This window comes from Ruegeria sp. CDSC025 (assembly GCF_059610805.1).
Map to the genome: position 1 here is coordinate 112922 of NZ_JBXWOJ010000007.1, position 81136 is coordinate 194057.

At 58.1% G+C, this 81136-nt stretch carries 86 protein-coding genes (1 of these 86 only partly in view); 40 read left to right on the forward strand and 46 right to left on the reverse strand.

All coding sequences use genetic code 11. From position 1 onward, the window contains the following. Window positions 1–333 carry the 5' portion of a ribonuclease D gene (locus AC2FH8_RS12025; RefSeq protein ID WP_281995587.1) on the reverse strand. Its footprint begins 282 nt before the window's first position, so the window shows 333 of its 615 coding nt (coding positions 1–333); its start codon is at window positions 331–333; its stop codon lies off the left edge, out of view. Between the two features lie 161 nt (window positions 334–494). On the opposite strand from AC2FH8_RS12025, the gene AC2FH8_RS12030 reads away from it, so the two are divergent. From AC2FH8_RS12030 to AC2FH8_RS12060, 7 genes are all read left to right on the forward strand, one after another. Next, a complete protein-coding gene (locus tag AC2FH8_RS12030) occupies window positions 495–1814 on the forward strand; it encodes an MFS transporter (RefSeq protein WP_496689857.1) in 1320 nt (439 codons plus the stop codon). 55 nt (window positions 1815–1869) lie between these two features. Next, complete coding sequence (locus AC2FH8_RS12035; RefSeq protein WP_142638301.1) at window positions 1870–2298, forward strand: Lrp/AsnC family transcriptional regulator; 429 nt, start codon at window positions 1870–1872, stop codon at window positions 2296–2298. A gap of 73 nt (window positions 2299–2371) precedes the next feature. Then, window positions 2372–3070, forward strand: coding sequence for a lytic transglycosylase domain-containing protein (locus AC2FH8_RS12040; RefSeq protein WP_496689858.1), 699 nt, complete (start codon window positions 2372–2374; stop codon window positions 3068–3070). 69 nt (window positions 3071–3139) lie between these two features. Beyond that, complete coding sequence (gene flhA, locus AC2FH8_RS12045) at window positions 3140–5167, forward strand: flagellar biosynthesis protein FlhA (RefSeq protein ID WP_496689896.1); 2028 nt, start codon at window positions 3140–3142, stop codon at window positions 5165–5167. Beyond that, on the forward strand, window positions 5164–5937 hold the full coding sequence (locus tag AC2FH8_RS12050) for a flagellar biosynthetic protein FliR (protein ID WP_496689859.1): 774 nt from the start codon (window positions 5164–5166) through the stop codon (window positions 5935–5937). The genes flhA and AC2FH8_RS12050 overlap by 4 nt, the downstream gene beginning before the upstream one ends. Beyond that, on the forward strand, window positions 5934–7019 hold the full coding sequence (flhB, locus tag AC2FH8_RS12055) for a flagellar type III secretion system protein FlhB (protein ID WP_496689860.1): 1086 nt from the start codon (window positions 5934–5936) through the stop codon (window positions 7017–7019). Before AC2FH8_RS12050 ends, flhB begins: the two co-directional genes overlap by 4 nt. Continuing rightward, entirely contained in the window at window positions 7019–7405 is a 387-nt protein-coding gene (locus AC2FH8_RS12060; RefSeq protein ID WP_142638311.1) for a hypothetical protein, read from the forward strand. The genes flhB and AC2FH8_RS12060 overlap by 1 nt, the downstream gene beginning before the upstream one ends. Before the next feature lie 17 nt (window positions 7406–7422). Here the strand turns inward: AC2FH8_RS12060 and AC2FH8_RS12065 are convergent, their stop codons facing one another. The 9 genes from AC2FH8_RS12065 to AC2FH8_RS12105 are packed head-to-tail and all read right to left on the reverse strand — an operon-like array spanning window position 7423 to window position 11973. After that, complete coding sequence (locus tag AC2FH8_RS12065) at window positions 7423–7932, reverse strand: flagellar basal body-associated protein FliL (RefSeq protein ID WP_271950818.1); 510 nt, start codon at window positions 7930–7932, stop codon at window positions 7423–7425. Between the two features lie 12 nt (window positions 7933–7944). Further along, window positions 7945–8676, reverse strand: a complete 732-nt coding sequence (gene flgH, locus AC2FH8_RS12070; protein WP_425596250.1) for a flagellar basal body L-ring protein FlgH — start codon at window positions 8674–8676, stop codon at window positions 7945–7947. Further along, window positions 8676–9092, reverse strand: a complete 417-nt coding sequence (gene flgA / locus AC2FH8_RS12075; protein WP_281995580.1) for a flagellar basal body P-ring formation chaperone FlgA — start codon at window positions 9090–9092, stop codon at window positions 8676–8678. The genes flgH and flgA overlap by 1 nt, the downstream gene beginning before the upstream one ends. Then, window positions 9092–9877 (reverse strand): flagellar basal-body rod protein FlgG, encoded by a 786-nt coding sequence (flgG, locus tag AC2FH8_RS12080; protein ID WP_142638319.1) that lies wholly within the window; start codon window positions 9875–9877, stop codon window positions 9092–9094. The genes flgA and flgG overlap by 1 nt, the downstream gene beginning before the upstream one ends. Before the next feature lie 21 nt (window positions 9878–9898). Then, window positions 9899–10609 (reverse strand): flagellar hook-basal body complex protein, encoded by a 711-nt coding sequence (locus AC2FH8_RS12085; RefSeq protein WP_281995579.1) that lies wholly within the window; start codon window positions 10607–10609, stop codon window positions 9899–9901. Then, window positions 10609–10881 carry a flagellar biosynthetic protein FliQ gene (locus tag AC2FH8_RS12090; protein ID WP_496689861.1) on the reverse strand — a complete coding sequence of 91 codons (273 nt, stop codon included), beginning with the start codon at window positions 10879–10881 and terminating at the stop codon, window positions 10609–10611. The genes AC2FH8_RS12085 and AC2FH8_RS12090 overlap by 1 nt, the downstream gene beginning before the upstream one ends. A 3-nt stretch (window positions 10882–10884) precedes the next feature. Next, on the reverse strand, window positions 10885–11175 hold the full coding sequence (fliE, locus tag AC2FH8_RS12095) for a flagellar hook-basal body complex protein FliE (protein WP_142638325.1): 291 nt from the start codon (window positions 11173–11175) through the stop codon (window positions 10885–10887). Between the two features lie 11 nt (window positions 11176–11186). Further along, the gene (gene flgC, locus AC2FH8_RS12100; protein WP_496689862.1) at window positions 11187–11573 is read right to left on the reverse strand and encodes a flagellar basal body rod protein FlgC; all 387 of its coding nucleotides are present in this window, start codon (window positions 11571–11573) and stop codon (window positions 11187–11189) included. Window positions 11574–11586: 13 nt separating this feature from the next. Then, complete coding sequence (locus AC2FH8_RS12105; RefSeq protein ID WP_496689863.1) at window positions 11587–11973, reverse strand: FlgB family protein; 387 nt, start codon at window positions 11971–11973, stop codon at window positions 11587–11589. A gap of 87 nt (window positions 11974–12060) precedes the next feature. Here AC2FH8_RS12105 and AC2FH8_RS12110 point away from each other — a divergent pair, with 87 nt between their 5' ends. From AC2FH8_RS12110 to AC2FH8_RS12135, 6 genes are all read left to right on the forward strand, one after another. Beyond that, on the forward strand, window positions 12061–13398 hold the full coding sequence (locus AC2FH8_RS12110) for a FliI/YscN family ATPase (protein WP_496689864.1): 1338 nt from the start codon (window positions 12061–12063) through the stop codon (window positions 13396–13398). 85 nt (window positions 13399–13483) lie between these two features. Further along, a complete protein-coding gene (locus tag AC2FH8_RS12115; protein WP_496689865.1) occupies window positions 13484–14323 on the forward strand; it encodes a flagellar motor protein MotB in 840 nt (279 codons plus the stop codon). 98 nt (window positions 14324–14421) lie between these two features. Continuing rightward, window positions 14422–15717: a flagellar hook protein FlgE gene (locus AC2FH8_RS12120; protein WP_496689866.1), complete on the forward strand. Its 1296-nt coding sequence runs from the start codon at window positions 14422–14424 to the stop codon at window positions 15715–15717. Between the two features lie 33 nt (window positions 15718–15750). Further along, window positions 15751–17202 (forward strand): flagellar hook-associated protein FlgK, encoded by a 1452-nt coding sequence (flgK, locus tag AC2FH8_RS12125; protein WP_496689867.1) that lies wholly within the window; start codon window positions 15751–15753, stop codon window positions 17200–17202. Between the two features lie 2 nt (window positions 17203–17204). Continuing rightward, on the forward strand, window positions 17205–18212 hold the full coding sequence (locus tag AC2FH8_RS12130; RefSeq protein WP_496689868.1) for a flagellin: 1008 nt from the start codon (window positions 17205–17207) through the stop codon (window positions 18210–18212). Further along, the gene (locus tag AC2FH8_RS12135) at window positions 18209–19303 is read left to right on the forward strand and encodes a flagellar basal body P-ring protein FlgI (RefSeq protein ID WP_496689869.1); all 1095 of its coding nucleotides are present in this window, start codon (window positions 18209–18211) and stop codon (window positions 19301–19303) included. Before AC2FH8_RS12130 ends, AC2FH8_RS12135 begins: the two co-directional genes overlap by 4 nt. A gap of 52 nt (window positions 19304–19355) precedes the next feature. On the opposite strand, the gene AC2FH8_RS12140 is transcribed toward AC2FH8_RS12135, so the two are convergent. The 8 genes from AC2FH8_RS12140 to AC2FH8_RS12175 all read right to left on the reverse strand — a co-directional run bounded on the left by AC2FH8_RS12140 (window position 19356) and on the right by AC2FH8_RS12175 (window position 26646). Then, window positions 19356–20000, reverse strand: coding sequence for a DUF1523 family protein (locus tag AC2FH8_RS12140; protein WP_496689870.1), 645 nt, complete (start codon window positions 19998–20000; stop codon window positions 19356–19358). Between the two features lie 10 nt (window positions 20001–20010). Further along, window positions 20011–20277 carry a hypothetical protein gene (locus AC2FH8_RS12145; protein WP_271950857.1) on the reverse strand — a complete coding sequence of 89 codons (267 nt, stop codon included), beginning with the start codon at window positions 20275–20277 and terminating at the stop codon, window positions 20011–20013. A 1-nt stretch (window position 20278) separates the two neighbouring features. Next, the gene (locus AC2FH8_RS12150) at window positions 20279–21616 is read right to left on the reverse strand and encodes a DUF6638 family protein (protein WP_281995571.1); all 1338 of its coding nucleotides are present in this window, start codon (window positions 21614–21616) and stop codon (window positions 20279–20281) included. A 148-nt stretch (window positions 21617–21764) separates the two neighbouring features. Then, window positions 21765–22097: a hypothetical protein gene (locus AC2FH8_RS12155; RefSeq protein WP_281995570.1), complete on the reverse strand. Its 333-nt coding sequence runs from the start codon at window positions 22095–22097 to the stop codon at window positions 21765–21767. Beyond that, on the reverse strand, window positions 22094–24022 hold the full coding sequence (locus tag AC2FH8_RS12160; RefSeq protein ID WP_496689871.1) for an AAA family ATPase: 1929 nt from the start codon (window positions 24020–24022) through the stop codon (window positions 22094–22096). The genes AC2FH8_RS12155 and AC2FH8_RS12160 overlap by 4 nt, the downstream gene beginning before the upstream one ends. Window positions 24023–24044: 22 nt before the next feature. Continuing rightward, the gene (locus AC2FH8_RS12165) at window positions 24045–25163 is read right to left on the reverse strand and encodes a hypothetical protein (RefSeq protein ID WP_281995568.1); all 1119 of its coding nucleotides are present in this window, start codon (window positions 25161–25163) and stop codon (window positions 24045–24047) included. Next, window positions 25160–25570 (reverse strand): hypothetical protein, encoded by a 411-nt coding sequence (locus AC2FH8_RS12170; protein ID WP_496689872.1) that lies wholly within the window; start codon window positions 25568–25570, stop codon window positions 25160–25162. The genes AC2FH8_RS12165 and AC2FH8_RS12170 overlap by 4 nt, the downstream gene beginning before the upstream one ends. Beyond that, the gene (locus AC2FH8_RS12175; protein WP_271950875.1) at window positions 25567–26646 is read right to left on the reverse strand and encodes a coiled-coil domain-containing protein; all 1080 of its coding nucleotides are present in this window, start codon (window positions 26644–26646) and stop codon (window positions 25567–25569) included. Before AC2FH8_RS12175 ends, AC2FH8_RS12170 begins: the two co-directional genes overlap by 4 nt. Before the next feature lie 258 nt (window positions 26647–26904). Between AC2FH8_RS12175 and AC2FH8_RS12180 the strand changes: the two genes are divergently transcribed. After that, on the forward strand, window positions 26905–28380 hold the full coding sequence (locus AC2FH8_RS12180) for an NAD-dependent succinate-semialdehyde dehydrogenase (protein WP_496689873.1): 1476 nt from the start codon (window positions 26905–26907) through the stop codon (window positions 28378–28380). A gap of 122 nt (window positions 28381–28502) precedes the next feature. On the opposite strand, the gene AC2FH8_RS12185 is transcribed toward AC2FH8_RS12180, so the two are convergent. The 6 genes from AC2FH8_RS12185 to AC2FH8_RS12210 form a co-directional block, all read right to left on the reverse strand. Beyond that, window positions 28503–28970: an Hsp20 family protein gene (locus AC2FH8_RS12185; RefSeq protein ID WP_496689874.1), complete on the reverse strand. Its 468-nt coding sequence runs from the start codon at window positions 28968–28970 to the stop codon at window positions 28503–28505. A gap of 122 nt (window positions 28971–29092) precedes the next feature. Then, window positions 29093–29866: a trypsin-like serine peptidase gene (locus AC2FH8_RS12190; RefSeq protein WP_496689875.1), complete on the reverse strand. Its 774-nt coding sequence runs from the start codon at window positions 29864–29866 to the stop codon at window positions 29093–29095. 38 nt (window positions 29867–29904) lie between these two features. After that, window positions 29905–30696 carry a trypsin-like serine peptidase gene (locus AC2FH8_RS12195; RefSeq protein WP_271950881.1) on the reverse strand — a complete coding sequence of 264 codons (792 nt, stop codon included), beginning with the start codon at window positions 30694–30696 and terminating at the stop codon, window positions 29905–29907. A 106-nt stretch (window positions 30697–30802) separates the two neighbouring features. Beyond that, a complete protein-coding gene (glcF, locus tag AC2FH8_RS12200; RefSeq protein ID WP_281995566.1) occupies window positions 30803–32125 on the reverse strand; it encodes a glycolate oxidase subunit GlcF in 1323 nt (440 codons plus the stop codon). A 4-nt stretch (window positions 32126–32129) separates the two neighbouring features. Continuing rightward, a complete protein-coding gene (locus AC2FH8_RS12205) occupies window positions 32130–33230 on the reverse strand; it encodes an FAD-binding protein (protein WP_281995565.1) in 1101 nt (366 codons plus the stop codon). A gap of 21 nt (window positions 33231–33251) precedes the next feature. Next, on the reverse strand, window positions 33252–34700 hold the full coding sequence (locus AC2FH8_RS12210) for an FAD-linked oxidase C-terminal domain-containing protein (RefSeq protein WP_281995564.1): 1449 nt from the start codon (window positions 34698–34700) through the stop codon (window positions 33252–33254). Window positions 34701–34782: 82 nt separating this feature from the next. Here AC2FH8_RS12210 and AC2FH8_RS12215 point away from each other — a divergent pair, with 82 nt between their 5' ends. The 3 genes from AC2FH8_RS12215 to AC2FH8_RS12225 all read left to right on the forward strand — a co-directional run bounded on the left by AC2FH8_RS12215 (window position 34783) and on the right by AC2FH8_RS12225 (window position 36590). Beyond that, window positions 34783–35493 carry a DUF599 domain-containing protein gene (locus AC2FH8_RS12215; protein WP_142638369.1) on the forward strand — a complete coding sequence of 237 codons (711 nt, stop codon included), beginning with the start codon at window positions 34783–34785 and terminating at the stop codon, window positions 35491–35493. 424 nt (window positions 35494–35917) lie between these two features. Then, window positions 35918–36052 (forward strand): hypothetical protein, encoded by a 135-nt coding sequence (locus AC2FH8_RS12220; RefSeq protein ID WP_271950893.1) that lies wholly within the window; start codon window positions 35918–35920, stop codon window positions 36050–36052. A 190-nt stretch (window positions 36053–36242) separates the two neighbouring features. Then, entirely contained in the window at window positions 36243–36590 is a 348-nt protein-coding gene (locus AC2FH8_RS12225; protein ID WP_142638371.1) for a hypothetical protein, read from the forward strand. A 2-nt stretch (window positions 36591–36592) separates the two neighbouring features. Here AC2FH8_RS12225 and AC2FH8_RS12230 read toward each other — a convergent pair whose 3' ends face one another. From AC2FH8_RS12230 to AC2FH8_RS12245, 4 genes are all read right to left on the reverse strand, one after another. Further along, on the reverse strand, window positions 36593–37078 hold the full coding sequence (locus tag AC2FH8_RS12230; RefSeq protein ID WP_271950897.1) for a flavodoxin family protein: 486 nt from the start codon (window positions 37076–37078) through the stop codon (window positions 36593–36595). Window position 37079: 1 nt separating this feature from the next. Further along, window positions 37080–37550 (reverse strand): 23S rRNA (pseudouridine(1915)-N(3))-methyltransferase RlmH, encoded by a 471-nt coding sequence (gene rlmH / locus AC2FH8_RS12235; protein ID WP_496689876.1) that lies wholly within the window; start codon window positions 37548–37550, stop codon window positions 37080–37082. Between the two features lie 44 nt (window positions 37551–37594). Then, a complete protein-coding gene (gene rsfS / locus AC2FH8_RS12240) occupies window positions 37595–37957 on the reverse strand; it encodes a ribosome silencing factor (protein ID WP_142638376.1) in 363 nt (120 codons plus the stop codon). Window positions 37958–38119: 162 nt separating this feature from the next. Continuing rightward, window positions 38120–39472 carry a mechanosensitive ion channel family protein gene (locus AC2FH8_RS12245; protein WP_142638378.1) on the reverse strand — a complete coding sequence of 451 codons (1353 nt, stop codon included), beginning with the start codon at window positions 39470–39472 and terminating at the stop codon, window positions 38120–38122. A gap of 102 nt (window positions 39473–39574) precedes the next feature. Here AC2FH8_RS12245 and AC2FH8_RS12250 point away from each other — a divergent pair, with 102 nt between their 5' ends. The 6 genes from AC2FH8_RS12250 to AC2FH8_RS12275 all read left to right on the forward strand — a co-directional run bounded on the left by AC2FH8_RS12250 (window position 39575) and on the right by AC2FH8_RS12275 (window position 44587). After that, a complete protein-coding gene (locus AC2FH8_RS12250) occupies window positions 39575–39673 on the forward strand; it encodes an isopropylmalate isomerase (RefSeq protein ID WP_271950909.1) in 99 nt (32 codons plus the stop codon). A gap of 52 nt (window positions 39674–39725) precedes the next feature. After that, window positions 39726–41129, forward strand: a complete 1404-nt coding sequence (gene leuC / locus AC2FH8_RS12255; protein WP_496689877.1) for a 3-isopropylmalate dehydratase large subunit — start codon at window positions 39726–39728, stop codon at window positions 41127–41129. Window positions 41130–41166: 37 nt separating this feature from the next. Next, entirely contained in the window at window positions 41167–41721 is a 555-nt protein-coding gene (locus AC2FH8_RS12260; RefSeq protein WP_271950915.1) for an HdeD family acid-resistance protein, read from the forward strand. A gap of 42 nt (window positions 41722–41763) precedes the next feature. Continuing rightward, complete coding sequence (gene leuD / locus AC2FH8_RS12265) at window positions 41764–42369, forward strand: 3-isopropylmalate dehydratase small subunit (protein WP_142638386.1); 606 nt, start codon at window positions 41764–41766, stop codon at window positions 42367–42369. Window positions 42370–42731: 362 nt separating this feature from the next. Next, window positions 42732–43562 (forward strand): hypothetical protein, encoded by an 831-nt coding sequence (locus tag AC2FH8_RS12270; RefSeq protein WP_142638388.1) that lies wholly within the window; start codon window positions 42732–42734, stop codon window positions 43560–43562. Beyond that, window positions 43559–44587 carry an endonuclease/exonuclease/phosphatase family protein gene (locus tag AC2FH8_RS12275; protein WP_496689878.1) on the forward strand — a complete coding sequence of 343 codons (1029 nt, stop codon included), beginning with the start codon at window positions 43559–43561 and terminating at the stop codon, window positions 44585–44587. The genes AC2FH8_RS12270 and AC2FH8_RS12275 overlap by 4 nt, the downstream gene beginning before the upstream one ends. 6 nt (window positions 44588–44593) lie before the next feature. On the opposite strand, the gene AC2FH8_RS12280 is transcribed toward AC2FH8_RS12275, so the two are convergent. Continuing rightward, on the reverse strand, window positions 44594–45493 hold the full coding sequence (locus AC2FH8_RS12280) for a sugar nucleotide-binding protein (protein WP_496689879.1): 900 nt from the start codon (window positions 45491–45493) through the stop codon (window positions 44594–44596). Between the two features lie 86 nt (window positions 45494–45579). Here AC2FH8_RS12280 and AC2FH8_RS12285 point away from each other — a divergent pair, with 86 nt between their 5' ends. The 3 genes from AC2FH8_RS12285 (at window position 45580) to AC2FH8_RS12295 (ending at window position 48449) form a co-directional block, all read left to right on the forward strand. Further along, on the forward strand, window positions 45580–46473 hold the full coding sequence (locus AC2FH8_RS12285) for a LysR family transcriptional regulator (RefSeq protein WP_496689880.1): 894 nt from the start codon (window positions 45580–45582) through the stop codon (window positions 46471–46473). Between the two features lie 141 nt (window positions 46474–46614). Continuing rightward, window positions 46615–47718 carry a 3-isopropylmalate dehydrogenase gene (gene leuB, locus AC2FH8_RS12290; RefSeq protein WP_496689881.1) on the forward strand — a complete coding sequence of 368 codons (1104 nt, stop codon included), beginning with the start codon at window positions 46615–46617 and terminating at the stop codon, window positions 47716–47718. Window positions 47719–48095: 377 nt separating this feature from the next. Next, window positions 48096–48449, forward strand: a complete 354-nt coding sequence (locus tag AC2FH8_RS12295) for a DUF2846 domain-containing protein (protein WP_496689882.1) — start codon at window positions 48096–48098, stop codon at window positions 48447–48449. 260 nt (window positions 48450–48709) lie between these two features. On the opposite strand, the gene AC2FH8_RS12300 is transcribed toward AC2FH8_RS12295, so the two are convergent. Then, window positions 48710–50893 (reverse strand): transglycosylase domain-containing protein, encoded by a 2184-nt coding sequence (locus tag AC2FH8_RS12300; RefSeq protein WP_281973848.1) that lies wholly within the window; start codon window positions 50891–50893, stop codon window positions 48710–48712. 258 nt (window positions 50894–51151) lie between these two features. On the opposite strand from AC2FH8_RS12300, the gene AC2FH8_RS12305 reads away from it, so the two are divergent. Beyond that, window positions 51152–51490 carry a P-II family nitrogen regulator gene (locus AC2FH8_RS12305; protein ID WP_142638403.1) on the forward strand — a complete coding sequence of 113 codons (339 nt, stop codon included), beginning with the start codon at window positions 51152–51154 and terminating at the stop codon, window positions 51488–51490. A 33-nt stretch (window positions 51491–51523) separates the two neighbouring features. After that, on the forward strand, window positions 51524–52846 hold the full coding sequence (locus tag AC2FH8_RS12310) for an ammonium transporter (RefSeq protein ID WP_281973849.1): 1323 nt from the start codon (window positions 51524–51526) through the stop codon (window positions 52844–52846). 64 nt (window positions 52847–52910) lie between these two features. On the opposite strand, the gene AC2FH8_RS12315 is transcribed toward AC2FH8_RS12310, so the two are convergent. The 4 genes from AC2FH8_RS12315 to AC2FH8_RS12330 form a co-directional block, all read right to left on the reverse strand. After that, window positions 52911–54095, reverse strand: coding sequence for an amino acid aminotransferase (locus AC2FH8_RS12315; RefSeq protein WP_282027279.1), 1185 nt, complete (start codon window positions 54093–54095; stop codon window positions 52911–52913). Next, on the reverse strand, window positions 54095–54949 hold the full coding sequence (gene sseA / locus AC2FH8_RS12320; RefSeq protein ID WP_282027280.1) for a 3-mercaptopyruvate sulfurtransferase: 855 nt from the start codon (window positions 54947–54949) through the stop codon (window positions 54095–54097). The genes AC2FH8_RS12315 and sseA overlap by 1 nt, the downstream gene beginning before the upstream one ends. 80 nt (window positions 54950–55029) lie before the next feature. Beyond that, window positions 55030–55299 carry a CBU_0592 family membrane protein gene (locus AC2FH8_RS12325; RefSeq protein ID WP_281995556.1) on the reverse strand — a complete coding sequence of 90 codons (270 nt, stop codon included), beginning with the start codon at window positions 55297–55299 and terminating at the stop codon, window positions 55030–55032. Window positions 55300–55301: 2 nt separating this feature from the next. After that, window positions 55302–55859 (reverse strand): helix-turn-helix domain-containing protein, encoded by a 558-nt coding sequence (locus AC2FH8_RS12330; RefSeq protein WP_496689897.1) that lies wholly within the window; start codon window positions 55857–55859, stop codon window positions 55302–55304. 107 nt (window positions 55860–55966) lie between these two features. Here AC2FH8_RS12330 and ilvD point away from each other — a divergent pair, with 107 nt between their 5' ends. Then, window positions 55967–57799: a dihydroxy-acid dehydratase gene (gene ilvD / locus AC2FH8_RS12335; RefSeq protein WP_142638412.1), complete on the forward strand. Its 1833-nt coding sequence runs from the start codon at window positions 55967–55969 to the stop codon at window positions 57797–57799. A gap of 185 nt (window positions 57800–57984) precedes the next feature. On the opposite strand, the gene AC2FH8_RS12340 is transcribed toward ilvD, so the two are convergent. Then, window positions 57985–58803: a sulfotransferase family protein gene (locus tag AC2FH8_RS12340; protein ID WP_142638414.1), complete on the reverse strand. Its 819-nt coding sequence runs from the start codon at window positions 58801–58803 to the stop codon at window positions 57985–57987. Between the two features lie 142 nt (window positions 58804–58945). Between AC2FH8_RS12340 and AC2FH8_RS12345 the strand changes: the two genes are divergently transcribed. Then, window positions 58946–60523: a DUF5928 domain-containing protein gene (locus AC2FH8_RS12345; protein WP_496679507.1), complete on the forward strand. Its 1578-nt coding sequence runs from the start codon at window positions 58946–58948 to the stop codon at window positions 60521–60523. A 38-nt stretch (window positions 60524–60561) separates the two neighbouring features. Here the strand turns inward: AC2FH8_RS12345 and amaB are convergent, their stop codons facing one another. The 8 genes from amaB to AC2FH8_RS12385 form a co-directional block, all read right to left on the reverse strand. Then, entirely contained in the window at window positions 60562–62058 is a 1497-nt protein-coding gene (gene amaB / locus AC2FH8_RS12350) for an L-piperidine-6-carboxylate dehydrogenase (RefSeq protein ID WP_142638466.1), read from the reverse strand. A gap of 18 nt (window positions 62059–62076) precedes the next feature. Then, window positions 62077–63183, reverse strand: a complete 1107-nt coding sequence (locus AC2FH8_RS12355) for a saccharopine dehydrogenase family protein (protein ID WP_271950947.1) — start codon at window positions 63181–63183, stop codon at window positions 62077–62079. A 139-nt stretch (window positions 63184–63322) separates the two neighbouring features. Next, a complete protein-coding gene (locus AC2FH8_RS12360; protein WP_271950949.1) occupies window positions 63323–65032 on the reverse strand; it encodes an ABC transporter ATP-binding protein in 1710 nt (569 codons plus the stop codon). Window positions 65033–65036: 4 nt separating this feature from the next. Continuing rightward, window positions 65037–65987 (reverse strand): ABC transporter permease, encoded by a 951-nt coding sequence (locus tag AC2FH8_RS12365; RefSeq protein WP_271950952.1) that lies wholly within the window; start codon window positions 65985–65987, stop codon window positions 65037–65039. Then, the gene (locus AC2FH8_RS12370; protein ID WP_142638424.1) at window positions 65984–66961 is read right to left on the reverse strand and encodes an ABC transporter permease; all 978 of its coding nucleotides are present in this window, start codon (window positions 66959–66961) and stop codon (window positions 65984–65986) included. The genes AC2FH8_RS12365 and AC2FH8_RS12370 overlap by 4 nt, the downstream gene beginning before the upstream one ends. A 96-nt stretch (window positions 66962–67057) precedes the next feature. Next, complete coding sequence (locus AC2FH8_RS12375; RefSeq protein WP_496689883.1) at window positions 67058–68623, reverse strand: ABC transporter substrate-binding protein; 1566 nt, start codon at window positions 68621–68623, stop codon at window positions 67058–67060. A gap of 104 nt (window positions 68624–68727) precedes the next feature. Then, window positions 68728–70308 carry an ABC transporter substrate-binding protein gene (locus AC2FH8_RS12380; RefSeq protein ID WP_496689884.1) on the reverse strand — a complete coding sequence of 527 codons (1581 nt, stop codon included), beginning with the start codon at window positions 70306–70308 and terminating at the stop codon, window positions 68728–68730. 296 nt (window positions 70309–70604) lie between these two features. Continuing rightward, entirely contained in the window at window positions 70605–70784 is a 180-nt protein-coding gene (locus AC2FH8_RS12385) for a hypothetical protein (protein WP_281973855.1), read from the reverse strand. A gap of 91 nt (window positions 70785–70875) precedes the next feature. Here AC2FH8_RS12385 and AC2FH8_RS12390 point away from each other — a divergent pair, with 91 nt between their 5' ends. The 4 genes from AC2FH8_RS12390 to AC2FH8_RS12405 are packed head-to-tail and all read left to right on the forward strand — an operon-like array spanning window position 70876 to window position 74099. Continuing rightward, window positions 70876–72363, forward strand: a complete 1488-nt coding sequence (locus AC2FH8_RS12390; RefSeq protein ID WP_496689885.1) for an FAD-binding oxidoreductase — start codon at window positions 70876–70878, stop codon at window positions 72361–72363. Next, window positions 72360–72770, forward strand: a complete 411-nt coding sequence (locus AC2FH8_RS12395; protein ID WP_282022209.1) for a DUF4383 domain-containing protein — start codon at window positions 72360–72362, stop codon at window positions 72768–72770. Before AC2FH8_RS12390 ends, AC2FH8_RS12395 begins: the two co-directional genes overlap by 4 nt. Then, entirely contained in the window at window positions 72767–73819 is a 1053-nt protein-coding gene (locus AC2FH8_RS12400) for a hypothetical protein (protein ID WP_496689886.1), read from the forward strand. The genes AC2FH8_RS12395 and AC2FH8_RS12400 overlap by 4 nt, the downstream gene beginning before the upstream one ends. After that, entirely contained in the window at window positions 73809–74099 is a 291-nt protein-coding gene (locus AC2FH8_RS12405; RefSeq protein ID WP_271950967.1) for a hypothetical protein, read from the forward strand. The genes AC2FH8_RS12400 and AC2FH8_RS12405 overlap by 11 nt, the downstream gene beginning before the upstream one ends. A gap of 16 nt (window positions 74100–74115) precedes the next feature. Here AC2FH8_RS12405 and AC2FH8_RS12410 read toward each other — a convergent pair whose 3' ends face one another. Genes AC2FH8_RS12410 through AC2FH8_RS12420 form a run of 3 tightly spaced genes read right to left on the reverse strand, consistent with a single transcriptional unit; the run spans window position 74116 to window position 77227 of the window. Further along, window positions 74116–75075 carry a sensor histidine kinase gene (locus AC2FH8_RS12410; protein ID WP_496689887.1) on the reverse strand — a complete coding sequence of 320 codons (960 nt, stop codon included), beginning with the start codon at window positions 75073–75075 and terminating at the stop codon, window positions 74116–74118. Further along, window positions 75072–75749 (reverse strand): response regulator transcription factor, encoded by a 678-nt coding sequence (locus AC2FH8_RS12415; RefSeq protein ID WP_271950973.1) that lies wholly within the window; start codon window positions 75747–75749, stop codon window positions 75072–75074. The genes AC2FH8_RS12410 and AC2FH8_RS12415 overlap by 4 nt, the downstream gene beginning before the upstream one ends. Further along, on the reverse strand, window positions 75746–77227 hold the full coding sequence (locus tag AC2FH8_RS12420) for a DUF4153 domain-containing protein (protein ID WP_496689888.1): 1482 nt from the start codon (window positions 77225–77227) through the stop codon (window positions 75746–75748). The genes AC2FH8_RS12415 and AC2FH8_RS12420 overlap by 4 nt, the downstream gene beginning before the upstream one ends. A gap of 158 nt (window positions 77228–77385) precedes the next feature. On the opposite strand from AC2FH8_RS12420, the gene AC2FH8_RS12425 reads away from it, so the two are divergent. From AC2FH8_RS12425 to AC2FH8_RS12450, 6 genes are all read left to right on the forward strand, one after another. Further along, window positions 77386–77757, forward strand: a complete 372-nt coding sequence (locus AC2FH8_RS12425) for a YciI family protein (RefSeq protein ID WP_142638441.1) — start codon at window positions 77386–77388, stop codon at window positions 77755–77757. A gap of 4 nt (window positions 77758–77761) precedes the next feature. Further along, complete coding sequence (locus AC2FH8_RS12430; protein ID WP_496689889.1) at window positions 77762–78997, forward strand: RNA polymerase sigma factor; 1236 nt, start codon at window positions 77762–77764, stop codon at window positions 78995–78997. A 67-nt stretch (window positions 78998–79064) separates the two neighbouring features. Further along, window positions 79065–79451: a VOC family protein gene (locus AC2FH8_RS12435; protein WP_142638446.1), complete on the forward strand. Its 387-nt coding sequence runs from the start codon at window positions 79065–79067 to the stop codon at window positions 79449–79451. 24 nt (window positions 79452–79475) lie between these two features. Then, window positions 79476–79874 (forward strand): MAPEG family protein, encoded by a 399-nt coding sequence (locus AC2FH8_RS12440; protein WP_496689890.1) that lies wholly within the window; start codon window positions 79476–79478, stop codon window positions 79872–79874. Further along, entirely contained in the window at window positions 79874–80218 is a 345-nt protein-coding gene (locus AC2FH8_RS12445) for a TfoX/Sxy family protein (protein WP_496689891.1), read from the forward strand. Before AC2FH8_RS12440 ends, AC2FH8_RS12445 begins: the two co-directional genes overlap by 1 nt. Window positions 80219–80234: 16 nt before the next feature. Next, window positions 80235–80897, forward strand: a complete 663-nt coding sequence (locus AC2FH8_RS12450) for a DUF2461 domain-containing protein (protein WP_496689892.1) — start codon at window positions 80235–80237, stop codon at window positions 80895–80897. Window positions 80898–81136: the final 239 nt, after the last annotated feature.

Below are 81136 nucleotides of genomic sequence, written 5' to 3' on the forward strand. Positions count from 1 at the left end.
GGTATAGGTGCGCACCAGACGGCTGGCGATCTTGGTGCAATAGACTGGCGCGGCTAACGCACCAAAGGCATGATACATCGCAGCAATGTCGAAACGGCCAAAATGGAACAGTTTCAGCACATCCGGGTTTTCCAGCATGGCACGCAAGTTCGGTGCCTCGGTCTGGCCCTTTTCGACCTGAACGATATGCGAATTTCCATCGCCGCCCGACATCTGGATCACGCAGAGGCGATCGCGATGCGGGTTAAGACCCATGGTTTCACAGTCAATGGCCACCACCGGCCCCATATCCAACCCGTCCGGCAGGTCGTTTTTGTACAAATAGTTAGCCACCCGAGTAATCCTTTGCGCGGTATCGCCACCGAGATAGGCGCTTTATTCCCTAAACTCAACGCCATCCCTGTACGCCAGCCGGTTGCCGCTGTCGCAGTTGGTCAAGACCTAAACGAAGGTTTGGGGTGACAGAGCCTTTAGACTGCGGCAGATATCAATCAATGTTAAGCGTTCTAAGAAACCGGACCTATCGCCACCTGTTGGCCGCGCAGATCGTTGCCCTGACGGGCACTGGGCTGGCCACGGTCGCGCTGGGTCTGTTGGCCTTTGAACTGGCAGGGGATGCGGCCGGGCTGGTGTTGGGCACCGCGATGACCATCAAAATGGTGGCCTATGTCACGGTTGCGCCATTGGCGGCCGCGTTTGCCGAGCGGCTGGACCGGCGCAAGATGCTGGTGGTGCTTGACCTGATCCGTGCGGCTGTCGCGCTGTGTCTGCCTTTTGTGACCGAGGTCTGGCAGGTCTATGTCCTGATTTTCGTGCTGCAATCCGCCTCGGCCGGATTTACCCCTGCATTTCAGGCTACAATCCCCGATGTACTGACAGATGAGCGCGAATACACCCGCGCCCTGTCCCTATCGCGGATGGCATATGATCTGGAGAGCCTGCTAAGCCCCGTATTCGCCGCAGCCCTGTTATTGTTGGTCAGCTTCAACAGCCTTTTCTGGGGCACCGCCCTGGGATTTGTCGCTTCGGCGCTGCTGGTGGTGTCGGTGGCTTTGCCATCACCCAAACCAAGCAAACCGCGTGGGATATACGAACGGACAACACGTGGCATACGCATCTATTCGAACACACCCCGGCTGCGGGGCCTTCTTGCCCTGAGTTGGAGCGCGGCGGCACTCAGCTCAATGGTGATCGTCAACACTGTGGTCATCGTGCGATCAGATCTGGGGCTGTCCGAAAGCGCCGTTGCCGCTGCGCTGGCCGGTTTTGGTGGCGGCTCTATGCTTGCCGCTTTTATCCTGCCCCGGATGCTGGACCGGATCGAGGATCGAAAGGTCATGTTGGCCGGCGCCCTTCTGTGCTGCACCACCATGGCCGGGGCCGCCGCGATATTTGCGACAACCCCGCTGTCTTTGGGTCTGTTGATCGTTTTGTGGGCCCTAGCTGGCTTTGGCTATTCCACCACGCTGACTCCGTCTGGCCGCCTGCTGACCCGCTCGGCCCATCCCGAAGACCGCCCCGCCGTCTTTGCGGCCCAATTCACGCTGTCTCATTGCTGTTGGCTGGTGCTGTATCCTCTGGCAGGCGGGCTGATGACCCTGTTTGGAGCCCCAACCGCCCTGAGCTTTATGGCGGCGATGTCCTTTCTGGGTATTATCGGTGCGGTCACCCTTTGGCCGCGTTCTGATCTGCATTCGGTGATCCACGACCATCCTGACCTGCCGCGTGATCACCCGCACATGGCCGGCCCGCCACCGCATGCTCACCCCGTCATAATAGACGACCTGCACCCCCGTATCCCGCGTGAGCCTTGAGCCCTGCTGTCGTTTTGCCCTAAACCGGAAAAACCAGACCCGCACCGGAGCGCCAATGGATCAGCTTGACCGCCGCATCATCTCAGTCCTGCAACATAATGCCCGCGAGTCGACCACAAAAATCGCGGCAAAACTGGGCGTTGCCCGGACAACCGTGCATGAACGCATCAGCCGGATGGAAGAACGCGGCATCATTGCCGGCTATTCCGTGATCCTGAACAGCCCCGAAGATGCCCCCCGGGTCCAGGTTGTCGTTCTGCTCGAGGTCCAACAGAAGGAAACCACCCGTATCATCAAGCGGCTCGAGGCCTATCCCGAGGTTAAACTCTGTCTTTCGATCAACGGTGACTTTGACCTGCTGTTGACCGCTGACGCGCCAAGGATCGAGGATCTGGATATTCTCGTTGATGATCTGGCACGAATCCCCGGTGTTCTGCGCACCAATACGAGCGTTGTTTTTGGCCGGCGGATTGATCGAATCTGATTGACTGATAACCCTCTGTAAACCAAGGCAAGGCTAGCGTGGCCCGGATAGATCAGAATCCCGGACCGGCAGAATGCCAAATCGCCTATTCATTGTCATAGCATGTGTTGCGTTGCTTCTGGCAGCGCGTCAGAGCTTTGCGGGCGCGGAGGCCCGGATGTCTCAGACATGTGATCAGGCCGCCCGCCGCGCGGCCCTCGCCCAAGACATACCGCTTGATGTTTTGCGCGCCATAACGCGGGTTGAAACTGGCCGCGCGATCAAAGGCCGACTTGAGCCTTGGCCATGGGCAATCAATGTCGAAGGGCGCGGCCATTGGTTCCGATCTGAGCAGGAGGCTAAAGCTTATGTCGCGGATATTTTCCAAGCCGGAAAGCGCAGCTTTGATATCGGGTGCTTTCAAATCAACTATCGCTGGCACGGGCAGGCCTTTCAGTCGATCGATGCCATGTTCGACCCCGAGACTAACGCCAGCTACGCGGCCCGGTTTCTGAAACAGCTATATTCCGAACTTGGGTCGTGGCCGGCAGCGGCGGGGGCCTATCACTCGCGAACCCCGGCTTTGGCCAAGACCTATTCCAGCCGCTACCAGATTGTTCATGCTCAGCTTGACCCGGGCACGGCGGTGCAAACTGCCCGCATGTCGCGTGATCCCTTCACACAACCCGCCGCACCGCTGTTCCCGGTGCAAATCACCCAGTTTCCGACGGGTGCGATGGGCTCTTTGATGCCAGCCGCGGACACCCAAACAGCCTTCATCGCCTTCAACTAGGAGAATTACGTGCCCAGACTTGACGTCCGCTCCCTGTTTTCTCCGACTGTTTTGCTGGCGCTTGCGTTGATGACCGTCATCGTGATGATGATCCTGCCCATGCCGTCCTGGGTTCTGGATGTCGGACTGGCCACGTCCTTCGCCCTGGCGATCCTGATTTTCACGCTGACCCTGTTCATCGAACGGCCGCTGGATTTCTCTTCCTTCCCGACCATCCTTCTGGGGTCTTTGATGCTCCGGCTGTCGTTGAACGTCTCATCGACCAAGCTGATTATCGGTCAGGGGCATACCGGCCCCAATGCCGCCGGCGATGTGATCGAGGGATTCGCAAGCTTCGTCATGGGCGGCAGCATATTCCTGGGCCTTGTCGTGTTCGGCGTCCTGTTGATCGTGAACTTTATGGTCATCAACAAAGGCGCGGCCCGCATGGCCGAAGTTGGTGCGCGATTTGCCCTGGATGGGATGCCCGGGAAACAGCTGGCCATCGACAGTGATATGTCCGCTGGCGCCATCGACCATCAAGAGGCCAAGGAGCGGCGCGAACGGGAACAACAGGAAACCACCTTTTTCGGCTCGCTCGACGGGGCGTCGAAATTCGTCAAAGGCGACGCAGTTGCCGGGCTTTTGATCACCCTGCTGAATCTGGTCATGGGGCTTGTCATGGGCGTGATCGTGCACGGGATGCCGGTGTCATCGGCGTTCGAAACCTACGCTATCCTGACGGTGGGCGATGGTCTGGTCTCGCAAATACCGGCCGTGATCATCTCGATCGCCTCCGCTTTGCTTTTGGCACGTGGCGGCACGCAGGGCGCAACTGACACCGCCATCCTCTCGCAACTGGGGCGCCACCCGGCCGCCCTTGGCACTGTTGCCGGTCTGATGGTGCTGTTCGCCCTGGTTCCGGGCTTGCCGTTTCTGCCCTTTATTCTGGGGGCCTGCGTTTTGGGCTACGCCGCCTATGCGGTGCACCGAAAACAGCACCAGCGAGAAACTCAGGCACAAACCGCGTCGACCGAGGCAGACGAAGCGGTATCACAAGCGATTGGCGATATTCTCGACCTCGATGATGTTCACCTGGAATTCGCACCGGATCTGGTCAGCATGGTCCTGAACCAGGGCACCGGACTGGATGCACGCATTGCGAATATGCGGACCTATGTCGCCTCGACCTTTGGATTGATCCTGCCCGATATCCGTCTGACCGACCGGGCCGAGCTGCCGATGGGAACATATGTCATCAAGGTACATGGGGTGGAACAGGCCCGTGGTGCCCTGAACCCCGATCTGATTCTGGCGCTGGTTCAGGACGGGCACGATCTTTTACCCGAGGGCAGGGATGTCACCGAACCCGTCTATGGTGCGCCTGCACGTTGGATCCTGCCCAAGGATCAAGAGGCCGCAGCCATGAGCGGCGCTACGATTGTCTCGCCCCCGGAAATACTGGCCACGCATCTGCTGGAAATCATCAAACAGAACTTCTCGCGTCTGTTGACGCTGAAGGCGCTACGCAAGCTGCTGTCCGAGATGACCCGGCTCAGCGACCCGGTTCGCGCCGAGGCAAACCGGAAAATGCTGGACGAGCTGATCCCCGACAAAGTTCCAATCGACACACTTCACGCCGTCCTGCGCCTGTTGCTGGACGAACGGGTTTCGATCCGCAATCTGGCGCTTATCCTCGAAAGCATCGCCGAGGCGCGCCTGACCACCACGCAACCCGAGGGGATTTGCGAACTGGTGCGGCAGCGACTTGGGTTCCAGCTTGTGGCTGACATGAAACGCGAAGACGGGTCGATCCCGCTGATCCAGCTTGCACCGGAATGGGAAGACACATTTGCCACCTATCAGGTCGATGCACCCAATGCAGGGCTGGATGTCGCCCTGCCACCGAACCTGTTCAACAAGCTTGCAGATGGCGTGGTGAACAGTGTCTCACATTCTGCTGACCATGGCATCTTTCCCGCCGTCGTGACCTCGACCCGGCGCCGCAGGCTGCTGCGTACGATCATGCATGCGCGCGGCGTGTCCAATCCGGTCCTGTCATTTGAGGAAATCGGGCTCGAGGCGCGGCCCGCACTTGTAGGCACGGTACCCGCATGATCGCCCTCCCACCCGAACTCTTGCCGCACCTGGGCTCTGGGGCCTGGCATTTCTTTGGTGTTTTCCTGCGCGTTTCGGCAATGGTATCCTTGATGCCTGCATTCGGAGAACGCAGCATCCCCACCCGTGTCAAACTTGGCACTGCCGTTGCCTTTACGTTGATCGTGGCGCCAGCAGTGCCGACAAAGGAATTCGATCCCGAATTCCTGTCCATGGTCCAGCTGATCGGAACCGAAGTTTTTGTCGGAATGGCGTTGGGGATGGCGCTGCGCATCTTTGTTCTGACCCTGCAAACGGCAGGATCCATTGCGGCACAGGCGACGTCACTCTCGCAAATTCTGGGTGGGGCCGCCGCCGATCCAGTTCCGGCCATGGGTTATCTGCTGACGCTGGCCGGGTTGGCCCTTGCTGTACTACTTGGCCTTCACATCCGTTTGGCAGAGTTCTTGATCCACAGCTACGATCTGTTTCCCACCGGAACCACACCTGCGGCGCCGGATTTGTCGCAATGGGGCGTGGAACGGGTCTCGTACAGTTTCAGCCTGGCATTCGCACTGGCGATGCCGTTTGTGATTGCCTCGCTGATCTACAACCTTGCGCTTGGTGTCATCAACCGCGCCATGCCACAGCTGATGGTGGCATTTGTCGGCGCCCCGGCCATCACATTTGCGGGGCTGTTCCTACTTTTCGCCGGCGCGCCTCTGATCCTGTCGGTCTGGTCCGATGCCCTGTTTGACTTCATGCAGAACCCGCTGAGAGATCCGAGATGAGTGCATCGGACAACGACAGCGACAAGTCATACGACCCGACGCCGCAAAAGCTTCTGAAAGCACGGGAAAAGGGTGAGGTCGCCAAATCAAACGACCTGTCTGTTGTCGCGGCTTATGTCGGGCTGCTCATAGGTTTGCTTTTGGCAGGCAAGATTGGTGTTCAACATCTGGGAATATTGTTTGTCGTTCTGATCGACCAATCCGACAAGATCGGAACCATGTTGACGGATGGCCCGGCTGACGGTCTGGTGGGAGGGATGCTTGGCAAGGCTGCAATCTCGATGGCAACCATATTTGTTGTTCCCGCCACTGCGGTTCTGCTGAGCCTGATCGCCCAAAAGGCCCTGGTTTTTGCCCCCAGCAAGCTGCAGCCCAAATTGTCGCGGATCTCGATTCCGTCCAATGCCAAGAACAAATTCGGGCGCGGCGGTCTGTTCGAATTTGCCAAAAGCTTTGCGAAGCTGCTGATTTATTGCGTCTGCCTGTTGATGTTTCTGCGCGTCAACCTGCCCGAGATTTTGACTGCCAGCGCCGCGCCGCCGCAATCGTCGATCGTCTTGATGATGAACCTTTTATTCCGGTTCCTATTCATCGTTGTCACCATCGCACTGGCCATCGGAGTCGTGGACTACCTGTGGCAATATTCCGAACATATGCGCAAGAACCGGATGTCCCGCAAAGAAATTCAGGACGAGACCAAAGACGCCGAAGGCGACCCGCATGTCAAACAACAGCGCCGCCAGCGCGCGCAGGAAATTGCGGCAAATCAGATGATGGCGGATGTCCCAACTGCGGATGTAGTCATCGTGAACCCGACCCATTATGCGGTGGCTCTCAAATGGCAGCGGACGGCCGGCTCCGCACCGACATGCGTGGCGAAAGGTGTCGACCAGATTGCGGCCGCCATCCGCGCCTCTGCGGCCGAGGCCGGGGTTCCGATACACTCGGATCCCCCCACCGCACGGGCTCTCCATGCGACCGTCGAAATCGGGCATGAGATCGCCCCGGAACACTATCGCCCTGTCGCAGCCGCCATCCGCTTTGCCGAAGCCATGCGCAAACGCGCGAAGGACAGAATTTGATGCGGTTTACCGGACTTGCCGATCTGAAGCGTTTATCCGACGCGGCCTTCCAAAAAGAGCAACAGACCTTGCGCCCATATATCGAAGCCGAGGCCGAGATTTTGCAAAAACTGAGCCGATTGGACGCACAGCTTCAGCAGACCCGTCAAAACAGCGGCCAAGCTGATGGATATCAGGTCACCGGCACTGATGTTCTGTGGCGTGGATGGGAAGAGGCAACCCGACGAAAACTCAATACAGACCTTGCGCGCGTCCGAGCGCAAAAGCTAACCAAGATGCAAGCCTTGCGGAAAGCGTTCGGACGCAAACAGGCCCTAGGACAGCTGCTTGAAGAACAACAAAAGGCCCGCCGAGACATGCTTATGAAAAAGCGATCGCGGCAATAAGCGGGCCGAAACAGGCTTCAAGTATCCTGACGGTTAACACTCATGATCAGGACTTGCAGCACGTCATCACCCAAATCCTTCTTGGCGACCTGCAGCAAAGCCTTTCGGACCAAATCCAGATTGTCGGATTCCGTAAAGTTGCCGTTGAAACCACCGGTATTTGCGTGATCGAAAAGAACCTGCAGAAACCCATCTCTCAACTTTGGCTCAAACTCATAAATCGTTTCAGCAACGCCGGGTTTGGTTTCCAGGCTCAGCGACATTGTGACTAACGCGGCAATCCGGTCGGACTTCACGACCGGGATCACAAACTGTTTCGTCATCTTCAGATATTCATACTTGCTGGACGTATCCTTTTTGTCCGACTTGGTCTTAGTGGCCTTCTCCTTGGCTTTCTTGGGTTCGGCGGCAGCGGATTTATCCATGTCACCATCTTTGGTTTTTCCAGAAGGAGACATGGCAATTCCCGCACCAATTCCACCGCCTAGGCCAACAAGCAGAAACAATATAGGAAGTAGCTTTTTCATTGTTATACGACCTCAGAACGGCAAAAGTGTATCGAGGACCTGCTGGCCGTAACGAGGCTGCTGCACATCCGTGATCTGGCCTCGGCCACCATAAGACACGCGCGCCGAGGCGATCTTGTCATAGGTGATTTCATTCTTCCGCGAGATGTCCTGTGGCCTCACATATCCCGTGACCAAAAGCTCTCGCAGCTCGAAATTAACGCGCAGCTCTTGCGAGCCGGATATGGCCAGCACGCCATTCGGTAAGGCGTCGATGACGGTCGCCGCAACCCGCAGGGTCAGCTTTTCCTTACGCTTGACCGAGCCCTTGCCTTTACTGACCGAGGATGAGTCGATCCCGACAGCTTCGTCCAGCGTCGCCCCATCGGGCAGCCGTTCCAATGCGCGCTGCGGCAGGCCGAACAGCTCTGGAACCTCAAGGCTTTCGGACCCGCTGCGCGAGCGGTTCGTATCGTTGGAAATCTCGGCTTTCTCGTCCAGCTCGATCACAACTGTCAGGATATCGCCCTTTTTGATCGCGCGCTGATCACCCAAAAGCGATTGCTGCCCCCCGCTCCACAGCGATGACCGATCCACATTGCGTTGCGGCTGCGTGTGCAACGGTAAACCCGGCCACAGCATGGCGACATGTTCAGCAGATTCGTCCGCGGGTGTGAAACTTGGCGGTTTTCCCAAATGATCCAGTCGACCACAGGCGGTCAGAGCCAGACATGCCATCATCAACAGTTTTAGTTTTCCGAACATCATTTTACCTCGATTTGACCGTTAGGCCGGATAAAGCCAACAACAGTTGTACGTGACGACAGATTCATGACCCGAATTCGGTCGCCGACAGCCCCGCGCCCCAGGGCACGGCCTTCGGCCTTGATCGAAAGGGGACGACGGTCAAAGACCAGAACCACCAGATCATTGCGGTCCACCAGCGCGGGCGGCCCGACATCTGCTGCGCGAACCGGGCGTCCGGGGTAAAGCGCGACGCGTGCTTCCTGACCGATCAAATCATCAGGGTTTGTAACCGCTCCGAGGACAACCTGATCTTTGATCTCAAGATCGGCGGCCGAGATCACCTCTTTGGCGCGTATGGTCCGGATCGGCACCACGATCTCAGCCAAGGCACAAAGCGGGCTGATCGTCACCAGTGCTATGAATAGGGCGCGCATCACCGCACCTGCGTTGTTGCGCCCATCATCTGATCGACGGCCGAGATGACCTTGGCGTTCATCTCATACCCTCGCTGGGCTTCGATCAGTTCGGTGACTTCGCGCACGGCATCTACCGAGCTGTCCTCGAGATATCCCTGACGCAATGTGCCCATCCCACCCTCGCCCGGAGTGCCGATAACAGGCGCGCCCGAGGCTTCGGTTTCTTTGAACAGGTTGCTGCCGATCGCCTCCAGCCCCTTGGCATTGGAAAAACTGGCCAGGGTGAATTCACCGAGCAACTGTCCTTCGGCGGTATCATCGAAATAGGCGTAGACCTCACCCGATGCATTGATCGAGATCGACCTTGCATCGTCTGGGATTGTGATCTCTGGCGCGACAGCGAAGCCATCTGAAGTGACGATCAACCCTTCTGCCGAGCGTTTCAGGCTGCCGTCACGGGTAAAGCCAGACTGACCGCTGGGCAACGTCACCTCAAGATAGCCGCGCCCTTCGATTGCGACATCCAAATCGCTGCCAGTGGCCGCCAACGCACCCTGTGCCAGCTGCACGGTGACCGCAGCCGGGCGCACCCCCAGACCCAGTTGTATACCTGTGGGCAAGACGGTGCCGTCATTGGCATTCACCGTCCCCGCGCGCGCCATTTGTTGATAGTGCAGGTCTGCAAACTCAGCGCGGCGCGCGTTGTAGCCTGTGGTATTCATATTCGCCAAATTGTTCGAGATCGTCTCGACCCGCATCTGCTGAGCGGTCATGCCCGTCGCTGCGATTTTCAGTGCCCGCATATCAATTCCTCCGTTATCAAATCAGCGCATCAGGGCCTTAAGCGCCCCACGCACACGTTCGTCTTCGGTTTCAAGAAAACTCTGCCCCAACTCATAGGCGCGCTGGATTTCGATCATCCGGGTGACCTGTTCGATCGCGTTCACGTTCGATCCCTCGAGGAATCGGTGCACAATGACCGGCTCATCCACGGGTTCAATCGCTGCATCTGACCGAAATTGCGTGCTGCCTTCGCGCACCAGGCTCGTGGGATCAGCAACGCGGTAGACGCCGATCTGTCCCAGAACCTGCCCTTCGATACTGAGCGTGCCGTCGCTGCCGACATCAATCGACGCGGCATCCGGCGGAATGAAAACAGGGGCGCCGTTGCTGTCCAGAACCCGGTACCCATCCATGGTAACCAGATCACCCTCGGCACTGGGTGAAAACGCACCCGCCCGTGTCAGCCGGTTGCCGCTGGGGGTTTCGATCATGAAAAACCCGTCGCCTTCGATGGCGAAATCAAATTGCCCGCCGGTTTCGGTCAGAACGCCTTGTTGCAACGAGGTATTGCGTGCCTCTGCCCGCGCCATGGACAAGGACGGATTGCCCGGCGAGGCTTTCACGAACTCGGAAAACACCAAGCCCTGCTGGCGGTACCCCGTGGTATTGGCGTTGGCGATATTGTTCGCCACCAGCCGCATTTCATTCATCAGCCCCGATTGGCGGGACAAGGTGGTATATGAGGTATCCATCAGCGGCCTCCGGCGATCAGTGGGATGAGGGTTGAGGTGAAGAACGACACCAGCGTCTGGGTCATGAACCCCATCGAAATCCAGAAAATGATCACGATGGCGATAAGCTTTGGCACGAAGGTCAGCGTCATTTCCTGCACCGAGGTCAGCGCCTGGAACAGACCCACAACCAGACCCGAGACCAGTGCCACCGCCAGGATCGGGACGGATGTGATCACCGCAACCCACAATGCCTGGCGGACGATGTCATAATAGAGACCTTCGCTGAGCATCGATCAGACCGGCATCCGCAGGATTTCCTGATAGGCCTCGACCACTTTGTTGCGCACGATGACGGCGGTTTCGACGGCCAGTTCGGTCTGCGCCAACGCCTGAACCAGCGCGTGCGGATCGGCCTGGCCGGTCATCGCCGCGCCGGACATCTGCTCGGACTGTTTCAATGTTGCGGCAAAGTCCTGAAAGGTTGAGCGCAACCCCTGTGCCATTCCGGCAAGGTCGGGGTCGGGCTGTGTAGCGGGCCGCGCTACGGCATAGCTCTGCGCGGCGGTCAGGGATCGGATATCCATTCTGGTGTCCTTTATTTTCTGAGAAGTTCCATAAGGCTCGACGACATTTGTCGTGTCTGGTCGAACATCTTGAGATTGGCTTCGTAGCTGCGCTGCGCTTCACGCGCGTCAGCGATTTCGATCATCAAATCTACATTGGACCCGCGATAATGGCCGGTCTCATCGGCCAACGCATGGCCGGGGTCATAGATGCGCGACAGGTCGCGACGATCAAGCTTAACGCGCCCGGTCTCGACCATTTGCGCACCATCTTTGCTGACCGCTTCAAACGGCACGGTTTTGCGCCGATATCCCGGCGTATCCGCATTCGAGATGTTTTCGGAGACGTGCCGCAAACGGGCCGCCTGCGCGCGCAGGGCGCTGGTCGAGGCGGAAAGGGAATGGGAAAAATCGCTCATCTCTCAGCCCTCCTCACCCGCGACCAAGGCTGGTACGCAGGATGCCAATCGAGGATTTATAGATCGCCAACGCGCGGTCATGTTGACGCTTGACCTCGACCGCTTTGAGCATTTCTTCCTCAAGAGAAACACCATTTCCGTTGGGATCGCCCGAGGGCGCGGCATCGAACTCGGCCCAGGGTTGGGCTGCGGCGGCGCCGTTCAGATGCCCGGCCCGCGTGGCGGCCATCGCAACCTCATGCCCGGAATTTTCGAAAGCTTTCTGAAAGGTCTCGATATCGCGGGGCTGATAACCCGGCGTATCCGCATTTGCCATGTTTCGCGCAATGACAGACTGCCGTTGCCCGGCATGGGTTGCCATTGCGTACGCTGTCTTAAAGACGTTCAGGTCAGAGAACATCGGGGCTTCTCCCTCGATCAATTTCAATCAAGGCTTAACCCCGATTCCTTTAGAAACCGTTTTCAGAAACCCGTTGGAGAACCCACGATGACCAATCTCGACCCGATGCTTCTGAAATGCGAATTCGACCGTCTGTCCGCCATGCGCCATATGGGCCGCGTGGCCAGTGTTGGGCGCGGCGTCATAGAAATAGAGGGGTTGGAGTACGTTGCCCGCATCGGCGACAACCTGACCCTGCGGCGGCGCAGCGGCCCTGATCTGGCGGGTGAAGTTCTGCATGTCGAATCGGATCTGATCCACATGTTACCCGCCGCTGCACCCGATGGGGTTTGCTTGGGTGATCGGGTGATTCTAAATCAGACACCGGCATTTTCCCCCGGACTGCACTGGCTGGGCCGGGTCGTTGATCCCTTCGGCAAACCGCTGGACGGCAAGCCGTTGCTGTCGGGCACTCAGGAAAGAGACATCCTGCAAAGCCCTCCACCTGCCGTTGCCCGCAAACCGCTGGGCGCGCGGATGGAAACCGGGCTGAGCATCATGAACACCATGTTGCCTGTGGTGCAGGGGCAGCGTATCGGCCTGTTCGCCGGGTCCGGGGTCGGCAAGTCGACCCTGTTGGCGACGCTGGCGCGGTCGATACAGGCAGACGCGGTTGTGGTCGCTCTGGTCGGCGAACGGGGTCGTGAGGTCAATGAGTTCGTGGAACATGCGCTTGGGGCCGAGGGGTTGGCACGATCTGTGGTTGTGGCGGCAACCTCGGATCAGTCTGCGCTGGCCCGCAGGCGCTGTGCATGGTCGGCACTTTCAGTCGCGGAATTCCTGCGGGATCAGGGGCTGAACGTCCTGTTTCTGGCCGATTCGGTCACCCGCTTTGCCGAGGCGCACCGCGAAATCGCCGTTGCGATGGGTGAGGCTCCCACTTTGCGCGGGTTCCCACCTTCGGTCACGCCCTTGATCGCTAGTCTTTGCGAACGAACCGGGCCGGGCACGGCTGATCAGGGTGATATCACAGCAGTTTTCAGCGTTCTGGTTGCGGGCTCGGACATGGATGAACCGATAGCGGACATTCTGCGTGGCGTTCTGGACGGGCATATCGTCCTGAGCCGCGAAATCGCCGAGCGCGGCCGTTTCCCCGCCATTGACCTTAGCCGGTCGGTTTCACGCAGCCTGCCGGGGGCTGCCTCCGAGGCGGAAAACCGGATGATCTCGGAAACCCGCAAGCTGGTTGGCAGTTACGAGCAATCCGAGGTTATGATCAAAGCCGGGCTTTATGCCGAAGGGGCAGACCCGTTATTGGATCAGGCAGTCCGGGTTCATGACGAGCTTGATGGTTTTTTCGGCAAGGCCGAGTCGGAAGGAATCAGCAACAGTTTCAACCACCTGCAACTGATTCTGCGCCGTGCCGGGGCAGCATTACCGCAGTGAGGAATTCAAGACAGTTTTAAGTGTTAAGCCCACCTTAAGACCTGCCCGGCTACCCCTGTAACTGGGTGATAAAAAGGTGGTGGAGATGGGTGCGCAATCCAATGTGGCGCCAATCATCATCAAGAAGAAACGTGTGTCAGGTGGCGATGGTCACCATGGTGGCGCGTGGAAAGTCGCATATGCCGACTTTGTCACGGCCATGATGGCGTTCTTCATGTTGATGTGGCTGCTGAATGCAACAACGGAACAGCAACGCAAAGGGCTTGCGGATTATTTTTCGCCGACCATTCCCATAAACCCGGTTTCGGGTGGCGGCGATGGGGCCTTTGGCGGCAATAACATGTTCTCCGAGGAAACTCTGGTCATGGACGGCACCGGCGCCAGCAAACGCAGCCCGACGCCCGCGCGACAAGCACGTGGATCGGTTGGCGTCAGCTCGGACGGCGGCGGAAAAGAAACGGTCGAAGACTTTTCCTCACTGGAATCAGAGCTTATGGGGCGAACCGGCGAAAGCATGGTGTCCGACAAGGTCCTCAAACATATCGTCACCCGCGTGACGGATGAGGGTCTGGTGATCGAACTCTTTGCCACCAAGGATCAACCTCTGTTCGAATCAGGGACGAACCAACCAACCAATATGCTGCGTGCTCTGACATTGTTGGTGGCCCGATCCTCTGATCTGGTGACAAATGACATGGCGGTCGGAGGGCATGTCGGTTCCTCGCCGGTGGTTCTGGCCAAAAACCCGGCCTGGGATTTGTCTACCTCGCGCGCTCAGCAAGTTCGCCAAATGCTGCAAGACAAGGGTGTTGCGCCGCTCAGGTTGGACCGCGTAACCGGCCATGCCGACCGAAAATTGTCGGATGAAAACCCGATGGCCGCACGCAACAACAGGATCGAGATCATCTTTCTGCGCGGCACCTGAGAATAAAAGGATAGACGGCATTTTACCTGTTAGCGCGCTGTTAAGGCCCAGCGCGTTAGCTATTGCATCAAGATTTGACGCAACAGAAGGGCGTGCCAATGACAATTTCCTCTTCGCTGAACGCTGGCGTGGCCGCATTGAAGGCCAACGCAAACCGGCTGGCGACGATCTCGGACAATATCGCGAATTCATCAACCTTCGGGTATAAACGGGTGGAAACTGATTTCCATTCTATGGTCACCTCCGGCCAGGGCGGCAGCTATTCCGCTGGGGGCGTTCGCACCACCAGCCAACGCCTGATCGACCAGCGCGGTTCGCTGGTGACAACCAACAACTCCACCGACCTTGCGGTGCGTGGGCGCGGCATGATGCCGGTACGACCAAGTTCTCAGATCGCGGCCGGTTCGAATGAGATGTTGCTGACCACGACAGGGTCGTTCCGCTCCAATGAAGAAGGATATCTGGTCACCGAATCAGGGCTTGTTCTGCTGGGTTGGCGTGCGAATGCGGATGGAACCATCCCTGCGGTTCCACGTGACACGCCTGCTGCGCTTGAACCCATTCAGCTCAGTGTTAATCAACTGTCGGGCGCGCCCACGACGCAGATGAATCTGCGCATGAACCTGCCCGCGACCGCTACGGATGCGGGTTCCCCTGGCGACATGCAGCCCTTGTCCGTTGAATATTTCGACAATCTGGGAAAATCCGAAAGCGTTGATATCGAACTCGTCCCTACAGTGCCGGCCACCGGCAGCAGTAACGAATGGACGATGATCATGCGCGATTCAGCCTCGGGCGGCACCATTATCGGTGAATACACCCTGACCTTCACCGATAGCCGAACTGCGGGTGGCACGCTGGCCAGCGTAACTGCGGTCACCGGCGGTGCATATGACCCAGCAACCGGCAGCGTTGTGGTGAACGTGGCCGGCGGCCCAATGGAGATCAATATAGGGGAAATCGGGGATGCCGACGGAATCACGCAACTGTCCGATACATTTGCACCAGTTTCGATCACGCGCGACGGTTCGGCGGTCGGCACCATGACCAGCGTTCAGGTTGACGAAAACGGGTATGTTTATGCGTTCTACGATACCGGTGTCAGCCGACGCATGTACCAAATCCCATTGGCGGATGTTCCGAACCCAAATGGACTGACCGCGCTGGACAGCCAGACCTATGCACCATCCCGGGAAAGCGGGACGTTCTTTCTGTGGAATGCGGGGGACGGGCCAACCGGCGACCTGGTTTCTTTTGCGCGCGAAGAATCCACTACCGATGTGGCGACCGAGCTGACCTCAATGATCCAGACACAGCGGGCTTACTCTTCCAGCGCAAAGGTTATCCAAACGGTGGATGAGATGCTTCAGGAAACAACCAATATCAAACGCTGATCAGGGTTTTGATTCAGGAAAGGGACCTGCAGAATGAATATGTCCACAGCATTGAACAACGCGTTGGGCGGCCTGACCGCCGCCAGTCGCGGTGCGGCGGTTGTGTCCGAAAATATCGCAAACGCATTGACGCCCGGCTACGCGCGCAGGTCACTGGAACTGGCAACCAACACGATTTCCGGTCACGGCGTGCGTACCGTAGGTGTCATTCGTCATCAGGATCCCGTCCTCACGTCCAACCGCCGGGCCACGGATGCCGATCTGGCCTTCCACACCACCATTTCAGACTTTCACACAAGGTTGGAATCTTTGGTAGGGTCCGCCGATGATCCCGCATCGCTTTCGGTTCGGCTGGCTGATTTTGACAGCAGCCTGCTAACAGCGGCAAGCCTGCCGGATTCCAGTGAACGACTGGACCAGGTAGCGCGCACGGCTCAGGATCTGGCACGCGGTCTGAACGCAGCCTCTGAAGGGTTGCGTCAGATGCGATCCGACGCGGACCGGTCCATCGGCAAACAGGTCGACACCCTGAATCAGACCCTCAAGGATATTGAAGAGCTGAATGCCAAGATCCCGGCCATTAAGTATTCCGGCGCCGATATTGGTGGGATACTGGATCAACGACAGGTCCTGATTGATCAGGTCAACGAACTGGTTCCTGTAAATGTGATTCAAAGGGACAATGATCAGGTCTCGCTTTATTCTGATGGCGGCTTGATATTGCTGGAAAACACTGCGGCCGAGTTCTCCTTTTCGACAACCGGCGACACCAAGCCCCATATGACCCTGGCAAACGGGTTGTTGTCCGGGCTTGAGATGAACGGAAACACTGTCCGCACCAGTGGCGATTTTGCCCAAATTCGCGGCGGTGCCTTGATGGCCCAATTCCAGATTCGGGATGAAATCGCGGTTGAGGCTCAGGTCGATCTGGATGCTGTTGCGCGCGATCTTATCGAAAGGTTCGAAACGCCGGGGCTGGATCCGACCGCGCTGGCCACGGATCCGGGCGTGTTCACCGATGACGGCAACCGGTTTGATCCGGCATCGGTGACGGGATTGGCCTCGCGCATCAGCTTGAACGCAATCGTCGACCCGGACGCCGGAGGAGAGAGCTGGAAACTTCGCGCCGGGCTGGGTGCGGCCACACCCGGCAGCGCCGGAGATGCCAGCCAACTGCGCGCCTTCAGCTCAATTCTGAACGACGAGCGCCCTGTTGCAGGCTCGGTTTTCGCGGCCGGAAACATGCGCGCCGCAGACATCTCCGAGGTGCTGTTGTCACGGATTGGGTCGGACGCACATGTGGCCGATGGGCGGCGGGTGTTTGCAAACAGCGCCAATCTGGAAATGACGGCCATTGAGGCCGAACAGGGCGTCGATACCGATCAGGAATTGCAGCGGCTAATGCAAATCGAACAAGCCTATGCGGCAAATGCCAGACTGGTTTCGGTCGTCGATGAACTTATGGATACGTTGTTGAGGCTGTGATGATGAATGTAACCTCTATGGGCGACCTCGCGCGCGGATTGACCCTGAAATCGCGGGCGACTGATATCAAAAATCAGATCGAAACCCTGTCTTATGAGATGTCTTCAGGCAAAGTGCAGGATGTCTCCGGCCATCTGGATGGGGATTATTCCTATCTTCTGGATATGGATCGAAACCTATCACGCCTGGATGCCTTTCAGGTGGCCACAGCCGAAGCTGGCCTGTTCACCGACGCTATGCAGCTTAGCCTGACAACAATCGATGACGCGGTGGGGCGCCTGACGTCGTCCTTGCTGGCATATGGGACATCCAATCAGGCGGTCACCCATAAACATGCCTCTGTTCAGGCCAGAAATGAGCTGGATACGGTCATGTCTGCTTTGAATACCCGTGCGGGTGGCCGAAGCCTGTTTTCCGGAGTGGATACGGATGTGTCGCCTCTGGCATCTGCGGATACCTTGTTGACCGCGTTAGAGGCTGATTTGACGGGGCTGACAACACTCACGGATATCACTCAAGCCGCAGAAGACTGGTTCAATGATCCTGCGGGGTTCGATGCGGTTATCTATCAGGGCTCAGATACAGCGCTGGCACCGATGAGCATTTCGGAGAATGAAAGTGTCTCTATTCCGATCACTGCGACCGATCCGACGCTCAAAGCCGCGTTGCGGGACATCGCCGTCGCCGCTCTGGTTTCGGACGATAATCTGGGACTGCCCAATGATCTGCGGACGTCCTTGTTTACCCAGTTGGGTGTCGAGCTTGCCAATACGCAGGACGGCACAGTGAACCTGCGGGCGGATGTTGGTTCGGCGGAGGCCCGGATTGAACAAGCCGCCACGCGCAACGCGGCGGCGCGTACCAGCCTCGAATACAGCCGAAACTCTCTGATCGCCGCGGACCCGTATCAAACCGCAGTGCAACTGCAGACTGTCCAATTTCAATTGGAAAGCCTGTATTCTGTCACCGTTCGCAACGCGAACCTATCGTTGGTTAATTTCCTGAGATGAGATTACTTGCCATTCTCTTGATCCTGCTTCCAAGCCTGTCTTTTGCCGGGGCTATCCGGCTGAAGGACCTTGTCGATTTCGACGGGGTGCGCAGCAATGACCTTGTTGGCTATGGCCTTGTGGTCGGATTGAATGGTACCGGCGACGGGCTCAGGAACTCTCCATTCACCGAAGAGATCATGTCCAATATTCTGGAACGGCTTGGTGTGAACGTGAATGGTGAGGATTTTCGCCCCAAAAACGTGGCCGCCGTGCTTGTGACAGCCAGCCTGCCCCCCTTTTCGCGGGTTGGTGGACAGATCGACGTCACCGTTTCGGCCATCGGCGATTCCAAAAGCTTGCTGGGCGGGACGCTTATTATGACACCGCTGAATGCGGCAGATGGTCAGATCTATGCGGTGGCACAGGGGTCAGTTCTTGCAGGTGGCGCCGTTGCCGAAGGCGATGCGGCTTCGGTCACCCAAGGGGTTCCGACATCCGGTGTGATCCCATCCGGAGCTCGGGTCGAACGTGAAATCGACTTTGAGCTTTCCGATCTGACCCAAATGCGCCTGGCCCTGCGTGAACCGGATTTCACAACCGCCGGTCGGATCGAGCTGGCAATCAATTCGGAATTCAATCGGGCCGTTGCCATCATGCGCGATTCCGGGACGGTCGAACTGAATATTGCAGCGACACAGGCGATCTCGACCGCGCATGCGCTTGGGCGCATTGAAAATATCCTAGTAGAGCCAGAAACAAAGGCGCGAGTAGTAGTCGATCAGCGTTCGGGCACGATTGTCATGGGTCAGGAAGTGCGGATCTCACGCGTGGCAGTCTCGCAGGGCAACCTGACACTGACGGTCGAAGAGGCCCCTATCGCGGTTCAGCCAAACCCGTTCGCACGAGGCGAAACCGTCGTGGTTCCGCGTACCGTAGCCGGTATCGAAGAAGAGGAAGGCACCGGTTTGGCGGAAATTCCCGAGGCCACGACCTTGTCCGAAGTCGTCGCAGGGCTAAACGCTTTGGGTGTCTCACCCCGCGACATGATCGACATCCTGAAAACGATCAAAGCGGCCGGAGCATTACACGCCGAGTTCATCGTTCGATGAAGGGCTATCCCGGCGGTAGGCGCACAGCTCCAAGACCCGCCGGGAATTCACGTCACTTTGATTTCCAACTGTCCAACCATTTGCGGAATCGGTTGCGATGCTCACCGATGGCGTCGCCGGTTGCATACAACCCATCCTCGACACTCTCGATCATCGGATCGATCCGCGCCTGGCGGAACCTGCGCCAGCGCACCCAGATTGCCCAGACAATCGCAAAGAAGACCGTCAGGAAGACGATGTTGAACCAAGGGATCAGACGCGCATCCGGACCATCGACATGTTTGATAAAGACAGCGTTTGGAAAGATCGACATGAACTCATTCCGCCAGCCATAATGCGTCACGGCAACCCAGTCCGGGTCGTTTTTGTCCGAGATCGCGTCATTGGCTTCGGTATACAAATTGGCAGTGTCGAATTTGAAATAGGGCGGCCAACCCCAGCTGGTATCTTCGTTGCGATACACAATCGGTTTGCCATTGGCACGTACGGCCTGAATGAACTGTACATCCCGGTTCGACAGACTGGCCGACTGATCATCGGGCTCGGACCAGAAGATCCGGGTCCAGTCGTTCAGGTCCTGCCGTTCTTCATAGGTGTTGACGATCCGAACCACATCCCGTTGCGGCAGAGAATACTGAAGGATTACGGCGACCGTTCCCCAGAAAATCAGAATGAATGCCCATTTCAAATAGGCCATGCTTTACCTCTCACATGTAGTTCACAATGTAGATCAGCGACCCGATCGCTACCCAAGGCACAACATAGACACCCAGGATCAATTTGCGCCGGAACGAATTGTCATAGACGTGCAGCCCCCGTGCGACAAAGGCTGCCTTGTCTCCGGTTTTGCCCTTTTCGTCCCACCAATGCTCTAGCCTGCGGCGACGCACACTGCGTGAATACAGCGACAGGGCAAAATAGGCCACGGTCTGGATGACTAGCAGGACCAGAAACAGGCGCATCGCTCCGAACATTTCAATCCTTTCCTAACGCGCCCCAGGGACCAACGCGGGCGATAACGGTCTCGTTGATCCTGTCTCGACCGCTCATATCCGGCTCATGTCCGAACAGGGCAGCGCGGGCACCCGCCTTGTCCACCTGATACTCACGCGCGAGGAAATCAGCAACATAGGCCTTCTTGGCCTCGGACCAGGATTTGTAGGTGCTATAGAACAGCTCTTTGTGGCAGATGAACATCTGGCGCGGGTCCAGTGGGGCCAATTCGGCCAGCAGCATGTTCACCAGATCACGGTTCGGCGTATCGGCGGCCCGCAGCGTATAGAAATACGCCGAATGATCCGAGGTGATCCGGGGCCACCGCCCGCCATCCGTCGCCCAACGCAATAGCTGCGCCAGTCCATGATAGGCCTCTGGCAACCGATCCGCGTGGGTGCGCGCCAGCCGACGCATATCACTGCGGTTCAGGCCAGTCAGATCGACCCCGGCATCAGCGGCCGCGTCGACGGTCAGGAAGTCCATCTTTTGCTGCAGGATCGCAGCAGCATCCACGCCGCGCGCCTTGACGATGGGTTCGACCAGGTCGTTATAGTCCAGGAACTTGGCGATCTGGTTCCGCTGCGACGGGTCAAACGTGTATTTGATGTTCAGATCGTCGGGCTTTTCGCCCATGCAGATAGCCGCCGGATGATCCAGATCCGGGAACAGATAGAGCCCGCCGAAATGCGCCGTCCAGAAATTTTGCTGCTCAAACGCCGTATGGCGCAGACGGACCGGGTTGCGGGTGACGTCACCGGTTTCCTTCGAGGTTTCGATCATTTTGGCGATCAGGACATCGTCGAACCATGCATCCTCTTCGGTCTTGAAGCGTTCGACCATACCTGCCAGTTGCTCGGCCTTGCGCAGGGTGCCGCCTGCGGTGTCGGCCTCAATCTCGATCTTGCGCAGGTTGAACAGATCGCGGGGATTGCTGAGTTTGAAGACCGAGTTCACCAGTTCTCCGGCCACCGCATCGGTGGCGGTCAGGGCAAACAGTTGCGCCTCGTTCATCTCGATAAATTCGCGCAGGATATCGCGCGAGGTCGAGAATTTGACGTTCAGCAGAGGCGCACGTTTCTGTTCGGTCGTCAGCAGGATGAACTGCCGGTTGACCCCGTTGGGGTTGAGGTAGAGCTCATCCTCCAGCTCAATCCCCACCTCAGGCGAGTAGCCCGAGATATCGACATGGAAATCCGTCAACGCCGTGGTCCTGCCCGCCAGATGCTGCAACGCGCGGTTATACCGCTCGACCAGAGCCGGGCTGGAGATGTGGACGAGGTTGCCGAACATCAGGCCTTTTTCGATGAGGCGGATCATGACGTTTGCCTTCCCGCGCAACGGTAGCGATGCTCCCGGCCCGAGGGTGGGTGCGGAACGCGCCCGCCCTGGGGAGCGGGTCGGGCGCGTCGCGGCTTCGCCGCGATATCACGCTCAACCAGAACCACGATTTTCTCTAACTCAAAACTCATGCGCGCAATCCTCTTGCGAAGGCAAAAATGATCGCGAATCCAACGGGTATTGCTATCAACCAGAACTGTAGCTGAAAATAGACCATAACATCTGCGGGATTTGCGTTGCCAGCGTCCACAGCAAAGCGGTCGACAAAAACATCCGTTAAAGCATAGCTGGCAAGAATTGTTAGAGGTGCGCAAGCCGCACCGTAGGCCAACAATGGAAGAAGCCATTCCTTTCCATTCTCTTTGGTCGCACGAGCCGTGTGATAGGCTCGTAAACCTATTAGTATAGCAACCGCAGTACTCACCAGTAGCGGTAGACCTATGGCGATCAGATAGGTCACTTCCCCTCCAGATACCGCCGCTTGGCCTCTTCCATCCGGCCCATCTCACGCACCGCGTTGTCGATGGCGACCTCGTCGCTCTTGTCGGCATAGCGGAACTCGCTGTCGGCGTAGCGATTGATCTCTTGCATCACCATTTCCACCGTGATCGGCTGGCGCAGGTCCTCGATCATGGCCTTCTTGGTGACGTAGTCGCGGAACAGGAACAGGTCGGGGTTCTCCATCCATTCGTCGGGCAGTTCGAAATCCATCGCGCGGACCTTGACCGCATCGGTGATGTTCTTGATCGCGCGGCCGGTGAACCGTTCATCCGCCTGTTGGATCGCCTTCAGGTAGGTGCCCATCTTGGCAATCGTGTCCAACTGCCCGATCTGCCCTGAAACCCGGTCATAGACCTGCAAGAGAGCCTCTTCATGCGGCCGGGAGTGGCTTTCGAAACTGGCAGCGACGGCCTTCTTGATCTCTTGCGCGGCATAGGCTTCGTGCTCGCCCAGCGGGATGTCATGGTTGCGGCCCATCAGCAGGTGCAGGATGTCGATGTAATCCTCGCGTGTTTGCGGCCCGTCCACCAGAAACCGTGCGCCCGCCCTCTGGCGCAGGGCGTCGTCCACATTCTCGGGGTAGTTCGAGAACATGCCAAAGGTACAGTTGCCGCGCACGACGGTGTTGGCGCCCGCAAAGCTTTCCATCAGCACTGCGGTGATTTCCAGTTGCCCCGCGCTGGACTGCCGGTCGCCGCGCTTGCCTGCCAGCTGGTCGATATCGTCGATGGTGCCAAAGCCGATGACCGAGGGGTCGATGATCGTGTTGATAAACGCCTTGGCGTTCTGGCCGGATTTGCCCTGATAGCTGTCGATATTGTCGGTGCTCAGGTTCTGATAGCGGAACGGATAACCCGCGTTCTGGCAATAATCGTTGATCAGCCCGGCCATCATCTGAATCAGGGTGGTCTTGCCGGTGCCCGGTTTGCCGTCGCCCATGAAAGTAAAGATGAACCCGCCGAGTTCGGCGAACGGGTTCAGACGACGATCGAAATCATAGGCCATCACCATCTTGGCCAACTTCATCGCCTGATACTTGGCGATATGGTTGCCGACCACCTCGTTCGGTTTCTTGAACGTCATGGTGAGGGTGGTGGACTTCGCCTTGGAAGCTGGTTCGAACCCCCGGATCGTCAGATCATCAGCCTCGATGTGCCATGCGGCGTTCTGGAACGGGGCCAGTTGGCCTGCAGATTGGGCACGCAGGGCGGCCTTGTCCATCAGCTGCTCGGCATAGGCGCTTGTGGCCGCGATCAAATGCGCATCATCGGGCGCGTGTTTGGCCAGGGTCTGGTCCAACTCCCACAGCGCGCCATGCAGGGCAAGCTGGCCATTGTCGGTCAGAACCTCTTCGATTTCTCCAATATCAACGGTGGTTTCACCCAGATGCGACGACATCAGATAGGCCAGTGCATTGCCGAAACTGTGCGAGGTGATCAGCGCCTCGGCCGTCAGCAGTTCCGAGAATTCTGTCTTGCGCGCGGCGGGCAGATCCCCCGCCAGGTTCGCGCGTTTGAGATCAGCCAGCGGGGTCTGTTCGGCATAGGCTTCAGACACCGCCAGAGCGATGGCGATGGCGCGACGAATGGCCTGCTGCGTGGTGGCCTGCGGGGGTGAAACCAGCGCATCGCCGTCATCTGACGCCTCGATCCGTTCCACCAGATGCACCCCGTCAGCCCGCACGGTCCGCCGTGTCACCAAACCTGGCGTGGTGGACCGAAACCGCCGACCTGTGGAGACGCCCGGCGACCTCTCAACCGCGGCCTCAACCGCTTTGGCAATCCGCGGCGCGTGCTCGAACCCGTTCAGCAAGGCGGTGGCCGCGGTGTAGTGGTTGCGAATATCGTCTTCGCGCAATTCCATCTGGTCTGACGTCAAACTCATCTCAAAATAGCCTTTACTGTCTTCAATATCTCAACACCTGCCCGGTCTTGCTGACGACGAACTTGCGCACGTCGGCAAAACCCGGCGGGTTGCGCTCGGCCAGTACCTGGAACGGGCGTTGTGGCAGAATGATCGAGCGCTCGGTTTGCGTCGCCCCCGTCTCGGCCCCCTGCCCGCCGAATGGGTCCAGCGCAAAGACCTCGCGGTCTACGGTCCCGAACCAGCCTGAGCGTTCCTGAATCACATCCTCGCTTCGCAGCGCTTCAGTGGTCCAGGCCAAGGCCCAATCCTGACCCGCAGGGGATTTCGCATCCTCCAGCACCTGCCGCAGCGGGCCGGATTGCTCGGTAAAGGCCGAGGAATACATTGGCCCCACATGAATGCGGCGCAGGTGTTTGGGATGCAGGTCGTCGAAATCCTGATCAAAGCCTTTGGCAATGGTCACCAGTTTCAACCCACCCAAGGATTGCGCCATCAGATGCGCCTGCACTTCGGGCCAGCGGCGTTGATCTTTGGGCAGGGCCGTGCGCCCCGAATCCTCCAACTCCATCAGGTAGATGACCGGCAGGTTGATCTGGCTGTCGTACACGGCCCAGTGGATCAGGAACCTGCGCCGCTCGCCCTCATTGCCAATCCAGTGACATTCGGGATCATTACGGGCCCAGAACAGCTCACCCTTCAGCAATTCCTCGTAATAGAGCCTTTGGGACAGCGCGAATTGCAGCTTGGTCGGGATCTCCCGGTCGCTGATGATGGTTCGAACCATATCGGTTTTCAGCTCATCCTCGGACGGCATATTCGCAAGATGCACCTGCGCCTGCTGCGCGTCATTGGCCATGGTCAGCAGCTCGGCCGCCACCGGAAACCCGCTGTCGCGCTTGTCCATGGCGAGGCTGCCAAAGAACCGCCCCGTATCGCGCCCGACCAGCAGGTATTTCATGGACAGCGCGCGGAATGTGTAGAGCAGCCCAGAGAGGTAGCGCGACACGGTCCGCACCTCTTGCTTGCTGATCGCGCCCTCAGCCTCCATCGTTGCGGCCACGCGCAGAAGGTGGACGGTGATCACCTCGAATTTGCGGAAATAGCGGCGCGAGGCGAGGGTGTCGGTCAGGCCGACATGGTCTTGGGTGAGGTTAGTCATTGGGCGCGCGTCTGATAGAGTTCTCTTCTGCAACTATCTACTTGAGCCACAAAATTTATTGCACCGAGCCCTACAACCACGATCAGAGGCACCCCCACTTCCAAGAACTTTGGGAACAAGTAAAGCATGCATGCGAAAGGCAGCGCCCATACCTTCGCATATTTTAGCCATAAATTTTTGGATCGAATGGATTCGCCAAAGCTGATTTCTTGGCTCATTTCTTTTTTCGAAGCGGATGTCAGCCGCGCAAATTGGTGGATCAAAAAGAACCCTGGCATCAAAGACCAAAATGCAACTAGCCCGAACATGTAAGCTTCGAAAACTAGACTGAATCCCATGGCGACAAACCAGGCCGCCAGCCAAGCTGATATACAAATGTCTCGTGTCATCTTGAGCAATGGGCTCACCCACCATACAAATTCTTGTCATGCTTCTCGACAATCGAGGCAAACCGGCGGGCAAAGCGTTCATCTGCCTTGGCCTTTTTCTCCAGCACATCGCGGGCAAAGACCATGTGGTCCTCATGCGCCTCGAGCATGTCGGCCATTTTCTGGTTGGTCGCGGTGCCGATCGAGGCCATGGCGGTTTGCGCCTCTTGGTCGGTCTGCACGCCGATCTCGTTGATGCGGTGGGCCACGTCCTGCTGCTGCGCGGTTTTCAGCGATTTGGTCAGCGCGTCATACAGCACCACGCGCTGTTGCGTGTCTGTCTGCAGCTTGTTGATCAGCACCATCTGCGTCGCCGCCTGGTTTTGCAGGGAATCGACCCAGGTCTTGCCCTTTTCGATATAACGCTCCAGCGTTTGCGACTTGGCCAGCTTGACCTGCTCTTCCTGAACCTTGGCGTTGTATTGCTTGTTCAGCTCAGCCAGTTCGGTCTCCAGCTGGGTGCGCGCGGCGGCGTCTTGTTCGACGCTGATCTTGTTCTCCAACGTGATGATTGTCGGGTCCATGCCCTGAATTTCGGCGCGCAATGCCTCCAGCTCGGCCACGGTGGCCTCACGGTCGTCCAGCGTGCCGGTCAGGTTGTTTTCAACCTTCACGCGCTGTTCTTCCAGCACCGACAGCTGCCCTTCCAGCAGCTTCACGATCACGTCGGATTTGGCGATCAGGTCCTGCAGCTTGTCGTCAATACTGGCTGTGCGCATCCGCTCCTGCCGCATCGATTCAGATTTACCCTTCGAGAAGATGCCAACAAACGTTTCCCACCCGGATTTTGAGCGCATCTCGTCAAAATCCTTAGAGAATGCGCTGGTGACGTCATCCAGACCCATGATCAGCTCGGCGATATTGGCGTTCATGACTTCGGTATGGGCGTGCACATCTTCCAAAGTGGCGTTCTCGATATCGATATCCGCCTCGGCCGTGCCAATCTTGGCCCGTGCAGCCTCAATCCGCGAGGTCAGCCCTTGGATCTGCGACTGGCTTTCGCGCACTTTCGTCTGTGTTTCTTCAATCAACGCTTCGAATTGCTGGTTCGACATCTCTGCTGTCCCCTGTTTTCTTTATTTACCCAATAAGATAGGGAATGTTATGTTCATTTACATCCCCTTGATCCCTCAAATCACCGAGACTTTTACAATTTCGTATCGAAAAAGATAGGCCACGCAGGCGAGATATCTGCACTCTGCAACGATGAATTTGATCAAATCTGGATTGATCCTGCCCGCCGAGTGGACATAGACAAATGCGACGCCACCTGTTTGGGTGCGCGCAAACCCTTTTCTGCCGGAGTCCGACCCATGCTGGATACTACGACCGACCTGAAATCCATTCTGAAAAACCCCGATCTGCTGGTGACCAAGGCCTATATTGGCGGCCAGTGGGTCGATGGTGACAATGGGACGTTTTCCGTCACCAACCCTGCACGGGGCGATGTGATCGCCGAGGTCGCCGACCTGAGCCGCGCGCAGGTTGCAGGTGCCATCGCACAGGCCGAGGCCGCGCAAAAGGAATGGGCCAAGCTGACCGGCAAGGAACGCGCCGTGATCCTGCGCCGCTGGTACGATCTGATGATGGAAAACGCCGAGGATCTGGGCAAGATTCTGACCGCCGAACAGGGCAAGCCGCTGGCCGAAGCCGTGGGTGAGATCGGCTATGGTGCCTCGTTCATCGAGTTTTTCGGCGAAGAGGCCAAGCGCGTTTATGGCGAGACTATTCCAGGTCATCAGCGCGACAAACGCATCATGGTGCTGAAGCAGCCCATCGGCGTTGCGGCCTCGATCACGCCCTGGAACTTCCCCAATGCGATGATCACCCGTAAGGCCGGGCCGGCGCTTGCCGCCGGATGCGCCTTTGTCGCCCGGCCTGCCGCCGAGACACCCTTGTCGGCGCTGGTTCTGGGCGCATTGGCCCAGCAGGCAGGCATCCCCGCCGGTGTGTTCAACGTGGTGCCCTCGTCGCGCGCCAGCGAAATCGGCAAGGAGTTCTGCGAAAACCCCGGCGTGCGCAAGCTGACCTTTACCGGCTCGACCGAGGTGGGGCGCATCCTGCTGCGGCAGGCGGCGGAACAGGTGATGAAATGCTCGATGGAACTGGGCGGCAATGCGCCGTTCATCGTGTTTGACGATGCCGATCTGGATGCCGCCGTCGAAGGCGCGATGATGTGCAAGTTCCGCAATAACGGCCAGACCTGTGTCTGCGCCAACCGCATCTATGTGCAGGCCGGTGTCTATGACGCGTTTGCTGCCAAGTTGAAGGCCGCGGTCGAGGCTCTGAACGTCGGCGACGGCCTGAACGAAGGCATCACCACCGGACCGCTGATCAATGATGACGCCGTTGCCAAGGTGCAAGAACACATCAAAGACGTAACCGACAAAGGCGGCGCGATCCTGACCGGTGGCCTGCCGCACGATCTGGGCGGCACCTTCTTTGAGCCGACCATTGTCACCGGTGTGACGCAGGACATGCTGGTGGCGCAGGATGAAACCTTTGGCCCGCTGGCACCGCTGTTCAAGTTCGAGGATGAAGACGACGTGATCGCCATGGCCAATGACACGATCTTTGGTCTGGCCTCGTATTTCTATGCCAAAGATCTCAGCCGCGTTTACAAAGTGGCCGAGGCGTTGGAATACGGGATCGTTGGTGTGAACACCGGCATCATCTCAACCGAGTTGGGCCCGTTCGGCGGCGTCAAACAATCCGGCTTGGGCCGCGAAGGCAGCCATCACGGCATGGAAGACTATCTGGAGATGAAATACATCTGCCTGTCGGTCTAATCCGCCCAAACCTTCGCTGAACAGCTGGCCGTAAAGGCAACGCCCCGCGTCTGGAGGAACGCGGGGCGCATGGTGCGGTAATCCAGAGAGGAACGATTACCGCGGCGTGGTGACTGACTGCCTCAGTTTACGGCTTTGGCGTCAACCACATCCTTTTCGATGGCCTTGCTGGACGAAATCTCGATCCGGCGGGCTTTCAGGGCTTCGGGCACCTCGCGCTTGAGATCGATATTCAGCATGCCGTTCTCATGGCTGGCACCGGTGACACGAACGTGGTCGGCAAGGGCAAAACGGCGCTCGAACGCGCGGGTGGCGATACCGCGGTGCAGATAGCTGCGATCTTTGTCTTCCGCAGTTTTCTTACCGGCGACGACCAACGAATTCTCTTTCACTTCGACCGAAAGATCGGCCTCGGCAAAACCGGCAACAGCAACCGAGATACGATAGGTGTCGACATCGGTTTTTTCGATGTTGTAGGGCGGATAGCTGGGTTGAGCCACATCATTGGTCAGAACGCGATCCATCATGTCAGCGATCTGGTCAAAACCTACAGTGGCGCGGTGCAGCGGTGCAAAGTCAAATGTACGCATATGTCGTATCCTCATGTTTGAGCGATGAACGTAATGCCCTCCGATCGGACGGGCGTTCGATTGTCTCAGGCCCCGTTTGCGGCGACCCGATACATTTGACATGGGAAACGTTCTGGCCGAGTTCAACCCCCTCCGGAGCTGATGAATTTCGCACCGGTATCCGACTTGCCTGATCCCACCTGCAATCGCTTTATTGTCGCCTTTGGTTTAGGGGCATCCCGGCGCAGAGTCGCCTTCAGATCGGCCACAATTTCCTGCAATTCCATACCGAATCCCACTTTCTGCCGACCATCCGTACCAACTGCAGAGACTACTGAAAGTATTTGCCAGCGCGGACCGTTTCGCGCCAACAGAGCCGAACCCGAGGACCCAAAGGTAATGTCGCAGTTGAATGTGATCAGGCCCTGATAGCGCTGCAGGATTTTGCAGGACCGTTCCCGCGTAATCGCATTCGATCGGCCCCGACCATACGATGCAAGACTGACCTCATCCCCCGCCACGCGTCCGTTATGCAACGCAAAGGGATCGGCCACGGAATAGGGGATCGGTTGATCCAGCCGCATCAACGCGACATCAACGCGCACGGCATCGGGCGACAGTTGAGCGAAACGTGTGTAATCCGGATGTGCCGCGATCTGCACCACCTTGCGATCTGCCAACGCAGTTCCGTCGCTTAGCCCTGCCCGAAAGGTTACCTGCCCCGGCCCATAGGGTTGACCGGTTCTTTTGTCCAAGGCGCAATGGGCCGCGGTCAGTACCAGATCCTGTGCGATCAACGTACCCGTACAAAACCCCTCGGCGCCGATATCCAGGCGGCCGATGGCCTCCCAGCCATATAGGTCATCGCGGTCGGTGAGTTTGCGTTTTGCACTTTGCGCCTGTGACATCGTTGTCATCATAGCCAGGCATAAAAACAGGCTTGCCCAAAATCGCATCATGGCCGGACGAACCTGGCGCCAATATGACGGCTTGCCGAATCGCCGGTTTCCGAGCCGCTGAACCCTCGCCCGGCGGACAGTTCACTCCGCAGCAAAGGCAACGAAACCTCGACCGCGGTACCTATGGCCACAGGCTCGCCATTGAATTCCGCCTTGGCCGCCACGACCGAGACGATCCGTGGTCTTTCGCCCTCGAACGCAAATACCGGGGCGCCGGAGGATCCAAACTCGACATCACAGGACAGGACAAGAACCTCGGAAACGCCGGTCACGACCGAGCAGACCTCCTGCAATGATGGCGCCTCGGCGCGGTCCTTCGCATAGGACACAACCCCAACTTCCTGTCCGCGAACGGGCCGATCGCCGGTATCAAATGGAATGACCGAGGTACTGCGGATTGGCTGCCATAGCTCGATCAGCGCAATATCGCTACCGATCCGGTTGGTCGGGGTTTCGTCGTCGTAAAAGTAATCGGGGTGAATCACCGCCCTGCGCGCCGCACGATAGGCTGATGCCCGACCCAGACGCCAGGCGGCAAGAAATTCGACCTTAGACAGGTCAATACGTTGGCCTGTGGCCTTATCATAAAGACAATGCGCTGCCGTCAGCACCTGGTTCTGCGCAATCAGCGTCGCGGTGCAGAATGCTTCGCCGTCAATATTCAAGCGCCCGACAGCCATCCAGGCCCGCCCGGCATCTGTGGTGTCCAGACTTTTCAGCCCGCTATCCTGCGCCAGTACGGCCATCGGCATGAGTGCCAGCGCAAAAGCCTTGATCCAGTTTTTCAAGCGGTTCTCCGGCGTTGCTTCCAGCGCATACTCATAGCTGTCGGGTACGGCGAAAATAGGGCCGGTACGTTTCCCGTTCTATCTGATGCAGCCCTGCATCAGGCAGCTAACGCAGGATCGGCACGGCCGTTCCCATCTCATGACCCTGCTGCATCGCACGCGGCAACGGCCCGCCTGTGGACCAATCCAACAGCTCGACCGTATGCAAAATAGGTATCTGCGTGGCCGAACCGATCTGCATCATGCAACCAATATTGCCTGCAGCGATAACATCAGGGTTCTTAGCCTCAAGCGTCCGAACCTTGCGTTGCTTTAACTGACCCGAGATTTCAGGCTGCATCAGGTTATAGGTCCCGGCGCTGCCACAGCACAGATGGCTGTCAGAAGGCTCTAACACGGTGAAACCCGCATTCTTCAACAGGTCTTTGGGATGGTTTTTGATCTTTTGCCCATGCTGCAAAGAACAAGCGGCATGATAGGCGACGGTCATGCCCTTGTGCTGGCCTCCGGGCAGGTCCAGTTGCACCAGCAATTCGCTGATATCCATGGCAATCGCCGAAACCCGCGCGGCATCTGCCGCCAAAGCCTCGTTTCGGAACATGTGCCCGTAATCCTTGACGGTCGTACCACAACCTGAGGTGTTGATGACGATGGCATCCAGCCCCTGGCCATCGATCTCTCTGGTCCAGGCCTGTATATTGGCCGCCGCCGCTTTATGGCTGTCAGCTACCTTGCCCATGTGATGGGTCAGCGCACCACAGCATCCCGCGCCTTTGGCCACAACGACTTCGCAGCCCAGTCGGGTCAGCAGGCGAATCGTGGCGTCGTTGATATCCGTGTTCAGCGCCTTTTGGGCGCAGCCTGTCATCAGTGCCACGCGCTTTTTCGGCGCTCCTTTAGGGGCAAAGCGTTGCGGGTCATCGTTGCGGCTGACCGGAGGGATATGTTTTGGTGCCATCTCCAGCATCGCCCGCAGCCGCGCATCCGGCATCAGAAACCGGAAGGGACGGCCCAGCTTGGCCCCGATCAGGGCCCAGCGAAACCGCATCGGATAGGGCAGAATCTGCGCCAGAACCCAACGCAGAAGGCGATCGGTCAGCGGGCGTTTGTAATTCTGCTCGATATACTCGCGCGCGTGATCGACCAGATGCATATAGTGAACGCCCGACGGACAGGTGGTCATGCAGGCCAGACAGGACAGGCAGCGGTCGATATGTTTGACGGTTTTCTCATCCGGGACACGCTCATTCTCAAGCATGTCCTTGATCAGGTAGATCCGTCCGCGCGGGCTGTCGAGCTCATCCCCCAGCACCTGATAAGTCGGGCAAGTGGCGGTACAAAAGCCGCAATGAACACAGCTGCGCAGGATCTGGTTCGAGCGTTGGATCGCCGGATCCTGCAGCTGTTTTTCGGTGAAATCTGTCTGCATTGCCCTACCCCATCAGCCCCGGGTTAAACAGCCCTCGGGGATCAAATTTCGCCCGAATGCCTTTTATTAGAGCCTGTATAGCTACACTCTCAGGCTGGAGCCGGCCCAGCCGCTCGACCGTTTCCGCATCGCCGCGCACAAGGGTTGCATGACCAGAAAAAGTGCCAAGTCGCGCCCGCAAATCGGTTCCCGCAGGAAGGCGCAGCCAGATCAGACCGCCGCCCCAGTCGTAGAACACCTGTTCAGCCTCGGCCCGCGCCGCGATCATCGGGGCGTCACCGGGCGTGACAGACAGACGCCACACGTCGCCAGCCTTGCCCCGGAACGCGTGAACATCGCGGGTCGCCGTCCACAGCGTTGCCGGTTCATCGACATTTGCGATCTGGCCGAACCCAGACAGTTCGGATGTCAGCCTCTCGGTTCTGTAAGCGACGGAGCCTGCAAATCCTTCGACCCTAACAAAGGCTTTTTCGCACTCCGGGTCATAAGCTGCGCCAGTGACCTCGAACGGAGATCTAAGCGCTGCGGACAGCGTTTTTATCGCTGCTTCTGCATTAGATACGGTCACTGACAGCGTTGCTGTGTGTTCCGGCTTGGGCAGGACTTTCAGCGACACTTCGGTCAGCACGCCCAACGTTCCCCAGGACCCACAGATCAGCTTGACCAGATCATAGCCAGTGACATTCTTCATCACCCGCCCGCCATTTTTGATCACCTGCCCGGTGCCATCGACATATCGCACCCCCAGTAAGAAATCGCGACATGCGCCTGCCTGAATGCGGCGCGGCCCCGAGATGTTGGCGGCAACCACACCGCCGATGGTCGGCTCGCCTTGGGTGCCCAACAGGCTGCGATGGTCCATCGGCTCAAAGGCCAGTTGCTGGCCCTCGGCGTCCAATGCGGCCTCAACCTCGGCTAGCGGTGTTCCGGCCTGCGCAACCAGCGTTAAGGCGCCGGGTTCATACAGTGTGATGCCTGTCATCCCGCAGGTTTCAATCACTTGGCCGGAACCCGCAATGCCACGAGTGCCGCCGCCTGTGATACGCACGGCACCTGTAAGTCCGGCAACCATCTGGGCCAGTTCAGTTTCGGACGTGGGTTTCATCATATATCTCTTTGTTAGAGCCTATTTTTCGGCTATTTGCGGGTTGCGACGCGGTTCGGAGGCGTCCAGCGGGAACACTTTAGCCGGGTTCAGCAACCATCCTGGATCGAACACATCTTTAACCGCCATCTGCGCTTCAAGATCGGCAGGGGCATATTGATGATGCATCAGATCGCGCTTTTCGATTCCCACACCGTGCTCGCCGGTCAGGCAACCGCCCTCATCCACACAAAGTTTCAGGATTTCCGCCCCGAACGCCTCACATTTTTCGAGGTCGCCGGGTTTGTTGGCATCAAACAGGATCAAAGGGTGCATGTTCCCGTCACCGGCATGGAATACATTTCCAACCGGCAGGCCGAACTCATCGCTCAGCTCACCAATCCGGCGCAATACGGCGGGCAGCGCCGATACCGGGATGGTCCCATCCAGGCACATATAGTCGTTCATCTGCCCCATGGCGCCAAAGGCCGATTTGCGGCCCAACCAGATCCGGGCGCTTTCATCCGCCGACTGGCTCTCGCGCAGCTCGACCGGATCGTGGCGTTTTGCAATCTCGACAATCTTGGCCAGCTGGCTGTCGATCTCGGCCTCCGAGCCTTCGACCTCGACAATCAACAATGCTTCGCATTCCGGATACCCGGCATGCGCAAAGTTTTCGCAGGCCTGAATGCACAGGCGATCCATGAACTCAATCGCGACAGGCAAGATACCGGACTTGATGATGTCCGAAACGCATTGGCCTGCGATTTCATTGTCATCAAACCCCATCAGGACGGGCCGTGCGCCTTCTGGCTTGCGCAGGATGCGCAAGGTCGCTTCGGTGACAACGCCCAGTTGCCCTTCGGACCCGCAGATCACCCCCAGCAGGTCAAGACCCGGCGCGTCCAGATGAGCGCCACCGATTTCGACTACGCTGCCATCCATCATTACCAGGGTCACACCCAGCAGGTTGTTCGTGGTCACCCCGTATTTCAGGCAATGCGCCCCGCCGGAATTCATCGCGATATTGCCCGCAATCGCGCAAGCCAGTTGCGACGATGGATCGGGGGCATAAAAGAAATCCTCTTCCTCGACCGCGCCGGTGACGCTCAGGTTGGTGCGCCCAGTCTGGACCTTGATGAATCGGTTGTCATAATCAACCTCCAGCACGTCGTTCATCCGGGCCACGCCCAGTATGACGCAATCAGCTGTTGGCAGCGCGCCCCCGGCCAGCGACGTACCTGCACCGCGCGGTACCACCGGTACGCCTTCGTCATGGCAAATGCGCAAGATATCCGAGACCTGCTGCGTTGTCGAAGGCAAAACCGCCAGCATCGGCGGGCATCTATAGGCGGTCAAAGCATCGCATTCATAGGCGCGTGTCTCGGCCGGGTCATAAATGATCGCGTCGTCCGGCAGAACCCCCGACAGGCGCGCCACCACCGCATCTTTGCGACGCAGGACATCAGGGCTTGGCTTTGGCATTTCCATGGCAGGCTCCTTGGTTTGGTAAAATAATATTACCAATTTGTCAGTATGGCAAGTTCCGACTTCCGGAAGTACTGTCACGGCCATGACCTGGATTGACCGCGCCGCTCTGTTTGCCCCTTTGGATTTTGCCGCCATAACGCTGATGATGGGGGCCTGGCTGTGCCTTGGGTGGATGATCGAAAACCCGTCGCCAAAGAAGCGGTCAGTGGCCTTGATGATGGATGAGTATCGCCGCGACTGGATGCGCGAGATGGTCACACGCCAGCCAAGGATGTTTGACGCGCAGGTCGTGGCCACGATGCGGCAAGGCAGTACCTTCTTTGCCTCGACCACGATGATTGCCATCGGTGGTGGCCTGGCCCTGCTGGGCAATACCGAGCGTCTGGCCGGTGTCGCCAGTGATCTGGCCATCGGCAGCTTTCCAGCCCTGGTGTGGGAGATCAAGATACTCGCCGTCGTCCTGCTGCTGGCCAATGCCTTTCTGAAATATGTCTGGGCGCATCGTCTGTTCGGCTATTGCGCGGTACTGATGGCCGCGGTCCCGAATGAGCCCGAAAATCCCATCGCCTATCCCCGCGCCACGCAATCGGCCGAGATCTGTGTCACCGCCGCCCGCAGCTTTAACCGCGGGCTGCGCTCTACCTATTTCGCACTGGCCTTGCTTGCATGGTTTCTGGGGCCACTCGCGTTGATCGTCGGCACAGTTATCACTGCAGGCCTGCTTTACCGACGCGAATTCGCCTCGCAATCCCGCGCGATCTTGATGGCGCAGGTTGGCAACACGCAGTCGTGACCCCATGCCATCGCCGTGGCGTTGACGCCCGGCTTTTGGTTCTTACTTTTTGCCAGCAGGTTTTCATGTGGGTCGAAGCGAGCTTTTGGTCAACACGCAACGATTGTCCGATCTGAGTCCTGAGCAGCCGAGTAGCATTATCCTTGCCGACAAGATTTGACAGTTAACTCAAATCTGCCAAGATGCTTCAAATTTTTTAAAGAAAGATAGTTCCATGAAAAAAGTGTTCGTAGGCATAGCAATAACTTTGTTGACTTCGATGTCACCGGCCTTGGCTCAGGATATCGCGGCAGGGTCCAGACTTACGGTAACTTCCGACTGGCACTCAAAGAACGGAGGGCCTTACAGTCCGCAGATCGTATCTTGTAAATCCAACAGTGGTTTGTGCTTGCGAGACACTAATACTTCGCCGGCAAACAATCCGATGACAAAGACCAAGAACGGTCTGCAGGTCGTCTTCAAGGAATTCGGGGTCGTTTATTTGTTCAAGCCCAGTGGAAAGGGTACTTTTCACGACATGAACGGTAAACAAACTGGCAAGTTCAAGTGGTCTCAGTAGCTTGAGAATCGAACGCTCAATTCGTGCTCTAGACACGCTCCGATAACTGTCTGTTTCACCTTGCATAGCTTGCATTAAAAATATGCTTCCAAATATAAGCCTTGCTGCAGTGGGCAATTCCATAGACTTCGGCCGGGAGCTGATTCTATTAGAGCGAAGCTCTATACCGCCAAGAGTTTAGGATCGAAACATGCGATATGTGATTCTCTGCACCTTTCTGGCCAGCCCCACCCTAGCCGATCCGCCAACGATCGAGCAGGTCAACGCCTCGTCCAGCGGTGGCAGTTGGCGTTTCGACGTGACGATCCGGCATCCGGACACCGGATGGGATCACTATGCCGATGGCTGGCGTGTGCTGGATATGGACGGGAATGAGCTGGGGATGCGTGTGTTGCATCACCCGCATGAGACGGAACAGCCCTTTACCCGCTCGCTGGGCGGGGTGGCAATTCCTGATGGTACATCTCAGGTCCAGATACAGGCCCGTTGCAGCGTGGATGGCTGGGCAGACGAAACCATTGTTGTGCCGCTGAACTGACCTCAGAATACGCCCAACGCCAGCCCTGCGGCCATCGCCTGCCCCAAGTCGCGGCATGTCTGCAGCGCGTCTTGGGGGATGCGCTTTTCGGCTAGGATTGCTTCGGGCGTTTGTGCGTGGGTGCATATGATCAGAGGGGGCTGGACCTCTTTCAGCCGCCAACCGGTTGCGATCCGGGCCGTCTGGCGCGCGGCGTTTTCGCCGTCTGACCCGGCACAGATCATCTGGGCATAGGGGCGACCTTCGATGCGACCAAGAACCGGATAATAACAGCGGTCGTAAAACTCTTTCATCACGCCCGAAATCGCCGCCAGGTTTTCGGGTGCGCAGAAGATATAGCCATCTGCGGCCAGCAGATCTTGGGGTCCGGCCCGCTCTGCGGGCTTCAAAACGGTGTCGGCCTCATCGTGCGCACCTTCGGCAGCAGCTTCGGCCATCTGCCGGGCGCCGCTGGTGCGTGAATGGTAAACGATCAATAGCTGCGCCATGTCAGACCCGGTGATAGGGACCGCCCGACAGGATGGTTGCGGCCCGATAAAGTTGCTCGGCCAGCATCACACGGACCAGCATGTGGGGCCAGACCATGGACCCGAAAGAGATGGAGAAATCCGCCTCGGCGCGCAGATCAGGGTCTATTCCGTCGGCACCGCCAATGATCAGCGCCAGATCCTGCCGCCCCGCATCGCGCCAACCGCCCAGCTTTTGGGCAAAATCGGGCGAGGACATCACCCGCCCCCGTTCATCCAGCGTGCAGATTACGGTGCCTTTGGGCAGCGCCTTGCGCAGCAATGTGGCCTCGGCCCCCATCCCTGCGTTTTTCTTGTCTTCGACCTCGATCACCCGCGCAGGCCCAAGGCCCAGCGCGCGGCCGGTCCGATCAAATCGGGTCAGGTAATCATCAAGCAGGGATTTCTCGGGTCCGGCGCGCAATCGCCCGACCGCAACTATGCTGATCCGCATATCTCTCTCGCCGCCGGCCCGTTAATGCAGGCCGGGATAGCGCCTCAGTTGGCCGAGGCGCTGCCGCCCGCAGGCTGCCACATCTTTTCCAGCTGATAGAATTCACGCACTTCGGGGCGGAAGATATGAACGACCACGTCGCCCGTATCGATCAGCACCCAGTCGCCGGCATCCTTGCCTTCGACCTTCGAGGTGAAACCGAATTCCTGCTTGATGCGATCCGTCAGCTTTTCCGCCATGGCCGAGACCTGACGGGTCGACCGACCCGAGGCAATGACCATGTGATCCGCGACGGACGATTTGCCCTGCAGGTTGATCTGCACGACGTCTTCGGCCTTGTCATCGGAAAGTGAGGAAAGGATGCGTTCAAGCAGCTTATCGCTGATTGACTGAGAGTGGGCCATCATGTTGGCCCCATCTTCGGCGGGCAAACCCGCCTGAGTGTGTAGAGACAGGACATAGTCCTCCTTTGCTGCGCGCCATGATATCCCGGCGCCGGGGTACTAATAAGGTAGCAAGGAGATTGCAACATTTCAATGAACACGGGGCCAAAGGGCCGCAACGTTTGCTTAGTCGGTGGCAAGCTGTTGCGCATCGGTGTCGTCGTTCAGCACGCGCACCTCTCGCTGCGGGAAGGGGATCGAGATGCCTTCGGCCTGGAATGCGTCCCACAGCGCCAGATAGACATTGCCCCGTATATTGGTCAGCCCTTTGGTCGGATCGCTGATCCAGAACCGCAGCACATAGTCCACGCTGCTGTCGCCGAAGCCGGTGATATGGCAAACCGCGTCATGTCCGCTGCCACTGAGCACACGCTCGACAGATTTAACCGCATGGATTGCCGTTGCCCGCACATTATGGGGGTCATCCGTGTAACTAGTGCCAAATGTCAGATCCAGCCGCACGAACCGGTCCGAATGCGACCAGTTTACCACCTGATTGGTGATCAAATCCTCGTTCGGGATCAGGTATTCGCGCCCATCCCGTGTGACCACCGAGACATAGCGCGCGCCCAGCGCGTTGATCCAGCCGAACGTGTCGCCCAGCGAAATCACATCGCCCGGTTTGATCGACCGATCCATCAGGATGATGATGCCCGAGATCAGATTCGACACCACTTTCTGCAAACCAAAGCCGATGCCGACGCCAATGGCCCCCGACAACAGCGCAATACCCGTCAAGTCAAAGCCCAGCGTCCGAATGGCGGCCATGAAGACGGCGCCATAGATGACGACCTGTAATCCCTTGGCCAACAAGACCTGCATTGACGGCGAGATATCGTCATTGCGTTTGAGGCCACGTTCAGCAGCACCGGTGCCAAGACGGGCCAGCGTCAACAACACGCCAATCAGCAAAAGCGCCTTGAGGATACCCAACGCCGAGAGGTGCAGATCCCCGATCGAGATCGCCACCCCATCCAGAAACCCGGCGACGTCATCGGTCAAATTCAGCGCAATCAGCGTCGCATAGGCCCACATTGCCCATTTGAAAATTCGCCGCAGCGTCCGGTTTCGGACCAGACGGGCCACTAGCGCAATCGCCAGCCAGGCGGTCGCCAATGTTGCCACCACCCCGATGATATAGCTGCGCGATGGCCAGGTGATCTGCTGCATCACCAGATACAGCATCCAGGACAGCGTGACGAAATAGACAAGCGTTAGACGTTGCATCAGCTGGATCAGCGTACGCAACCGCCATTTGGGCCAACCAGAGCGGGCACGGGCCCAGGCCTCCCATCGGCCCTGCGTAACCAGCTTCAACACATAGGCCAGCGCCCAGAGACCCAGGATGATGACCAGCTGATGTTGGCGCCAGCCCGGTGTAATGACCAGATCGACCAGTCTATCGAATTGCAGGGAAAAGGCCTCGATCATGGTCTGATACAGATCAGACAGCGAACTGGGTATCAGGTCTGGGTTCATGCACGTCTCCTGCTTGTCAGCTTGGACAGCGTTGACGCATGATGCAAGCCCGCCGCAGGATTGCGCCTTGATTGACGGACTGACGCGATATATCTGATGCGCATGAGACTCAATCTGACCCCAGCACCTACGTTGCAAGACCGCACGCGACTGCGTGAACGGTTCTTTGGGGCCGCCCGCACGGTTCTGGCCCGCCTATAAACGGCGTCCAGCCACTCGCCAGCTAAATCTCAATACATACGGGAGAGGACCGATGTCCCCCAAAACACTCTATGACAAGATCTGGGATGCCCATGTCGCGCACGAAGCCGATGATGGCACCTGCCTGCTGTATATCGACCGCCATCTGGTCCACGAAGTGACCAGCCCGCAGGCATTCGAAGGCCTGCGCATGGCGGGTCGCAAGGTGCGCGCGCCGGAAAAGACCATCGCGGTACCGGATCACAACGTGCCCACCACGCCGGATCGCGTGAACGGCATTGAAAACCCCGAATCGCGCATTCAGGTCGAAGCACTCGACAAGAACGCCAAGGATTTCGGCATTCACTATTACCCGGTGAATGACGTTCGCCAGGGCATCGTGCACATCGTTGGCCCCGAACAGGGCTGGACCCTGCCCGGCATGACCGTTGTCTGCGGCGACAGCCACACAGCGACTCATGGAGCGTTTGGTGCGCTGGCCCATGGCATCGGCACGTCCGAGGTTGAACACGTTCTGGCCACGCAGACCCTGATCCAGAAGAAATCCAAGAACATGAAGGTGGAAATCACCGGCACACTGCAGCCGGGCGTGACCGCCAAGGATATCACTCTGGCCGTGATCGGCGAGACCGGCACTGCTGGTGGCACCGGCTATGTCATCGAATATTGCGGCGAAGCGATCCGCAATCTGTCGATGGAAGGCCGCATGACCGTCTGCAACATGGCAATCGAAGGCGGCGCCCGCGCTGGCCTGATCGCCCCGGATGAGACCACGTTCGAATATGTCAAAGGCCGCCCACACGCGCCGAAAGGGGCCCAGTGGGAAGCGGCGATGGACTGGTGGAAAACGCTGTTCACCGATGAAGACGCGCATTTCGACAAGGTCATCACCCTGCGCGGCGAAGACATCGCGCCGGTCGTCACCTGGGGCACCAGCCCCGAGGACGTGCTGCCGATCACTGCATCCGTGCCTCACCCCGAGGATTTCGAAGGTGGCAAAGTCGATGCGGCCCGCCGGTCCATCGAATATATGGGTCTGGAAGCCGGTCAGAAGCTCAGCGACGTCGAAATCGACACCGTCTTTATCGGGTCCTGCACCAACGGCCGCATCGAGGACCTGCGCGCCGCTGCCGAGATTCTGAAGGGCAAAAAGATCAAGGACGGGATGCGGGCGATGGTTGTGCCTGGTTCAGGCCTTGTCCGCGCGCAGGCCGAGGAAGAAGGTCTGGCCGAGATCTTCAAAGAGGCCGGGTTCGAATGGCGTTTGGCGGGATGTTCCATGTGCCTGGCGATGAACCCCGACCAGTTGCAACCGGGCGAGCGCTGCGCCGCGACCTCGAACCGCAACTTCGAAGGCCGTCAGGGCCGCGGCGGGCGCACCCACCTGCTAAGCCCCGCAATGGCTGCCGCAGCGGCAATCACAGGACGGCTGACAGACGTCCGCGAGTTGATGTAAGCTGCCCTCATAACTGGATATTTGAGGGATTTAAGACATGAGTGACTGGATCAAATGGCTCCTGATGGGGCTTCTGTCCATAGTGTTCGGCCTTTTTGTGCTGGGCGCGCCTGCAGTGGCGTCGATTGCCGTAACGGTGGTGACCGGCGTACTGCTGCTGATTTCAGGGGCATTGCAGGTGGTCGGTGGGTTCACCGTCGAGGGCACCGGCAACAAAATCCTGTCGCTTATTATGGGTGCGGTGATGCTGTTTCTGGGCTGGTCCTTTCTGGATCACCCGCTGCAGGGCACCGTGACGCTGGCGACGGTCTGCCTGATCCTGTTCATGGCAGGCGGTATCGCGCGGGTCATTTTGTCGTTCCAGATGAAAGGTACGCAGTATTTCTGGGCGACACTGATCTCGGGCGTGATGTCGATTGTTCTGGCGATGCTCATCTGGCGGTTCGCAGCAACCGATCCTGTCGTGCTGTTGCAACTGCTCGGCATCCTGCTGGGGATCGAGATGGTGTTCAACGGTCTGGGCCTGGTGTTCATGGCGCTCTTCATCAAAGACGCACCCAAAGGCGAAACAACTGAAGCGAAACAAGCTTAAACGCGGGGCATGGGCGCGGCCCTCCCCCGCAGGAGTGTAGACATGGAAAAGTTTGACAAAGTCCACGGAGTGGCCGCCCCGATGCCATTGATCAATATCGACACCGATATGATCATTCCGAAAGTGCACCTGAAAACGATCAAACGATCCGGCCTTGGCGTCGTACTGTTTGACGAGATGCGCTATCATGATCACGGCGGTGAGAATGAAGAGTTCATTCTGAACAAACCCGCCTATCGGCAAACCGAGATTCTGGTGGCTGGCGACAATTTCGGCTGCGGCTCATCGCGCGAACACGCGCCCTGGGCGATCAAGGATTTCGGCATCAAGGTTGTGATCTCGACCAGCTTTGCCGACATCTTCTTCAACAACTGCTTCAAGAACGGCATCCTGCCCATCGTGGTCGAAGAAGAACATCATGCGGTTCTGATGGAAGACGCGCATAGAGGCGAAAACGCCCGCATGACCGTGCATCTGGAAGATCAGCAGATCACCACATCCGATGGTGTCGTGATCGAATTCGAGGTGGATTCTCATCGTAAGCACTGCCTGCTGAACGGTCTGGACGATATTGGCCTGACGATGGAAAAAGACCATCACATCGAGAAGTTCGAGGATCATGCGGGCCAGGCACGCCCCTGGGTGTGATTCTGGGAACGAATCTGTTGATACTCAACTTTATGGGGACGCCACGGCGTCCCCATTCGCCTTCTTGGGGTTCTGAACGGCGAAACCACTACATATAGGTCTCGACTTGAAACACACGTCGGATTTGCGTCAAAAATGATGCAATCCCGCACCAGTTGCGCCATCATTTTGCCCAAAATTGAGTGTTTTCTGCCACCTGGCTTGAGCGAAATGTCGCTTATCGCCAATGTCGGCGGGTACAGGCACCCACCATGGCAAAACATTGGTGAGAGATGACATCTGCTGCAACGGTAACGTGGCAGGCACAAGTTGGAATGAAGTCGGCAAAGAATCGGCTAATCCAGTTTGAAAGGGTTCGGATAGTGATTGCGCGCACAACAGGGGCGGCAATTCGGGGAATATTGGTTGCACTTTTGGTGCTGACACCCGCGTTGTACTTGCCCGTTTCATCAACGAATGGGACCGAGATTGTCGTCTTTCTCGCCATTCTCGCGTTTTTCCTGACCTTCGCCGAATATAATTCGGCCTTCCCAAGCTTTATTGAATTTCGCGACGCACCACCAGTGAACCGCCTGCGCTTTGTTGGGCTGGTTTCGATGGTCGCTTTCCTGACGCTGATCTGCAAAAACGCCTATTCGCCGACAGAATTAACCTCAGGTTTTTATGTGATCGGGTTGGGCGTCGCCAATGTGGTCGATTTCCCCTATTCACCCGTGCGTCTGATCGTGTTGATGCTGCCTGTCAACGCAAGCGCGCCGCTGATCGAACTTGTTCGTATCGCTGCCAGTGTGGCCTATGTCGCAGCTATGGTCACAATCGCCAGTTTCTACTACGCGGTGAAAATGCGTGGTTGGCCCACCGGAAACGGAGCCTTCAACGTCTGGACCAATCTGCCGCTGTTCGATCCGACCAAGGGTGGCGATGTCGTTACCCGTCTGCAGCGTGATGGACGGTTGAACATCTCGATCGGCGTCCTGCTGCCGTTTGTAATCCCGGCTCTGATCAAGATCCTGACCGATTATGTGAGCCCGATCTCGCTGAACAGCCCCCAGACGCTGATCTGGACGTTGAGCGCTTGGGCCTTTCTGCCTGCTAGCATGATCATGCGAGGAATGGCGACACTGCGCATTGCAAACCTGATTGTCGAAAAACGCCGCGCCTATTCTACGACTGAATCAACACAGACCGCATGATTCGCATTTTTCTGCTGCTTTTGCTGCCATTCGCGGCACAGGCAGAGACGATACGCATAGCCACCTTCAACACCGAACTCAGCCGTAAAGGACCGGGCATTCTGCTGCGCGATATCCGGCGCGGGGATGCACAGGTTCGCGCTGTGATGCGGGTGTTGTTGGAAACCCAACCCGATATCGTTGCCTTGCAGGGCATCGACTGGGATCTCAATGGCGAAACGCTGACCGCATTCGGTGAGGCGCTGCGCAACGAGGGACTGGACTATCCCTATCACTTTACCGCCAAGCCTAATTCAGGAATGGAAACCAGTCTGGATCTGGACGGGGACGGGCAGGCCAATGGACCAAGAGATTCCCAAGGCTATGGCGAGTTCACCGGTCAGGGCGGGCTGGCCATTCTGTCCCGGTTTCCCATAGGCCATGACGACATGCAGGATTTCTCAGGAGTACTGTGGCGCGACCTGCCGGGGGCTGATCTGCCGACGGTCGATGGCACGCTATTTCCCTCTGAAGCCGCCCAGCGCATTCAGCGACTGTCCTCGGTGGCACATTGGATCGTACCAATCGAGTCCCCGATCGGCCACCTGAACCTGATGACATTTCACGCGACCCCGCCCGTTTTCGATGGACCCGAGGATCGGAACGGGTTGCGCAATCGTGACGAAATTCGCTTGTGGAACGCTGTGCTGGACGGTGCTCTAGGCCCTGCCCCACTCGGGCCTTTCGTAATTGCTGGGGATGCAAATCTGGATCCCACGCGCGGGGAAGGCCGGAAAGAGGCTATCCAGGGCTTGCTGGCAGACCCGCGGTTGCAGGATGCAAAGCCTGCCACTCCCTCGGGGGCATTGGCCACGGTTGAGTGGAAAGCCGTCGGAGAAATGCGGGTAGATTACGTTCTGCCCTCGGCAGATCTACGCGTTGTGGATGCGGGCATCTTTTGGCCCGACACGGGCGCAGACCTGCGCGCAATCGCCGAACAGGCCAGCCGGCACCGGCTTGTCTGGGTGGACCTGGGACATCGCTAACGCTGGTCAGGCCCGGGCAGTTCTGACCAAAGTCGCTTTCTGCTTGGCTGTTTTCGGGATCGCAGAAGCCATCGCCGCGTCCAAGTCGGTCGTCTGAAATCCAGGGATAAGGTCGTCAAAGAATGCGCCGTCCAAACTATGCGGCAGATCCCATAGATAGCGCATCTCAACCAGATGTGGCGCCAACTTCCAGAAAGGCCGCAGTGCCTGAATCGGCCACCATTTCATGGGGCTGACGGCTATTTCGGCACCGGTCACCCGCGACAAGGATTGCGCAATATCCCGGCCGGTCAGGGTAAACCCGGCATAAGGAACCTCGCAGAACCGGGGAAGGTCCTGGCGGATATCAGCCAACGCAACGGCCGCTCGGGTGAGGTCGGGCAGATAGGCCCAGGCGTGTGGGATATCCGGGCGACCGGGATAAACCATCTTGCCGCGTGCCAAAGGCTTGATCATGACCTGATCGAACCAGTTCCCCGAGGCGCAAGTGTCAATGAAATCACCTGCCCTGAGAAGAATCGTTCTTACCGAGGATTTTCGATAGGCTTCTTCCATCTCAACCCGGATCCTGCCCAGGGGATTATGCGCCGCATGCGGTGTTGCACCCGACCATGGCCCCGGCGTTTGCGCGCCAAAAACATAGACATTGCCGGGAAGGATTACAGTTGCACCGTGATCCGCTGCCGCATTGATCACATCACGATGCAGTTCGGGGACTTGTCGCGCCCAGTCCGGATAGGCCGGATTCCAGGCATTGACGACAACATCCACCCCTTCGACAGATCGCTTCAGATCCTGCGTCTTGCGATCAAAGCAGTGTACGATCCAGCCCGCCTCGCGAAAAGCTACTGCGGCATTGCGTCCAAACCGACCCGTCGCACCCAGAATAAGGACTGTTCCCGTCATATAAGCCTCCTCTTGTCCATCTAATATGAGCCATTCAGTTCAATTCAGGAATTGCCGCCAAACGTAGAACGTGTATTCATTTTTGAATGGACAAATCTATCACCCACTCTGACTGGTCTCTGATCCAGAGCTTTCTGGCTGTAGCGGAAACCGGATCTTTGTCTGCCGCTGCCCGGCAGTTGAACCGCAGCCAGCCCACGCTGGGTCGCCAGATCCACGCACTTGAGGATGAGCTTGGCGTCTCGCTGTTTGACAGGCATGCGCGGGGCTTGAAGCTAAGTGAAGTCGGAGCGCAGCTTTTCCCGATGGCGCAACAGATGCACGTAGCCATGAACGCGTTCAGCCTAACGGCCGCAGGCCAGTCTCAGGAATTGGAAGGGTCGGTGCGCATCACCGCGTCGGTCTTTGCCTCTCATCACCTGCTGCCGCCGATTCTGGCCCAAATACGGGCAGCAGAACCCGCGATACAACTGGAACTGGTCGCCACCGATGCCACCGAGAACCTGCTCTACCGCGAGGCCGATATCGCAGTGCGGATGTTTCGGCCGGAACAGATGGACATCATCACGAAACATCTGGGGGAAATCAGACTGTGCTTTTGCGCAAGCCGGTCCTATCTGGATCGTGCCGGCCGCCCCAATTCTCCCGACGATCTGTTGAGTCATGACCTTGTCGGGTTTGATGCGAACGAGCAGATCATTATCGGCATGCGCGAAATGGGCTGGCCCGTGAACCGGGACAACTTTGCCACACGCTGCGACTTTCAGACTGCCTATTGGGAACTGGTCCGCGCGGGCTGCGGTATTGGTTTTAGCGCCGTGAGAGTTGCCGAGGCCGACCCAGAGGTAGAGGTTTTGGACATAAACGTCGAAATCCCTGCGCTGCCGGTTTGGCTTGCCGCACCGCAGGCGATGCGGCAAACGACACGAATCCGACGAGTCTGGGATATGTTGGCCGAAGGGATAAAGGCCGATCTCTGACCGATTCACACTATCCGTGACGTAGCAAGGGCACGGAAACCCGATTTCCCGTCCAGAACCTGCGTTTAGGCCGGTTCGTCTCATTGACCCGATGCGGCGCAGGCGCTAGGGCCTTTGCTGTCAAACGCAAGGAGATCCTTCATGTCCAAACCCTCGCTCCTCATCCTGCCCGGAGACGGAATTGGCCCCGAAGTCATGGCCGAAGTGCGCCGCATCATCGACTGGTTCGGTGCCAAGCGCGGCCTGGAATTCGACGTGAGCGAGGATCTGGTCGGCGGTGCCGCCTATGACGCCCATGGCAAGCCGCTGTCGGACGAAACCATGGCCAAGGCGCAGGAGGCGGACGCAGTTCTGCTGGGTGCTGTTGGTGGACCCAAATACGACGATCTGGATTTCAGCCTCAAGCCCGAGCGCGGCTTGCTGCGGCTGCGCAAAGAGATGGACCTGTATTCGAACCTACGCCCGGCACAATGCTTTGACGCGCTGGCGGATTTCTCGTCTCTGAAGAAAGACATCGTTGCCGGTCTGGATATCATGATCGTGCGCGAGCTGACCTCGGGCGTCTATTTCGGTGAGCCGCGCGGCATCTTCGAGGAAGGCAATGAACGCGTCGGCATCAACACCCAGCGCTATACCGAATCCGAGATCGAACGCGCCGCACGCTCGGCTTTTGAGCTGGCGATGCGCCGGAACAAGAAACTGTGCTCGATGGAAAAGGCCAATGTCATGGAATCCGGCATTCTATGGCGCGAAGTCGTAAACCGGGTCGCTCAGGACTATCCCGAGGTCGAGCTGAGCCACATGTATGCCGACAATGGCGCGATGCAGCTGGTGCGTGCGCCCAAGCAGTTTGATGTGATCGTCACCGACAACCTGTTTGGCGACATTTTGTCCGACTGTGCCGCGATGCTGACCGGTTCACTGGGCATGCTGCCGTCCGCCTCCCTGGGCTCACCAATGGCCAATGGCCGCCCCAAGGCGATGTACGAGCCGGTCCACGGTTCCGCCCCCGATATCGCCGGTCAGGGCAAGGCCAACCCCATCGCCTGTATCCTGAGCTTTGCCATGGCCCTGCGCTACAGCTTCGATCAGGGGGCCGAGGCTGACCGACTGGAAGCTGCGATCGAAAAAGTCCTGGCCGATGGTGTCCGCACCGGCGACCTGCTGGCCGACGAAGGGGTCACGCCGGTTTCCACAACGGAAATGGGTGACGCGATTCTGGCGGCGCTGGACGACAGCCTCTGATCAGAGGTCACAACCGAAAATAGAGGCGGCGCCAGATGCGCCGCCCATCTATAGCCGAAGGTGTGGATCACTGGCACGTAGTTTGCTCGGGCCCTTGCCACGGACGACGTTAGTCTGCTTTGAGCCCAAAGTGTTCAATGCTGCGGAGTGCACATTTTGACAGTGTGGGCGGATTGCAGTCATTTGCTGCATTGTTTGCCAATGTCTTCACTGCGGGGAATTCTTCCACTGACCTTCATCACAGTAGTGCTTTCTGGTAACTTCACCTGAAATGTGATTTGAAAATTCAAACCGCTGCACTTTAAAAATGGAAAATCACCATGCTTCGAAGAACTTTTCTAATTGCAGGGGCATCCTTTGCAACTCTAGCTGGCTGCATGGAAAATGGAACTGTAATGCAGACCAGTTCTCAAATGGCTCCGCAAAATGGTCAGGCTTTGGTCGTCTTTTACCGACCCGCTAGCTTTGCTGGCGGTGCTATTCGCTTCAATGTTCAACATAGTGATGGTCCTGTAGGGCAACTTACCAGTGGCGCAGTTCTTCAAAAGCAAGTTAATCCCGGAACAAATACTTTTTGGGCACAAGCAATTTCTCAAGATGCGATCACAATTCAAGCCGAGGTGGGTAGAACCTACTATGTGCGTGGAGATGTCCGAATGGGAATTTATGCAGGGCGACCTCAATTTACTCAAGTCTCAGAAAGCCAAGCACGTCAAGAAATGGGAAAATAGGGCGCTGACTAAAGCTTTGGCTATTTATGGATCAGAAGCAGACATCCTTCTTCGATTAGCCAAACGGCGGCAAAGGGCAGAAAGCGCCAATCGACATATTCGATTGAAGGTCGGGAAAGTCCCGCATATCGGAAGTTGCAATGTTGGCAGCGGCAGAGCAGTTCAGACGTGGAATTCACGTTGATACGGATGCAAATCGGGCATTCCGCACAATATGCTGTCATTGGCTGACCCTGCGCGCCGACTTTCCCTTGCCTACATCAGTTGCCAAAGATGTTGTTCAGCAGGTTGTTGATCGCATTTTCGAACCCATTGCCCTGATTGCGGCGCTGACGTCTGGGTTGCTCTTGCCGGACGGGCGGATCGGGGGCCAGCATCGGCAGCGGTGTGGGTGTCATCCCCTCGGTCACGCGCACCATCGTCTCTTTCCAAATCTCCGCAGGTAACCCGCCGCCGGTCACGCCGGACAGGGGGGTGTTGTCGTCATACCCCATCCAGACTCCGGTCACATAATCAGCCGTGAACCCGATGAACCAGGCATCCCGCGCCGCCTGCGTGGTGCCGGTCTTACCTGCCACCTGCCAGCCGGGTAGTTTCGCGCGCCCGCCCGTGCCTTCGGACACGACACGTTCCATCATCCAGGTCAGTTGCTTGGCTGCCTTATCGTTGATCACCCGCTCACCGATGCCGGTACTCGTCGCCATCAGAGGGGCGTCGTCCCCCAGCAGCTTCAGCTCGGTCAACCCATAGGGCTCAACCGCTGAGCCACCATTCAGGATACCGGCATAGGCCCCCGTCATCTCGATCAACGTGCTTTCTGACGCGCCCAGCGCCAGCGCGGGTCCCTCGGCCAGATTGCTTTCAATGCCAAACTCACTGGCGACGGTACGGACATTTTCCAAACCGGCAACCTCGGCCACTTTCACGGCCGGGATGTTCAACGAGTTCTTGAGGGCATCAGCAAGCGTGACGCGCCCATAATGCTTGTTGGTGTAGTTCTTGGGGCACCATTGCCCCGAACCGGCGATATTGATGCAATAGGGCTCGTCCACCACCGTATCCAGAGGCGAATAGCCCAGTTCCAGCGCGGTAGCATAGACGAAGGGTTTGAAGGACGACCCTGTTTGCCTCAGCGCCTGTGTGGCCCGGTTGAAGGCGCCCGATACGCGGGTCTTGCGCCCGCCGACCATGGCGCGCACGGCCCCATCTGCGGACATCACCACAATCGCGGCCTGCGCCTTGGACCCTTCGCGGACCTTTTCCTTGAAGATATATTGCAATGCCTCTTCTGCGGATTTCTGCAGGCGCTGGTCCAGCGTCGTCCGGATCACCACGTCATCGGTGGTGTCCGAGCCGAAAAAGCTGGGCAGTTCCGTGATGACCCAATCGGCAAAATACCCACCGGCGCGTGCAGCCGCAGCCGCAGACAATTGCGCCGGGTTGCTGCGCGCCCCGCTGGCCTGGGCAGTGGTCAGATAGCCCTGCGCCTCCATCAGCCCAATCACCAACTGCGCCCTATCCTGCGAGCGTTGCAGGTTATTTGTCGGCGCATACCGCGTCGGGGCAACCAGCAGACCTGCCAGCATCGCCGCCTGCGAGGGGCTGACCTCGGCGGCAGAAATCCCGAAATAGCGCTGGCTTGCCGCCTCAAAGCCCCGCGCACCGGACCCGAGGAAGGCACGGTTCAGATAGATGGTCAGGATTTCATCCTTGGAGTATTTGACCTCCATCGCGATCGCATAGACAGCCTCTTTGCCCTTGCGCCAAAGGGATCCCTGACGGCAATCAGCCTCATAGGCGGCCTCAGACTCCCATTCGCTGGGCACATAAGGCACGCCCAGACACAACAGCTTGGCCGTCTGCTGGGTGATCGTCGACCCGCCATGGCCAGACAAAGGCCCGCGCCCTTCGCGCAGGTTGATACGCACAGCGCTAGCGACACCCCGCGGACTGACGCCGAAATGGCGGTAGAATCGCTTGTCCTCGGTGGCGACCACTGCATTCTTCAGATACGGAGAAACCGTGTCCGCGGTGATTACCCCGCCGAACTGATCCCCACGCCAGGCAAAGACTTTGCCATCCCGATCCAACAACGTGACCGACCCGCGCGCGCGCCCGTCTAGCAAAGCATCGACATCAGGCAAAGAGGTATAGACAACCCCGACAGCCAGCGCCAGCAACAGGGCAGCCACAGCGCCCACGCGCCAGCTTACCCCCCAGATCAGGCGCCAGACCCAGCGAAACAACCGGCGAAAAAAGCCACCACCACCGCCGGATTTCCGGCGTGTCTTTCTCCGTGTGCTTTTGCGGGTTGTCGTTTTGCGCGCCGCAGCCTTTTTGCCTGCGGGTTTCGCAGTGCCTTTGGTCGCCGTGGGTTTTCGCCCCTTCGACGCGTATCTTTTGTCCGCCACAAGCGGTGCCTTGCGGCGCCTGGACTCAGTCATGCTCAAACTCTGCCCGGTTATCGTTTTGAGGCACCATACCCTGCTATACCGATGAAGTAGAGGTCTGAATTTCCGGAATGCACCCTCTCTAACGCGCCTATATTTTAGTCGATATGCAGAATCTGTGCAAAAATTGTGCACTCACTCACCAATTCCTCCCGAATTTGACCACTGAACCGTTCCTTACACAGCTTCGGCACGCTCTTTTTCTGCAGGTGCAAACACGCCGGACAGACCGGGGAAGCAGAGGGGAACAGCGTGAAACTGATTATTGCAACAATCAAACCGTTCAAGCTCGAGGAGGTGCGCGAGGCACTGACCGACGCGGGCATACGCGGCATGATGGTAACCGAGATCAAGGGCTTCGGCTCGCAATCGGGGCACACGGAAATCTATCGCGGTGCCGAATACGCGGTGAACTTTGTACCCAAGATCAAGCTTGAGATCGTGGTGCCCGCCACGATGGCCGACCAGATCGTAGAAACCATCACCAAATCCGCCAAGACCGGCAAGATCGGCGACGGCAAGATTTTCGTCCTCGACGTTGAGCAGGCCCTGCGCGTGCGGACCGGGGAAACGAACGAAGAGGCGCTTTAAGCGCCCCCACTCAACACTATTCGAGGACTGACAATGAACCTGATGAAATCTCTCATCCCTGCCGCCGCGATAGTCGCGCTGCCGCAGATTGGCCTAGCGCAGGAGGCCGCCACCGGCGAAGCCGCGCTGCACACACAATACATCTTCACCACGCTGCTGTTTCTGATGGCAGGGTTCCTGGTGTTCTTCATGGCCGCCGGCTTTGCCATGCTCGAAGGCGGGCTGGTGCGGTCGAAAAACGTGGCCATGCAGATGATCAAGAACGTGGCGCTGTTTTCCTTTGCCGCGATCATGTACTGGCTGATCGGCTTCAACCTGATGTATCCCGGCGACGGCTGGACCATCGCGGGGTGGGTTGGACCGTTCTTCAAAACCACAGTCCTGGATCCGGTGGGCGTGGGTGCTGACGCCGCGGCATTGGATTATGCTTCGGTTGGTTCGGACTTCTTCTTCCAGCTGGTGTTTGTGGCCGCAACCGCGTCGATCGTATCGGGTGCTGTAGCTGAACGTATCAAGCTGTGGCCCTTCCTGGTTTTCGTGATTGTTCTGACCGGCGTCATGTACCCGATCTCTGGCTCATGGCAGTGGGGCGGTGGCTGGTTGTCCGAGGCTGGTTTCTCGGATTTTGCTGGCTCGACCATCGTGCATTCGGTTGGCGGCTGGGCAGCTCTGGCAGGTGCCCTGATCCTGGGTCCGCGGATTGGCAAGTACAAAGACGGCAAGGTTCATCCGATGCCCGGTTCGAACCTGGCGCTGGCCACTTTGGGGACATTCATCCTGTGGCTGGGATGGTTCGGCTTCAACGGCGGCTCGCAGCTGGCGATGGGAACCGTGGGTGACGTATCCGACGTGTCGCGCATCTTTGCTAACACCAACATGGCCGCAGCAGCAGGCGCAGTGGCAGCCCTGATCCTGACACAGCTGCTGTACAAAAAGCCTGATCTGACCATGGTGCTGAACGGCGCGCTGGCCGGCCTGGTGTCGATCACTGCGGAACCGCTGGCCCCGACGCTGTTCGGCGCGCTGTGGATCGGTGCCGTAGGCGGTATCATCGTGGTCTTCGCGGTTCCGATGCTGGACAAGTTCAAGATCGACGACGTTGTCGGTGCCATCCCGGTTCACCTGTTCGCCGGGATCTGGGGCACCATCGCCGTGATCTTTTACGGCGAAGCCAGCCTGGGTACGCAGCTGCTGGGTATCCTCGCCTACGGTCTGTTCACCTTTGTCGGCGCTTTGATCCTGTGGTCGATCCTGAAGGCCACCGTCGGCATTCGAGTCAGCGAAGAGGATGAGATCAACGGCCTGGACATGGCGGAACTGGGCATGGAAGCGTACCCAGAGTTCTCCAAGGGCTGATATCCAACCCAATCCAACAAAAAACCCGGGCGGTGTCGCCCGGGTTTCTTTTTTTTCCGCAGATTTAAACTCCGACGTCGATAATCGCTTTGGCCAGAATCGGAACCGTGTTGGCATTCAGCCCGGCAATGTTCAGACGGCTGTCGCCGACCATGTAGATGCCGTGATCAGCGCGCAGTTGTTCCACCAGTTCCGGTGCCGCGCCCAAGCGCGAGAACATGCCGCGATGCTGGGCGACAAAGCCGAACCGGTCGGAGCCGCTGTGGCGTTGCAGCTCATCGGCCAGTTGCTGGCGCAGCCCCAGCATGGACAAGCGGATCTCTTCCAGCTCGGCCTCCCAGTCGGCCCGCAGGACGGGGTCGGTCAGGATCGTGGTGACCACGCGCGCGCCGTGGTCGGGCGGGAATGAATAGTTCTGGCGGTTCAGAAAGGCCAGCGTGCTCTGGTTCAGCGCGGTCTGTCCCGCATCTGCGCTGATTGCCATCAATAGGCCGGTGCGTTCACGGTAGACGCCGAAATTCTTGGAACACGACGCGGCAATCAGGCATTCCTTGACTGAAGACGCAACAAGGCGGGTCGCCTGCGCATCCTCTTCCAGACCGTCGCCAAAACCCTGATAGGCAATGTCGATCATCGCCACGAGGCCAAGCTCGTTGATGATGGTCACCACTTCCTGCCACTGCACCAGGTTCAGGTTGGCCCCGGTCGGGTTGTGGCAGCAGCCGTGCAACAACACCACATCGCCCGACTTGGCGGTTTTCAGATCGGCAATCATGCCGTCGAAATCGACGCCACGAGTCTCGCCATCGAAATAGCGGTATGGAACCGCTTCCATCCCCAGGTAATTCAGGATCGACAGATGGTTTGGCCAGGTCGGGTTCGAGACGAACACGCGGGCCGAGGGGTTGGCCATGCGGATCATCTCAAATGCCTGACGGCAGGCACCGGTTCCGCCGGGCGTCGCCACGGCAGCGATGTTGCCGCGTGGAACCGAGGTGCCCAGGATCAGGCCAATCATCGCATCTGCATAGGCCGGATCACCAGCCAGACCGGTATAGGCCTTGCTTTCCTGCTCTTCCAGAATGCGCTTTTCGGCCGCTTTCACCGCACGCATCACCGGGGTCACCCCTTCGGCATTCTTGTAGACGCCAACACCCAAATCGATCTTCTGATCGCGCGGGTCTTCGCGGTACATCTGCATCAGCGCTAGAATCTTGTCGGCAGGTTGCGGCTTGAGATGTTCAAACATCAGGTCTCTCCGGTTGCGACGGGCAGGGTCGGGAAGGCACCCCATTCAGCCCAGGAGCCGTCATAAAGCGAGTGGTCTTTCTTGCCCATGCGCTCGAGCGCAAGGCTGAGGATCGCGGCGGTCACACCCGACCCGCATGAGGTAATCGCCGGTTTCGACAGGTCGACGCCAGCGGCCTCGAAAATGGCGCGGCATTCCTCGGGCGATTTCATCGTGTGATTCTTGTTCAGCAAGGTGCCGAAGGGGACGTTTCGTGATCCGGGAATACGACCAGACCGCAGCCCTTCGCGCGGCTCGGGATCGGTACCCGCGAAGCGACCGGCTGCGCGTGCGTCGATGATCTCGTGATCCCCCAGCTTGGCTGCGGCAGATACCTGCGTGACATCACGCACCAGATGGTTCTGAACCCGCACGGTCATGTGGCGGTCGCGGATAACAGGCGGCAGGTCTTCAACCTCTCGCCCCTCGGCAAGCCATTTCGGCAAGCCACCGTCCAGCACGGCAATGTTGTCCTGCCCCATCAGGCGGAACATCCACCAGACCCGCGCGGCCGAGGACAGCCCCGAGCCGTCATAGACCACCACCTGATGGCCATCCCCCACGCCCATCGCCCGCAGGCGCGACATGAATTTCTCGACCGGAGGCACCATATGCGGCAGGTCCGACCGATGATCGGCAATATCATCAATGTCAAAGAATCTCGCGCCGAGGATATGGGTCGCGTCATATTCCGCTTTGGCGTCGCGTCCGTGTTGCGGCAGATACCATGATCCGTCCAGAACCCGCAGGTCCGGATCCTTGAGATGGGCCGCAAGCCATTCGGTTGAAACGAGGGTTTTGGGATCGTCCTGCATCAATGCCTCCCCTATGCGCGCTTGGTTTGTCCCTATACGCGCGCGCATGTCTGTTCAAGGCTGGATGGCGGCCTGTACCGCTAACGGGCCCGCCTGAGGCGGAAAAACTGAGCGATCCCGATCAGACTGATCAAAATCCAGAAGGATTCGATCAGCATCGAGGCCAAATTGAAGTTCTCAAGCAGCGAATAGACGATCAGAATCGACCCCAATAGGTTTACCACCGGAAAGGCCAGGTCGTCGGAATTCATCATCCGCATCTGCGTGGCGAAATACGCAGCAACCACGATCATCGCCCCGATTGAGCCGATTCCATCCGCGATGGTCAAAGTGTCAAGAAACGCAGTCATGATCAGCCCTTGCCGTTTTCAGGAAACTCGCTGTGTTGCCCATAATGGTGCATGTTCAAAAACGCAGCCCCCTGCCCGCCCGCACGATAGCCATGCGGCAGATCGGCGGCAAAACGCAGCCCCTGTCCAGCGTTTAGCGGCACCCAGGCCTCGCCACGCAGAATTTCAAGCGTACCGGAAAGGACAAAGACCTCTTCGGTCACGCCCGTCGCATGGGCGGGCGACTCGTGGCATTGGTTTGGGGTCAGACTGACGTGAAAGGTTTCGGCCCCTAGCGCGGAATCAAACGGAAAGACGATCTTGACCTCGATGCTGCCCGGAAAAGTCACGGTCTGAAAAACAGAGGGGTCCCCATTCGCGGTTTCAATCAGCGCGCTCAGCGGCAGTTGGAACCCCTTGGCGATCTTCCACAAAGTGGCGATGGTTGGGCTGGATTCGCCACGCTCGATCTGCCCCAGCATGGCTTTGCTGACGCCTGTCATCTCGGCGACTTTGGACAGGCTTAGCCCGGATGCCGCCCGCATGTCCCGTAATTTCAGAGTGATCTCGTCCGGTGCCATGATGCCGTCTTTCGAATCCTCTTGTGCGTTATAGCGCACATGTGGTACGTGCGCTATAACGCACAAACCCCAAGACATGCAACCCGAGGCAATAGGGAAACAGCATCATGCCATTGTACCGATCCAGAACCTCAACCCATGGCCGCAACATGGCCGGTGCCCGTGGCCTGTGGCGCGCGACCGGCATGGGGGATGATGACTTCGGCAAGCCGATCATCGCCATCGTCAACTCGTTCACCCAGTTCGTGCCGGGCCATGTCCACCTGAAGGATCTGGGCCAGATGGTCGCCCGCGAGGTCGAAGCCGCAGGCGGTGTCGCCAAAGAGTTCAACACCATCGCGGTGGATGACGGTATCGCCATGGGACATGACGGGATGCTGTATTCGCTGCCCTCACGTGAGGTAATCGCGGATTCAGTTGAATATATGGTCAACGCGCACTGTGCTGACGCGATGGTCTGCATCTCGAACTGTGACAAGATCACGCCCGGCATGCTGATGGCCGCGATGCGCCTGAACATCCCCGCCATTTTCGTCTCGGGTGGGCCAATGGAGGCGGGCAAGATCGACATCGCTGATCTGGACGCCAAAAAGATCGACCTCGTGGACGCTATGGTGGCCGCCGCTGACGACAAGTTCACCGATGAGCAGGTTCAGCATATCGAGGAAAACGCCTGCCCGACTTGCGGGTCGTGCTCGGGCATGTTCACCGCCAACTCGATGAACTGTCTGGCCGAGGCGCTGGGTCTGGCGCTGCCGGGCAACGGCTCGACTCTGGCCACACATGCGGACCGCAAAGAGCTGTTCCTTGAAGCCGGTCGCCGGATCGTCGAGATCACCAAACGGCACTATGATCTGGACGAGAAAGGCTTCCTCCCGCGCGAAATCGCCACGTTCGAGGCGTTCGAAAACGCCATGAGCCTGGATATCGCCATGGGCGGATCGACCAACACGGTGCTGCATCTGCTGGCCATCGCGCATGAGGGCGAGGTGGATTTCACAATGACCGACATGGACCGTCTCAGCCGTCAGGTGCCCTGTCTGTGCAAAGTCGCACCCAATACCGAAAATGTGCATATGGAAGACGTCCACCGCGCCGGTGGCATCTTCTCAATTCTCGGGGAACTCAGCCGCGCCGGGTTGCTGCACGAGGATTGCAGCACGGTCCATTCCGGCACGATGGGTGAGGCGATTGCCAATTGGGACATCAAGGTGGCCAACAACCCCAAGGCGCAAGACTTGTTCAAGGCCGCGCCGGGCGGTGTGCGCACCACGCAGGCCTTCAGCCAGTCAAACCGGTACAAAGAGCTGGACACGGACCGCGAAGGCGGTGTGATCCGGTCGAAAGAACATGCGTTCAGCCAGGATGGCGGTCTGGCGGTTCTGTTCGGCAATATTGCCCGCGACGGCTGTATCGTGAAAACAGCCGGTGTCGATCCGGCCAGCCTGACCTTCACCGGGTCGGCCTATGTCTGCGAAAGCCAGGATCAGGCGGTGAACGACATTCTGACCAGCAAGGTCAAAGAGGGCGACGTGGTGGTCATCCGCTATGAAGGCCCGCGCGGCGGGCCGGGCATGCAGGAGATGCTGTACCCGACGTCTTACCTGAAATCCAAAGGTCTGGGTAAAGCCTGTGCTTTGCTGACGGATGGACGGTTCTCGGGTGGAACCTCCGGCCTGTCGATCGGCCACGTCTCACCCGAAGCAGCCGAAGGCGGTGTGATCGGGTTGGTGCGTCAGGGTGACCAGATCGAAATCGACATCCCGAACCGCTCGATCCATCTGGCAGTCTCAGATGAAGTGCTTGCCGAACGACGCCAGGAGCAGGATGCAAAAGGCTGGATACCGGCAGCGCCCCGCAAGCGCAAAGTCTCAACCGCGCTCAAAGCCTATGCCAAACTGACAACAAGCGCGGCAAAAGGGGCCGTGCGGGAGGTCTAAGACATAAGGGCCGGACACCAAATCAACTGATCCGGCCCAATCAATTCCCAAAGCGCTCCCGCGCCTTCTAGCGCTATCGGCTTCGGTCTTGGGCCTGGCGCGGCGCATAGCGCGGCGCCAGGCCCAACCAGAGGAGATGTTTCGCAAGATAGATTGCCGATGGGCGGGAGAAGGTGATTTCCAGCTCAATCCCCAAGCTTGGCGTGGACTTCATCCAGATCAATCTCGGCGATCGGCATCTTGTTGGCCGGATCTTCAAAATCGTATTTGAATAGATCGAAATCCTGTTTGTAGATCTCGTAGACAAGATGCATCGACAGGTCGTCGAAATAGTCCTCGACAGGATGCTTTCGTTTGGGTCCGTGGCCTTCGGATTCGTTGAACCGCGGGATTTCGGACAGGGCCACCTTGTGTGGCGTGTCCAGGTTGCTCAGAACACCTTGCATCCCATCGTTGAACTTCTCGGTCCAGAAGATGCGATCATATCGTCCGCCATTTGCAATAAAGGTCGACACATGGCCAGACATGGCGGACCAGTGGATATCCGGGTCCATGGGCCTGCGCCACCTGATCGTGTCACGAGCAAATAACAGGAATCTGCGGAAACTGGCGACCTGGTCGAAATCACCCTGACCGTCCTCTCCGCCAACCTCGATGCCGTAATTGTAGATCAGCGTCGGCACCAGATTGCCGCGATACCGTTTGCCGTTGCGCTGAATTCCACAGATCTTGTCAAAGAACGAACTGAGAATTCGCGTGTACGGGTTCCGCACGCAGGTGAAAGAAAAGGAGTTATGATTTCGGACATTTGTCGAAATCGGCTCCTGGCTGGGACCGAACGCCCACTTATGCATCCCGTCCTTGGCATCGTGGATATCGCCGTCAAAAAAACGGCCATGATCCGAAAAATACATGATTTGCCCGATGGTTGAGCATGCACATTTCGGGACAACACGGTAAACCATGCTCTCGCTCTCGGTCATCCATGTACCGGGAAAACCCATTTGCTGCGCCTCCTCAACAGGTCGTAACTCACTATTCGCGCCTGCTTTTGTATCTACAGAACCAAAAATAATCTGTTTATTCAATCGCTCATCCTCAGTATCACAGAGGGAACCGGGCAGAAACGGATAACAAAGAACTGAAATGGCAAAAATTGCCTACATTTTGTTGTGCCACAAGGACCCTGACGCAATCATTGCGCAGGCCGAGCAGCTAACCGCTGCTGGCGATTGCATGGCCATACATTTTGACGCCCGCGCAAGTCGCGAGGCCTATGCACGCATTCAGGGCGCTCTTCAGGCCAATTCGAATGTCACTTTTGCAACCAAACGCATCAAATGCGGTTGGGGCGAGTGGTCTTTGGTACAGGCCACATTGAACGCAGTGCAAGCCGCCCTCAAGGCCTTTCCCCGCGCGACGCATTTCTACATGCTGTCAGGGGATTGCATGGCGATCAAAACAGCGGAATACGCGCATCAGTTCCTGAACGACAACGACAGGGATTTTGTCGAAAGCCACGACTTTTTTGCCAGTAACTGGATCAAGACCGGCATGAAAGAAGACCGGCTGATCTATCGCCATTTCTTCAATGAGCGCACCCAGAGCAGACGATTCTATACATCCTATGACGTACAGAAAAAACTTGGTCTGACCCGCGAGGTTCCGGCTGACATCCAGGTCATGATCGGCAGTCAGTGGTGGTGTCTGCGCCGTCATACTGTTGAAATGATCTTTGAATTCCTGGCCCAGCGCCCGGACGTAATCCGCTTTTTCTCGACCACCTGGATACCGGATGAGACTTTCTTTCAAACGCTTGTCCGCCACCTTGTTCCCCGTGAAGAGATCGACAACCGAACGCTCACATTCCTGATGTTCTCGGACTACGGAATGCCCGTGACATTTTATAACGACCATTACGACATGCTGTTAGGGCAGGATTTTCTGTTCGCCCGCAAAATCAGCCCCGAGGCACATGAGCTGAAGGACCGGTTAGGCCAGCTCTATTCTGCGGATGGGGTGGATTTTCACATCTCGGATGAAGGTCGCAATCTCCATAGTTTCTTAACCGCAAGAGGGCGCGTCGGACGCCGCCACAAGCAAAGGTTCTGGGAGGCCGGAAATACGCTGGGACCGGACCGCGATGTTTTCCTGATCGTGTGCAAGAAATGGCATGTGGCCAAGCGTCTGGTCGATCAGATTAAGTCCGAAACCGATATCCCTTGTGTCGAGTATCTGTTCAACGAACAGGATACGGCTCTGCCCGATCTTGGCGGCATCGAAACGACCTTGCTCAAACGGTCCCGCCACCGGCGTGCTCTTGTGCGGATGCTGTTTGAAAGTTTCGAAACCAACCGGCTGGTTCTGTGCATCGATCCCTCAGATATCGAAATCATTCAGGACTTCTGTGCAGATCAGGTCAAAACCCATGTGCTTGAAGTCGAGTGTGAATATTCCGACGATTACCTGATCGGCCACGCCCGCCGTGTGGGGTTGGCCGGTCAGGACAGCCCGACCGAAACCGTGGCACGGCTTGTCCCAACCTTGCACAACGCGATGGAATACGAATCCGAATTGATCCGGGGCACCGCGTTGGATCGACATGCACGCCTGCGGGAAACCAGCGACCGGACAGAAAACGAAGACGCCATTGTCCGGTTTCTGAATGTTTCACAGGAACAGGCGCAGGCCATCATGCGATTGGATTATCTGTTTGCAGATTGATGAGCCGGCGGCACCATCAGGTACCGCCGACAGCACGATCAGATGTCGAACTTGACGCCTTGCGCCAGCGGCAGCTCGGCTGAGTAGTTCACGGTGTTGGTCTGACGGCGCATATAGGCCTTCCACGCATCCGAGCCGCTTTCACGCCCGCCACCGGTTTCCTTCTCGCCACCAAATGCGCCACCGATCTCGGCCCCCGATGGCCCGATATTGACATTGGCAATGCCACAATCCGATCCCGCTGCGGTCAGGAATTGCTCGGCCTCGCGCATGTTCAGAGTGAATACGCAAGACGACAGACCTTGCGGTACGTCATTTTGCAATTCGATGGCTTCGTCGAACGCGTCGTACCCCATGACATAGAGGATCGGTGCAAAGGTTTCGGTCTTTACGGTTGCTGTCTGGCCTGGCATCTCGACAATCGCGGGCTGCATATAGACACCGGCGGGGACGTTTTCGGTCACGCGGTCGCCACCAAAGACTGCGCCGCCTTCGGCCTTTGCAGCGTCCAGCGCAGCGGTCATGGCCGCGCCCGAGGCTTCGTCCACCAGCGGACCGATCAATGTGCCTTCGGTCAGCGGATTGCCGATTGGCAGACCGGCATAGGCTTTTTTCAACCGGCTCACCAGCTCCTCGCGGATCGAGTTGTGAACGATCAGTCGGCGCAGCGTGGTGCAGCGTTGACCGGCTGTGCCGACAGCAGAAAAGACAATCGCACGCACGGCCATTTCCAGATCGGCCGAAGGGCCCACGATCATCGCGTTATTGCCGCCAAGCTCGAGAATACATTTCCCGAACCGCTGCGCCACGATGGGGGCTACTGCACGGCCCATCCGTGTGGACCCGGTCGCCGAAATGACCGGCACGTCCTCGCTGGCCACCAGCGCCTCGCCCAGCGCGGCACCTCCGATCAGGGTCTGCAGCAGGTGGTCGGGCGCATCGCCAAATCGGGCCAGTGCACGTTCAAAGATCTTCTGGCAGGCCATCGCGGTCAACGGCGTCTTTTCAGACGGCTTCCAGATCACCGGATCACCGCAGACCAGCGCCAGCGCGGCATTCCACGACCAGACCGCCACCGGGAAGTTGAAGGCCGAGATCACGCCCACCGGTCCTGCCGGGTGCCACGTTTCCATCATCCGGTGGCCCGGGCGCTCAGATGCGATGGTCAAACCATAAAGCTGGCGCGACAGGCCGACGGCGAAATCGCAGATGTCGATCATCTCCTGCACTTCACCCAGACCTTCCGAGGTAATCTTACCAGCTTCCCAGCTGACCAGCGCACCCAGATCGTCCTTGGCGGCGCGCAATTCCTCGCCCAGCAGGCGGATCAGTTCGCCCCGGCGTGGGGCCGGAACCGTGCGCCACGCCTTGAATGCCGTCTTGGCATTGGCAAACACCGTGCCCATCCCTGACGCAGGCGTTTCATGTACCTCGGCCAGAATGCCGCCATCAATGGGCGAGCGTACAGCCAGTGTGCCGCCCATCAGCTCAGCGGCTGTCAGGTCCAGATTTGCAAGGGTTGTTGGGGCTGTCATAGCGATGTCTTTCATATCTCAGGCCGCCTTGTTCTGTTTGGTTATGTCCCCGGTGCGGTAAAGCTGACCGAATTCGGTGTTTAAGAAGTCAGACAGGTTCACCTGCTCTTGCCGCACGAACCCTTTGCCGGGCAAAGCACCCGTTCGCATCAGATCAACCACACCCAGAACACCGGCAGCAGTGGTGACCTGAATGGCGCTCCAGACCTGACCATTGAGGGTACGGGCATAAGATTTGTTGATCAGGGATTTCTCGCGCAGAGCCCCATCGATCATGCCTTTTGCGGTGCAATAAACCAGAACCACATCCTGATCGGTCCGCGGCAGCGCGGTCTCGAAGATTTCCTTCATCAGGTCGCGACGACGTTCCAATCCAAGATCATTCAGCAGCAAACGCAGAATGTCACGGTGTCCCGGGTAGCGGATCGATCGGTACGACACGTCCCGCGCCTTTCCGTCCAGGGTTTCTGGCAACGTGCCCAACCCGCCCGAGGTATTGAAGCATTCATATTCCACCCCGTCATGACCCAAACGCTCGTAATCCTCGAGCGGAGCGGTCTTGACCCGTTCGCCATTCACGATGGCATCGCACGGATTGCAATATTCGTTGATCAGCCCATCGGTGGACCAGGTCAGATTGTACTTCAATGCGTTGGTGGGATAGAGCGGCAACGCCCCGACCCGCATATGCAGGCTGTCCAGCGTATCGAACTCCGCAGCCAAGGCCGCGCCGGCGATGCCGACAAAACCCGGTGCCAACCCGCATTGCGGCATAAAGGCCGTTTCGCTGTCGGCGGCCAACTCGCGCACCGCGTTGGTGGCGGCAACATCTTCGGTCAGGTCAAAATAATGCGCGCCGGCCGATTTGGCGGCTTTGGCAATCCGTGGGGTCAGGAAAAACGGAGCCGCCGAGATAACCGCATCGAAACCGTTCAGACCCTCAGCCAGCTGCGTTTCATCGCTGACATCAATCTGGCGGGTCGAAACTCCTTGCCGATTGAGCACGGACAAAGCCGCCAGATCGCGGTCGGCAACTGTGACCGAATAGTTGGATGAAGATTGCAGCAAAGTCGCGATCATCTGACCGATCTTGCCTGCTCCGATGACACAGATATTCCAGCTCAAAACGCGCCTCCTCTTTCGTTTCAGAAAGTATGAAGGCACAGTTGTTCAATCTGCAGAGGCAATCTTGACGAAAACGTCAAAACTATCGCCATATTGACGGACCTTCCGTCATTCCGCCAATACTGGAATCGTCACTGCCTCAGGATTCGGCGTCCAACCCCTCGGTCGACAGGTCATCCAGCCTGGGCATCAGGCGCAACAATTCGCGGGCATAATCCGTCTGGGGGTTGGCGAACAAGTTATTGGTTTCCTGCAACTCGACAATTTGGCCCTGTTTCATCACTGCCACTCGATCGCACATCTGACGTACCACCGGCAGGTCATGACTGATGAACAGCAGGGTCAGGCCTAGATGTTCCTGCAAGTCCTTCAAGATGTTCAAAATCTGCGCCTGAATGGACACGTCCAGCGCACTGGTTGGCTCGTCACAAATCAGGAATCGCGGTTGCGTGGCCAGCGCACGTGCAATCGAGATACGTTGCCGCTGTCCGCCCGAGAATTCATGCGGGTATTTCTGCCCGGCCTCATGGCCGAGTCCCACCTGATCCAACAACTCATCGACGCGGCGTTTGATATCTGCACCTTCCATCAACCTGTGATGGCGGATCGGCTCGGCCACGATCTCATCCACCCGCATACGGGGATTGAGCGAGGAATACGGGTCCTGAAAGATCATCTGGATGTTCTTGCGATAGGCATCCAGCGCGGTCCGATTGGTCAGATCGCTGACCACCTGCCCGTCGAATGTAATCGTGCCGCCATCCACAGGGTACAACCCTGCAATCATCCGTGCGACAGTCGACTTGCCCGAGCCGGATTCACCCACAACGCCAAACACCTCACCTGCGCGGATGTCGAAACTTACCTCGTCAACGGCGGTGAAATAGGTGCGGTCCCAGGGCAGCAGGCCTTTGCGCTGCAGGAACTTCTTGGTCAGGTTGCGGATCTCGAACACCGGTTTGCTGGTGTCATTATCCACCTTGGGCCAGTGGCGGGCCATGTCTTCGATGGCAAAGCGTGTCTCGCGCCCACCATAGCTGATCTGGGGAAAGCGATGCAGTTTCAGGGTCGGGCGCGGCACGGCAGCGATCAGCGATTTGGTGTATTCATGGGTGGGCTGCCCCATCACCTGCGCGGTCGGGCCGGTTTCGACAACCTTGCCCGCATACATCACCGTCACTTTGTCCGTCGTGTCCGCGATCACACCCATGTCATGGGTGATCAGGATGACGCCCACTTGACGTTCCCGCGCCAGTTCTTTGATCAGGTCCAGAATCTGCGCCTGAACCGAGACGTCCAGCGCCGTGGTCGGCTCATCCGCGATGATCACATCCGGTTCGGTACACAAGGCAAGCGCGATGACCACACGCTGCCGCATCCCGCCCGAGAACTGGTGCGGATACTGGTCCAACCGCGTGTCCGGATCAGGAATGCCAACCCGGTCAATCAGATCGCGCGCGCGTTGGTTCGCCTCGGCATCCGTTCCACCCAGATGGGCCTGAATGGTCTCGGTCAGTTGTTCGCGCACGGTGAATAACGGGTTCAGCGAGGTCAGCGGGTCCTGAAAGATCATCGAGATCTTTTTGCCGCGCAGCCCCCGCATCGCCTCGGCATCCAGACCACTGATCTGGTCACCGCTCAGCTGGATCGTGCCGCTGGCAATACGGCCGGGGCGATCCAACAATCCCATGATGGCCGCGCCAATGGTGGATTTACCGGCCCCGGATTCGCCAACCAAGCCGTGGATTTCTCCGGGTTCAACCGACAGGTCCACATGGTCCACGGCTGTGAACAATTTGCGGCGGGTGGGGAATTCGACCGTCAGGTCATTGATCGTCAGAAGGCTCATGAAATCACCGCAGCTTGGGGTTCAGTGCATCGCGCAGCCAGTCGCCCAGCAGGTTCACAGACAGGGCCAGCGCCAACAGGGTGCAGGCCGGGAAGAACAAAATCCACCACTCACCCGAGAACAGGAAGCCCTGCCCGATACGGATCAGCGTGCCCAATGACGGCTGGGTTGGTGGTGCCCCTACGCCGAGGAAGCTCAGCGTTGCTTCGGCAATGATCGCCAGCGCCAGTGAGATCGTGGCGATGACCAGAACCGGGCTGAGTACATTGGGCAGGATGTGGCGGAACATGATCGGGAAAGAACCGCGCCCGATCAGGCGGGCGGCCTGCACGTATTCCTTGTTCTTTTCCACCAACGCCGCACCGCGGACGACCCGGGCAAACTGCACCCAGTCGGACAGGGCAATGGCGATGATCAGAACATAGATTGCCATCTCGTCACGATATTCGGGTGGGGTCACGCCTTTGGCGATGCCAAAGATCAGCATGGCGACCAGAATGGCAGGAAAGGTCAGCTGCACATCTGCGACCCGCATGATCAGCGTCTCGACCCAGCCGCCGAAATAGGCCGCGACCAGCCCCAGAACAACTCCGATGATCAACGCCAGCAGCACCGCCGCTGCGCCGACAAACAGGGATATGCGCATCCCATAGAGGATGGTCGAGAACACATCGCGCCCCTGATCGTCGGTGCCCAGCAGGAACGTGTCCTGCGTAAAGGCATTCGGCGTGCCCGGCGGTGTAAATCCGTTCATCAGGTTCAGCGTTGCCGGATCAAACGGGTTATGCGGCGCAATCAGCGGGGCCAGTATTGCCGCCAGCACCAGCAGGACCACAACAAATGAGGCAACCATCGCCACGGGCGAATGACGGAAGGACCATGCGAAATCGCTGTCCCAAAATTGGGCCAGCCGCGATTTGGGCACTTGTCTCGAAGTTTCAGAAGTATCGGTCATGTGGCCCTCGCGTCGACACGCAGGCGCGGGTCAATGGCATAGTACAAAAGATCGACGATCAGATTGATCGACACGAACATGACCGAGATCAGCATCAGATAGGCGGCCATAACAGGGATATCGACAAACTGGATCGCATTTATGAACAGCAGGCCCACACCGGGCCACTGAAACACCGTCTCGGTGATGATGGCAAAGGCGATGATCGAGCCCAGCTGCAACCCGGTGATTGTGATCACCGGCACCAGCGTATTTTTCAGCGCGTGGCGAAAATTGATCACCCGGTCCGACAGCCCACGCGCACGTGCAAAACGGACATAGTCGGCACGCAGGACCTCAAGCATTTCCGACCGCACCAGCCGCATGATCAGCGTCATCTGATACAGGCCCAGCGTGATCGCCGGCAGGATCAGCGCCTTGAGCCCCGAGGTTGTCAGGAACCCCGTGGACCAGCCGCCAATCATAACGGTCTCGCCCCTCCCAAAGCTGGGTAAAAGATCCAATTCAACCGAGAATATATAGATCAGCAATATCCCGATTAGGAAGGTTGGCAGGGAAACCCCGATCAACGACACGGTCATGATGATATTCGCCGCCACCCCCTGTCGTCGAATCGCTGTGAAAACGCCCAGCGCGATGCCAAGGGTGATGGCCAGAAAGCCCGACACAAAGGCCAGTTCCAATGTCGCGGGGGCGCGTTCGGCTATGATGGTCGAAACCGGTCGGCCTTGCCGGTAGGACACGCCAAAATTGCCCTGCACCGCGCCTTGCAGGAACTTGAAATATTGCACCGGAAACGGCTGATCCAGACCAAGATCGGACCGCAGCCGGTCGATATCGGCCTGCGTACGTTCCTGCCCTAGCATGTTGTCGATCGGATCACCGACAAAGCGGAACATCGAAAAGGCAACCAGACCCACGATCAGCAGCACGATCACGGATTGGAACATCCTTTGGACAATATAAGCGAACATTCGTTTTCCTCGTTGATCGGACTGTCTATGCAAGCCCGGGCGGGGTGGTCAAGATACCGCTAACGCAAGCTAGCGTTTTCTGGCCCCGCCCCGGTTTCAGTTAACCGTTACCCAGCGCAGCAGAAAGAAGTTGTCCGGGCGCTGCGTCAGTTCGACATTGCTGCGTGTGCCCCAGACCAGAGGTTGCACATACATCGGCACATAGACCTGTTCGTCCTGAATGATCTGCGTGACCTCATCCAGCATCGCCTGCCGTTTGCCCGCATCCAACTCGGACTGGATCTTCGGCAGCAGCTCATCCACCCGCGCGTTCGAAAATCCGCCGAAATTCCAGCTGCCCAGCTTTTTCTCTTCGTTTGGGGTAGCCACAAGGAAGCGCACGGGGTGTTCGGCATCAAATGTACCGGGGCTCCAGCCCAGCAGGTACATATCGTATTTGCCTTCCCTGAGTTCCGGCCAGTAGTTACGGACCGGCATGGCATCCAGTTCCGCAGTGATCCCGATCTGGGCCAGCATGCTGACAACCGCCTGGCAAACGGCCTCATCATTCAGATAGCGGTCATTGGGGCATTTCAGCCCGAACGAAAACCCATCTGCATATCCGGCCTCGGTCAGCAGGGCCCTTGCGGCATCGACATCAAAGGCGGGACGGTCTGCATTCGCCTCGGAATAACCACTCATCGCCGGGCTGACCAGTTGCGAGGCCACTTCGGCATTCCCCCGCATGATAGTCGCAAGAATGGCATCCACATTGACCGCCTGTGCCACTGCCTTGCGGACGCGCGGGTCACGGAACGGGTTCGGTTTGCCCGCATCGTCGGTGTATTTAAGCACCTCGGCCTGATGATCGAACCCCAACATGATGACCCGTGCCTCGATCCCCTGAATGACGTCGACATCCCCGTTTTCCTTCAGGCGTGCCACGTCCTGGATCGGCACCGGGTTGATCATGTCCACATCGCCTGACAACAAGGCTGCAACCGCTGTCGCCGGGTTTTGGATCGGAGTGAACTCAGCACTTGTGATGTTGTGGTCGGCCTGATCCCACCAGCCGTCAAAGGGCTCAAGAACCGTGCGCAGGCCGGGCTCTCGTGCCGCAAGTTTGAAGGCGCCTGTGCCGTTGGCGTTCAGGGTGGCGTAATTCCCGACCTCTTTGTCGGGCACCGCTGCGTCATTGGCCTCGGCCCAGCCCTGATCCATGATCATCCAGTTGGCGATTGAGGATGGGAATAACGGGTTCGGCGCAGTCGTCATGAAATCGACCGTATAGTCGTCGACCACGATCACCTCGCTGATGGGCGCGAACCAGCTGCGGGTATCCGCCGCCTCGCCCGAGGCGCGCTGATAGCTGAACAGCACATCCTGCGCATCAAAGCTGCTGCCGTCATGGAAGGTCACACCCTCACGCAGGTTAAAGCGCCAACCTTCGCCGTCGCCAATCGTCTCCCAACTGACGGCCAGCGCGGGTTGAACGCTCATGTCCTTGTCGCGGCGCACAAGGCCTTCGTAGACATTGTTCAGAAAACCCAGAACCGGGGCAGAGTTGACCGCGTGCGGGTCCATCGTCTGCGGGTCCGTGGTCGAGGCCCATTTGAATTCGGCAGCCTGAACGCTGGTGGCGGCCAGCAAGGCCAAAGCAATGGCACTGTTCCTGAGGGTCATGGCGAAATCTCCCTTTTTTGCCCCGCGATGCGGTGTTGCGCTTAACAATAGCGCAAAAGGCAGGGCGCGAAACCGCGCCCTGCCAAATCACTGATCTGAATGGCTTAGTTCAGAGTGAAATATTTGACCTTAGGCTGATCTTCGGCATCCACTTCGATGCCCACACCGTCGGCCATACCCCAGTTCAGAACCTGGTGATGAATGGGGATGTAAAGCGCTTCGTCCTGCACCACCCGCCAGATGTCGGCGATGTCGGCATTCCGAGCGTCAAGATCGGTATTCGAGGCAAGCGACTTGATCTTCCCGTCCAGCGCATCGTCCTGATAACCGGTGCCGTTCCACGTGCCGATGTCATCTTCGCGTCCATGAACAAGGAAGTTGAAGATGTATTCCGAGTCATATGTCGGCACACCCCAACCCAGCATGTAGAAATCTGTCTTGCCATCGGTGATCAGCGGGAAATGCTGCGCCTTGGGCTTGGCGTCCAGATTCACGGTCACGCCGATCTGGCCCAGCATCCCAACAGCCGCCTGACAGATAGCTTCATCGTTGATGTACCGATCATTCGGGCAGTCCAGCCGAAGCGAGAAGCCATCGCCATAACCTGCCTCTGCCATCAGTTCCTTGGCCTTGGCCAGATCGGTGGACGATTCGCCGTCCATGTCAGAGGTCCAGCCATTCACGAAGGGCGGTGCGATCATGCCTGCAGGCTGCGACTGGCCGCGCATCACGACCTGCTTGATCGCATCACGGTTAATCGCCATCGACATCGCTTGACGCACCCGCACATCGGCCAGAGGGTTCTTGCCGTCCACGTTATCCGCCTCGATGTCGTCGGCACCCTGGTTCATACCAAAGAAGATCACCCGGTTCTGCGGGGCTTGCTTGACCATCAGACCGTCGACACCATTGACGCGTTCAATGTCCTGCACCGGCATATCCTGGAGGAAGTTCACCTCACCCGACAGCATCGCCGCAACGCGAGTCGCAGCGTTCTGGATCGGGGTATAGATGATCTCGGTCACTTCCATCGGGAACTGGTCGATGCCCCAATAGTTGTCGTTGCGCACCATCACCGTCTTGATGTCAGGCTCGCGGCTTTGAAGAACATAGGGGCCCGTACCGTTGGCATTGGTGGTGGCATAGGTGATTTCGCCACCTTCGAAATCCTGAACATTGACCGTGTCATTCGCCTCGGCCCAGCCCTTGTCCAGAATGAACAGGTTTGTCAGGTTCGACGGCAGGATCGGGTTCGGACCATCTGTGACAATCTCGACGGTGAAATCGTCAACTGCACGCACTTCGACGATCGAGCCGATCAGCTCTTTCATGTCGGAATTAGGTTGCTTGGCACGGGTAAAGCTGAAAACCACATCTTCGGCGTTGAAGTCCGCACCGTCATGGAATTTCACGCCTTCGCGCAGCTTGAAGACCCAAACATTCGGGTCATCGGCCTTGGGGCCCCACTCGGTCGCCAGCGCGGGCTCGAATGCACCGGTCACGTCGCGGATGATCAGAGGCTCGTAAATCTGGTGTCGCACGGTGTGCGTCGGACCTTCATTCTGCGAATGCGGATCCAGCGTCAGCGCATCACCGGCCCGCGCCCAGCGCAGCGTTTCCGCCGAAGCGCCCGCCGCCATCAGCGCCGTCGCACTTGCAGCGATCATCAGGTTTCTTAGAATCATTTGTAACTCCCCTTTTTGTTAACATCGCCCTTTGGACGACAGACCATTTTTACGGCCTTGGTGGTCCTGATCATCCAGATCATCGTTACAGTTGCAACACCTGATTGAGCATAAAAACGGCAGTTTGGCGGATGCCCCGACGCAAATCTGCCGTGCGCGCATGAACTTACGTAACGGAAAGCTTACGCCAAGCTGTGGCCGCTGACTGTCTTACAAGTACGGATTTCCGCAGTTTGCAAAACATGCCTTCCGGTTGATCATTCCGGGAATGAAGCCAAGTTTCGAGCCACTTGCGGTCAATAAACTGGTCCTTGGACCTTGCCCGAATCCGCTGACCACGGCGCATCGCCATGCTGCAGGTACCCATCGGCCTGATCCGGGGCAACTAGGACACCTTTGCGCTGGTACAGCAGGCCTTGGACTTGCACATTCTTCGACCCGATGCCCAAATGGACACCTTGGCAGGGGTCAGGCACATACCCCGGATTGAGGCCCGCAGAAATTTCAAACTGCGCTTAAAATCATTCTTGATCAGATGTCCCAGTTAACTTCGGGAGAAATCGAAAGATGAAAACATTTACCAGAAGGGCGGCCTTGTTTGCCGGCGGAGGGTTGGCAGGATGGGCCGCGTCACGGTGGCTGGGACCGGACCTTCCTGTCTATGAAGGCACAAGAAGGACATTTGCTGAAACCGGCGACAAAGTGATGAATGACGCCAGCGGACTGTCACCGACACCGATCCACAAACATCTGGTGCTCGGCGATGACCCCGGAGACACGCTGATCGCCGCCATCCGGCAAGAGCTTTCGGAGGCCAGATCAGAAGGGCGCCCGGTCAACATTGGGGCCGCGCGGCATTCCATGGGTGGGCAAGCCATTCCCCGCAACGGCACAGCGATTACATTTGACAATGGATCGGTTCAGATCGACGGTTCAGCCGGGACCTATCTGGCCCATGCCGGAGCCCGCTGGTCACAGGTCATCTCGGCGCTTGATCCCGCAGGCTGGTCCCCCAAAGTCATGCAGTCAAATAATGATTTCGGTGTCGCCGCCACTTATTCGGTCAATGCACATGGCTGGCCGGTTCCCTTTGGCCCGATGGGGGCGACGGTCCGGTCGTTGCGCATGATCCTGCCCTCGGGTGAGTTGTTGACCTGTTCGCCCACCGAGAACACCGAGCTGTTCAATCTGGCGATGGGCGGGTACGGGTTGATCGGCGTGATCGTGGACCTTGAGGTCGAGATGGTTCCAAATTCACGCCTGACGCCGGGTTTCGACATTCTGGAAGCAGGAGCGTTTGCCTCGGCCTTTCGTGCGGCGATTGACGACCCGGCGGTCACAATGGCCTATGGCCGCCTGAATGTTGAACGCGATACGTTTTTCGAGAAAGCGCTATTAGTGACATATCGCGAAGGCTCGGACCAGTCGGACCTGCCACCAGCGTCCGGGTCGGGGTGGATGTCGCATGCGGCCAGCCGTCTGTACCGGGCTCAACTGGGCAGCGAGCCCTTCAAATCCTTCCGTTGGTGGAATGAAACACGGCTGGGCCCAGCGCTGGGTTCGCGTGAGGCGACGCGGAACACTTTGATCAACGAACCGGTTGTGACTCTGGACGACCGCAACCCGGACCGGACCGACATCCTGCACGAGTATTTCGTAGGGTTCGATGCGTTCGACGATTTCTTATCAGTGTGTCGCGCGGTAATTCCGGCCTCGTATCAAGAGTTTCTGAACGTAACGCTGCGCTATGTCGCACAGGACGATCAGGCGGTTCTGTCTTATGCAAGCCAGCCCCGGATCGCCGCTGTCATGTCGTTCAGCCAGGAGCTGACCGAACGCGGCGAAGCCGACATGGCGCGGATGACCCGGGCGCTGATCGACGGGATCGTGGCGATTGGCGGAACCTATTACCTGCCGTACAGGCCACATGCGACACTGGATCAACTGACTGCAGCCTACCCCAATGCGGAAGGGTTTGCGCAGGCAAAACGAGAGCTTGATCCGCAACTGGTTCTGCGGAACAACCTTTGGGACAGCTATCTGGGGCGTCTATGAGCAACCTTCAAAAACTCTGTCTGGTTTACTTTGTCGCGCTGATGATTGCGGCATCGCTGAACTATGTTCCTGGCCTGACGGATCAGGATGGTCTGGCCTTTGGCATTTTCGCACTGGATATCTATGACGATGCGCTGCACGTGGCCTCAGCCCTTTGGGCGCTGATCGCCGGGCTGTTGTCACACCGCGCGGCTCGCAGCTTTCTGATCCTGTTCGGGCTGGCTTATCTGGGGGACGGCGTGTTCGGGTTTTTCACCGGTTATGGCTATCTTGATCTGGGTATCTTTACAAACCCATCGGCCGGGCCGGAATTGTCCCTGCCCCGCCTGTTTGCCAACCTGCCGCATCTGGCGCTTGGCGGCGTTGCCGCTTGGGCCGGGCTGCGGGACCGGAGACACACCGCATGAGGTTCCTGCTGCGGTGGACCAAACGGCTGATTCTGGTGTTGATCCTTGCCGGGATCGCGCTGGCTGCTCCGATCCTCTATGTGGAAACAAGCTGCCGTGGTACGGGTCAGCCCCCGGCTTATACCGCCCTGATCGACCCGGCACATCACCGGGCCGAAACCCGCACGCTGATGACCTATCCCGAATGGCACATTGTCCACGCCTACGAGGATTACGCCGAGGTTCTGCGCACTCAGGACCCCCATGATTACGGGTTCTGGAGCAGTATCACCGGGTTTTGGGGGTCGCTCTGCGATCTGAACCGGAACGCCTCGGTCTTGGGAGAGGTGGATAGGGCCACCAAACAGATGGTCTATGTGATCGGGGCCAGCTTTTCCGCTGAACTGGCGCTGAAGGCCGCCTATGAAGAAACCCTCGGTCGGCTGGCCACTGTCTTGCGGGGCTCGCAACGGGCGCCGCTGGATGATGTGTCGGCACAGCAGGCCGCCGCCTATGCCGCGTTCCTACAACAGGTTCCGTGGTATAAATGGCCCTTCGCCGACGACGCCCAGAGCCTGGTCGAACAAAACAGCGGCAGCCTGCGCGACAGCGAGAGAGCGATTGCGCTGGGTCTGGAATACAGTGCCAAACAGGCCTATGCGGGCGTGATCGAACAGGCGGTTGCGCAGGTCGGCGCTGATGAGTTGACGCTGCGGATGATCATCACCGGTGCCAGTGCAGACAGCCTGTCTGCCTATCCCGGCGTGAAGTTTATCTCTGAAGGCCCGAACGGGTTTGAGGTCGAAACGCCACGCTATCGCACCCTGACCAACCTACTGGCGGAAATGGCCAGCGCGGGGGTCGAGATTGTCGAGATCGCTGGCAATGACGACATTCTGTTCACCGCCTTGTCGGACCAACCAACTGCGCCGGATGCAATCTTCAGCGCCCAACGACAAGGGTTCGGGGACTATCGTCATCTGATACTGGTCAAGGTTCCGGACCTCTCTCAGCGTCTGCGCCAGATCCAAGCGGACGACCTGACGCTTGAGCATATCCATGACTATTAGATCGCTCCTGACAGCCATCCCGCTTATGGTGCTTGGCTGGCTGTCGGTTCTTGTCGTCGTCGCATTGATAACGGATGAGGCCCCGGCCTATGTCGTGGTCTTTCCTTCACAGGGGTTAATGCAGAACCTGGCCGATGATGCAGCGGTCATCGGGACATCCGGGATCAGCGTGACGGTCACATCTGAGAGCAGCGGGTTTGCCCAATCGCTTTACCGGCAAGGGGCGCGGCTGGTCCTGCCAGCGGGGCTGCCCGGATGCCTTCCGCTTCCGGCGCAGTAACGGATATCTGCGCGGGTCAGAGCCTCTGAAAGCTCAGATCAAACCGCGCGCCACATGGGGCGGGCAGGTTTTCGATTTCACCGCGATGCGCAGACAGGATGTTACGGACAATAGCCAGACCCATACCGGTCCCGCCGCTTTCCCGGCGGGTGGTAAAGAATGGATCGAACACGCGGTCGACGTTACCGGGCGAAATCCCCGCCCCATTGTCGGACACGGTCAGAATAACCGTGTTTCCAGCCTCTGAGGCGCGCAGATCAACCGCGCTGGCCCCGTGATCTTTGGCATTTTGCAGAATATGGCCCAAAACGATCCGCAACCCCTCGGCCGAGATCGGGAATGCGACCTCATCCGCCCCGGACAGGTTTAGTTCAAGCGGAGGCGTCCCTGGCAACGCATCGCGCAGGGTGCTTGCCCCGACATATCGGGCCTCGCGCGCACGGGCGGCATCCCGAAGCGCGGCAAGCTGGGTTTCGATCTGCTGACGCGCCCCGTCGATCTGCGCGATTAGGGCTTTGGAGTCATCGCTGCCATCCGGGGTGTCCTGTAGCATCTCAACCGCCGCGCGGATTGCGGTTACCGGCGATTTCAACTCATGCGTGACGTGATCGGTATAAGACCGGATGGTCGCCTCACGGTCACGCAGCGCCTCGGCCATGGTGACAACCTGAGTTGCGGTCTGGTGAAGCTCTTTGGTGCCGAAATGCCGAATTGGCACGGCGCGGGCTCCGGCCTCTTGCGCCCCGGCATAGGCCTGCAAGGCTTTGATTGGACGCAGCAGCAACCGTACCAGCAACCAGCCCAGCCCAGATGTTGCAAGAAAGATCACTCCGCCCAGAACCAGGGCAGAGTTCCGAAAGCCGAATTCAGGACCCAAATAACGCAGGGCCACCAGCCCCGCGAATGACAGACCCAATGTCCCGACCAGCGCACCGCCCAGCACAAATGCCAATGAAGGTCGCCAGCGCCGGGTCACCCCAGCCTCCTCATCCGGATACCCTGACCATGTACGGTTTCCACCGAGTCCGACAAACCAACCTGCGCAAATTTGTTCCGCAGGTTCCGCAGGTGGCTGTCCAAGGTCCTGTCCGAGACCTGGCTGCGCGCGCCCCAAATCTCGGCAATCAGGGCCGTGCGGGGAACAAGACGGCCCGGTGTTTCCATCAACATCACCATGATCTGAAACTCAGTACCGGTCAGGGCAATTTCCGTGTCGTGACAAGCACAGAGTCTTGCGGTCCGGTCCAAGGTCAAGGGGCCGTGCCGCAGATTTCCCGGCGCCGCCACAATGCGATTGGTGCGCCTTAGGATCACCTTGACCCGCGTCACCAGTTCGCGCGGGCTGAAAGGCTTGGTCACATAGTCATCGGCCCCAAGCTCCAGCCCCAGAATCCGGTCGACCTCATCATCGCGGGCAGTCAGGAACAGGATCGGGACGTCCGAACGGGTTCGAATTTTCTGACATACGGCAAAGCCATCCAATTCGGGCAGGCCAACATCCAGAACGATCAGGTCCGGTTCGTCGCGAAACGTGCTGATTACGGCTTCTTGACCGTTGGCGGCGGTCGAGACGCTGTAGCCAGCGCGTTCCAGCCCCAGACGCACAACTTCACGCAACCGCGGATCATCATCGACAACTAAGATATTCATATACCCGGACCGATACTGCTCAGATCGGCACCATAGCGGGACAGGCGCCACTTTCGAAAGCCCCATTCCTGCCAGCTGTTGATCGGGTCGGCTTCAAAATAGCACAACGAATTCGGATACCCGTAGCTGATATGCATCCCGGTCATGGGCCCCAACGAACACAGATAGGCATAGTCCGGCTCGGACAGTTTCAGGTTTCGGGTCGCGATCACATGGGCAAAATTCACAAAACTGGCGCAATAGAGGACCAGAACGCTCAGAATGCCGGTTCGCGCGATCAACCAACTATTGGATTTCCTGAACGCTACTTGCCACCCAACCAGCGCCAGACCTGCCGCAACAAGACCCATCCAGATCTGCGCATAGATACGCAGGTAGGTCAGGCCATAGGTGCCGACATATAAATCCAGGCGCATCAATGCCGCACCGCACAGAGCCACATTTTGTGCCAGCCACAACACCATCAGCGGTTTCAGCACCCGATTTTCATCCAGAAACGGCCGCGCTACCAGGGCGAATGCACCGGCCAGCAGCGCCGTTACCAGCAACGGATATGCGCCGCGATGGGCATAGGATGCATAGCTCATCCCCTCGGGCAATGAGGCCCCGCCCAGCAGAATCGAAAGGTCCAGCACAGTCTGAACACCAATCAGTGCATTGAACACCCAGAGCGCCCGCAGGACCGAACCACCGTTGAGGCCGGGGATCGTCTGAGGGCCTGCGAATGGTCGCGGGGTCAGTCCGCGAAGCGGGTGGTTATCGACAAAAGGCCAGATGATCAGCGCAATCCCTCCCCAGAACAGGGCGCGCTGCAGCAGGTGGCCAAAGGCGATATCCGGGGTGACAAGGGATTGGAATACCGGGTTCGCCTCGGCCAACAGGGTAACAAAAACCATCGTCCCGCCAATCGGCAGACCCCAGTTGCGCAGGAACTGCCGAACCCGCGTCCAGCCGCCTCCGGCATCGCTGACAATCGTGGTTTTCAGGCCGGGTATCGCGCGGACCGGGCCAAGCCAGTTCTTTGGAAGATCAGTCAGAAACCCCAGCGCCAGCAAAAGCAGTTCCAGAACCTGGCCTTTCGGGTGCCTGACCCAGACAATCGCAACGACGAGCCCGGACAAAAGAAACGCGACCGATAATGGTTGAACGAAATCCACGACCGGCAAAACACTCAGCACCAAAACCGTTGCGGGCATTAGCACCCCTTTGCCAGACCGATCCGCGGGCAGGCCGCACAAAAAGACCGCCACAGTAAAGACCGCCAGAGACACACCCGCCTGATGTCCCCAGAACAGGTAATCCGCCAGCGCGACCAGCAAGATAGACCCGATCAAGCGCCACGCGCGACCATCGGTGGCAAACGCCGGGGTTGAACCCGGCGGGCCCTTGGTACCTGAAATCACTGTCTCTTCCGACAGCCACCAAGCGTCCAGCGCCACAGAATTCGGAACTCCAGAAATTATAAGTTGCTGCGCCATTTCTTCCCTCTTGTGTTTTAAGGGACTGGTTTGACCCAAAGGTCGGGAAGCTCGGGTGCAGAAGATCTGCAGAAACTGTGCAGATCGGTGAAATGAGTGTCGGATTTGCAAAGCCTCGCGCGTCCTAGCAGGATGAAACCAACATCGCGGAGGTAAAAATGATCTATGCAATCTCGATCTATGGTCAGGCGGGTGTGTTCGAAGCGTTGCCACAGGACCGTCAGGACGATGTCATGGCTGGACATACGGTGCTACAGAATGCCCTCAGGCAGCGCGGGGATTTCCTGTCCGTCAAACTGATGCCCCCGACTACGGCTGTCACAGTCGAACCCGCGGCTGCCGAGACTCTGCAACCTATGATCGTCGACGGCCCGTTCGCTGAGACGAAAGAAAGTTTTCTGGGCTTATATCTGGCCGAGTTCAACGATCTGGATGAGGCGCTTGAACATGCGCGAATGATCTCGTCACCTGTTGCCCGGCTTGAGGTCCGCCCCGCCGCCTGGGCAGGCGGGTCGATGACCTTGGATTGACCGCGTGTCGGATTGGCTAGAGGCCACGTTCTTGCAGCAACGCCCGCAGGCCATCGCGGCCCTGACGCGATATTTCCGGGACATCGACCTTGCCGAAGATGCATTTGCCGAAGCCTGTCTAAAGGCCTTGACCGTATGGCGCAAACAAGGCGCGCCGCGCGATCCGCTAGCTTGGCTTTTGACCACCGCCCGTAATGCCGGGCTGGATGGTTTGCGCAAATCCCAGCGCCGCAGCGCAATCCTGACCCGCCACAGGGAAGAATTTCATTCCATGGCTGATGACGCACCAGATCCGGACGAGCTGCGCGACGATGTTCTGCGCCTGCTGTTCATCTGTTGTCACCCGGACCTAAGCCGGCAAGACCAGATTGCGCTGGCCCTAAAAATTGTTGCCGGGTTGCGTGTGGAAGAAATCGCCCGTGGTTTCCTTGTCAGTACAAAGGCAATGGAACAGCGAATTACCCGCGCCAAGAAAAGGATCGCAGGAAGTTCTGTCGCTTTTGAAACACCCACGCCACAGGAGCGGGCTGCGCGTTTGGGCGAAGTGTCTTTGATGATCTACCTGATGTTCAACGAAGGCTGGTCAACCTCGGGTGGCCCGGTGCAAATCCGGCTCAAACTATGCGATGAGGCGATACGTCTGGCCCAGCTGCTGGTTGCCTTGTTCCCGACGATGGCCGAGCAGATTTCACTGCTGGCCCTGTTGCTTCTGCAACATGCCCGTCGTGAAGCACGGCTAGACGATCAAGGTGATCTTGTAGCCCTGGAAGATCAGGACAGGGCCCTTTGGGACAAGGCCAACATCGCCGAAGCGACAGCCCTGATGCAAAAGGCCGAACGGCTGAACCAAGTTGGTGTTTACGGTATTCAGGCCGCAATCGCCGCCGTTCATGCGCATGCCCAATCGACAAAAGATACCGACTGGTCTCTGATCGAGGCGCATTATGCCGCGCTCTATCGCCTCCAGCCCTCACCTGTCATCCGCCTGAACCAGATCGCCGCCGGGTCCAGGGTTCATGGCCCACGCCGCACGCTTGTTGCGTTGGATACCGTGGCGAATGATCTGGCGTCTTATCGCTGGTTCCATGCCTTGCGCGCGGCAATGTTGCGAGAGATCGGCGATCTTCCCGCCGCGATCCAGTCCCTTAACCGCGTATTGAACCTTGGTCCGACGGGACCGGAACGTGTGGCGGTCCTGAAAGAAATCGCCGCCTGTGAAAAAGATTTGAACCAGTTGTAGGAAAGGCCGATCCTCACGCGTCCTTTGTTCAGTCCCGCATGCAGCGGGCAATCAAAGGGAGATAGAGATGAGCATTCTGGACATGACCACCGTTGGAAACTCTGGCTGGATCGGGCATTCCGGGCCAGACCAGACCAAGGCCAAGCAATTCTACAAAAATGTGCTGGGCTGGAACATTAACGAGATGCCGATGCAGGACGGGTCAAGCTATGCCGCCGCGGTGGTTGGTGAAACGCCAATCGGAGGGTTCTCGCCCATGCCCGAGACGGATGGCAACTGGACGATCTATTTTACGGTTGCTGATGTCGATAACAGCCTAGCAGCCGCAGTTGCACAGGGAGCCTCAGTCTTGCAACCCGCCATAGATATGCCCGGGGTCGGCCGGATGGCCACTCTGAACGACCCACAAGGCGCTCGGTTTGCGTTGATTACTTATGAAAGCATGGCGTCTTAATCTTGGGCAGACAGGAGAATTCCCATGGAACACACACCGCAAATCGCTCTGCTTGTGACAGCAATCTTTGTGCTTATGAGTATTCCGATGGGAATTCTTGTAGGCATCAGACGATCCCAGACCGGAATTTTACTGCTGCACGGGGATGACGACGAACTGCTGCGGCGGATTCGGGCACATGGGAACTTTACTGAATATGTTCCTCTGGCGCTGCTGGCTTTGGCGGGGGCGGAAATTGCCGGTGCCTCAGACTGGCTGGTCGGCGGATGCGGTCTTGTGCTGTTGGTGGCCCGCGCCGTACACTATGTCAGCCTGCGTTCCACCCCCGACGGCAAAGGTCGGGTGATCGGTGCCGCACTGACAACATTGGTGATGCTCGTCTTGTCCCTGTCAATTCTTTGGCAGTTGGCGGGATCAGTCTGATGCCAAATGATGAACACCTGAATCAACGTATGCGCCTCGCCCTCGAGGCGCATATTGGAATTTCCGAAATGCGGATGATGGGTGGCACCTGCTTTTTTCTGAACGGCAATATGTTGTGCGGCGCGCGCCGCGACAAAGACGGGTTTGGACGGTTCATGTTCCGTGTCGGCAAGGCCAAAGAGACCGAGGCGCTTTCTAATCCGTTTGCAAACCCGATTGTCCACGGAAAGCGAAAACTCGGTGGGTTTGTCGTTGTAGACGAGGTCAACTGCGATCCGGCTGCGCTAGGTGACTGGCTGAGCCTGTGCCTGGCGCACGCCGCCAGCCTGCCGCCGAAAAGTTGAATATCAGGAGAAGATGATGGATCAGTTCCGCTGCTTTTCGCCCGAAGCCCTTCAGTTTCTTTCTGATCTGCGGGCCAATAACCGGCGCGAGTGGTTTCACGCCAACAAACAGATCTATGAGGCCGCGATCAAGCAGCCCGCAGAACAATTTGCGGCTCAGATGTCACAGGCGCTGGCCGAAATGACGCACATGCCCCATTCGGCCAAGATCTACCGTATTCATCGAGACGTGCGGTTCTCAAACGACAAGTCACCCTATAATCCTCATCTGCGCATGTCTTTCATACCCGGGGATTGCGGAGACCAGCCCCCGCTTTGGCATTTCGGGCTGTCCCCGGATTGCCTGTCCCTTGGGTGCGGCGTCTTCCAATATGAAAAAGCAGCCCTAGAGAGGTATCGGACTGGCGTAGCAGGACCAGCGGGCAATGATCTCATGGCAATCATCAATGATCTTACGGCCAGGAATGTCAGGATCAGCGAGCCCGAGTTGAAGCGCGGACCGTCAGGCTATGCGAGTGATCACCCCCATCTGGACCTTCTGCGCCGCAAGGGGCTTACCGTTTGGACGGATCTTACCGCCCAACCCACCGTAACCCAGGCAGGTCTTAGGGAAGAATGTCTAAATCAATTTCAGCTCTTCCACCCGGTGTTTCGGGCCTTGCAGTCCCTTGGCACCTAGCCGACCTAACACAGGATCATGGTATCCCTTCGCCTTCTTCAACGCCAAGGGTCTCACGTTGAGCGGGTCAGGCAGCGAGGGTGCGTAACCAACATTGCTGCCCGTTTCCTACGGGTTGGCATTATCTATTACGGGTCCGTCACAGTGTTTTTCTCGTACTGCTTGCTTCCACGGTGCTTTCAGTTGTGATGGCGCAACGCAAAAGCCCGCTCTGGCACGGTGTGTAATATATTGATATT

Excerpts from the sequence above, each read along its gene's own strand:
- AC2FH8_RS12030 (WP_496689857.1), top strand. The coding sequence starts at position 495 with ATGTTAAGCGTTCTAAGAAACCGGACCTATCGCCACCTGTTGGCCGCG.
- AC2FH8_RS12035 (WP_142638301.1), top strand. The coding sequence starts at position 1,870 with ATGGATCAGCTTGACCGCCGCATCATCTCAGTCCTGCAACATAATGCC.
- AC2FH8_RS12040 (WP_496689858.1), top strand. The coding sequence starts at position 2,372 with ATGCCAAATCGCCTATTCATTGTCATAGCATGTGTTGCGTTGCTTCTG.
- flhA (WP_496689896.1), top strand. The coding sequence starts at position 3,140 with ATGACCGTCATCGTGATGATGATCCTGCCCATGCCGTCCTGGGTTCTG.
- AC2FH8_RS12050 (WP_496689859.1), top strand. The coding sequence starts at position 5,164 with ATGATCGCCCTCCCACCCGAACTCTTGCCGCACCTGGGCTCTGGGGCC.
- flhB (WP_496689860.1), top strand. The coding sequence starts at position 5,934 with ATGAGTGCATCGGACAACGACAGCGACAAGTCATACGACCCGACGCCG.
- AC2FH8_RS12060 (WP_142638311.1), top strand. The coding sequence starts at position 7,019 with ATGCGGTTTACCGGACTTGCCGATCTGAAGCGTTTATCCGACGCGGCC.
- AC2FH8_RS12065 (WP_271950818.1), bottom strand. The coding sequence starts at position 7,932 with ATGAAAAAGCTACTTCCTATATTGTTTCTGCTTGTTGGCCTAGGCGGT.
- flgH (WP_425596250.1), bottom strand. The coding sequence starts at position 8,676 with ATGTTCGGAAAACTAAAACTGTTGATGATGGCATGTCTGGCTCTGACC.
- flgA (WP_281995580.1), bottom strand. The coding sequence starts at position 9,092 with ATGCGCGCCCTATTCATAGCACTGGTGACGATCAGCCCGCTTTGTGCC.
- flgG (WP_142638319.1), bottom strand. The coding sequence starts at position 9,877 with ATGCGGGCACTGAAAATCGCAGCGACGGGCATGACCGCTCAGCAGATG.
- AC2FH8_RS12085 (WP_281995579.1), bottom strand. The coding sequence starts at position 10,609 with ATGGATACCTCATATACCACCTTGTCCCGCCAATCGGGGCTGATGAAT.
- AC2FH8_RS12090 (WP_496689861.1), bottom strand. The coding sequence starts at position 10,881 with ATGCTCAGCGAAGGTCTCTATTATGACATCGTCCGCCAGGCATTGTGG.
- fliE (WP_142638325.1), bottom strand. The coding sequence starts at position 11,175 with ATGGATATCCGATCCCTGACCGCCGCGCAGAGCTATGCCGTAGCGCGG.
- flgC (WP_496689862.1), bottom strand. The coding sequence starts at position 11,573 with ATGAGCGATTTTTCCCATTCCCTTTCCGCCTCGACCAGCGCCCTGCGC.
- AC2FH8_RS12105 (WP_496689863.1), bottom strand. The coding sequence starts at position 11,973 with ATGTTCTCTGACCTGAACGTCTTTAAGACAGCGTACGCAATGGCAACC.
- AC2FH8_RS12110 (WP_496689864.1), top strand. The coding sequence starts at position 12,061 with ATGACCAATCTCGACCCGATGCTTCTGAAATGCGAATTCGACCGTCTG.
- AC2FH8_RS12115 (WP_496689865.1), top strand. The coding sequence starts at position 13,484 with ATGGGTGCGCAATCCAATGTGGCGCCAATCATCATCAAGAAGAAACGT.
- AC2FH8_RS12120 (WP_496689866.1), top strand. The coding sequence starts at position 14,422 with ATGACAATTTCCTCTTCGCTGAACGCTGGCGTGGCCGCATTGAAGGCC.
- flgK (WP_496689867.1), top strand. The coding sequence starts at position 15,751 with ATGAATATGTCCACAGCATTGAACAACGCGTTGGGCGGCCTGACCGCC.
- AC2FH8_RS12130 (WP_496689868.1), top strand. The coding sequence starts at position 17,205 with ATGAATGTAACCTCTATGGGCGACCTCGCGCGCGGATTGACCCTGAAA.
- AC2FH8_RS12135 (WP_496689869.1), top strand. The coding sequence starts at position 18,209 with ATGAGATTACTTGCCATTCTCTTGATCCTGCTTCCAAGCCTGTCTTTT.
- AC2FH8_RS12140 (WP_496689870.1), bottom strand. The coding sequence starts at position 20,000 with ATGGCCTATTTGAAATGGGCATTCATTCTGATTTTCTGGGGAACGGTC.
- AC2FH8_RS12145 (WP_271950857.1), bottom strand. The coding sequence starts at position 20,277 with ATGTTCGGAGCGATGCGCCTGTTTCTGGTCCTGCTAGTCATCCAGACC.
- AC2FH8_RS12150 (WP_281995571.1), bottom strand. The coding sequence starts at position 21,616 with ATGATCCGCCTCATCGAAAAAGGCCTGATGTTCGGCAACCTCGTCCAC.
- AC2FH8_RS12160 (WP_496689871.1), bottom strand. The coding sequence starts at position 24,022 with ATGAGTTTGACGTCAGACCAGATGGAATTGCGCGAAGACGATATTCGC.
- AC2FH8_RS12165 (WP_281995568.1), bottom strand. The coding sequence starts at position 25,163 with ATGACTAACCTCACCCAAGACCATGTCGGCCTGACCGACACCCTCGCC.
- AC2FH8_RS12175 (WP_271950875.1), bottom strand. The coding sequence starts at position 26,646 with ATGTCGAACCAGCAATTCGAAGCGTTGATTGAAGAAACACAGACGAAA.
- AC2FH8_RS12180 (WP_496689873.1), top strand. The coding sequence starts at position 26,905 with ATGCTGGATACTACGACCGACCTGAAATCCATTCTGAAAAACCCCGAT.
- AC2FH8_RS12185 (WP_496689874.1), bottom strand. The coding sequence starts at position 28,970 with ATGCGTACATTTGACTTTGCACCGCTGCACCGCGCCACTGTAGGTTTT.
- AC2FH8_RS12190 (WP_496689875.1), bottom strand. The coding sequence starts at position 29,866 with ATGACAACGATGTCACAGGCGCAAAGTGCAAAACGCAAACTCACCGAC.
- glcF (WP_281995566.1), bottom strand. The coding sequence starts at position 32,125 with ATGCAGACAGATTTCACCGAAAAACAGCTGCAGGATCCGGCGATCCAA.
- AC2FH8_RS12205 (WP_281995565.1), bottom strand. The coding sequence starts at position 33,230 with ATGAAACCCACGTCCGAAACTGAACTGGCCCAGATGGTTGCCGGACTT.
- AC2FH8_RS12210 (WP_281995564.1), bottom strand. The coding sequence starts at position 34,700 with ATGGAAATGCCAAAGCCAAGCCCTGATGTCCTGCGTCGCAAAGATGCG.
- AC2FH8_RS12215 (WP_142638369.1), top strand. The coding sequence starts at position 34,783 with ATGACCTGGATTGACCGCGCCGCTCTGTTTGCCCCTTTGGATTTTGCC.
- AC2FH8_RS12220 (WP_271950893.1), top strand. The coding sequence starts at position 35,918 with ATGACAAAGACCAAGAACGGTCTGCAGGTCGTCTTCAAGGAATTCGGG.
- AC2FH8_RS12225 (WP_142638371.1), top strand. The coding sequence starts at position 36,243 with ATGCGATATGTGATTCTCTGCACCTTTCTGGCCAGCCCCACCCTAGCC.
- AC2FH8_RS12230 (WP_271950897.1), bottom strand. The coding sequence starts at position 37,078 with ATGGCGCAGCTATTGATCGTTTACCATTCACGCACCAGCGGCGCCCGG.
- rlmH (WP_496689876.1), bottom strand. The coding sequence starts at position 37,550 with ATGCGGATCAGCATAGTTGCGGTCGGGCGATTGCGCGCCGGACCCGAG.
- rsfS (WP_142638376.1), bottom strand. The coding sequence starts at position 37,957 with ATGATGGCCCACTCTCAGTCAATCAGCGATAAGCTGCTTGAACGCATC.
- AC2FH8_RS12245 (WP_142638378.1), bottom strand. The coding sequence starts at position 39,472 with ATGAACCCAGACCTGATACCCAGTTCGCTGTCTGATCTGTATCAGACC.
- AC2FH8_RS12250 (WP_271950909.1), top strand. The coding sequence starts at position 39,575 with ATGAGACTCAATCTGACCCCAGCACCTACGTTGCAAGACCGCACGCGA.
- leuC (WP_496689877.1), top strand. The coding sequence starts at position 39,726 with ATGTCCCCCAAAACACTCTATGACAAGATCTGGGATGCCCATGTCGCG.
- AC2FH8_RS12260 (WP_271950915.1), top strand. The coding sequence starts at position 41,167 with ATGAGTGACTGGATCAAATGGCTCCTGATGGGGCTTCTGTCCATAGTG.
- leuD (WP_142638386.1), top strand. The coding sequence starts at position 41,764 with ATGGAAAAGTTTGACAAAGTCCACGGAGTGGCCGCCCCGATGCCATTG.
- AC2FH8_RS12275 (WP_496689878.1), top strand. The coding sequence starts at position 43,559 with ATGATTCGCATTTTTCTGCTGCTTTTGCTGCCATTCGCGGCACAGGCA.
- AC2FH8_RS12280 (WP_496689879.1), bottom strand. The coding sequence starts at position 45,493 with ATGACGGGAACAGTCCTTATTCTGGGTGCGACGGGTCGGTTTGGACGC.
- AC2FH8_RS12285 (WP_496689880.1), top strand. The coding sequence starts at position 45,580 with ATGGACAAATCTATCACCCACTCTGACTGGTCTCTGATCCAGAGCTTT.
- leuB (WP_496689881.1), top strand. The coding sequence starts at position 46,615 with ATGTCCAAACCCTCGCTCCTCATCCTGCCCGGAGACGGAATTGGCCCC.
- AC2FH8_RS12295 (WP_496689882.1), top strand. The coding sequence starts at position 48,096 with ATGGAAAATGGAACTGTAATGCAGACCAGTTCTCAAATGGCTCCGCAA.
- AC2FH8_RS12300 (WP_281973848.1), bottom strand. The coding sequence starts at position 50,893 with ATGACTGAGTCCAGGCGCCGCAAGGCACCGCTTGTGGCGGACAAAAGA.
- AC2FH8_RS12310 (WP_281973849.1), top strand. The coding sequence starts at position 51,524 with ATGAACCTGATGAAATCTCTCATCCCTGCCGCCGCGATAGTCGCGCTG.
- AC2FH8_RS12315 (WP_282027279.1), bottom strand. The coding sequence starts at position 54,095 with ATGTTTGAACATCTCAAGCCGCAACCTGCCGACAAGATTCTAGCGCTG.
- sseA (WP_282027280.1), bottom strand. The coding sequence starts at position 54,949 with ATGCAGGACGATCCCAAAACCCTCGTTTCAACCGAATGGCTTGCGGCC.
- AC2FH8_RS12325 (WP_281995556.1), bottom strand. The coding sequence starts at position 55,299 with ATGACTGCGTTTCTTGACACTTTGACCATCGCGGATGGAATCGGCTCA.
- AC2FH8_RS12330 (WP_496689897.1), bottom strand. The coding sequence starts at position 55,859 with ATGGCACCGGACGAGATCACTCTGAAATTACGGGACATGCGGGCGGCA.
- ilvD (WP_142638412.1), top strand. The coding sequence starts at position 55,967 with ATGCCATTGTACCGATCCAGAACCTCAACCCATGGCCGCAACATGGCC.
- AC2FH8_RS12340 (WP_142638414.1), bottom strand. The coding sequence starts at position 58,803 with ATGGGTTTTCCCGGTACATGGATGACCGAGAGCGAGAGCATGGTTTAC.
- AC2FH8_RS12345 (WP_496679507.1), top strand. The coding sequence starts at position 58,946 with ATGGCAAAAATTGCCTACATTTTGTTGTGCCACAAGGACCCTGACGCA.
- amaB (WP_142638466.1), bottom strand. The coding sequence starts at position 62,058 with ATGACAGCCCCAACAACCCTTGCAAATCTGGACCTGACAGCCGCTGAG.
- AC2FH8_RS12360 (WP_271950949.1), bottom strand. The coding sequence starts at position 65,032 with ATGAGCCTTCTGACGATCAATGACCTGACGGTCGAATTCCCCACCCGC.
- AC2FH8_RS12365 (WP_271950952.1), bottom strand. The coding sequence starts at position 65,987 with ATGACCGATACTTCTGAAACTTCGAGACAAGTGCCCAAATCGCGGCTG.
- AC2FH8_RS12370 (WP_142638424.1), bottom strand. The coding sequence starts at position 66,961 with ATGTTCGCTTATATTGTCCAAAGGATGTTCCAATCCGTGATCGTGCTG.
- AC2FH8_RS12375 (WP_496689883.1), bottom strand. The coding sequence starts at position 68,623 with ATGACCCTCAGGAACAGTGCCATTGCTTTGGCCTTGCTGGCCGCCACC.
- AC2FH8_RS12380 (WP_496689884.1), bottom strand. The coding sequence starts at position 70,308 with ATGATTCTAAGAAACCTGATGATCGCTGCAAGTGCGACGGCGCTGATG.
- AC2FH8_RS12390 (WP_496689885.1), top strand. The coding sequence starts at position 70,876 with ATGAAAACATTTACCAGAAGGGCGGCCTTGTTTGCCGGCGGAGGGTTG.
- AC2FH8_RS12395 (WP_282022209.1), top strand. The coding sequence starts at position 72,360 with ATGAGCAACCTTCAAAAACTCTGTCTGGTTTACTTTGTCGCGCTGATG.
- AC2FH8_RS12400 (WP_496689886.1), top strand. The coding sequence starts at position 72,767 with ATGAGGTTCCTGCTGCGGTGGACCAAACGGCTGATTCTGGTGTTGATC.
- AC2FH8_RS12405 (WP_271950967.1), top strand. The coding sequence starts at position 73,809 with ATGACTATTAGATCGCTCCTGACAGCCATCCCGCTTATGGTGCTTGGC.
- AC2FH8_RS12415 (WP_271950973.1), bottom strand. The coding sequence starts at position 75,749 with ATGAATATCTTAGTTGTCGATGATGATCCGCGGTTGCGTGAAGTTGTG.
- AC2FH8_RS12420 (WP_496689888.1), bottom strand. The coding sequence starts at position 77,227 with ATGGCGCAGCAACTTATAATTTCTGGAGTTCCGAATTCTGTGGCGCTG.
- AC2FH8_RS12425 (WP_142638441.1), top strand. The coding sequence starts at position 77,386 with ATGATCTATGCAATCTCGATCTATGGTCAGGCGGGTGTGTTCGAAGCG.
- AC2FH8_RS12435 (WP_142638446.1), top strand. The coding sequence starts at position 79,065 with ATGAGCATTCTGGACATGACCACCGTTGGAAACTCTGGCTGGATCGGG.
- AC2FH8_RS12440 (WP_496689890.1), top strand. The coding sequence starts at position 79,476 with ATGGAACACACACCGCAAATCGCTCTGCTTGTGACAGCAATCTTTGTG.
- AC2FH8_RS12445 (WP_496689891.1), top strand. The coding sequence starts at position 79,874 with ATGCCAAATGATGAACACCTGAATCAACGTATGCGCCTCGCCCTCGAG.
- AC2FH8_RS12450 (WP_496689892.1), top strand. The coding sequence starts at position 80,235 with ATGGATCAGTTCCGCTGCTTTTCGCCCGAAGCCCTTCAGTTTCTTTCT.